The 111,595-nt window shown below is 72.2% G+C and carries 99 protein-coding genes and 1 tRNA gene (1 of these 100 cut by a window edge); 57 read left to right on the top strand and 43 right to left on the bottom strand.

The genetic code is table 11. The annotated features are described in order from the left end of the window. From ACFQRD_RS12955 to ACFQRD_RS12945, 3 genes are all read right to left on the bottom strand, one after another. Positions 1-1,369: the 5' portion of an ABC transporter ATP-binding protein gene (locus ACFQRD_RS12955; protein ID WP_377804483.1), read on the bottom strand. 662 nt of this gene lie to the left of the window's left edge; 1,369 of the gene's 2,031 nt are visible here — the first part of the coding sequence; it begins with the start codon at positions 1,367-1,369; the stop codon falls past the left edge of the window. 310 nt (positions 1,370-1,679) lie between these two features. After that, complete coding sequence (locus ACFQRD_RS12950; protein WP_377804481.1) at positions 1,680-2,051, bottom strand: hypothetical protein; 372 nt, start codon at positions 2,049-2,051, stop codon at positions 1,680-1,682. A 52-nt stretch (positions 2,052-2,103) separates the two neighbouring features. Next, entirely contained in the window at positions 2,104-3,588 is a 1,485-nt protein-coding gene (locus tag ACFQRD_RS12945) for an alpha-amylase family glycosyl hydrolase (RefSeq protein WP_377018707.1), read from the bottom strand. A 113-nt stretch (positions 3,589-3,701) separates the two neighbouring features. Between ACFQRD_RS12945 and ACFQRD_RS12940 the strand changes: the two genes are divergently transcribed. Continuing rightward, a complete protein-coding gene (locus ACFQRD_RS12940; protein WP_377018708.1) occupies positions 3,702-4,478 on the top strand; it encodes an alpha/beta hydrolase in 777 nt (258 codons plus the stop codon). Positions 4,479-4,481: 3 nt separating this feature from the next. Here the strand turns inward: ACFQRD_RS12940 and ACFQRD_RS12935 are convergent, their stop codons facing one another. Genes ACFQRD_RS12935 through ACFQRD_RS12925 form a run of 3 tightly spaced genes read right to left on the bottom strand, consistent with a single transcriptional unit; the run spans position 4,482 to position 6,627 of the window. Next, entirely contained in the window at positions 4,482-4,862 is a 381-nt protein-coding gene (locus ACFQRD_RS12935; protein ID WP_377804479.1) for a hypothetical protein, read from the bottom strand. Then, positions 4,859-6,043, bottom strand: a complete 1,185-nt coding sequence (locus ACFQRD_RS12930; RefSeq protein ID WP_377804477.1) for a serine hydrolase domain-containing protein — start codon at positions 6,041-6,043, stop codon at positions 4,859-4,861. Before ACFQRD_RS12930 ends, ACFQRD_RS12935 begins: the two co-directional genes overlap by 4 nt. A gap of 2 nt (positions 6,044-6,045) precedes the next feature. Beyond that, positions 6,046-6,627: an ArsR/SmtB family transcription factor gene (locus ACFQRD_RS12925; RefSeq protein WP_377804475.1), complete on the bottom strand. Its 582-nt coding sequence runs from the start codon at positions 6,625-6,627 to the stop codon at positions 6,046-6,048. A gap of 286 nt (positions 6,628-6,913) precedes the next feature. On the opposite strand from ACFQRD_RS12925, the gene ACFQRD_RS12920 reads away from it, so the two are divergent. Beyond that, positions 6,914-7,198: a YciI family protein gene (locus ACFQRD_RS12920; protein WP_377804473.1), complete on the top strand. Its 285-nt coding sequence runs from the start codon at positions 6,914-6,916 to the stop codon at positions 7,196-7,198. A gap of 31 nt (positions 7,199-7,229) precedes the next feature. Here the strand turns inward: ACFQRD_RS12920 and ACFQRD_RS12915 are convergent, their stop codons facing one another. Together ACFQRD_RS12915 and ACFQRD_RS12910 are read right to left on the bottom strand one after the other, a co-directional pair. Continuing rightward, a complete protein-coding gene (locus tag ACFQRD_RS12915) occupies positions 7,230-7,766 on the bottom strand; it encodes a hypothetical protein (RefSeq protein ID WP_377804471.1) in 537 nt (178 codons plus the stop codon). Between the two features lie 53 nt (positions 7,767-7,819). Further along, a complete protein-coding gene (locus ACFQRD_RS12910) occupies positions 7,820-8,734 on the bottom strand; it encodes a LysR family transcriptional regulator (protein ID WP_377018717.1) in 915 nt (304 codons plus the stop codon). 168 nt (positions 8,735-8,902) lie between these two features. Here ACFQRD_RS12910 and ACFQRD_RS12905 point away from each other — a divergent pair, with 168 nt between their 5' ends. The 4 genes from ACFQRD_RS12905 (at position 8,903) to ACFQRD_RS12890 (ending at position 11,209) form a co-directional block, all read left to right on the top strand. Further along, positions 8,903-9,403 (top strand): MarR family winged helix-turn-helix transcriptional regulator, encoded by a 501-nt coding sequence (locus ACFQRD_RS12905; protein WP_377804469.1) that lies wholly within the window; start codon positions 8,903-8,905, stop codon positions 9,401-9,403. Beyond that, positions 9,400-9,822, top strand: a complete 423-nt coding sequence (locus ACFQRD_RS12900; protein ID WP_377792552.1) for an organic hydroperoxide resistance protein — start codon at positions 9,400-9,402, stop codon at positions 9,820-9,822. Before ACFQRD_RS12905 ends, ACFQRD_RS12900 begins: the two co-directional genes overlap by 4 nt. A gap of 121 nt (positions 9,823-9,943) precedes the next feature. Then, positions 9,944-10,366 carry a hypothetical protein gene (locus ACFQRD_RS12895; protein ID WP_377804467.1) on the top strand — a complete coding sequence of 141 codons (423 nt, stop codon included), beginning with the start codon at positions 9,944-9,946 and terminating at the stop codon, positions 10,364-10,366. A 132-nt stretch (positions 10,367-10,498) separates the two neighbouring features. Then, positions 10,499-11,209: a hypothetical protein gene (locus ACFQRD_RS12890; RefSeq protein ID WP_377018722.1), complete on the top strand. Its 711-nt coding sequence runs from the start codon at positions 10,499-10,501 to the stop codon at positions 11,207-11,209. 7 nt (positions 11,210-11,216) lie between these two features. On the opposite strand, the gene ACFQRD_RS12885 is transcribed toward ACFQRD_RS12890, so the two are convergent. The 6 genes from ACFQRD_RS12885 to ACFQRD_RS12860 form a co-directional block, all read right to left on the bottom strand. Next, the gene (locus tag ACFQRD_RS12885) at positions 11,217-12,131 is read right to left on the bottom strand and encodes a sensor histidine kinase (protein ID WP_377018723.1); all 915 of its coding nucleotides are present in this window, start codon (positions 12,129-12,131) and stop codon (positions 11,217-11,219) included. A 159-nt stretch (positions 12,132-12,290) separates the two neighbouring features. Beyond that, positions 12,291-13,073: a hypothetical protein gene (locus ACFQRD_RS12880; RefSeq protein ID WP_377018724.1), complete on the bottom strand. Its 783-nt coding sequence runs from the start codon at positions 13,071-13,073 to the stop codon at positions 12,291-12,293. Next, positions 13,070-13,990 carry an ABC transporter ATP-binding protein gene (locus ACFQRD_RS12875; RefSeq protein WP_377018725.1) on the bottom strand — a complete coding sequence of 307 codons (921 nt, stop codon included), beginning with the start codon at positions 13,988-13,990 and terminating at the stop codon, positions 13,070-13,072. Before ACFQRD_RS12875 ends, ACFQRD_RS12880 begins: the two co-directional genes overlap by 4 nt. Before the next feature lie 100 nt (positions 13,991-14,090). Continuing rightward, entirely contained in the window at positions 14,091-14,840 is a 750-nt protein-coding gene (locus ACFQRD_RS12870; RefSeq protein ID WP_377018726.1) for a response regulator transcription factor, read from the bottom strand. A gap of 200 nt (positions 14,841-15,040) precedes the next feature. Beyond that, entirely contained in the window at positions 15,041-15,889 is an 849-nt protein-coding gene (locus ACFQRD_RS12865; protein ID WP_377804501.1) for a response regulator, read from the bottom strand. Then, on the bottom strand, positions 15,883-17,166 hold the full coding sequence (locus tag ACFQRD_RS12860; RefSeq protein ID WP_377018727.1) for a sensor histidine kinase: 1,284 nt from the start codon (positions 17,164-17,166) through the stop codon (positions 15,883-15,885). The genes ACFQRD_RS12865 and ACFQRD_RS12860 overlap by 7 nt, the downstream gene beginning before the upstream one ends. 143 nt (positions 17,167-17,309) lie before the next feature. Here ACFQRD_RS12860 and ACFQRD_RS12855 point away from each other — a divergent pair, with 143 nt between their 5' ends. The 5 genes from ACFQRD_RS12855 (at position 17,310) to ACFQRD_RS12835 (ending at position 23,274) form a co-directional block, all read left to right on the top strand. Then, positions 17,310-18,419, top strand: a complete 1,110-nt coding sequence (locus ACFQRD_RS12855; RefSeq protein ID WP_377018728.1) for a CPBP family intramembrane glutamic endopeptidase — start codon at positions 17,310-17,312, stop codon at positions 18,417-18,419. 162 nt (positions 18,420-18,581) lie between these two features. Beyond that, complete coding sequence (locus tag ACFQRD_RS12850) at positions 18,582-19,634, top strand: CAAX protease (RefSeq protein ID WP_377804465.1); 1,053 nt, start codon at positions 18,582-18,584, stop codon at positions 19,632-19,634. 118 nt (positions 19,635-19,752) lie between these two features. Then, positions 19,753-20,781, top strand: coding sequence for a glycoside hydrolase family 43 protein (locus tag ACFQRD_RS12845; RefSeq protein ID WP_377018730.1), 1,029 nt, complete (start codon positions 19,753-19,755; stop codon positions 20,779-20,781). Positions 20,782-20,950: 169 nt separating this feature from the next. Further along, positions 20,951-21,910 (top strand): serine hydrolase domain-containing protein, encoded by a 960-nt coding sequence (locus tag ACFQRD_RS12840; protein WP_377018731.1) that lies wholly within the window; start codon positions 20,951-20,953, stop codon positions 21,908-21,910. A gap of 41 nt (positions 21,911-21,951) precedes the next feature. Further along, the gene (locus ACFQRD_RS12835) at positions 21,952-23,274 is read left to right on the top strand and encodes a hemolysin family protein (RefSeq protein WP_377018733.1); all 1,323 of its coding nucleotides are present in this window, start codon (positions 21,952-21,954) and stop codon (positions 23,272-23,274) included. A gap of 266 nt (positions 23,275-23,540) precedes the next feature. Here the strand turns inward: ACFQRD_RS12835 and ACFQRD_RS12830 are convergent, their stop codons facing one another. Further along, a complete protein-coding gene (locus ACFQRD_RS12830; protein ID WP_377804463.1) occupies positions 23,541-25,448 on the bottom strand; it encodes a calcineurin-like phosphoesterase C-terminal domain-containing protein in 1,908 nt (635 codons plus the stop codon). A 482-nt stretch (positions 25,449-25,930) separates the two neighbouring features. Here ACFQRD_RS12830 and ACFQRD_RS12825 point away from each other — a divergent pair, with 482 nt between their 5' ends. The 3 genes from ACFQRD_RS12825 to manA are packed head-to-tail and all read left to right on the top strand — an operon-like array spanning position 25,931 to position 30,083. Beyond that, positions 25,931-27,688 (top strand): pyruvate dehydrogenase, encoded by a 1,758-nt coding sequence (locus ACFQRD_RS12825; RefSeq protein ID WP_377804461.1) that lies wholly within the window; start codon positions 25,931-25,933, stop codon positions 27,686-27,688. Positions 27,689-27,699: 11 nt separating this feature from the next. Beyond that, positions 27,700-28,878: a hypothetical protein gene (locus tag ACFQRD_RS12820; RefSeq protein ID WP_377804459.1), complete on the top strand. Its 1,179-nt coding sequence runs from the start codon at positions 27,700-27,702 to the stop codon at positions 28,876-28,878. A 2-nt stretch (positions 28,879-28,880) separates the two neighbouring features. Continuing rightward, complete coding sequence (gene manA, locus ACFQRD_RS12815) at positions 28,881-30,083, top strand: mannose-6-phosphate isomerase, class I (protein ID WP_377804499.1); 1,203 nt, start codon at positions 28,881-28,883, stop codon at positions 30,081-30,083. A gap of 3 nt (positions 30,084-30,086) precedes the next feature. On the opposite strand, the gene ACFQRD_RS12810 is transcribed toward manA, so the two are convergent. Continuing rightward, positions 30,087-31,217, bottom strand: coding sequence for a TlpA family protein disulfide reductase (locus ACFQRD_RS12810; protein ID WP_377804457.1), 1,131 nt, complete (start codon positions 31,215-31,217; stop codon positions 30,087-30,089). A gap of 98 nt (positions 31,218-31,315) precedes the next feature. Between ACFQRD_RS12810 and ACFQRD_RS12805 the strand changes: the two genes are divergently transcribed. The 5 genes from ACFQRD_RS12805 to ACFQRD_RS12785 all read left to right on the top strand — a co-directional run bounded on the left by ACFQRD_RS12805 (position 31,316) and on the right by ACFQRD_RS12785 (position 38,019). Further along, positions 31,316-32,704, top strand: a complete 1,389-nt coding sequence (locus ACFQRD_RS12805) for an aldehyde dehydrogenase family protein (protein WP_377792571.1) — start codon at positions 31,316-31,318, stop codon at positions 32,702-32,704. A 147-nt stretch (positions 32,705-32,851) separates the two neighbouring features. Continuing rightward, positions 32,852-34,255 (top strand): M48 family metallopeptidase, encoded by a 1,404-nt coding sequence (locus ACFQRD_RS12800; protein WP_377792572.1) that lies wholly within the window; start codon positions 32,852-32,854, stop codon positions 34,253-34,255. An 83-nt stretch (positions 34,256-34,338) separates the two neighbouring features. Beyond that, positions 34,339-35,769 (top strand): MFS transporter, encoded by a 1,431-nt coding sequence (locus tag ACFQRD_RS12795; protein ID WP_377018741.1) that lies wholly within the window; start codon positions 34,339-34,341, stop codon positions 35,767-35,769. 114 nt (positions 35,770-35,883) lie between these two features. Beyond that, the gene (locus ACFQRD_RS12790) at positions 35,884-36,642 is read left to right on the top strand and encodes a GolD/DthD family dehydrogenase (RefSeq protein WP_377018742.1); all 759 of its coding nucleotides are present in this window, start codon (positions 35,884-35,886) and stop codon (positions 36,640-36,642) included. A 285-nt stretch (positions 36,643-36,927) separates the two neighbouring features. Next, the gene (locus ACFQRD_RS12785; protein ID WP_377018743.1) at positions 36,928-38,019 is read left to right on the top strand and encodes a transglycosylase family protein; all 1,092 of its coding nucleotides are present in this window, start codon (positions 36,928-36,930) and stop codon (positions 38,017-38,019) included. A 183-nt stretch (positions 38,020-38,202) separates the two neighbouring features. Here ACFQRD_RS12785 and ACFQRD_RS12780 read toward each other — a convergent pair whose 3' ends face one another. Continuing rightward, the gene (locus tag ACFQRD_RS12780) at positions 38,203-39,585 is read right to left on the bottom strand and encodes an MATE family efflux transporter (RefSeq protein WP_377018744.1); all 1,383 of its coding nucleotides are present in this window, start codon (positions 39,583-39,585) and stop codon (positions 38,203-38,205) included. A 229-nt stretch (positions 39,586-39,814) separates the two neighbouring features. Between ACFQRD_RS12780 and ACFQRD_RS12775 the strand changes: the two genes are divergently transcribed. The 4 genes from ACFQRD_RS12775 (at position 39,815) to ACFQRD_RS12760 (ending at position 46,529) form a co-directional block, all read left to right on the top strand. Further along, positions 39,815-43,357 (top strand): efflux RND transporter permease subunit, encoded by a 3,543-nt coding sequence (locus ACFQRD_RS12775; protein WP_377804455.1) that lies wholly within the window; start codon positions 39,815-39,817, stop codon positions 43,355-43,357. A 94-nt stretch (positions 43,358-43,451) separates the two neighbouring features. Continuing rightward, positions 43,452-45,032, top strand: a complete 1,581-nt coding sequence (locus ACFQRD_RS12770) for an ATP-binding protein (protein WP_377804453.1) — start codon at positions 43,452-43,454, stop codon at positions 45,030-45,032. Next, complete coding sequence (locus ACFQRD_RS12765) at positions 45,029-45,781, top strand: response regulator transcription factor (RefSeq protein ID WP_377804451.1); 753 nt, start codon at positions 45,029-45,031, stop codon at positions 45,779-45,781. Before ACFQRD_RS12770 ends, ACFQRD_RS12765 begins: the two co-directional genes overlap by 4 nt. 124 nt (positions 45,782-45,905) lie before the next feature. Beyond that, positions 45,906-46,529 (top strand): hypothetical protein, encoded by a 624-nt coding sequence (locus ACFQRD_RS12760; protein WP_377018748.1) that lies wholly within the window; start codon positions 45,906-45,908, stop codon positions 46,527-46,529. A gap of 110 nt (positions 46,530-46,639) precedes the next feature. Here ACFQRD_RS12760 and ACFQRD_RS12755 read toward each other — a convergent pair whose 3' ends face one another. Next, positions 46,640-48,499, bottom strand: a complete 1,860-nt coding sequence (locus tag ACFQRD_RS12755; RefSeq protein WP_377804449.1) for an ABC transporter transmembrane domain-containing protein — start codon at positions 48,497-48,499, stop codon at positions 46,640-46,642. Then, on the bottom strand, positions 48,489-49,682 hold the full coding sequence (locus ACFQRD_RS12750; protein WP_377804448.1) for a DUF1611 domain-containing protein: 1,194 nt from the start codon (positions 49,680-49,682) through the stop codon (positions 48,489-48,491). The genes ACFQRD_RS12755 and ACFQRD_RS12750 overlap by 11 nt, the downstream gene beginning before the upstream one ends. A 253-nt stretch (positions 49,683-49,935) precedes the next feature. On the opposite strand from ACFQRD_RS12750, the gene ACFQRD_RS12745 reads away from it, so the two are divergent. From ACFQRD_RS12745 to ACFQRD_RS12735, 3 genes are all read left to right on the top strand, one after another. Next, positions 49,936-51,801, top strand: a complete 1,866-nt coding sequence (locus ACFQRD_RS12745; protein ID WP_377018751.1) for a hypothetical protein — start codon at positions 49,936-49,938, stop codon at positions 51,799-51,801. A gap of 385 nt (positions 51,802-52,186) precedes the next feature. Continuing rightward, positions 52,187-52,510 carry a GNAT family N-acetyltransferase gene (locus ACFQRD_RS12740; RefSeq protein ID WP_377018752.1) on the top strand — a complete coding sequence of 108 codons (324 nt, stop codon included), beginning with the start codon at positions 52,187-52,189 and terminating at the stop codon, positions 52,508-52,510. Positions 52,511-52,619: 109 nt separating this feature from the next. Further along, positions 52,620-53,129 (top strand): DinB family protein, encoded by a 510-nt coding sequence (locus ACFQRD_RS12735; protein ID WP_377018753.1) that lies wholly within the window; start codon positions 52,620-52,622, stop codon positions 53,127-53,129. A 51-nt stretch (positions 53,130-53,180) separates the two neighbouring features. On the opposite strand, the gene ACFQRD_RS12730 is transcribed toward ACFQRD_RS12735, so the two are convergent. Next, positions 53,181-53,561, bottom strand: a complete 381-nt coding sequence (locus ACFQRD_RS12730) for a VOC family protein (protein ID WP_377018754.1) — start codon at positions 53,559-53,561, stop codon at positions 53,181-53,183. Positions 53,562-53,713: 152 nt separating this feature from the next. Here ACFQRD_RS12730 and dnaB point away from each other — a divergent pair, with 152 nt between their 5' ends. From dnaB to ACFQRD_RS12710, 4 genes are all read left to right on the top strand, one after another. Next, the gene (gene dnaB / locus ACFQRD_RS12725; protein ID WP_377018755.1) at positions 53,714-55,090 is read left to right on the top strand and encodes a replicative DNA helicase; all 1,377 of its coding nucleotides are present in this window, start codon (positions 53,714-53,716) and stop codon (positions 55,088-55,090) included. Positions 55,091-55,237: 147 nt separating this feature from the next. Further along, positions 55,238-55,714 (top strand): hypothetical protein, encoded by a 477-nt coding sequence (locus ACFQRD_RS12720; protein ID WP_377018756.1) that lies wholly within the window; start codon positions 55,238-55,240, stop codon positions 55,712-55,714. A gap of 123 nt (positions 55,715-55,837) precedes the next feature. Further along, positions 55,838-56,209 carry a DUF485 domain-containing protein gene (locus ACFQRD_RS12715; RefSeq protein ID WP_377018757.1) on the top strand — a complete coding sequence of 124 codons (372 nt, stop codon included), beginning with the start codon at positions 55,838-55,840 and terminating at the stop codon, positions 56,207-56,209. Further along, positions 56,206-57,795 carry a cation acetate symporter gene (locus ACFQRD_RS12710; protein WP_377792584.1) on the top strand — a complete coding sequence of 530 codons (1,590 nt, stop codon included), beginning with the start codon at positions 56,206-56,208 and terminating at the stop codon, positions 57,793-57,795. The genes ACFQRD_RS12715 and ACFQRD_RS12710 overlap by 4 nt, the downstream gene beginning before the upstream one ends. Positions 57,796-57,806: 11 nt before the next feature. On the opposite strand, the gene ACFQRD_RS12705 is transcribed toward ACFQRD_RS12710, so the two are convergent. Next, positions 57,807-58,730, bottom strand: coding sequence for a hypothetical protein (locus ACFQRD_RS12705; protein WP_377804447.1), 924 nt, complete (start codon positions 58,728-58,730; stop codon positions 57,807-57,809). 22 nt (positions 58,731-58,752) lie between these two features. After that, entirely contained in the window at positions 58,753-59,313 is a 561-nt protein-coding gene (locus ACFQRD_RS12700; protein ID WP_377018760.1) for an NADPH-dependent FMN reductase, read from the bottom strand. Between the two features lie 108 nt (positions 59,314-59,421). Here ACFQRD_RS12700 and ACFQRD_RS12695 point away from each other — a divergent pair, with 108 nt between their 5' ends. Beyond that, on the top strand, positions 59,422-60,000 hold the full coding sequence (locus ACFQRD_RS12695; RefSeq protein ID WP_377018761.1) for a YetF domain-containing protein: 579 nt from the start codon (positions 59,422-59,424) through the stop codon (positions 59,998-60,000). 57 nt (positions 60,001-60,057) lie between these two features. Here the strand turns inward: ACFQRD_RS12695 and ACFQRD_RS12690 are convergent, their stop codons facing one another. Then, positions 60,058-60,495: an OsmC family peroxiredoxin gene (locus ACFQRD_RS12690; protein WP_377018763.1), complete on the bottom strand. Its 438-nt coding sequence runs from the start codon at positions 60,493-60,495 to the stop codon at positions 60,058-60,060. Between the two features lie 229 nt (positions 60,496-60,724). On the opposite strand from ACFQRD_RS12690, the gene ACFQRD_RS12685 reads away from it, so the two are divergent. The 3 genes from ACFQRD_RS12685 (at position 60,725) to ACFQRD_RS12675 (ending at position 62,240) form a co-directional block, all read left to right on the top strand. After that, on the top strand, positions 60,725-61,060 hold the full coding sequence (locus ACFQRD_RS12685) for a DUF3140 domain-containing protein (protein WP_377018764.1): 336 nt from the start codon (positions 60,725-60,727) through the stop codon (positions 61,058-61,060). A 71-nt stretch (positions 61,061-61,131) separates the two neighbouring features. After that, positions 61,132-61,410 carry a hypothetical protein gene (locus ACFQRD_RS12680; protein WP_377018765.1) on the top strand — a complete coding sequence of 93 codons (279 nt, stop codon included), beginning with the start codon at positions 61,132-61,134 and terminating at the stop codon, positions 61,408-61,410. Further along, positions 61,407-62,240, top strand: coding sequence for an SDR family oxidoreductase (locus ACFQRD_RS12675; protein WP_377018766.1), 834 nt, complete (start codon positions 61,407-61,409; stop codon positions 62,238-62,240). The genes ACFQRD_RS12680 and ACFQRD_RS12675 overlap by 4 nt, the downstream gene beginning before the upstream one ends. A gap of 54 nt (positions 62,241-62,294) precedes the next feature. On the opposite strand, the gene ACFQRD_RS12670 is transcribed toward ACFQRD_RS12675, so the two are convergent. Beyond that, a complete protein-coding gene (locus ACFQRD_RS12670; RefSeq protein WP_377804446.1) occupies positions 62,295-64,262 on the bottom strand; it encodes a solute carrier family 23 protein in 1,968 nt (655 codons plus the stop codon). Between the two features lie 133 nt (positions 64,263-64,395). On the opposite strand from ACFQRD_RS12670, the gene ACFQRD_RS12665 reads away from it, so the two are divergent. The 3 genes from ACFQRD_RS12665 (at position 64,396) to ACFQRD_RS12655 (ending at position 67,239) form a co-directional block, all read left to right on the top strand. Continuing rightward, the gene (locus ACFQRD_RS12665; protein ID WP_377804445.1) at positions 64,396-65,706 is read left to right on the top strand and encodes an MFS transporter; all 1,311 of its coding nucleotides are present in this window, start codon (positions 64,396-64,398) and stop codon (positions 65,704-65,706) included. Positions 65,707-65,780: 74 nt separating this feature from the next. Beyond that, positions 65,781-66,638 (top strand): alpha/beta hydrolase fold domain-containing protein, encoded by an 858-nt coding sequence (locus ACFQRD_RS12660; RefSeq protein WP_377804443.1) that lies wholly within the window; start codon positions 65,781-65,783, stop codon positions 66,636-66,638. Between the two features lie 22 nt (positions 66,639-66,660). After that, positions 66,661-67,239 carry a hypothetical protein gene (locus tag ACFQRD_RS12655; protein WP_377804441.1) on the top strand — a complete coding sequence of 193 codons (579 nt, stop codon included), beginning with the start codon at positions 66,661-66,663 and terminating at the stop codon, positions 67,237-67,239. A 49-nt stretch (positions 67,240-67,288) separates the two neighbouring features. Here the strand turns inward: ACFQRD_RS12655 and ACFQRD_RS12650 are convergent, their stop codons facing one another. The 3 genes from ACFQRD_RS12650 to ACFQRD_RS12640 form a co-directional block, all read right to left on the bottom strand. Next, positions 67,289-68,518, bottom strand: a complete 1,230-nt coding sequence (locus ACFQRD_RS12650; protein WP_377804439.1) for an alkaline phosphatase family protein — start codon at positions 68,516-68,518, stop codon at positions 67,289-67,291. A 205-nt stretch (positions 68,519-68,723) separates the two neighbouring features. After that, positions 68,724-69,593, bottom strand: coding sequence for a hypothetical protein (locus tag ACFQRD_RS12645; RefSeq protein ID WP_377018772.1), 870 nt, complete (start codon positions 69,591-69,593; stop codon positions 68,724-68,726). Then, entirely contained in the window at positions 69,590-69,859 is a 270-nt protein-coding gene (locus ACFQRD_RS12640) for a hypothetical protein (RefSeq protein ID WP_377018773.1), read from the bottom strand. The genes ACFQRD_RS12645 and ACFQRD_RS12640 overlap by 4 nt, the downstream gene beginning before the upstream one ends. Positions 69,860-69,932: 73 nt before the next feature. On the opposite strand from ACFQRD_RS12640, the gene ACFQRD_RS12635 reads away from it, so the two are divergent. Further along, positions 69,933-71,372 carry a serine/threonine protein kinase gene (locus ACFQRD_RS12635; protein WP_377792590.1) on the top strand — a complete coding sequence of 480 codons (1,440 nt, stop codon included), beginning with the start codon at positions 69,933-69,935 and terminating at the stop codon, positions 71,370-71,372. A gap of 21 nt (positions 71,373-71,393) precedes the next feature. Here ACFQRD_RS12635 and ACFQRD_RS12630 read toward each other — a convergent pair whose 3' ends face one another. The 4 genes from ACFQRD_RS12630 to ACFQRD_RS12615 form a co-directional block, all read right to left on the bottom strand. Then, positions 71,394-73,025 carry a serine hydrolase domain-containing protein gene (locus tag ACFQRD_RS12630; RefSeq protein WP_377804437.1) on the bottom strand — a complete coding sequence of 544 codons (1,632 nt, stop codon included), beginning with the start codon at positions 73,023-73,025 and terminating at the stop codon, positions 71,394-71,396. 5 nt (positions 73,026-73,030) lie between these two features. Next, positions 73,031-73,819, bottom strand: coding sequence for an SWIM zinc finger family protein (locus ACFQRD_RS12625; protein WP_377804435.1), 789 nt, complete (start codon positions 73,817-73,819; stop codon positions 73,031-73,033). Between the two features lie 10 nt (positions 73,820-73,829). Next, entirely contained in the window at positions 73,830-77,039 is a 3,210-nt protein-coding gene (locus ACFQRD_RS12620; protein WP_377804433.1) for a DEAD/DEAH box helicase, read from the bottom strand. Between the two features lie 90 nt (positions 77,040-77,129). Next, on the bottom strand, positions 77,130-79,016 hold the full coding sequence (locus ACFQRD_RS12615; RefSeq protein ID WP_377804431.1) for a chromosome partitioning protein: 1,887 nt from the start codon (positions 79,014-79,016) through the stop codon (positions 77,130-77,132). A 143-nt stretch (positions 79,017-79,159) separates the two neighbouring features. Here ACFQRD_RS12615 and ACFQRD_RS12610 point away from each other — a divergent pair, with 143 nt between their 5' ends. Beyond that, positions 79,160-79,906: a protein phosphatase 2C domain-containing protein gene (locus ACFQRD_RS12610; RefSeq protein ID WP_377804429.1), complete on the top strand. Its 747-nt coding sequence runs from the start codon at positions 79,160-79,162 to the stop codon at positions 79,904-79,906. 924 nt (positions 79,907-80,830) lie between these two features. Here the strand turns inward: ACFQRD_RS12610 and ACFQRD_RS12605 are convergent. From ACFQRD_RS12605 to upp, 3 genes are all read right to left on the bottom strand, one after another. Continuing rightward, positions 80,831-81,637 (bottom strand): winged helix-turn-helix domain-containing protein, encoded by an 807-nt coding sequence (locus ACFQRD_RS12605; protein ID WP_377804427.1) that lies wholly within the window; start codon positions 81,635-81,637, stop codon positions 80,831-80,833. Between the two features lie 375 nt (positions 81,638-82,012). After that, positions 82,013-82,684 (bottom strand): class I SAM-dependent methyltransferase, encoded by a 672-nt coding sequence (locus ACFQRD_RS12600; protein WP_377804425.1) that lies wholly within the window; start codon positions 82,682-82,684, stop codon positions 82,013-82,015. A 16-nt stretch (positions 82,685-82,700) separates the two neighbouring features. Further along, positions 82,701-83,339 carry a uracil phosphoribosyltransferase gene (gene upp, locus ACFQRD_RS12595; RefSeq protein WP_377018783.1) on the bottom strand — a complete coding sequence of 213 codons (639 nt, stop codon included), beginning with the start codon at positions 83,337-83,339 and terminating at the stop codon, positions 82,701-82,703. Positions 83,340-83,416: 77 nt separating this feature from the next. Between upp and ACFQRD_RS12590 the strand changes: the two genes are divergently transcribed. Genes ACFQRD_RS12590 through tadA form a run of 3 tightly spaced genes read left to right on the top strand, consistent with a single transcriptional unit; the run spans position 83,417 to position 85,388 of the window. Further along, positions 83,417-84,373 carry a helix-turn-helix domain-containing protein gene (locus ACFQRD_RS12590; protein WP_377804423.1) on the top strand — a complete coding sequence of 319 codons (957 nt, stop codon included), beginning with the start codon at positions 83,417-83,419 and terminating at the stop codon, positions 84,371-84,373. Then, complete coding sequence (locus ACFQRD_RS12585) at positions 84,370-84,921, top strand: dihydrofolate reductase family protein (RefSeq protein WP_377804421.1); 552 nt, start codon at positions 84,370-84,372, stop codon at positions 84,919-84,921. Before ACFQRD_RS12590 ends, ACFQRD_RS12585 begins: the two co-directional genes overlap by 4 nt. Positions 84,922-84,926: 5 nt before the next feature. Next, positions 84,927-85,388, top strand: coding sequence for a tRNA adenosine(34) deaminase TadA (gene tadA, locus ACFQRD_RS12580; RefSeq protein WP_377804419.1), 462 nt, complete (start codon positions 84,927-84,929; stop codon positions 85,386-85,388). 8 nt (positions 85,389-85,396) lie between these two features. Here the strand turns inward: tadA and ACFQRD_RS12575 are convergent, their stop codons facing one another. Further along, positions 85,397-86,113, bottom strand: a complete 717-nt coding sequence (locus ACFQRD_RS12575; RefSeq protein ID WP_377804417.1) for an SDR family oxidoreductase — start codon at positions 86,111-86,113, stop codon at positions 85,397-85,399. 99 nt (positions 86,114-86,212) lie between these two features. On the opposite strand from ACFQRD_RS12575, the gene ACFQRD_RS12570 reads away from it, so the two are divergent. After that, a complete protein-coding gene (locus ACFQRD_RS12570; RefSeq protein ID WP_377018788.1) occupies positions 86,213-86,611 on the top strand; it encodes a MerR family transcriptional regulator in 399 nt (132 codons plus the stop codon). Here ACFQRD_RS12570 and ACFQRD_RS12565 read toward each other — a convergent pair whose 3' ends face one another. From ACFQRD_RS12565 to ACFQRD_RS12555, 3 genes are read right to left on the bottom strand one after another with little or no spacing between them, the layout of a single operon-like run. Then, positions 86,612-87,235: a response regulator gene (locus tag ACFQRD_RS12565; RefSeq protein WP_377018789.1), complete on the bottom strand. Its 624-nt coding sequence runs from the start codon at positions 87,233-87,235 to the stop codon at positions 86,612-86,614. After that, a complete protein-coding gene (locus tag ACFQRD_RS12560) occupies positions 87,232-88,407 on the bottom strand; it encodes a sensor histidine kinase (protein ID WP_377018791.1) in 1,176 nt (391 codons plus the stop codon). The genes ACFQRD_RS12565 and ACFQRD_RS12560 overlap by 4 nt, the downstream gene beginning before the upstream one ends. A 47-nt stretch (positions 88,408-88,454) precedes the next feature. After that, a complete protein-coding gene (locus ACFQRD_RS12555; RefSeq protein WP_377804415.1) occupies positions 88,455-88,943 on the bottom strand; it encodes a hypothetical protein in 489 nt (162 codons plus the stop codon). A gap of 260 nt (positions 88,944-89,203) precedes the next feature. Here ACFQRD_RS12555 and ACFQRD_RS12550 point away from each other — a divergent pair, with 260 nt between their 5' ends. From ACFQRD_RS12550 to ACFQRD_RS12540, 3 genes are read left to right on the top strand one after another with little or no spacing between them, the layout of a single operon-like run. Then, positions 89,204-90,232 carry a methionine ABC transporter ATP-binding protein gene (locus ACFQRD_RS12550; protein WP_377018793.1) on the top strand — a complete coding sequence of 343 codons (1,029 nt, stop codon included), beginning with the start codon at positions 89,204-89,206 and terminating at the stop codon, positions 90,230-90,232. Beyond that, complete coding sequence (locus tag ACFQRD_RS12545; RefSeq protein ID WP_377018794.1) at positions 90,229-90,930, top strand: methionine ABC transporter permease; 702 nt, start codon at positions 90,229-90,231, stop codon at positions 90,928-90,930. The genes ACFQRD_RS12550 and ACFQRD_RS12545 overlap by 4 nt, the downstream gene beginning before the upstream one ends. Positions 90,931-90,956: 26 nt before the next feature. Next, positions 90,957-91,802 carry a MetQ/NlpA family ABC transporter substrate-binding protein gene (locus ACFQRD_RS12540; RefSeq protein WP_377792603.1) on the top strand — a complete coding sequence of 282 codons (846 nt, stop codon included), beginning with the start codon at positions 90,957-90,959 and terminating at the stop codon, positions 91,800-91,802. Between the two features lie 17 nt (positions 91,803-91,819). On the opposite strand, the gene ACFQRD_RS12535 is transcribed toward ACFQRD_RS12540, so the two are convergent. The 3 genes from ACFQRD_RS12535 to ACFQRD_RS12525 all read right to left on the bottom strand — a co-directional run bounded on the left by ACFQRD_RS12535 (position 91,820) and on the right by ACFQRD_RS12525 (position 98,085). After that, a complete protein-coding gene (locus ACFQRD_RS12535; RefSeq protein ID WP_377804413.1) occupies positions 91,820-92,986 on the bottom strand; it encodes an endo-1,4-beta-xylanase in 1,167 nt (388 codons plus the stop codon). Between the two features lie 87 nt (positions 92,987-93,073). Continuing rightward, positions 93,074-95,203 carry a S9 family peptidase gene (locus ACFQRD_RS12530; RefSeq protein WP_377804411.1) on the bottom strand — a complete coding sequence of 710 codons (2,130 nt, stop codon included), beginning with the start codon at positions 95,201-95,203 and terminating at the stop codon, positions 93,074-93,076. Further along, positions 95,200-98,085 carry a LuxR C-terminal-related transcriptional regulator gene (locus ACFQRD_RS12525; RefSeq protein ID WP_377804409.1) on the bottom strand — a complete coding sequence of 962 codons (2,886 nt, stop codon included), beginning with the start codon at positions 98,083-98,085 and terminating at the stop codon, positions 95,200-95,202. Before ACFQRD_RS12525 ends, ACFQRD_RS12530 begins: the two co-directional genes overlap by 4 nt. 234 nt (positions 98,086-98,319) lie before the next feature. On the opposite strand from ACFQRD_RS12525, the gene ACFQRD_RS12520 reads away from it, so the two are divergent. From ACFQRD_RS12520 to ACFQRD_RS12480, 9 genes are read left to right on the top strand one after another with little or no spacing between them, the layout of a single operon-like run. Further along, a complete protein-coding gene (locus ACFQRD_RS12520) occupies positions 98,320-99,657 on the top strand; it encodes a sugar transferase (protein ID WP_377804407.1) in 1,338 nt (445 codons plus the stop codon). After that, complete coding sequence (locus tag ACFQRD_RS12515; RefSeq protein ID WP_377804405.1) at positions 99,657-100,715, top strand: glycosyltransferase family 4 protein; 1,059 nt, start codon at positions 99,657-99,659, stop codon at positions 100,713-100,715. The genes ACFQRD_RS12520 and ACFQRD_RS12515 overlap by 1 nt, the downstream gene beginning before the upstream one ends. Further along, complete coding sequence (locus ACFQRD_RS12510) at positions 100,712-101,767, top strand: hypothetical protein (protein WP_377804403.1); 1,056 nt, start codon at positions 100,712-100,714, stop codon at positions 101,765-101,767. The genes ACFQRD_RS12515 and ACFQRD_RS12510 overlap by 4 nt, the downstream gene beginning before the upstream one ends. Further along, entirely contained in the window at positions 101,764-102,882 is a 1,119-nt protein-coding gene (locus ACFQRD_RS12505; protein WP_377804401.1) for a glycosyltransferase, read from the top strand. The genes ACFQRD_RS12510 and ACFQRD_RS12505 overlap by 4 nt, the downstream gene beginning before the upstream one ends. Then, positions 102,879-103,484: a hypothetical protein gene (locus ACFQRD_RS12500; RefSeq protein WP_377804399.1), complete on the top strand. Its 606-nt coding sequence runs from the start codon at positions 102,879-102,881 to the stop codon at positions 103,482-103,484. The genes ACFQRD_RS12505 and ACFQRD_RS12500 overlap by 4 nt, the downstream gene beginning before the upstream one ends. Next, entirely contained in the window at positions 103,481-104,668 is a 1,188-nt protein-coding gene (locus tag ACFQRD_RS12495; RefSeq protein ID WP_377804397.1) for a polysaccharide biosynthesis protein, read from the top strand. Before ACFQRD_RS12500 ends, ACFQRD_RS12495 begins: the two co-directional genes overlap by 4 nt. Before the next feature lie 18 nt (positions 104,669-104,686). Next, positions 104,687-105,829 (top strand): DegT/DnrJ/EryC1/StrS family aminotransferase, encoded by a 1,143-nt coding sequence (locus ACFQRD_RS12490; protein WP_377804395.1) that lies wholly within the window; start codon positions 104,687-104,689, stop codon positions 105,827-105,829. Beyond that, positions 105,826-106,521 carry a PIG-L deacetylase family protein gene (locus tag ACFQRD_RS12485; RefSeq protein WP_377792609.1) on the top strand — a complete coding sequence of 232 codons (696 nt, stop codon included), beginning with the start codon at positions 105,826-105,828 and terminating at the stop codon, positions 106,519-106,521. The genes ACFQRD_RS12490 and ACFQRD_RS12485 overlap by 4 nt, the downstream gene beginning before the upstream one ends. Next, positions 106,518-107,813: a lipopolysaccharide biosynthesis protein gene (locus ACFQRD_RS12480; RefSeq protein ID WP_377804393.1), complete on the top strand. Its 1,296-nt coding sequence runs from the start codon at positions 106,518-106,520 to the stop codon at positions 107,811-107,813. Before ACFQRD_RS12485 ends, ACFQRD_RS12480 begins: the two co-directional genes overlap by 4 nt. A 50-nt stretch (positions 107,814-107,863) precedes the next feature. On the opposite strand, the gene ACFQRD_RS12475 is transcribed toward ACFQRD_RS12480, so the two are convergent. Continuing rightward, entirely contained in the window at positions 107,864-108,760 is an 897-nt protein-coding gene (locus ACFQRD_RS12475; RefSeq protein ID WP_377804391.1) for a dihydrodipicolinate synthase family protein, read from the bottom strand. Positions 108,761-108,797: 37 nt separating this feature from the next. After that, a complete protein-coding gene (locus ACFQRD_RS12470; protein WP_377804389.1) occupies positions 108,798-110,408 on the bottom strand; it encodes a CehA/McbA family metallohydrolase in 1,611 nt (536 codons plus the stop codon). 109 nt (positions 110,409-110,517) lie between these two features. Here ACFQRD_RS12470 and ACFQRD_RS12465 point away from each other — a divergent pair, with 109 nt between their 5' ends. Then, positions 110,518-111,345, top strand: coding sequence for a universal stress protein (locus tag ACFQRD_RS12465; RefSeq protein WP_377804387.1), 828 nt, complete (start codon positions 110,518-110,520; stop codon positions 111,343-111,345). A gap of 64 nt (positions 111,346-111,409) precedes the next feature. Beyond that, positions 111,410-111,494, top strand: a tRNA-Ser gene (locus ACFQRD_RS12460). Positions 111,495-111,595: the final 101 nt, after the last annotated feature.

The following is a 111,595-nucleotide window of genomic DNA, read 5'->3' as shown; positions in this document are numbered from 1 at the left end:
GGGCGAGCTCGAGCAGCTTCTCGGACTCCTCCTCGCTCAGCGACCGATCTGCACCCAGCAGGACGTTCTCCCGCACCGACCCGGAGAACAGGGTGGCGTCCTCGAAGGCGAAGGCGGTCAGGGTGCGCAGGTCCACGAGATCCATGTCCCGGGTCTCGACCCCGTCGATCGAGATGGTGCCGGCGGTGACGTCGTACAGCCGCGGGACGAGCTGCAGCAGCGTGGACTTGCCGCTGCCGGTCACCCCGACCAGCGCCATGGTCTCGCCCGGGTCGATCTGCAGGTCCACGCCGTCCAGCACGTCGGGGACATGGTCGGGGGCGTCCTCGTAGCGGAAGTGGACACCGCGCAGCTCCACGGCGCCGCGGGCCGCCGCGTGGTCGATGGGCGTGGGGTTCTCCGGTGAGGTGATGCTGTTGAACTGATCCATCACCTCGTAGTGGCGATCCAGGGCGGTGGTGGCGCTGACGGCCTGCCCGAAGAGCATGCCGAGCATGCGCACGGGGCCCACCACCAGGGTCGCGGTCGCGAAGTAGGAGGCCAGCTGACCGGTGGAGATCGAGCCGTTCGCGGTCAGGTACAGACCCACCAGCAGAGAGACACCGAGCGCGAGCTCGGGGAGCATGAACATGAACATGTCGAAGCGCGCGATGGCCGTCGCCTTGCGCACCTCGGTCTGGCGCAGTTCCTCCGCCTGCTCGGTGAAGCCTTCGAGGGCCGACGGCCCGCGCCCGAACGCCTTGAGCACACGGATGCCCTGGACGGACTGCTCGATGGTGGTGGCCAGGTCGCCGTTCTGATCCTGGGACAGCCGCGAGAGGATCGAGAAGTTCCGGTGGAAGCGATAGGCGATGATCGAGACCGGCACGGCGGCGAGGAAGAAGATCAGCGCGAGGATCGCCGAGGAGCGCCACAGCAGCGCCATCCCCACGATCACCGTGACGGAGCTGGCCACGGCCATGATCATGCCGAAGGCGATCCACCGGCGGATGATGTTGATGTCGGTGAGCATGCGCGAGAGCAGCTGACCGGAGCCCCACCCGTCGTGGAAGGAGACCGGCAGGTTCTGGACCTTGCGGTAGAAGTCCACGCGGATCTGCTTCTCGACAGTGGTCGAGGGGGCGACGGCGAAGGTGCGACGCAGCCAGAGGAGGCCGGCTTCGAGCACACCGAGACCGAGCACGATGGCACCGCCGGTCAGGATGGTGGCGGCGACGGCGTCGTTCTCGAGGCGGTTGACGATGTGCTCGAGGACCTGGGGGATCATCAGCGCGACGATCGAGGCGGCGAGGGCGCTGAGCAGGCCGAGATAGAGGCGGAAACGAATCGGACGGACCGTCTGCCAGAGGCGGCTCATGGTGCCGAACATGGGGAAAGGAGTCCTCAGAGGGGGAGCGGGGGTCCCGGCGGTCGGGACCGGAGTATTAGCCTAGTCAACTATTGCCGCATCCGACAGTCGTTAAGCGCATTCCGTTCAGGTGGGCCTGCATCGCCACTGGTGAGGACGTGCTGATTCGCGGCTGTTCGGTGCCGTGCGGGCGCGCCGTTTTGAGGGACGTGCCGCGTTGCCCGAGGCGTCGCTCGCCGGACGCGTTGCTCAGTTCGGCGCGCTGCTCGGTGGACGTGCCGCTATGGAGGGTCTGCGATTCGTGCGGCGCTCGTGCGCCGGGTCGAACCACTCAGGCGTCCGGGTCCGCCGGGGTCCACTCCCCGTAGGCCGCGTCGGACAGCAGGGCGGCGGCGCCGGCGGCGACGCCGGTCACGGTGAGCACGGCGGGCCAGGCTCCGATCTTCTTCGCGAGCGGGTGGGAGAGTCCGAAGCCGAGCACGTAGGTCGCCCCGAGCACGGCAGTGGTCGCGGGGCCGCGACGGGCCAGCCACGTCCGGCCCGCATAGAGCCCGGCCGCGGCGAGGACGACGCCGCCGAGGGGGCGGATCCCCGTCTCCCGGGCGGTGAGCCAGCCGCCGATCAGTCCGGTGGCGACGACCGGGGCCGTCGAGACCTCGCCGGCGGGCTTGAGGGTCATGCCTGTGCGCTTCCCGGTGCTCATGGCATGAGTCTACGTCCGGGTCGACGGACCGTCGATCGCGGTATCTCGCCTCTCAGCGGACCACGGCGATGCCGTGCGCGGGCACGACCCCGGGCGCGGGCGGGCCGACGGCGTCGAGCATGTCGGCACCGCTGACGACCTCCAGCACCTCGCCCTGGACGGGTCGGTCCGCGTCGCCCAGATTCACGACGAGGGTGAGCTGCTGAGCCGCGGCGCCACCACCGGCGGCCGAGTCCTGCGCGCCCCCACCGCCTGGGCGCGGGGACAGCGTGATCTCGGCGAAGGTGTCCTCGAGGCTCTCGCGGCGCACGGTGACCTCCGCGTCGGCCAGCCACGGCTCGCGACGGCGCAGCGAGAACAGCCGCTGATGGACCTCGAGGATCCGCGGGACGGCCTCGCGGCTGAGCACGCTGAGGTGAGGTGAGGTCGCCGCGGACTCCGTGGGCGCGGAGGCGCCGACGCTGCCGGCAGCGCCCGCGATCTCGGCCGGATCGTCGGGGAACGCGGGGCGCACTGCGTCGTCCCCGCCGGCGCGGTCCTCCTTGATGCCGGTGGCGCCGAACTCATCGCCCGCGTACACGGCGGGGATCCCCGGCAGCAGCGCCAGCAGCGCGTAGGCCACGGCGAGATCCCGGCCGTCGGCGACCTGGGAGGCGATGCGGGTGGTGTCGTGATTGCCGACGAAGATCAGCGGATGCTCGTCCCCGTCGGCCGCCAGGAAGTCCCGGTGGCGACCGAGGGCATGCTCGAGCTCGAAGAGGTTGTGCTCGCGCAGACTCGACCAGATCGCCTTCCACAGCTCGTACTGGGTGATCGAGTGCGCCCCGGAGGCGGCGGCGATCGCCGGGTAGTCACCGTGGATGACCTCGCCGAGGATCCAGGCGTCGGGATGGGCCGCGCGGACCCGCTCGAGGATCGGAGCCCAGGCCTCGGCGCCCGCGGCGTACATGGCGTCCAGTCGCCACCCGTCGGCCCCGCGCTCGAGCCACAGCCCCATCACCCGCACGATCGCGTCCTGGACCGCGGGATCGGTGAGGTTCAGCTCGACCAGGTCGGCGTTGCCCTCGAAGCCGTAGGGCTGGTCCCCGGCCCAGCGGATGCGGTCGCCCTCCGGCGTGCCGGGGCCGGCGGCGATCGCGCGCCGCGCCTCGGGGTGCAGGTGGGAGACGTGGTTGAACACCCCGTCCAGCACCACGCGGATCCCGCGTTCGCGGCAGGCGGCGACCAGGGCGTCGAAATCCATCTCATCACCCAGGCGCGGGTCGAGCCGTCGATGATCGAGGGTGTCGTACCCGTGGGAGACGGAGTCGAAGATCGGGTTCAGCAGCAGCACGTTCGCGCCGAGGCCGACGAGATGGTCGAGCCATCCCTGCAGCCGGCGCAGGCGGTGGACGACGTTCTCTCCCTCGGCCCCGGCGTAGGACTCGCCGACCAGGTCCTCGCGGTGCAGGGGCGCTCCGCAGAACCCCAGCGGATAGACCTGCCAGCAGATCGCGTCGCGGATCCAGGCGGGCTCGGACGGGGCGGGCGTGTTCATGCCGCCATCGTAGGCGGGGCCTTCCCGGCGCACCCAGCCCGGCCCGGTGTTCAATGGGGTCTCGAGGCGGGCCGACGCGCCCCCACCGTCAACATCCCCGGGAGGGAGCACCGATGATCCGGCTGCGCACCGACTTCTTCGCCGAGTCCCTCGGTATGGGCACCTCGATGGTGGTGCTGATGCCGCAGTCCGCCGCAGGAATCGGCATGGAAGTGGCGGACCGCCGACCTGCAGGCGGCGCAGCGGCGCCGGTGCTGTACCTGCTGCACGGTCTCAGCGACGACTGCACCGTGTGGGAGCGCCGCACCGCGATCGAGCGCTACGCCGCGGACAAGGGCATCGCCGTGGTGATGCCCGAGGTGCGCCGCTCGTTCTACGTCGACGAAGCGGTGGGGGAGCAGTACTGGACCTTCGTCTCCGAGGAGCTGCCGGAGCTGGTCGCGCGGACATTCCGCGTCTCCACCGCCCGCGAGGACACCTTCGTGGCGGGGCTGTCGATGGGCGGATTCGGTGCGTTCAAGCTGGCGCTGAACCATCCGGACCATTTCGCGGCGGCCGCGAGCCTCTCCGGGGCGCTGGATCCGGCGTCGCTGTCACTCCACGGGAATCGTGGGAACCTCGCCGAGCGGGTCTGGGCCGGCCGCGATCTCGCCGGCACCGATGACGATCTGCTCGGGCTGCTCGCGGCCGCGGACGCGCAGCAGCTGCCGGCGCTGTTCCTGGACTGCGGCACCGAGGACGAGCTGGTCGGGCAGAACCGGCGTTTCATCGCCACGGCGGAGCGGCACGGCGTCGGCCTGACCTCGCGTCTTCGCCCCGGTGCGCACGCCTGGGAGTTCTGGGACCAGGGGATCCAGGACGTGCTGGACTGGTTGCCGATCCGGGGCTGAGCCTCACCCCGCGTAGAGCGCGACCGCGACCACGGCGAGATAGACGATCACCTCACCGGCGAGGTTGAGCCGGCTCGGGGGCCGCAGATTCTTGGCCTGCCGCGCAGTCGGCTCTGCGGGAGGCGAGCTGACGAGCGCGCGCCGGCAGGCGACGATCACGCCGGCGATCGTGACCAGCGAGAGCAGCCACGGACCCCACCACATCGACGCCGGCAGGATGCCTGCGAGCCCGAGGATGCCGATGATGCTGGCGGCACTGAGCGTCCGCAGGAAGATGCGAACCGGATGCTCGTATCGGATCCACAGCTGGACGATGGAGATGACCAGCAGCGCGAGGACCGCGACGCCGGCGATGAGGGGAAGGGAGGCCAGCACGGTGTTCACAGTTCGACCTCCCCGGTCAGGACGGCCACGGCGACGTCATCGAGCGACCGCGCGGTGTCGGTTAGGAGCACGATGCCGCGGCCCGTGGACGGGTCCCACCCGGTGAACGCCGCGAAACCCCCGGTCATGCCGTTGTGCCAGGTCATCAGCTGCCCTGTGCCCACGTCCTCGTGGAACCAGTTCATCGAGGTCTCACTGGACTGACTCTCGGTGAACAGGACCTCGGTGGCGGCCGACGCGCCCGGCGCGGTCCCCTCGATCATGCCGGTCAGGTAGAGCGCGAGATCCTCGGCGGTCGAGCGGATGCCGCCTGCCGGGGCGACACCGTGCATGGTCCATGCCGCGTTGGGAAGCCCGGCACTGGTGTGGCCGCGCGTGGCCGTATCCCGCAGGCCTTCCGGGGTGATCGGAGCGTAGGTCGAGGCCAGCGAGAGCGGTTCGAGGATCCTGTCTCCGAGCAGCGTGGCGTAGTCGGTGCCTGCGGCGCGTGCGAGCAGCTGGCCCTGCAGGGCGACGCCGAGGTTGGAGTACGCATAGGAGCCGCGGCCGTTCGGCGTGATGCCCAGCGCGTCGGCGATCACCTCATCGCCGTCCCGCGCGGGGTAGGGGTCCTGGCGCAGGAGCGTGCCGGTGAACCTGCCGGTCCACCAGCTCGGGGCGAGCGACGGGATGCCGGAGGTGTGGGTGGCGAGCTCGGCGAGCGTGACATCGGCGATCGCGCTGCCCTCGGCCTCGTCCCCGAGCACGTCGGCGACCGTGCTCTGCACCGTGACCTCCCCACGTTCGACGGCTGAGGCCAGCAGCGCGCCGGTGAACGTCTTGGTCACCGAGCCGACCTCGAACTCGTCGGTCGCCTCGGCCCCGAAGCCCCCGAAGCGGGTGGTGCCGCTGCCGTCGAGATAGGCGATCGCGACGCGGCGATGGCCACTCAGGTGGGGCTGCAGGGCGGCGGTCACCTGCTCGTCACCGGTCGGTTCGCCGAGGCGGGCAGGGCGCGGACCGGACAGCGCGGTGATGGCGAGGACGCCGGCCACAGCCGGGATGCCGGCTGCGAGCACCGTGCGCCGCGAGAAGGACGTGCCCGTCCGGGAGGGCGCGTCGGGATCGGAACCGGAATCGATGACGGTGCCGATGTCGGCATCGGGGTCGGTCTCGGTGCGGCCGGGATGCTGGTCGGTCATGGTCAGCCCTTCTCGGCAGCGGAGATGATGGTCAGCAGCGGTATCACCCGTGAGGCGGGGATCGTCCAGGTGCCGCGTCGGGGAGAGGTCGCCCATCCGGCGTTCTGCAGCGCGGACAGATGGTGGTACGCGATGCCGGTCGAGCCGAGCTCCAGCTCGTCGACGATCTGGGCGACGGTGCGTTCGCCGTCGATCAGTCGGCGCAGGATCGCCAGCCGCAGCGGATGGCCCAGCGCGGCCACGGTCTCTGCGTGCTCGGCCCAGTCCGTCTCGAGCAGGAACTCCGTCGGCCGTCCCCATTGGTACTCGAGATGACCGAGGCCGACGTCGACCGTCCCCGTGTAGACGACCGCTCCCGGCGACTCGACCTGCGCCTTCAGGGCGTTCAGCGCCCACCACGGGTTGCCCGCGGGCTCCGGCGTCGAGGTCGCCTGGTCCGATGACTGCGCGGCGGCCGAGCGCGTGTCCGCGACCGGGTCCGGGCGCGTCGAGGAGTGTGCCTGGTCCTTCTCGAGCTTCGCGATCCGCTGCTCGAGGTGTCTCAGGCGAGCCGCGAACTCGCCGGTGCTGCCCTCGTCATCCATCGCTCAGGTCCCCCTCGACGTCGGGGCCTCGCACGGTCGCGTCAGATCACCGTCGGACCGCGGTCGTGCCGGGTCGTTGCCGTGCCGGATCTCGGACGTGCTGAAGCCAATTCCTACGCAATTACGGAATAACAGAGTAGCAGCGGGGTGCGTGCTGTGCACAGGGGCGGGAGAGGCGTACGAGCCGGCATGCTCGGGTCGACCGCGAATGCGGCACGATGAGGGGTGCACCGTCGGACCGGTGGACCTCACCGGCCCGCGCCCCTCGAGCCTTCGGGAGAGTCTTATGGCCGTCTTCGCCGTGCAGTACACCTACACCGACGATGCCGAGAAGGTGCAGGCCGTGCGGCCGGAGCACCGCGAGTACCTGCAGGAGCTGCACGCCGCGGGGACGCTGCTGCTGGCCGGGCCGCTCGGCGGGACCCCGGGCGGTCTGCTGATCGTGCGCGCCGGCTCCGAGGAGGAGGCCCTGGCCGCGGTGGACGGCGATCCGTTCCTCCGCGACGGTGTGGTCATCGACCGCAGCGCGCGCGAGTGGACCGTCTCGATCGGGGAGCTCCCCGGCGCCTGAGCGTCAGGGCGTCTGAAGCGTCAGGGCGCCGTCACGCCCCTGTCGCTCCCGCGTCGAGCTCGCCGTCGTCCTCGCCGGCAGCTCGACGTCGGCCCGTGGCCTGCATGTCCAGCAGGTCGCCGACGGTCGCGGTGGCTTTGACGTCCTGGCCGACGATCACCAGGGGAAGGGCGTCCTCGCCGCCGTGCTCGTCCAGCAGGGCGCGGGCCTCCGGGTCACGGTAGGCGTTGACCCAGAGCACGTCCTCGCGGGGTGTGCGGATCGCCGTCTGCATGCGGGCCGACAGCGGGTTGCCGGGGGCCCACAGGATGATGGAGACGTCGTCGGCGCGCCGCTGCAGCGCCGTGGCCAGCGGAGTGTGCGGGCCCGATCGCAGCGGGGAGGTCCAGAACGCCATGAACAGGGCGAACAGCGCGAGGGCGATGGCGGCGATGAGCTGGTCGGCAACGACCAGGGCGGCGGCGACCGCGAGACCTCCCACGGCCAGCAGGCCCGGTCGCAGCCAGGCTCGCGCCGGGGGCCGGCCTGCTCGGCGATCTCGGCGTGCGGAGGCGTCGCGGCTGGTCATGGCACCAGGGTACGCAGGGACTTTCGGGATGGACTGAACGTCGGGCGGGCGGTTCAGATCAGCGCTGCGGTGCTGGAGCGCTTGTTGGTCTCGGCGACCAGGGCGTCGCGCACGGCGCTGACGGCCGGGATCGACTGGGCGCCGCGGCGGTTGATCAGGCCGATCATCCGCGTATCCAGATCCGGCAGCGCCCGCACCACCACGTCCTGCGTCGGGGCCGCCTCCAGTGCCGTCTCCGGCATCAGGGCGACCCCGCCACCGTGCATGATCAGCCGTTGGACCACGGTCGAGTCGTCGCTGGAGTGGCGCACCTTCGGCACGAATCCTGCCCGACGGGCGCTGGAGAGCATGTTCGCCCGGCACCGCTCGCAGCCGGCGATCCACGGGTCCTCGGAGAGGTCGGCCAGGGTCAGGTCGGGGTCCTCGGCGCGCGGGTGGTCGCGGGGGAGGACGGCCATCACGCGGTCCTCCATCAGCGGGGTCCACTCCAGGGTGCCCTCGGCATCGATGTCGCTGCAGGGGTAGCGGAACACCAGGGCCAGGTCGAGGTCGCCCTCGCGCAGCGCGGCGACGGCGTCGGGGGGCTCGAGCTCGTCGAAGGTGACGTCCAGATCCGGCGCGGTCTCCTGGAGGTGTGCCAGCACCGGCGGCAGCAGCACCGCGGCGGCCGACGGGAAGGTCCCGAACTTCACCGTGCCGCGACGCAGTGCGGTGATGTCGGCGAGCTCCTCCTCTGCGGCGTGCAGCTGGGCCGCGATCGCCTCGGCGTGTGCGGACAGACGTCGGCCCGCCTCCGTGGGCGTGATCCCGGAGGAGGAGCGCAGCAGCAGCTGGGTGCCGACCTCTTTCTCCAGGGCGGCGAGGTGCTGGGAGACCGCGGGCTGGGTCCATCCCAGCTCACGGGCGCCGGCGCCGATCGAGCCGTTGCGCACCACGGTGCGGAAGATGAGCAGCCGTCGAGGGTCCATGCTTCCATGGTAGGCACTCGTCGCAAGCAGTGCTTATGACTTTGTGTGATGTGCGCGGGCGGTGCTCGCGCACGCGGTCGTGAGATGAGATGCCGTGAGAACGGACGTTCCGAGAAGATTGTGTGCAACTAGGTTGCGCGCAATGCAAAACCGAGGAAGGATGGCCTCATGGCGACGACGGACGAGATGGTGTGCTTCTCCCTCTACGCGGCCTCGCGCGCCACGACCCAGGCGTACCGCGCGCTGCTCGAGCCCTGGGGCCTCACCTACGGCCAGTACCTCGTGCTGGTGGTGCTGTGGAGCGACGGGGACCAGAGCGTCTCGGACCTGGGGGAGGCCCTTCAGCTCGACTCCGGCACCCTGTCGCCGATGCTTCGGCGGATGGAGGCGGCCGGGCTGCTCGAGCGGCGCCGCACCGCGCCGGATGAGCGCGTGGTCACTGTCGTGCTCACCGAGCGTGGCCGCCACCTGCGAGGCGAGCTCGCCCACGTGCCCGGCTGCATCGCCGACGGCAGCGGTCTCGCCGGCCCCGAGGAGGCCCGAGACCTGATCTCGACCCTGCAGGAGCTCACGCGCAGCATGCGCGCGCTCACCGCCCCCGATTCTCCCGGCGAACCCGCCGGGGCCACCCGCCGGCCCGGCTCGGCGACAGCGAAGGAGACATCATGAAGGCTCTCTACACCGCAGAGGCTCTCTCGACCGGCACGGGCCGTGACGGCCACGTCCGCACGCTCGAGGGCACGGTCGATCTCGACATGGCGACTCCCACCGAGATGGGCGGTTCGGGCAACGGGGCCAACCCCGAGCAGCTGTTCGCCGCCGGCTACGCCGCCTGCTTCCACTCGGCCCTGAACCTGGTGGCGGGCAAGGCCAAGGCCGACGTCAGCGACTCCACCGTCGGCGGCCGCGTCCAGATCGGCCCGGACGACAAGGGCGGATTCCAGCTCGCGGTCCAGCTCGAGGTCGTCATCCCGAACCTTCCCCACGACCAGGCGCAGGAGCTCGCCGACGCCGCCCACCAGGTGTGCCCGTACTCCAACGCCACCCGCGGGAACATCGAGGTCACGGTCACCGTCTCGGACGACTGAGCGGCGCTCGTCGTCGTCCATCGCCTCGTGGTGCGAGGAATCCGCGTCGTCCGGAGCCGCCACACAAGACAATGAGCGCGGGCGCCCGGAACCGCACGGGTCGAAGGGAGGGTGGTGGATCGTGGCCGGCTCGCACGACGACCCGGGGCCCTCGGTGCTCGAGGCCCGGTACGGGACCGCCCGATCGCGGTGGATGAGCGCGTGGATCATCGCCGTCGCGACGCTGCTCGGGGCGGGTTCCTCGGTCCTGCTCGAACTCGGCCTGGGCGCGACGTGCGGCGTGCTCGTGTGGGCCGGTGCCCTGATGCTCGCTGATCGCCGTCTCGCTCGCGCCCGGATCTTCCTCCCGGCGGCAGCGGTCGCCTATGCGGCAGCACTGATGTGGCCGTTGCTGCCGGCGATCGTCTCCAGCCCTGAGTCCGTGCTGTCGGTATTCACGTGGGTCTATGCGCTGGCGTACTCGTGGGTCAACGGGCTGCTGCTGGGCGCGGCCACGCTCGTCGTCATCCTCCTCTGGTTCGTCCGGCACGGTCGCCTTCGGTGAACCGGGCCGGGGGGGGGAGGGGAGTTCTCCCCATCGCGGGTCGGGCGGATCCGACATACCGTTCATGACGTCCACAACAGCGCCGGCGCACGACGAGAGCTCGAGGCCCGGCACGACCTCATGGAGGAACCCGTGACCCGCTCGATCTTCACCCGCAGCGCCGCCGCCGGCGCGCTCGCCCTGTTCGCCCTGTCCGCCTGCGGCGGCTCTCCCGAGGAGGCTGCCGAGGGGGACGCCCCCGCCGTCGAGGAGGAGGCTCCCGCGGCGGAGGTCGACGCCTCCGACGGCGGCGGCGAGGCCGACGAGAGCGAGCCCGAGGAGGACGAGGCCGACGAGAGCGAGGCCGAGGAGGACGAGTCCGACGAGGACACCGGCTCCGCCCCGGCCGGCGAGTCCGTCGAGGTGCCGATCGACGAGACCTTCACCGATGAGGAGACCGGAGACGAGATCACCGTCATCTCCGCCATGCGCGACATGCCCTCCGAGCACGACTCGATCTACATCGAGGAGGGCGGCGAGGTCCTCTACCTGCAGATCGAGGTGACGCCCGGCGAGGAGTTCGGTGGCGTCGTCTCCATGCGCGACTTCTTCATCCAGTACGGGGACGAGGAGCAGAACGCGAAGAGCTCGTTGGGCGAGGAGATCTCCGAGGCCGGCTATACCGAGTTCGAGAGGGCCCCGCGCCGCGATGGTGCCACGGAGCCGGCGTGGATCGGCTTCACGGTCGAGGGTGAGCGCCAGGAGTCCTACACCGCCGCATACGTGCGACCGGAGACGGAGATCCTCGGCGAGGACGAGACCATCCCGGAGTTCCGCCACGAGTTCGAGATCCCCGCGCCCTGAGCCGGTCTCATCCGCTCGTCGGGCGCGGGATGCTCACGCCGATCTCCACGGTGCCGGCCTCCCGGTCCTGGGCGGCAGCCACGCTGCCGCCCAGGTGCTCGGCCAGCACCTGCACGATCGATAGGCCCAGCCCGCTGGTGCGCCCGGAGCGGGAGCGGTCCGCCGTGTAGAAGCGTTCGAACAACCGCGCGGCATCGATCTCGGTGCCGGGCGGGACGCCGTTGCGAACGCGGATCTCGAGGCCATCACCAGCGCCGAGCACCTGGACCTGGACCTGGAGCAGCTCCCGGCCGTGCTGAACAGCGTTGCGGACGAGGTTCTGCACGATCCGGGTCAGCTTCTCCCGATCGGTCTCGACCACCAGAGCAGCCGGCGGATCGTAGTCGACCTCCATGCCCGCGCCCTCGATCTCGGCCGTCATCCCCAGCAGGCACTCGGCGACCAGGACGCCGACGTCGACGGGTTCGAGCTCGAGCGCCGGCTCCGCATCGAGCAGGTACGCGTACTCGTAGAGCCGGTCGACGAGCGTGCCCAGCTCCGCGGTCTGCCGCTGGGCCACGGCCAGCTGCGCCCGCTGCTCCTCGTCGAGGGTGCTGCGCTCCAGCAGCTGAAGGTAGCCGCGCACCGTGGTGAGCGGAGTGCGCAGGTCGTGGGAGATGTCCGCGATGAACGAGCGGATCCTGCGCTCCTCGACGCGGGTGCGGGTCGAGGCGGCCTGCGCCTGGCGCACTGTCTCGTTGACCTGGGCAGCCAGTGACTCCAGCTGCGGCACCACCAGGGAGAGCGTCACGGAGCTGTGCGCACCCTCGCCCCGCTGCCGCTCCAGCTGCCGGCGCACCGCGCGGATCTGCCGCAGCACGATCACCAGGTATGCGGCGGTGAGAAACCACAGCACACCGAGGATCACGGCGAGGGCAATCACGGCACTCCCGGGCGGTGAGGCTGGCTGGACAGGACGTCGCTGGGGCGGGCGCCAGCTTATGCGCACCGTGACGGCGCCCGGGGGAGTAACGGTGGCCCGTGCGCAAGCCCCCGGCCACCCGGTTGCCTCGGGGTCGCGGGCGCGCGGCCCCGTATGCACTCACTTCACGTCGGCCCTCCGGAAGATCAGCCAGGTCACCGCGCCCATCAGGGCGATGAACACGATCGAGACCGCCACCGCGGCGAGCATCTCTGCGCCGCTGGAATCCGGTCCCGGCGAGTGCTCGGCGGAGAACGGCGTGAGCCGCACCAGGGCGTCCAGCCCGTCGACGTCGGCCGCGGTGGACGCCAGCAGATCCGCGACGAAGGACCACACGAATCCCGCCGCCATCACCACCAGTGGACGCTGCAACCAGATCGCCAGCGGCAGGCACACCGCGAGCTTCGCGGCCGTGAGGATCGCGCTGGTCAGCGTGACGGCGATGACGCTCGAGAGGGCCTCTGAGGTGAGCTCGCCGCTCTCGGTCAGCGCCAGCGAGAACGCCGTCGGGATGGCCGGAGCGAATTCCGCCCCGGTGGCTCGGCCGACGAGGACGGCCAGGCCGTAGGGGAGAGACAGCGAGGCCACCAGCAACGCCGCGATGACGGTCTTGGAGGCGACGAACGCTCCGCGCCCGGAGGCCAGTAGGGCGTTGTGCACGGACTTCGTCTCGAACGGCTGGGAGATGGTGATCCCGTACAGCAGCGGGCCGAGCAGAGAGATCAGCAGGATGTCGCTGAGTCCCTGCACGCCGTTGGCGGAGGCCGCTCCCAGGTCGCCGACGGCGAGCTGATGCTGCAGCCACGTGTAGAGGGCGGCGGCGATGGCGGCTGCCACCAGGCACAGGGCCGCGGTCGGGCTGTGGCGTAGGACGTAGAGGTCCGCGCGCAGCTGATTTGTCATGACCGGTCTCCTCCGATGACGGACAGGAAGAAGGATTCGAGGCTCTCGCCCTCGCGGGCGAGCCGGGTGGGCCACACATCGGCCGACACCAGCGTGCGAAGCACCTGCTCCGCCTGCTCGGCGTGGTGGGGCAGGCGCACCGTGCGATCGGGCATCACGCGCGGATCGGCTTCCGGGAACTCGCGCTCGAGCACCGTGACCAGGCGTTCGGTGTCCTCCGCGGCGAGTTCCAGGTACTGCTGGGTCTGCGCCTCGAGCTCGTCGAGGGTGAGAGTCATCCGCACCTCGCCGGCCTCGACGATGATGTAGTCGCTCGCGGTCTGGAACAGCTCGGGCAGGTTGTGGCTGGAGATCAGCACGGTGATCCCGCGCTCGGTGGCCAGATCGCGCACGAGACGTCGCACCTCGACGACTCCGAGGGGATCCAGCCCGTTGACCGGCTCGTCCAGCACCAGCAGCTCCGGATCGGCGATCAGGGCGAGAGCGATCCCCAGGCGCTGCCGCATGCCGAGCGAGAAATCTTTGACCCTCTTGCGGCCGGTCTCGCCGAGGCCGACGAGTTCGAGCAGCTCGCCTTCGCGGTTACCGCCGGGGACGCCGCGCATCAGGCGGTGCAGGTGCATGTTCTGCCGCGCCGTCATGCCGCCGTGGAGGCTGGGGGCCTCGATGAGGGTGCCGATCCGCGCGAGGTCCTCCTGCTGCGGGGTGTCCTGGCCCGAGCCGAACAGCTCGATGGCTCCGCTGGTGGGGACGCCGAGCCCGGAGATCAGGCGCATCAGCGTGGTCTTGCCGGCGCCGTTGCGGCCGATCAGCCCGTAGATCCGGCCCCGCTGCAGTCGCAGGGTCATCGACTGCACCGCGGCATGGCTGCCGTAGCGCTTGGTGAGATCCCGGGTGACCAGGACGTCCTCACTCATGGATGCTCCTCTCGCTCGATGCCTCGACGGTACGGAGCATGTGTCGGGCGGACGTCAGGTTCCGGCCCGCAAAGGTCAGGAATCCGTGAAGATCCCTCGCTCAGGGCCCAGGCAGCGCTCGCAGCCGGTACCCGAGGCCCCAGACCGTCTCGATCGGGTCCAGTTCCGGGGCGGTCTCGCGCAGCTTCGTGCGCAGGTTGGAGACGTGGGTCTTCACGGCGGCGTCGTCGCCGACGAACGGCTCCTCCCAGACGCCCTCGTAGATCCGGGGCCGGGAGAAGACCTGGCCGGGCTGCTCCATCAGCAGCTGAAGGATCCGCAGCTCGGTAGCGGTCAGGGTGACGTCGGCGCCGTCGAGGGTGACACGCGCGGTGGCCGGATCGAGAGCGAGCGGGCCGTGGGTGAGGACGCTGGGGGTCTCGGCCGCTGGGGCGGTCCGGCGCAGCAGCACCTCGATGCGGGCGGTGAGCTCGGTGAGATCGAACGGTTTGGTGACGTAGTCGTCCGCTCCGAGCCGCAGCATGTCCACCTTGGTGAACACGGCGTCCTTCGCCGAGAGCACCAGCACCGGCAGATCGCCGGCGCGACGGATCTCTGCCAGCAGCACCGAGCCGTCGACGTGGGGGAGCATCAGGTCGAGGACGACCAGATCGGGTGCGGGTGGGGGTGCGGGGGCTGGTGCGGCTGCGCTCGCCGGGAGCCCTCCCGTCGACGGTCCGGTCAGCCCCAATGCCCTGCGAGCGGCGAGACCGTCGCGGACGCCGCTGACCTCGTGACCTTCTGCGCTGAGCGTCTCGACCAGCAGGGCATGGACGTCCGGGGAGTCCTCGACGACGAGGATGCGGGCCATGGTCGTCCTCCGATGAGCGTGGATGAGAGGGATGGGCGCCGGCCGTCAGCCTATTTCCCCCTCTGACCCGACGCCTATGGCCGGCCGGATCCGCGACCTGGTGGGTATTCGGCGCCGATTCCCACCAGGTCACGGATCTGGCGAAACCGTGCCTCGCCGTGCGGCGCTCGACGGGGCGGTGTCGGCGGGTGCCGGTGGCCTCAGCCACCGAGTTCGAGCACGCGGATGGCGAGCTGGACCCGGTTGGTGACCTGCAGCTTGTGATACAGCCTGCCCAGGTGGGTCTTGACGGTCGCGACGCTCATGAACAGCTGCTCGCCGATCTCCGGGTTCGCGAGGCCCTGGGCGACCAGCCGGGCCACGTCCCATTCGCGCTCGGTGATGCCGTCGGGCGGGGGCGCTGCCGCGGAGGTGTCGGGCGGTGACGCGGCCGCGGAGGTGTCGGGCGGGGGCGCGGCCCCGGAGGTGGCGCCCTCCGGCGAGCCGTCGGCGCCGGGAGCCGCGGGAGGTGCGGCGCCGCCGAGCCCGTCCCGCCCCGACTGATCCGCCTCGTCCCCCGCCCTCGAGGCGCTGCCCTCGTGCGAGGCCAGGCGCACCAGGCGCGAGAGCACGTCGGGGGAGAAGCGGGGACGGTCCTCGGCCGCCTCGAGCACCGCCTGGACCACGTCCTCCGGCGGGGAGTCCTTGAGCAGGAAGGAGACGGCCCCGGCCCGCAGCGCCTGCAGCAGGAACTCGTCGGTGTCGAACGCGGTCAGCATCACCACCCGGGCCGGGGAATCCTCCGCGCGCAGGACGCGCAGGGCCTCGAGCCCGGTCATGCGGGGCATGCGGATGTCCATCAGCACCACGTCCGGCTCCAGGGCGCGCGCCTGGTCCAGGGCGGCCTGCCCGTCGGCCGCTTCCCCGATCACCTCGATGCCGTGGGCGCCGTCGATCATCAGGCGCAGCCCCGTGCGCATCAGGGCCTCGTCGTCCACCAGCAGCACCCGCACGGGCTCGCCGCCGCTGCCGATCCTGCCGCCGCCCTCGCCATCCGCGTCGCTCACCATGGCATCCATGCTTCCACCTCGAAGGTGTCCTGGCCGCGGCGGTGGCAGGAGTCCCCGCCCAGCAGCCGCGCCCGCTCCTGCACGCCGATGAGACCGTGGCCGGTGGAGACGGGGGCCGGGTCACCGGCGGTCGGAAGCGGATTGGAGGCGGTGAGCAGCACCCGATCATCGGCCGCGGCGAGCGTGATGCGCAGCGGCATCCCCGGGGCGTGCTTGGCCGCGTTCGTGGTGACCTCGGCCAGGATCCGGGCGAGGGTGACCACCAGGCTGCGCTCGCGCTCGGCCAGCTCGTCCGGCCTGATGCCTTTCCAGGTCAGCTCCACATCCTGGCCCTGTTCGCGGCAGCGCTCGATGATGTCGCTCAGCGTCGGCGCCGAGGCCAGCGGAGCATCGCCCTCGGTGGTGCGCAGGGTCATCAGCACCGTGCGCAGCTCCCGGTTGGCCTGCTGCGCCGCATCCCGCACGGTCCGCGCGGTGCGCCGCAGCTCCTCGGGCGGGAGATCCTCGCGGTAGGACATCGCGCCGGCGTGCATGGCGATCGCCGCCAGGTGATGGGAGATGCTGTCGTGCATGTCGCGGGCGAGGGCGCCGCGTTCCTCGGCCCGCACCCGGGCGGCGTCGGCGTCGCGCTCACGCATCAGCGCCGCGGCCTCGCGCTCCGCAGCGGCCCGCGCGCGCTCGGCGGTCTCCCGCTCGCGATCGGCGGAGGCGGCCCGCTCCCGCAACGACGCCACCAGTTCATGACGGGTGCCGACGACGCGACCCGCCAGCAGCGGCACCATCGCGGCCATGGCCATCACTGCCAGCGTGATCAGGATGAACACGTCCTCGCGCTCGCCCCGGATCGCGGCGTCCGCCAGCATCGACGCGGTGGAGGCCGCGACGACCAGCACGACCGCGGCGATGTCCAGCGGTGGCCTGCGCCGCAGCCCCACCCGGTACAGGGCGATCCCCGCCGCGGGCAGCGACCACACGCTGAGCCCAGCTGCCGTGGCGATGACCAGGTGGATCACGCTGTGGGCGCGCCCGGGGCGCAGGAAGCGCAGCGGTCCGATCGAGATCGTCATGGCGGAGCCGATCAGAAAATCTATGCCGGTCAGCGCCAGCAGTCCGCCGGGAGGGTCACCGCCGAATTCCTCCAGCGTGATCCCGAAGACGATGAGGAAGAGCAGCAGCCCCAGCAGGACGCTGCCGAGGGACTGCGCGAGCGCGATGGCCCATTCGCGCATGCTCCGCGCCGGGGGCGTCGGCGCGGCGTGGGGCATGGCGGCGGTCATGGACACAGCGTAGGGAGCCGAATGCGGCCGACGGATCGACCGCGCGGCCGATACCGCTCACGCCCCCTCAGCCATGCGACGGAGAGGCAGCCCGAGCCCAGCGGCGGATGCCTCCGGCAGGACGCCCGCGCGAGGATCGGATCATGACCGAGATCGCAGGAGCCCGGCCGAGTCCCGTCGCGGAGCACTCCCGGCCCGCCGTCCCCGAACCATCACCCGTGCCGTCGGCCGCGTCCGAGCCGGCCCCGTCCGAGCAGGTGGCCTTCCACCGGCTCCCGCGGGTGGTGCCGCATCGGCGCTACTGGTGGCGGCCGCTGCTCGCTCTGCTGGTCACCGCCGCGTCGTTCGCGGCGATGGTGCTGCTGCTCGCCGTGCCCGTGGTCGCCGTCTCGCTGATCTGGCCGGGCGCGGCTCCCAGCGAGATGATCTCGGATCCGCTGAACCCGATGGACCAGGTGCTGGGTCTGGGCGCGCTCGCCCTGCTGATCCCGGCAGTGCTGCTGGGGACACGGGTGGCCTACGGGCGCTTCGGCATCGCCCACTCGGTGCTGGGGCGCTTCCGCTGGGGGCTGCTGGGCCGGGCGGCGCTCGTCGTGGTGCCGGTCTACCTCCTGACCGGCACGGCGGCGAACCTCGTCCTGAACCGGGACGTGATCGCTCTGCCCCCGCCGACCGCGGGCGTGCTGGCGGCGTGGCTGCTCGCGCTGGTGCTGGCCCCGCTGCAGTCCGCAGGGGAGGAGTACGCCTTCCGGGTGCTGCCGCTGCAGGTTCTGGGGACCTGGCTGCGGTGGCCCGTCGTCGGGATCCTCGCTCCCGTGCCGCTGTTCGTGCTCGGCCACGGCTACACAGGGCTGGGACGGGTCGAGATCGCGCTGTTCGCCGTCGTCATGGGGCTGCTCGCCTGGAAGACGGGCGGCATCGAGATCCCGGTGCTGCTGCATGTCGCCAACAACTGGACGCTGTTCGTCATCGCCCCGATGATCCCGGGATTCACGGAGCAGGGCGAGGTGAGCCTGCCCTCGATGCTCCTCAGCGCCGTGCCGATGCTCGTGCTGGCCGCAGCGCTGTGGTGGTGGTTCTCGCGGCGCGAGGGCCTCGGGCTGTGGCAGCCGCAGCGGGTGGCGCTCGGCCACGGCGCTCTGCCCGCACGCCTCACTCGGCCCGCACGCGACTCGGTGAACCGTGGCCAGTCGCATCCCGCTGCACGGAGGAGCGGTCTAGTCCGGTCCGGGCAGTTCGCCCCGCGGCGGTGAGAGCTCAGAGCCGGCACGGTGTGCTCCATAGGAGGGGAGGCCCCGGATCCCGCTGCTCGCGCAGCCCGGAAGCCGGCTGCCTCCGCTCTCAGCCGGCCCGTTCTACAGTGGTGACGCCATGTGCCGCCCCCTCATCCCCGCCTCCGACCGGTCCCTCGCCGCATGAGTGCGCCCCCGCCCCCGCGCCCTGTTCCGTACCACCGGCTGGCGACCCTGCGCTCGACCTGGTCCCTGCCCGTCAAACCGCTGCTGACGCTCGCGACGGCGTTCGTCGTCTACGTCGCACTGGCCTCGGTGCTGCTGGTGCTGACGATCCTGGTGCTCGCCCTCGCGCCCGGCGTGAACATCGCCCTTGGAGTGACCAGCGGCGACCCCACCAGCCCGCTCGATGTGGGCCTCGCCCTCGCGATGGGCGCGCTGTGGCTGCCGGCCGGCCTGGCCGGCGTACGCATCGGCGGCTGGCGTCCGCCCGGGCCGACCTGGTCGGTGGCGGCCCGCTTCCGCCGTAAGCTGCTGCGGCCGACGGGCATCGTGGCAGGGCTGGGCGGCCTGGCGGTCGTGGCGGCCGCCGCGCTGGCGGGTGCGCTCGCCGGCTCCGCGGGCGGCCTCGTGGAGGCGACCTCTCCCGGAGCCTCGGGGGCCGACGGAGGAGCCGGGCCGCTCCAGCTCCTCGTGCTCACGCTGATCGTGCTGGTGCTGGTCCCGCTGCAGGCCGTGGGACTGGAGCTGACGATGCGCGGTGTGCTGCTCCAGGCTCTCGGTACCTGGATACGCACGCCCGTCGTCCCCGTCCTGGTGGTCGGAGCCCTCTCCCTGGTCGGCCGCGAGCTGACCGTCCCGGTCGCGATCCCGGCCGTCGCCCTCGCCGCGTGCGCCGCCGTCCTGGCCTGGAAGACCGGCGGCCTCGAGGTGCCGATCGCGCTGGCCGTGGCCGTCACCGTCGGCGCCCTGTTGGTCTCCGCGTTCGCAGCGGGGACGGGCGGCGGCGCCGGGGCCGCCGCGCTCGGTGCCGCCGCAGCCGCTCCCGGCACCTCCGCCGCCACCCTCGCCGTGGCCGATGGTGCCGCCCTGGCCGGTGGGATCTCGTCCGCGATCGCCCTGGTGCTGGTCACCGTTCTCGTCATGGCGCTGGTCAGCCGGCGCGAGCAGCTCGCTCTGCTCGAGCCCGTCGGCCGTGACGCCTCGGACCCTGCGCCGGATCCCGTTCCGTTCTGAGCCTGCCGCGCGGGCTCTCGAGCAGCCGGACAGTGATGGACACCACCGGGATTCTCACGTAGGAATATCGGGGCCGTGCACCTGCCCGGCCGATCCCGACGGAGAAGGAACAAGGACGATGACGCCCGACACCCACATCTCACGCCGCACCCTGGTCGCCACGGGAACGCTCGGGGCCGCCCTCGCCGGCGGCCTCGGCCTCGCCGCGGCCCCGGCCCACGCCGCCCGCGGTTACACCAACCCCGTGATCGCCACCAACCAGCCGGACCCCGGCGTGCTCGAGGTCGCGGGTCGCTACTACCTCTACTCGACCGCCGGGGCGATGGGGAACATGCCGGTGCTGCGCTCCAAGGACCTGGTGGACTGGAAGCCCCTGGGCGACGGGCAGCCCGAGATCGCCGCCTGGGCCAACCCCGGCCGGCACTGGGCGCCCGAGGTGCTCGACGTCGGCGGGAAGTTCCACGCCTACTACACCGCCTGGGAGCGCGCCACGGACCGGCAGGCGATCGGCGTCGCCGTCGCCGACTCGCCGGAGGGTCCGTTCGTCGACTCCGACGAGGCGCCGCTGCTGTCCACGCCGGAGGAGGGCGGCTGCATCGACGCCTCCCCGTTCCGCGACGAGGACGGCTCGCTGTGGCTGCTGTGGAAGAACGACGGCAACGCCGCCGACCAGGACTCGTTCCTGTTCGCCCAGCGCCTGGCCGAGGACGGCCGGAGCCTCGTGGGTGAGCGCACCCGGATCCTCGAGCGCGACCAGGCCTGGGAGATCTACACGATCGAGGGCCCCTCGGTCATCACCCACGAGGGCCGCTACTACCTCTTCTACTCCGCCGGCGAGTACTGGAACGAGACCTACGGCGTGGGCGTCGCGGTCGCCGACGCGATCGACGGCCCCTGGACCAAGATCACCGACACCCCGGTGCTCTCGGCCAACGAGGTCGCCGCCGGCCCGGGCCACGGCATGCCGGTGCGCACCCGCGACGGCCTCTGGTACGTCTACCACGCCTGGCAGCCCGAGCACATCGGCGAGGACCCGGGCCGGCTGACCTGGATCTCCCCGGTCACCATCGAGAACGGGACGGTGAGCATCGACGGCCCGAAGATCGAGAACCGCACGCGCCCCGGCGTGGGCCGCCCGCGGGTGTGAGCGCGACCGAGCTCTGCTGACCGCCGCAGCGCGCCCCGCGGACAGCAGCCGCGAGCCATGCTGGCGGAGCTGCGCGCTGTGCCGGCGGAGCAGGGCGATCGGGGCCGGGCGCGGTCGCGGAACGGAACATCCGGCCGCCGCCCGGCCCCGGCGTCGTAAGGTCACGAGCATGAACCCTGCCGACGCCGCCAGCTCCGTTCCTGCCCGCACCGACCCCGCCATCCCCGATCAGCTGCTGCTGCTCCCGCTGCGCCAGAAGATCATCGAGCGCGACCTGGGAGTACGCGCGCTCCACCTGCACCGCGCGGGCCATGAGGAGCTCGGTCACCGCTTCAGCGACGACACCGTCGAGAACGTCTACTCGATCTCCAAGACCGTCACCGCGCTCGCGATCGGCATCGCCGAGGAGGAAGGTTTGCTGGGCGTCGAGGACAGGCTCGTCGACCACCTTCCCGCCCCTGTTGCCGGCTACGGCGCCGGGATCGAGCAGGTGCGACTGAGCCATCTGCTCACCATGACCTCCGGGTCCCCGATCCTCGCCTTCGTCGACGAGCAGCGCGAGCACGAGGACCTCGCCGCCCTGTTCCTCTCCACCGACCTCACCGCGGCAGCGGGGGAGAAGTGGGAGTACTCCAACGGCTCGATCTTCCTGCTCTCGCGGGTGATCAGCGAACGCACCGGGCGCTCCCTGCGCGACTGGCTGATGCCGCGCCTGTTCGAGCCGCTGGGGATCCTCAACCCCCAGTGGCACACCACCCGGGACGGGTACAGCTGGGGCGCGACCGGCCTGCACCTGAGGAGCGGCCAGCTGGCCCGGATCGGCCGGCTGCTGCTGCAGCGCGGCGAGTACGACGGTCGCCAGCTCGTGCCGGCCGCCTGGATCGATGCCCTCCACGCCGAGGACACCTGGGTGTCCACCGGGGAAGCCGAGCCCGAGAGCGCGCAGTACGGCCGCGCGGTCTGGCGCTGCACGCCCGAGGGATCCTGGCGGGCCGACGGGGCCTACGGCCAGCTGATCGTGGTGCTGCCTGAACAGGACGCCGTCCTGACCGTCACCTCGCGGCTCGAGGGTCGCGGGGCGGCCGAGATCCTCCGCGCCGTGTGGGAGGAGCTGCTGCCGCTGCTGTGAGCGGTCCCAGGCTCCGCGGTGGGCCGGGGTAGCGTTGGCCCATGGACTGGACCGCGCTCGCGAACCTCGCCCTGGTGCTGCTCTTCGTACTGGTCGGAGGGCTGTTCGCCGGCACCGAGATGGCGATCGTGAACCTCCGCGAGTCGCAGATCAGGCAGCTCGAGCAGGGCGGCGCCGGCGGCGAGCGCACCGCGAAGCTGGTGCGCGACCCGAATCTGTTCCTCTCGGCGGTCCAGATCGGGGTGACCGTCGCCGGGTTCTTCTCCTCCGCCTACGGCGCCTCCACCATCGCGCCGTCCCTGGTCCCGATGCTCACCGGCGCGGGCCTGTCCGAGGCCACCGCCTCCACGGTGGCCCTGATCGGGATGACGCTGGTCATCGCCTTCCTCTCGCTCGTGCTCGGCGAGCTGGTGCCCAAGCGCCTGGCGATGCAGAACGCCCTGGCCATGACCCGGATCGTCGGCCCTCCCCTGAGCGTGTTCGGCCGCCTGATGAAGCCCGTGATCTGGCTGCTGTCGGTCTCGACCAACCTGGTCGTGCGGGCCGTCGGCGGTGATCCCCACGCGGATCGCGAGGCCGTCTCCGCCGAGGAGATCCGCTCCATGGTGCGCAACTCCGATGCCCTTGCCGAGGCCGAGTCCCGGGTGCTGGCCGACGTGTTCGACGCGTCCGAGCGCACCGTCGTCGAGGTGATGCGGCCGCGCCACCAGGTCCACTTCCTTCCCGGTGACGAGACCGTGGCCGGGGCCCGCGAGGTGATCCGGGAGACCGGCGTCTCGCGCTACCCCGTGATCGGGGAGGACGTCGATGACGTGGTCGGGTTCGCCCATGTGCGGGACCTGCTGCTGGTCGAGGACCCGGCCACCACGCGACTGGCGGAGATCGCCCGGCCCATCGAGCACATCCCCGGCACCGTCGAGGTGCTGGCGGCGCTGAACCGGATGCGCGCCCAGGCCGAGCAGATCGCGGTGGTGGTCGATGAGTACGGAGGCACCGACGGCATCGTCACCCTGGAGGACCTGCTCGAGGAGCTGGTGGGCGAGATCTACGACGAGTTCGACCGGGAGGGCCGCCCCACCGCCGGCGAGCTCGAGGGGACGATCCAGGCCGACGGTCGGATCGACGGCGGCCTGATCCTGCAGGAGTTCGAGGCGGCCACCGGCATCACCCTGCCCGATACCGGCGGCTACGAGACCGTCGGCGGATTCGTCATGGCGCGCCTGGGGCGGATCCCCGAGGCCGGGGACACGATCGAGATCGACGGCGGCCGCCTGGAGGTGCTCGAGGTCGACGAGAGGCGCGTCCAGACCGTCCAGCTCACCCACGTCGCCGCTCCGGAGCCGGGTGAGCGCCCGGTTTCGTGAGATCCGTGAGGTGACGGGAACTCGGTCGCCTTTCCCACCGGTTCACGGATCTCGCGAGGACCGTGGCATTCGGGGGCTTCGCGGCGGCCGCGCACATAGTGGGCTTCGTGGGGTTTGGGCTTCGTGGGCTTTGGGGTTCGTGGGCTTCGTGGGCTTCGCGGGGAGCGCGGGGCGCGCCGTGGGGGAACGAGGACGAGGGCGAGCCCCGGTGGGGCCCGCCCTCGCGTGTGCGACTGAGCCGGAACGCCTCGTGCGCCCCGAGGTGATCAGTCGGTCACGGTGAAGCGCACGGACTCCGTGAAGGAGTTCCCGTTGCGGTCCGTCGCGGTGATCTCGGCGGTGTGCGTGCCGGCCGCGAGGTCCTCGCTGAGCTGGTGGCGCCACAGGTGGGCGCTCGAGGTGGTCACGTTGCCGCTGCTGCGCAGGTTCTGCGTGGCCGCGACGGTGTCGGAGTACTCGAAGCCCTCCGCCAGCGCCTCACCCTCGGCGGGCTGGGTGTGCTCCGCCGGGCTGGCGGAGCCGCCGTCGATCGAGACCTCGACCGTCGCCTCGGTCGAGCCGCCGAAGAAGTCGGCGGTCAACCAGGTGCCCCCGGCGAGGTCCTCGCGCGTGACCGTGTTCGGATCGCCCAGCTCGGACATCTCGCCGGCCTTGTCGTCGTCCTGCCACGCCTGCGCCTGCTCGGCCCAGTCGCGCCAGGTCGGCGAGTTCACGCCCAGGGTCAGCTGCTCGTCGTCGTCCTCACCGCGCACCGTGTAGCGGGCGCTGAGGTCAGCGCCGTCCAGGCCGAGGGTCATGATGCCGGGGCGCGCCCCGTCGTTCATGTACGCGTACGGAAGGCCGTTCTCGTCCAGGCCGCCGGAGTACCAGTCCCCCGAGACGGCCCCGGCGATCAGGGCCTGGTGCGGGAGCTCGTCGATGCCGTCCTCGGCCCACTCGGCGCGCTGGTCGCCGGGGAGGTAGTTCTCCAGCGTGTGGGTGTGGCCGCCGACGGTGGTGACGTCGCGGCCCTCGAGCACGTCGTACAGATCCGTGGCGTTGTCGATGATCACGCCGTTGCGGTCCAGCACCGGAGCATGCGTGGCCAGCACGATCTTCTTGTCGTCCGGCACGTTCTCGAGATCCTTCGCGAGCCAGTCGAGCTGCTCCTGGTCGATCTTCTCGAGGTATTTCGCGTCGGTCTCGGTGTTGGGGTACTCGATGCTGTCGAGCACCACGAAGTGCGCCTCGCCCACGTCGTAGGAGAAGTAGGCCGGGCCGATGTGCTGGCGGAAGGTGTCGTTGCTGTGGCTCGACTCGGTGGCATCGAAGTCGAGGTCGTGGTTGCCCATCGCGGCGCGGATGGGGCCGTTGACGTCGGCGTAGATGTCCTTCAGCTCCGGGTACAGGCTGAGGTCGTCGCCGACGTTGTCGCCCAGCATGAGCACGCCGCAGCCGCCGTAGTCGTGGCGCTCGGTGAGCTCCTTGACGGCGCCGTCGCGGGCGTAGCCCATCTGAGTGAGGTCGTAGGCCTGGGTGTCGGCGGCGATCGGGCAGCTCTGCTGCGAGTCCTTGGTCGCCTTGGACTTGCCCATCGGGAAGTTGACCGCCTCGGGCAGCTCGCCCGTGGGCTCCAGCCCGCCGTACTTCAGCTCCGTGGAGCCCTCGGGCAGGTGGTTGTAGCTGAACTGCGCGAAGTTGTGCTCGTCCACGGGCACCTGCCACCCGGCGGGCTGGGTGACGAACACGGTCATGTTCTCGTACACCGGCAGCTCATAGCTGCCGTCCTTCGCGGTGGTGACGACCTCGCGGCCGTTGGAGACGGTGACCCCGGCGATGCCCTTCTCGCCACGGTCCTGGGCGGAGTCCTTGTCCTTGTCATCGAAGACGACGCCCTGGAGGGTCTCGGGATCGGCGGCCTGCCCGCGGCCGACCTCGACCTCACCCTGGTAGGCGTCGGAGGGGACATCACTGCCGGCGGGGTCGGCATTCGCCGCGGTGGGGACGATGCTCGCGCACAGCACTGCCGAGGCACCGAGGGCGAGGGTGGAGGCGAGACGGCGGCGAGCGCGGCTGGAGCGGGCCGCGCGGGACGAGCCGGGCGCGGAGGAGGAGGCTGCGCCGGAGATGGAGGAGGGGGAGGTGGCGGATGCGTGGGGCGCGGAGGAGGGGGATGCGGGGGAGGGGTGTGTCATGAGGAGCTTTCTCGCGGGAGGGGTCGGCTTCCGCCGTATGACGCTAGGGAGCCCAGGTGACATCGCGGCGGCTTCGACGTGACGAGGAGTTCAATCGCTGCCCGCAACCGGACATCGTGGGCACAGGGCCGGCGCGCTCACCCCTCGGCGCCGCCACCGCGCTTCCCGTGCCACCGCGCCTCCCCGCCGCCACTATGCCCCCGTCGTCACCGCGCCCCCGCCGCCACCACGTATCCCCGCCGCCACCGCCCGCCCTTCGCGAGATCCGTGAATCGGTTGGTATCCGGCCCTCAAAGCAACCGGGTCACGGATCTCGCGCGGGGCGGGGCGGCGTGAGGGGGGTGTCGTCGCGCGCGGGGCGGGGCGACGTGCGGGGGAGCGTCGTCGCGCGCCGGGACCCGGCGTGCCCCGGTAGGCTCGGAGCAGACGCACCCTGCGCCGGGACCGCGGTCCCGGCGCCCCGCTACCCGGGAGGGAATCCGATGGCTCGCACCAGCTTTGCCCAGCTCCTCGTCACCCAGCTCCGCGACCTCGGCGTCGAGCGCATCTACGGGGTCGTCGGCGATTCGCTGAACCCGATCGTGGACGCCGTGCGCACCACGGAGGGCATCGAGTGGATCCACGTGCGCAACGAGGAGGCCGGGGCCTTCGCCGCCGGCGCGGAAGCACGCCTGACCGGGAAGCTCGCCGTGTGCGCCGGCTCCTGCGGGCCCGGCAACACGCACATGATCCAGGGCCTGTACGACGCCCACCGCGACGGGGCCCCGGTGCTCGCGATCGCCTCGCACATCCCCAGCGGCAGCATCGGCACCGGCTTCTTCCAGGAGACCCACCCCGAGGCCCTGTTCCAGGAATGCTCGCACTTCTGCGAACTGGTCAACTCCGGCGACCACGGCACCACCATGCTGCACATCGCCGTCCAGACCGCGATCGCGAAGCAGGGCGTCTCCGTGCTCGTGCTCCCCGGCGACATCGCCGACCAAGAGGTCGACGACGGCCCGTGGACCCGGGACCTCGCCGCCGACATGGGCCGTGTCCAGCCCGCCCCGGGCCCCGTCGGCCGCCTCGCCGAGCTGATCGACGAGGCCGGCACCGTCACCCTGTTCACCGGTGCCGGCGTGCGCGGCGCCCGCGAGGAGGTGCTCGAACTCGCCGACCGGGTCAAGGCGCCGATCGGCCACGCCTTCGGCGGCAAGGAGTGGATGCAGTACGACAACCCCTATGACGTGGGCATGAGCGGACTGCTCGGCTACGGGGCCTGCTACGAGGCCATGCACGAGGCCGACCTGGTGATCCTGCTGGGCACCGACTTCCCCTACACCGAGTTCCTTCCCGGCCACGGCAGCTCGAAGAACCCCCCGAAGATCGTCCAGATCGACGCCGACGCCTCCCGGCTGGGCCGCCGCATCCCGCTGGACCTCGCCGTCCACGGCGACGTCGCACTGACGCTGCAGGCCGTGATGCCGCTGCTGACCAGCTCGAAGAGCCATCGCTTCCTCCACCGCATGCTGAAGAGTCATCACAAGGCTCTGACCGGTGTGGTCTCCGCGTACACCAAGAACGTCGAGCGGATGAAGCCCATCCATCCGGAGTTCGTCGCCGCCACCCTCGACGACCTCGCCGCCGACGATGCCGTCTTCACCGTCGACACCGGCATGTGCAACGTGTGGGGCGCCCGCTACATCACCCCCAACGGCAGGCGCCGCGTGTTCGGCTCCTGGCACCACGGCACCATGGCCAACGCCCTCCCGCAGGCCATCGGCGCCTCCCTCGCGTACCCGGACCGGCAGGTCATCTCCATGAGCGGCGACGGCGGGCTCGGCATGCTCATGGGCGAACTGCTCACCGTGAAGCTGCACCAGCTCAGCACCAAGATCCTCGTGTTCAACAACTCCAGCCTCGGCATGGTCAAGCTGGAGATGCTGGTCGAGGGCCTCCCGGACCACGGCACCGACCACGAGGACGTCGACTACGCCGCGATCGCCCACGGCGTCGGCATCCCCTCGGTGCGCATCACCGACCCCAAGAAGCTGCGCAAGGACCTGGAGAAGGCGCTGGCGACCGACGGGCCGATGCTGATCGACGTGGTCACCGACCCCGACGCCCTCTCGATGCCGCCGAAGGTCACCGCCCAGCAGATCCGCGGCTTCGCCACCGCGAGCACCAAGATCGTGCTCGGCGGCGGCGTGGGCCGCATGATCGACATGGCGGCCAGCAACGTGCGCAACCTGCCGCGCTGAGGCGGGAGATCATGACCCTCATCCATCCGCGCAGCCTGGAGCGCTGGCAGGAGTGGCGCGGCAGCCGGAGCCGGACCGACGCCGCGCGAGCTGCCGTGGCCGGCCTGGTGCGCTCCGCGCGACCGGGGAAGGCGGCCCGGAGAGCACGGGAGAGCACCGGCGCGGCCGCGAGCTCGCTGGTGCTGCACTCCCGCTCGGGCGAGGGCAGCGGCCGGATCCTGGTCGGCGTCGACTCCGCCACGGCCGCTGCCCGCGACGCTCTGCTCACCGCCCTGCCCTACCTCCACGTTCCCGTGGACGTGCTGGCACCGGCGTCGATCGAGCTTCCCGAGCTCGCCGGCACCGACTGGGAGCGCGAGAACCTCCCCGCCGCGCGCGCCGGTCTCGAGGGCCGCGGCATCACCTCGGCCATCACGCTGGGATGGCACCTGCCCGTGGGCCGGCTGGTCCACGAGTGGGCGCTGGAGGCCGACGTCCCCAGTGCCGTCGTCCAGCACACCGCCGTGACCCCGTACACGCCGCCGCTCCCACCGCAGACCACCCTGCTGGCGTGGAGCGACGCCGACGCCGAGTTCCACCGCTCCGGCCGCGACGACGTCGAGGTGCGCACCGTCGGCTCCCAATGGCTGTGGCAGGCCGCGCACGACGTGGCCGGTCCCGCCGGGCCGGGCCGCGCGACCGCCGGGCCGGGCCACGCGATCGCCGGGACCGGCCCTGCCCCCGATGAGGCCGGCACAGCCGCGGGCGAGAGCGACCGCAGTGATGAGCGCCCCGTGTTCCTCGGCCAGCTCGACGCCCTCGAGCTGCCCCGCCGGGTCACCGCCGGCGCCGCGTACTCCGTCTGCCGCTCCGCCGGTGCCTCGTACCGGCCCGGGCCGGGCGAGAGGGACCCCGTCGCCCGCGGCGTCCACACCGTGCTGCGCCGCCGCGGCATCGATCTCGAGGACCCTGCCGCGACGGTGGCGGAGCTGGGCCGTCCGGTCGTCTCGGTGTTCTCCCCCGAGGTGCTCGAGGCTGCGGTGCGGGGCCTGCCCGCCTGGGTGCACGCCCCGCGCGCGCCGTCGTGGGTGCACGAGTACTGGGAGCGGTACGGGATGCGCCGCGCCGGCGGCCCCGCGACCCCCGCGCCGCCGGTCGCGGCCGACGAACCCGCTCGCCTGATCGCCCAGATCCTCGAGGGCGGTGCGTGAGCATCCTGGGCCTGGACGGCCACCTGCAGCATTACGCCTGGGGATCGACGACGGCGCTGCCGGAGTTCCTGGGCCGCGAGGCGGACGGCACCCCGTGGGCCGAGGCCTGGTTCGGCGCGCACCCGCTGGCTCCCGCGACGATCCCCGGCGGCGGGCGCCTGGACGAGGTGATCGCCGCGGACGGCCCGGCCCTGCTGGGGGAGGACGTCGGCCGCGCCTTCCAGGGCCGCCTGCCGTTCCTGCTGAAGGTCATCGCCCCCGAGCGGCCGCTGTCCCTGCAGGTCCATCCTACGCGCGAGCACGCCGCGGAATCCTTCGCCGCGGAGAACGCCGCCGGGCTCGCCCTGGACTCCCCGCGCCGCACCTACCGCGACGCGAACCATAAACCGGAGATGCTCGTCGCCCTGACCCGCTTCACCGCGCTGTGCGGATTCCGCACCCCGCGCCGGGCTGCCGCGATCCTCGAGGGGCTGGGCACCGACCTCACCGATCGGCTGCACGGGCTGCTGGTCGGCAGCCCGACGGCCCACGGCATGCGCGCCGCCTTCCGCACCCTGGTCTCCGCGTCCATGCGCCCGACGGCGGAGGAGGTCGCCGAGGTGGTCGCTGCCTGCCGGGAGCGGTCGGCGGCTGGCAGCTCGCCCTCACCCCGGATCGACCGGTTCGTCTCGCTGCTGGCCGAGCACCACCCGGGCGACCCCGGCGTCGTCGCCGCGCTGCTGCTGAACCCGGTGACGCTGGAGCCCGGGGAGGCGATGTTCGTCCCTCCCGGGGCGCTGCACGCCTACCTCCACGGCATGGGCCTGGAGGTCATGGCCGCCAGCGACAACGTGCTGCGAGCCGGACTGACCCCGAAGAAGGTGGACGCCGACGAGGTCCTCCAGTGCGTCTCCGTCACCGTCGCGCCCCCGCTGCGCGTCGCCCCCGAGCGGCAGAACGCCACGTCGATCGCCTACTACGCGCCCGTCGACGACTTCGAGCTCGCCCTCACCGAGCTCTCGGACCCTACCGGTCCGCCGCAGCCGTGCCATCCGATCCCCGGGACCGGGCCGAGGATCGTGCTCGGGCTCGAGGGGGAGGTCCTGCTGGGCACGCGCGGCGGCACGCACCTGCTGCCCGCGGGCGGCGCCGCATTCGTCCCGGCGGCCGACGGGCCCCTGCGGGCCGGTGGCAGGGGCAGGTTCGCGCAGGCCAGCGTGCCCTGACGCTCAGGTCGCTCGGTCCTGCGGCGCCGGCAGCTGCGCGTCGTCCGTGGCCTCCGGCAGCTCTCCGTCCTCCGGGGCGGCGGGCAGCTCCCCGTCCTCCTGGGCGAGGCGGAGCTGTTCGCGGATCTCGTCGACGAACTCGATCACCGCGGTGCCGCCGGTGACGGGGCCACCCGCGAGCAGCCCGTCGGCCCCCAGCAGCACCGCGCAGGGAGCGGTGCGTCCCCCGAGCGCCTCCCGGGCACTGAACTGCGGGTCGTAGAGCACGTGCTCGCCCACGCGCTGGGTGGTGCGCTCGCGCAACTGCTCCACGGGCCGCGAGAAGGCGACCTTGACCTGCATGTAGGCGGAGAGGTCACGGTGCCAGCCGGCCACCTGGTCGATCACGCGCTCACACGGGCCGCACCCCTCGGAGACGAACACCAGCAGTACCGCCTGCCGGGCGCTGAGCCGGCGCAGGGTGATCAGCTCCCCGGAGCGCTCCTGGAGCACGCCCGCGGGAATCGCCGCGCGCTCATAGTCCAGCAGCTCATCCTGCTCGACCTCCTCGCCGCCGGAGGCCGACGGGCTCTGCCCGGCCTTCTCGCTATCGGGGACCGACCGGGTCTTTCCTGCCTCCGGCTCGAGGCCGCCGAGGGCCAGCCCCGTCAGCACCACGGCCGTCGCGACCGCGAGCACCCAGGCCAGCAGCGCCAGGGGGTGATACACGAGGATCCGGGTGAGGTCGCCGGCGGCGGCCAGCGCCACCGTGAGCAGTCCCAGCACGCTCAGCAGCACGTTGCGGTACAGCGTGCCGCGGGAGACCGTCGGCGAGCCCAGGGTGCCGAAGCACGAGCACTCCACCGCCTCGTCGACGGTGAGCGCCCGCGCGATGATCACCAGATACGTCACCATCAGCACGGCGATCAGAGCGGCCACCACCGTCTGCAGCGGCACGACCGGCACCCACAGGCCCAGAGCCAGCACGATCTCCGCGACCGGCAGCACCGTGGCGATGACCGGGTGCCACGAGCGGGCGGGCAGGCGCAGCGAGACCATCGCGTCGGCGGTGATGTCGCGCTGACCGAGCTTGGCCAGCCCGGAGACCAGCAGCGTCATGGTCAGCAGGATCGGCGCGGTGACCAGGACAGTCATCGCCGCGCTCCGTGGTGGGGCGAGAGGCGACGGCGGGCGGCTCGGGAGCGGGGGTCGGGCATTCTTCGAGAATATCCCCGAACTCCTATCGTGGACCCATGCCGACCCACGATCCCGCCGCGGACATCACGGCCCTGCGCGAGTCCTTCGACGCCGGCACCACCCGCCGGGTCGAGGCCCGCCTGGCCCAGCTGGAGGCCCTGCGCCGCGGACTGCGCGCCGAGCACCGCCGCCTGACCAGCGCTCTCGCCGAGGACCTCGGCAAATCCCGCACCGAGAGCGTGATCACCGAGCTCGGGGTCCTGACCCAGGAGATCGCGCACGTGCGCCGGCACCTGCGCTCCTGGCTGCGCCCCGAACGGTTCCCGCTGGGGCCGCTGCAGGCGCCCTCCCGGGCCGAGCTGCACCGCGAACCGCTCGGGCTGGTGCTGGTCATCGCGCCCTGGAACTATCCGCTGAACCTGGCCCTGGCCCCGCTGATCGGCGCGATCGCCGGCGGGAACACCACGATCCTGACCCCCAGCGAGCTCGCCCCGGCCACCTCATCGGCGATCGCGCACCTCGTGCGCACGCATCTGGATCCGGCCTGGGTGCGGGTGGTCGAGGGCGGGGCCGACGAGACCTCCGCCCTGCTCGAACAGCGCGTCGACCTCATCTTCTACACCGGCGGCAGCACCGTCGGCCGGATCGTCGCCCGCGCCGCCGCGGAGCACCTGACGCCGACCGTCCTCGAACTGGGCGGGAAGTCCCCGGTCTTCGTCGACGACGGGGTGGATCTGGCACGGACCGCGCGCCGCATCGTGTGGGGGAAGTTCACCAACACCGGCCAGACGTGCGTGGCCCCTGACTACCTGATGGCCACCCCGCGCACGGCGACGAAGCTGGTCCCGCACCTGCGGCGGGCCGTGCGGGAGATGTACGGCGCCCGGCCCGAGCGCTCCCCGGACTACGGACGCATGATCTCCACCGACCACTTCGACCGTGTGCTGCGCCTGATCGACGACGACAAGGTCGCCCTCGGCGGCACCGCCGGCGCCGACCGCGCGAGCCGCTACCTCCCGCCGACGATCATGACCGGTGTGGAGCAGGGCGATGCGGTGATGGGGGAGGAGATCTTCGGCCCCGTGCTGCCGATCCTCCCCGTCGAGGGCCCGGACGAGGCGATCGCCCGGATCCGCGCCGGCGAGAAGCCGCTGACCGCCTACGTGTTCACCGGTCGCCGGGAGGTCGAGGAACGCTTCACTGCGGAGACCTCCTCGGGCTCCCTGGCGCTGGGGATGACCCTCGCCCACGTCGGCTCACCCACCATGCCGTTCGGCGGGATCGGCGCCTCGGGCTCCGGTGCGTACCACGGGCGGGCCGGCCTGGAGACCTTCACCCACGCCAAACCGGTGGTCCGCAAACCCCTGCGGCCGGACACCCTGCGCCTGGTCTACCCGCCCTATCGCGGCCTCAAGCGGAGACTGCTGGGGCGCGTGCTTCGCTGACCCGGGTGGAGTGCCTCGCGGCCCGGGCGACGCGGGAGCCCAGGTTCTCGTCCACAGTCCAGCGCTCGTTCAGGGCGCATCGGGCCGCGCGAGGCTATCGTCGTCGAAGGCCTCTGCAGGCCGATGGACCGAAGGAGCGTGCGCGCCATGACCCAACCGCCTCCAGGACTGCCGTCGTTCCCCGGCACCCAGCCGCCGGGAGGAATGCCGCCGGGCAGCCCGCCCTCGGGTGGACCGCCGCACGGTGGCATCCCCTCGGGGCCCGGGTCACCCGGCCCCTTCGGAGCGTCCCCGAACCCCGGGCCCTCCGGCCGGAGCCGGCCCGAGGACCCGAACCTCATCAACGGTGCGACCACGCACGGGGTACTCGGTCGCAGACGGATCCGGCACCCGTGGGAGCTGCCTCTCCTGGCCGTCGGCATCGGACTGACGGTTCTGACCTATGCCGGGTGGATCGCCCTCATGGTCTCGACCGTCGTGCTGCAGGTCCTGGAGGGTGAGGCGACGGTCAGCGAGCTGTGGCGGTATGTGGGGTTCATCCCCTTCGCCCTCCAGCTCGTGGCGATCCTCCCGCTGTTCCCGATCCTGGCCTGGTGGGCGCGTGCGGTGATGTACGCGCGGATGCGGGCCACGGCCGTGCGCATGAGCCCTACCCAGTTCCCCGAGGGGTATCGGATGGTGGTCGAGGCCGCCCAGCAGTACGGCATGCGCCGGGTCCCCGATGCCTACGTGCTGATGGGCAACGGAGTCGTCAACGCCTTCGCCGCGGGCCACGGCTTCCGTCGCTTCGTGGTGATCCACTCGGACATGTTCGAGGTCGGCGGAGAGAACCGTGACCGGGAGGCACTGCGCTTCGTCATCGGGCACGAGGTGGGCCACCTCGCCGCCGGCCACGTCTCCTACTTCCGACTGGTCTTCGTCAACGTGCTGCGGATGATCCCGATCCTGGGCTCCGCGTTCTCCCGAGCCCAGGAGTACACGGCCGACAACTTCGGCTACAGCTTCGCGCCGGAGGGTGCACCGGGCGTGATCGGTGTCCTCTCGGGCGGCAAATACCTCAATGCCGAGGTCAACGTCAACGAGGTCGCCGATCGCGCCGCGACCGATCCCAGCTTCTTCGTCCACTGGGTCAACTGGCTGTCCTCCCACCCGGTGATCACGTGGCGAGCCCACGCTCTGCGTGATCGCTCCAAGCCCGGGTCCCTGTGGACCCGACCGGGCGGTGCGCTGTTCCGTTCGCCGCTGCCTCCGGGACACGTGTGGTCCTCGAAGTTCCCCACCCCCGGGGACGCCATGGCCATGCTCGAGGCCGCGGATCGGACCCGGCCGGCCGGGACCGGCGACCAGTTCGGCCGCTTCCCCGGCGCGGACTACTCCTCACGTCCCCCGCTGCGATCCCTGCAGGTCTCTGCGCCGCTGCTGTCGGATCGCACCGACTACGTGATCCCACCGGGACCCTACCGCGACGACGCCGACGGCACGGAGCCCGACGCCGGCGCGGATCCCTTCGGGCGCACAGGGCCGAGAGGGCCGACGGGATGGACGGGGTAGGAGCTGCCCGGCAGACCTTCCTCCCACCACGAGCGGCGGGCGGCGGCTGAACGGACGCTGGAGGGAGTGCCTATCCTGCTGATGTGACTCCCGACCCCAACGCACCGGCCCAGACGGTGCGCCGCAAGCCCCTCCTCGCGGTGCTCCTGGCGCCGCTGTTCATGGCACTGGTGGCCGTGAGCGTCATCAACGTCGCCCTCACCGCCATCGGTGAGAGCCTCGAGGCCGATACGGGCGGGCTGCAGTGGGTGATCTCCGGGTACGCGCTGGCGTTCGGGATGCTGCTGGTGCCCGCCGGCCGCGCCGGGGACGCCACAGGCAGGCGCCGGATGCTGATCGTCGGCATCGCCGTGTTCACGATCGGCTCCCTGCTCAGCGGCTTCGCCCCGTCGGTCGAGGTGCTCAACGCCGCCCGCATCCTCCAGGGCGTCGGCTCGGGGCTGCTGAACCCGCAGACGGTCGCGCTGATCCAGCAGCACTTCCGCGGCCAGGACCGCGCCCGCGCCTTCGCGCTGCTGGCGACCACGGTCGCCGTCGCCACCGCCGTCGGCCCCGTCATCGGCGGCCTGCTGATCCAGGTGCTGGGCCCCGACCAGGGCTGGCGATGGATGTTCCTGATGAACGTCCCGATCGGCATCGCCGCCATCGCCGGCGCCTTCAAGGTCATCCCCGACGACCACGTCCGGGCTACGCGTCGCCCGGACCTCGACCCCGTCGGCACCGTGCTGCTGTGCGTGGCGATCCTCGGGGTGATGCTGCCGTTCCTCGAGCGCGGCGTCAGCCCGCTGGTGTGGCTGTCCTTCCCCGTCGGCCTGGCGGTGCTGGGCCTGTGGTGGTGGTGGGAGCAGCGCTACAAGCTCTCCGGCCGGCCGCCGATGGTCGACACCGCGATCTTCACCTCCCGCGCATTCCGCAACGGCATCCTCATCGTCTCGATCTACTTCCTCGGCGCCACCAGTGTGTGGATCATCGTGCCGCTGTACCTGCAGATGCACCTCGAGCACTCCGCCTTCGAGGCCTCCCTGATGGGCCTGCCGTCCTCGGCCGCGGCCGCAGTGACTTCGCAGGTCGCCGGCCGGTACGTGCTCGCACTCGGCCGCCGCCTGGTGATTGCCGGGTTCGCCATCGCCTTCACCGGCCTGCTGGGCACCGCCCTTCTGGCCGGCTTCGTCGAGAGCGGGGCGATCGCGTTCTGGTGGCTGGCCGCGCCGCTGATGCTGATGGGCTTCAGTCAGGGCATGATCATCTCGCCGAACCAGACCCTGACCCTGCACTCGGTCGACCCCCGCTTCGGGGGCGTGGCCGGCGGGATCCTTCAGCTGGGCCAACGCACCGGCGCGGCGATCGGCACCGCGATGATCCCCGGTGTCATCTTCGCCCTCACCGAGGGCGGCCACGCGTGGCTCGAGGCGTTCATCATCGCGATCGCGATCATCATGGCGCTGACCCTCGTGGCCATGGCCGTCAGCGTCGCCGACCGGGCCCGCGAGAAGTCCAGCCCGGGAGCGCTGTGACGTCGCGGCGGCAGGGCTCTCAGGCGGTGAATCCCGCCGAGGCGCGGGTAGCGTGGCGGGGAACAGACAGAAGAGTCTGCACAAGGACCGACCAGCCGCGAGAGGACGATCTCCGTGACCACTGACCTCACCTCCCACGACTTCGCCGGCCAGATCGCGATCATCACCGGCGCTGCCTCCGGTATCGGCCACGCCATCGCGACCCATCTGGCCGAACGCGGGGCCCGCATCGCCGGCGTCGACATCGCCTCCGGCCTGGATGAGGCGGTCGCCGCCCTGCCCGGCGCCGGCCACCTGCCCGTGAGCGCGGACATCTCCGACGCGGACGCAGCCTCCGAGGCCGTCTCCCGGGTGACCACGGAGCTCGGAGCGCCCCACGTCCTCGTCAACTCCGCCGGCATCGGCCGCTTCGCCCCCGGCGAGCAGGTCCCGGCGAAGGACTGGCAGGCCACGCTCGCGGTCAACCTCTCCGGCAGCTTCTTCATGGCCCAGGCCGCCGGCCGCGCCATGCTCGAGGCCGGCTACGGGCGCATCGTCTCCATCGCCTCCCAGGCCGCCGAGATCGGACTGGCCGAGCACGCCGCCTACTCCGCCAGCAAGGCGGGCATCCTGGGCTTCACCCGAGTGCTCGCGGTGGAATGGGCCTCGCGCGGCGTCACCGTCAATGCCGTCTCCCCGACCATCGTCGACACCGCTCTCGCCCGCGAGATCTGGGTGGGGGAGAAAGGGGCGAAAGCCCGCGAGGAGATCCCGGCGGGGCGTTTCGCCGACCCCGGTGAGGTCGCTTCCCTGGTCGCTTTCCTCGCCGGCCGGGACGCCGCCATGATCACCGGCGAGAATGTGCGCGTCGACGGCGGCCGTTCCGTGATCTGATCCCGGGTCTGCAGTGCCCCTCGCCGAGCTGAGATCCGGCCGAGGCCAATAGCCCTTCCAGGGGCTCGCCTCGAAGGACATTTCCTGCGCGTCCGGTAAAAATCGGGCAAAAACCGCGGTCGGGATTGGTCAGGAAGGCTATTCCCGGTGCTCCGGGCCAGGCAACGTAGAGGGTGCCCCGGTACGGAGCGCAGGCCACCAGCCCGCAGCAGGGGAGCATCGCCGGTCCGCCGGTCGACAGCTTCCCGCTCCCGCCCCTTCCCCCGTGTCCCGAGGAGCCTTCCCATGGCCACTGCACGCCGCACCCCCTCCCACCGCGCCGACGGCGGCGCCGTCTACTTCCGCGGAGCTCGCGTGGCGCCCAAGATGGCCGCTGCCACCGGCGGCGCCGTCGTGGCCGCCGGGCTGAGCATCGGCGGCGCCGGTGTCGCCACCGCTGACCAGTCCGTGTGGGACGAGGTCGCCCAGTGCGAGTCCGGCGGCAACTGGTCGATCAACACCGGCAACGGCTACTACGGCGGTCTGCAGTTCTCCAGCTCCACCTGGACGGCCTTCGGCGGCGGCGAGTACGCCTCGAGCGCCGACGACGCGACCAAGGCCGAGCAGATCGCGGTCGCCCAGCGCACCCTCGCCGAGCAGGGCCCCGGCGCCTGGCCCACCTGCGGTGCCAAGGCGGGCCTGACCAGGTCCAACGGCGGGGCCGACCCCGATGCGCAGCCCGCCGGGGGCTCCAGCAGCGGCTCCACCGGCGGCGGCACGAGCACCGGCGCCCCGTCCGAGACCTCCGGTGCACTCGCCGTCGACGGCAAGTTCGGCCCCAAGACCACGGCGGCTCTGCAGTCCTGGATCGGCGTCAGCGCCGACGGCTCGCTCTCGACCAGCGACATCAAGGCGCTGCAGGCCAAGGTCGGCGCGAGCGTGGACGGCAAGATCGGCTCGGAGACCACCGGCAAGCTGCGCACCACGATCGGGCTCAGCGACAACGGCACCTGGGACTTCCGCACCAGCTACTCCACCACCAAGGCGCTCCAGCAGTTCCTCAACGACGGCGCCCCCGCCGCGAGCACGCCCAGCAGCTCCGGCTCGGAGGGCTCCGGCTCGAGCAGCTCCGCCGACCTCGTGGTCGACGGCAAGTTCGGCCCCAGGACCACGGCGGCTCTGCAGTCCTGGATCGGCGTCAGCGCCGACGGCTCGCTCTCGACCAGCGACATCAAGGCTCTCCAGGCGAAGATCGGTGCGGAGGTCGACGGCAAGATCGGCTCGGAGACCACCGCCAAGCTGCGCGCCGCCATGGGCCACAGCAGCAACGGCGTGTGGGACTTCCGCAACAGCTACTCGACGACCAAGGCGCTCCAGGAGTTCCTCAACTCCCACTGAGCGGGTTGCTGGGCCGGCATCAGGCACGAGCCCACTGGCACGAAGGTGTAGCTGAGCGGCATCTGCCCCCTCTCAGGGGAGGGCAGATGCCGCTCCACTACATGGTCGTGCCATCCCCCGTGTCGATGCCGGGTCGATGCTGGCGACGATGCCCGGCTGATCACGCCTCAGCCGTGTAGCCGCTCACCCGCCCAGCCGCATCCAGGCGTCGTTGCGCACGCGCACTCCGAGAGTCACCGCGCGGGCGATCATGAAGATCAGCGTGCACGCCACCCAGAGCGCGGCCAGGGCCCACGCCCCGTGCCAGTCGGAGTAGTAGACCAGCGCTGCGAACGGCAGGGTGACGGCCGCGTTGAGGACGCCGGCCTTGGCCAGGTAGGGAGCATCTCCCGCGCCCATCAGCACCCCGTCCAGCACGAACACGTAGCCCGCCACGGGCTGGGCGATCATGAGGATCCACAAGGCCGCGCGCAGGTTCTCCTGCACCGCGACGTCGGGGGTGAACAGACCTGGGATCACGTAGCTGGCCGCCAGCAGCAGTATCCCGGTGGCCACGCCCCCGCCGACGCCCCACACCATCAGCCGGCGGGTCACCGCGCGCACGGAGGCGGCATCGGCCGCGCCGAGGAACCTCCCCGTCAGCGCCTGGCCCGCGATCGCGAGGGCGTCGAGGGCGAGGGCGAGCAGGTTGAACACGGTCAGGGCGATCTGGTGGGCGGCCAGCTGCACGGCTCCGAGCTGGGTGGCCACGAGCGTCCCGGCCAGCAGCACCACGCGCAGCGAGACGGTGCGCACGAACATCGGCACCGACTCGCGGCCGGCCGAGGCGACCTGCCCGAGGTGCGGCCGCAGGGGTGCACCGTGGCGACGCGCGGCGCGGGACACCAGCACCAGCAGCACCCCGGCCATGCCCCACTGCGCGATGACCGTCCCGAGGGCGCTGCCCGCGATCCCCAGATCCAGGGCGAAGATCAACGTCCAGTTCAACGGGATGTTCACCACCGCGCCCGAGACGGCGACGATCAGCGGCAGCTTCGCGTCCTGCAGGCCGCGCAGGAGCCCGGTCGCGGACTGCACGGCGAGCATCGCCGGCACCCCGAACGCGCTCAGGCGCAGATACGTCGTCGCCTCGTCGAGCACCTCGGGCGAGGGCCCGAACAGGGCCAGGATCCAGCGGCCGCCGACGGCGAGCAGGATCAGCGCACCCGCCCCGATCATCAGCGCCAGCCAGCAGGCGTCGACGCCGCGCGCGATCGCTTCGCGGGTGCGGCCGGCCCCGAACGCCCGCGCCACCGACGCCGTGGTCGAGTAGGCCAGGAACACCGAGAGCCCGATCACCGTGGTCAGCACCGCGGAGGCCAGGCCCAGGCCGGCGAGTGAGACGGTGCCGACCCGGCCGATGAACGCGGAGTCCACCAGCAGGAACAGCGGCTCGGCGATCAGCGCGCCGAGGCTGGGCACGGCCAGCCTTAGGATGTCGCGGTCGACGACGCGGCGGGCGGCGGCCTTCGAGGCCGGACCGGTGGCAGCGGGGGAGGTGGAACCAGGAGATGCGGGGTCGGGCACGGTCCCATTGTCCTCCCAGGGCGCACGGCCCGGAAAATCGCCCCGGAAAGGAGAACGGGGGCTGCGGGGCGGCCGACCGACGGACCTGGATTCTCCTACGGACGTCGGATACACCGATACAGATTCGTATGGAACAGTTCGGCGTGGAGGGCCCGCCGCCGATTCCTCCGGGCGCGGGACCTGCCGTGCCGCTTCGCCGCCGCACGCATCGCACCGCTCGAGGAGCACGATGAACCGCCTCGCCCGTCTGAGCCTGAACAACCGCTCCTTCATCGCCCTGGTCTGCATCGCCGTGTCGATCATCGGTGCCTTCGCGATGACGACGATGCGTCAGGAGCTCATCCCCTCCGTCGCGCTCCCGCAGATCCAGGTGGTCACTCCTGCACCGGGCTCCTCCTCGGAGCAGGTCCAGGAGCGCATCAGCCGCCCTATCGAGCAGGCCCTCAGCGGGCTGGAGAACGTCGAATCGACCTCATCGACCTCGCAGGCCGGCACCTCGATGGTCACGGTCGAGCTGACCTACGGCACGGACGTCGCGCGCTCGACCAACCAGGTCGACGCGGCCCTGACCCGCATCGAGGACCAGCTGCCCGAGGACGCCGAGCCCCAGGTCATCTCCGGCGGCACCAGCGACCTGCCGGCCGTCGTCGTCTCCGTCTCCTCCGATCTGGAGCCGACGGAGCTCGCCACCCGGCTGGACGCCTCCGTGACGGAGGAGCTCGAGCGGGTCCAGGGTGTCTCCTCGGTCGCCGTGATCGGCGCGCCCGAGGAGATCGTGCGGATCAGCCCGGACGAGGCGGCCCTGGCCGACAACGGGCTCACCGAGAACGACATCGCGACCGCCCTGGACGAGCACGGCCTGTCCGTGCCCGGCGGCACCGTCACCGACGAGAACCGCAGCCTCGACGTGGTCCTGGGCCAGTCCCTGGACAGCATCGAGAGTCTCGAGACCATCGAACTGCTCCCGGCCGGCGACGGCCAGCAGGGCGAGGGCCAGGAAGCAGAGCCGGGGCAGGCCGGCGAGGACCCTCAGTCGGGCGAGGAGGCACTGCCGGGCCAGGACGCCCAGGCCCAGCCGCAGGAACCGGTCACCCTCTCGGAGGTCGCCACCGTCGATCGCACCACCGAGGAGGCCACCTCGATCTCCCGCACCAACGGCCGCGAGTCGCTGGTCGTGATGGTCACCGCCACCACAGACGGCAACGTCGTGGACATCTCCGAGGACGTCGAGGGCGTGCTGGCGGACACCCTGCCGGACGTGGGCGGCAACGCCGAGAGCGACGTCGTCTTCGATCAGGCGCCGTTCATCGAGGAATCGATCGTGGCGCTCGCCGAGGAGGGCCTGCTGGGGCTGATCTTCGCCGTCGGCGTGATCCTGCTGTTCCTGCGGCGGGTGCGGCCGACGGTCGTCACCGCCATCTCCATCCCCACCTCGCTGCTGATCGCCTTCATCGGCATGCTGGTGACCGGGTACACGCTGAACATGCTGACCCTGGCGGCGCTGACCATCTCCATCGGCCGCGTGGTCGACGACTCGATCGTGGTGATCGAGAACATCACCCGTCACCTCGCCTACGGCAAGGCCAAGATGCGCGCCATCCTCGATGCGACCGGGGAGGTCGCCGGCGCGATCACCGCCTCCACCCTGGCGACGGTGGTGGTGTTCCTGCCGATCGCGGTCGTCTCCGGCCTGGCCGGTGAGCTGTTCCGGCCCTTCGCGCTGACCGTCGGTATCGCCATGCTCAGCTCCCTGCTGGTGGCGCTGACCATCGTGCCGGTTCTGGCCTACTGGTTCCTGCGCTCCCCGAAGGGCCACGAGGACCTCGATCCCGCCGACGCCGCCGAGGCCGCCCGAATCCGCCAGGAGTCCGAGGCCCGCGAGGAGCGCGGCTGGCTGCACCGCCTGTACGACCGCATCCTCCACATCACCCTCGACTCGCTGCTGCGCCGGCTGCTCACGCTCGCCGCCTCCGTCGCCGTGCTGGTCGCCACCGTGTTCCTGATCCCGCTGGTCAACGTCAACTTCCTGGGGGACACCGGGCAGAACATCGCCTCCCTCACCCAGACCCTGCCCCCGGGGACCAGCCTGCAGCAGTCCTCCGAGAAGGCCTCCGAGGCGGAAGAGGCGCTGCTCGAGGTCGACGGGGTCGAGACGGTCCAGACCACCATCGGCGGCGGCTCGACCGGTTTCGGGGGCGGCGGCGCCGAGAACGAGATCAGCTACTCGATCACCACCGAGACCGACGCCGACCAGGCCGCCGTCCAGGAGGACATGGTCGCCGCCCTGGAGGACCTCCCGGACTCCGGCACCGTCGAAGCGGCCGACGTCGCCTCCCCCACCGGCTCCAGCTCGATCGACATCCTGATCACCGGCCCCACCTCCGAGGCCCGCCAGGACGCGAACGACGCGATCCTCGCCGAGCTCGACCCGGTTCCCGAGGGCGTCGAGGAGGTCACCAGCGACCTGCAGGCCGATCAGCCCACCGCGGTGGTCACCGTCGATCGGGAGGCCGCCGGCCGGCTGGGGCTGACCGAGGGCACCGTGATCGGCATGGTCGCGGCACAGATGTACCCCGGGGCCATCGGCACCATCACCCTGGACGACGACGAGCTGGACATCTACGTCGAGCGCGGCGAGAGCGTGGACACCCTGGACGAGCTCCGCGGCCTCGAGCTGGCCGGGGGGATCCCGCTGACCGACATCGCCTCGGTCGAGGAGGAGCAGTCCCGCCCCCAGATCGCCACCCAGGACGGACTGGAGACCGTCACGGTCTCCGTCACCCCCGAGGGTGAGGACGTGGGCGATGCGACCGACGCGGCCAACGCGGCGATCGAGGACGCCGACCTGCCCGACGGCGTCGACGCGACCGTCGGCGGCACCGCCGAGGACATCAACGAGACCTTCGGCCAGCTCGGCATCGCCATGCTCGCCGCGATCCTGCTGGTGTACGTGCTGCTGGTGTGGATCTTCAAGTCCCTCGTCCAGCCCCTGATCCTGCTGGTCTCGATCCCCTTCGCCGCCACCGGCGCTCTCGGGCTGCTGATCATCACCCAGGTCCCGCTGGGCCTGCCCTCGATGATCGGCCTGCTGATGCTCGTGGGCATCGTGGTCACCAACGCGATCGTGCTGATCGACCTGGTCAACCAGTACCGCCGGCAGGGCATGAGCCTGGAGGAGGCACTGCATCGCGGGGCCGGCAAGAGGCTGCGGCCGATCCTGATGACCGCGGCGGCGACGATCTTCGCGCTGATCCCGATGGCGCTGGGCATCACCGGCAACGGAGGGTTCATCGCGCAGCCGCTGGCCGTGGTCGTGATCGGCGGTCTCGTCTCCTCGACCCTACTGACGCTGGTCATCGTCCCGGTGCTCTACCGGATCGCCGAGGGCCCGGGGGAGCGGCGCCGGCTCCGCGAGGAGGCTCGGCTGGCCGAGCTGCGCGAGGCCCGCCACCGCGAGGCCCGCGAGCGGGCCGCGGCCGAGCAGGAGGAGACCCGGCGCAGCGAGGAGCGGCGCACCCGCAGCAGCCGCTCCGTCAACCCCGCCGGGTCCCCGGCGCCGGCGCCCGCGTCGGGAGAGGACCCCGCCGCGGGAGAGGACCCCGCCGCGGGAGAGGACCCTGTCGCTGGAGAGGACCCCGCCGCGGGGGAGCGCTCCACCGCACGGGAGGGCGTCGCGCCGAGCGAGGGCAGCGGCCACCGGGGCACGCGGCGCTCGCTCAAGGAGCGCGGCGGCATCGTCGGGATCATCCGACGCCGTCGCGGGCGTGACTGACCGGCTCGTGACGCGGCACCGGCCGCTTCGCGGCTGACGGGCCTGCGCCGACCGCTGCCGGTCCCCGGCGCAGCCCGTCCCCTACGATGCGACCATGCCCCTGCAGAGCCTGCGCGAGTCGCTCGCCGGTGCCGCGACGGGCGGGTGGTCGGTGCGCACCCGCGTGCTGTCCGTGGTGCTCGCCTTCATGGTGGTGGGGCTCGCCGTCACCGGCCTGCTCACCTATGCGTCCCAGTTCGGTGTGCTCGAGGACCGCGTGGAGGCCGAGCTGGAGCAGGAGCTGCGCGAGCTGGATCTGATCGCGAACGCCACCGAGGACGACGGCTCCCACGTCCACACCTCCGTGGACAGCGTGCTGAACGCCGCCACGGAGTCCGCGGCGCCCTCGGACAACGAATCGGTGCTGGCCGTGATCGACGGCGAACCGCTGTACAAGCCGCAGGCACAGGACTTCGACCTGGTGGCAGAAGGGCCCGCCGAGTCGCCGACGGTGCTGGAGGACATCCTGGCGGTGCACGAGCCGGGCCGCACGGTCTCCACCAGTCTGGACGTCGACGGACGCGAGGTGAAGGCCCTGGTGGCCTCCGTGCAGGTGGCGGGGGACGACTCGGAGGGGATCTTCGTGGTCGCCAACGACATCGGCGCCCAGAAGCAGGAGCTGTGGCGGTCCGTGGCCACCTTCTCGGCGCTGTCCGTGGTGACGCTGATCGTGGCCGGCGGGGTCGGCTACCTCGTCACGGGGCGACTGCTCAGACCGCTGGAGACACTGCGCGCAGCGACCGAGGAGATCACGGTCGACGACCTCGGCCGCCGGGTCCCCGTGCCCGAGGGACAGGACGACATCGCCGCTCTGGCCCGCAACTTCAACCGGATGCTCGAACGGATCCAGGCAGGGTTCGCCGAGCAGCGGCGCTTCATGAGCGACGTCGGCCACGAGCTGCGCACCCCGCTGACGATCGTGCACGGGACCCTGGAGACGGCCGACGCCGAGGACCCCGCCGACGTGCGCGAGGCCCACGAGATCGCCATGGACGAGCTCGGCCGCATGGGCCGCGTCGTCGGGGACCTCTCGGAGCTGGCGGCCTCGACCCGTCCCGACTACGTGCGCACCCGGCCCGTGGACCTGGCCGCCTTCGCCCGCTCCGCGCTCGCACGGATGGAGCACATCGCCGACCGCGACTGGGTGCTGGACCGGGCCGCGGACGTCACGGCCGACGCCGACGAGCAGCGCCTGACGCAGGCCGTCGTCCAGCTCGCCGCCAATGCCGCGCGCTACAGCGAGGAGGGCAGCAGGGTGCGGTTCGCGGTGGACCGGGTGCTGGGACCGGACGGCCCGGAGATCCACCTCAGCATGCAGGACGAGGGCGTCGGCATCGCCGAGCACGATCAGCAGCGGATCTTCGAGCGGTTCGCACGGGTCGACAACGACCGCGGCTCGGGCACCGGCCTGGGCCTGCCCATCGTGCAGGCGATCGCGCAGGGCCACGGCGGGGACGTTCGCCTGTCCTCGCAGCCCGGCCGTGGCTCCACGTTCACCATCGTGATCCCGCAGCATGCGCGGCCGGCGGGGAGCGGGCCGGGCGGGCCGGGGGAGGCCGAGCCCGGGGATACTGGGCCGACGGGCACAGGCGCGGGCACGCAGGCGCCGCAGACGAAGGGAGCAGGCCGCCGATGAGGATCCTGATCGCCGAGGACGAAGCACGGATCGCACGATTCGTCGAGCGCGGGCTCAAGGCCAACGGGTACGCCTCGAGCGTGGTCGAGGACGGCATCAGCGCACTGGACCTCGCCTCCAGCGGCGACTTCGACCTGCTGATCCTCGATGTGGGACTGCCGCGGATGGACGGCTTCCAGGTGCTCAGGGCGCTGCGGGAGATGGAGGTGGACCTTCCCATCCTCATGGTCACCGCTCGCACCGGGGTCGAGGACACGGTCCAGGGGCTCGAGGCCGGCGCCAACGACTACATCGCCAAACCCTTCCGCTTCGAGGAGCTGCTGGCCAGGGTGAAGCTGCGTGCGCGCGAGGCGGCGGCGGGCGCCGGTGCGGCCGGCAGCGATGTGCTCGAGCTCGGGGACCTGCGTCTGGACCTGCGCACGCGGGTCGCCACGTTCCGCGACGAGCCGGCCGACGGGGACGGCGAGGGCGCGCCCGCCGACCGGGCCGAGGAGTCCGGCGGCGCGGCCGGTCCGGAGCGCTCGGTCGAGCTGTCCTCGCGGGAGTTCACGATGGCACGGGTGTTCCTCGAGAATCCCCGTCAGGTGCTCACCCGCGACCTGCTGCTGTCGAGGGTCTGGGGCTACGACTACGACGGCGCCTCGAACGTGGTCGACGTGTACGTCGGATACCTCCGCGGCAAGCTGGGCGCACGTCGCTTCGTGACCGTCCGCGGCGCCGGGTACAAACTCGTGGATCCGCGCGCGTGAGGCCCCGCCTGACGAGCCGGCCACGCGCACCCCGGCCCGTGATGCCTGGGGCGCGGCCAGCACATGAGAGGCCTCTCATGACGAGTTCACGCCTGTTTCATCGCAGGTGGGGACCATGAAAGACGTGAAGGCTCTCCGTACCGCCGCAATCATCCTGGCTGTCGCGCTCGCGGCGGTCGGCCTCGCCGCGCTGCCCGCCGTGGAGCAGACGGGGGTGGACCGTCCGGGCATCGTCGTGGAGGAGGACGCCGCCGCCTCCGACGGGGGCGGATCCTCCGGTGGCCTGCCCGGTGACGTGCCCGAGTCCTCGCAGGCCGGCGACAGCGCGGGGGAGGAGTCCGTGGAGATCCCGGAGGCCGAGGCCGGAGCCGGGTCCTCGGGCTCGGAGGCCTCCTCCGCCGGCGACGGGGTCTCCCTCGAGCCGGCTCCTTCGCCGAAGCCGGCCCCGGAACCCTCCGCAACCCCCGAGTCCGACGGCTCCGGGCAGGGCAGCTCCTCGGGGTCCGGCAGCTCCAGCGGTTCCAGCAGCTCCAGCGGGTCCAGTGGTGCCGGCGGCTCATCGAGCAGCGAGGACGGCGCCTCCACGGGCACGACGCAGCGCCCCTCCGACACCTGCGAGTGGGACGACGGGGGCTGGGAGTGCGAGGACGATACGTCCACCCGCAGCGCCGACGCCGACGACGATGATGATGACGACGGCGACGACGATGAGGGGGACGACGATGATGAGGACGACGAGGACGACTGACCGCGCCCGCCTGGACGACTGACCGGTCCCGCTGGGGCGAATGACTGATCTCGTCCGGGCGACTGACCGGTCCCGCCTGGAGGACTGACCGATCTCGACCGGTCTCGGCGCTACTCGTCCTCGCTGTCCGTCCCGACGCCGGCGGTGTTGCCGCGCTCGGCGGCCGTGAGCGAGCGCAGCCGGTATTCGCGTGCCTCGAGCCGACGGGCGAGGTCATCGGACCCGGTCAGCAGGACCATGCCGGGATACCCGGTCAGCACCCGCTCCAGCATCCTGCGCCCGTCGTCATCCAGATCGCCCTCGAGGGCGTCGACGATCAGCAGCGGCGGCGTCCCGTACAGGGCACGGGCCAGGGCGAGCCGGGCGCGGTCGCCGCGCCCCAGCGGTTCGCCGCCGCGTCGCAGACGGGTGCGGGCGCCATCGGGCAGTGCGGAGACGTCCAGGCCGACGAGGTCCAGGATCTCCTGGTCGTGGGCGGCGTCCAGGTCGGGGCGGCGGTAATGCAGTGCCCGTGCCACCGTGCCCGGCTCGAAGACGGCGCCGGCACCTGCGTAGCCGACCAGCATCCGCACCCGCTTGGACCGCAGAGCCCGCAGGTTCTCACCGGCCACCCACGTCGCATCGGGGGCGGCATCCTCCGGGCCGGGGGAGAGCTCGAGCAGCCGTCGCACGAATTCGCGCGGGGCCGCAGGGTCCTCACTGACCAGCCGCACCCGATCGCCGGTCCACGCCCGCAGCGCATCACCGGGCTCCGTCAGGCCCGGCAGCTCGAGGTGGACGAGGCGCTCGGCTCCCTGCCCGCTCGGTGGCATCACCGGCGGGGCGGCCTCCGCACCGGCCCGGCGACGTGCCGAGGCCTGTTCACGGCGGGCCGCCGCGCCGGCCAGGGCGGGCCCGAGCACCATTCGCGCGGCCCGGTAGGTCTGGCGGTACTCCACGATCCGGCCGATCTCGAGAACGGGGGTCGAGGCGATCCCGGCCACGGCCATGGCCGCCATCGTGACCCCGGGGGCGAGACCCAGGAAGGCGCCGGTGGCGGCCACCAGCAGCGCGGTCAGGGTCGAGGCGACGATCCCTCCGGCGCGGATGGTCCCCACCGTCTCGGCGCGATCCACCGCGATCTCGACCAGGCGGCCCGAGGCGTCCCGGAGGTTGCGCAGCTCGCGGCGGGTCCCGCCCGAGGCGAGGATCCCGTCGGACGCCGTCACCGTGTCGGCGATCCGGGAGGCGAGCCGGCCGCGGGTGCGCCGCATCCGGCGCGTCTTGACCAGCGCGGTGCGCGCCCAGAACACCAGGCACAGGCCGAGCACCAGCAGCGGAGCGGCCATCGCGAGGGCGAGCGCGGGGTGGAGCACGGCGAGGGTGACGAGGCTGCCGCCGATCAGCGGCACCGCCACCGTGAGCGGGGCGATGCCCTGGGAGACCCAGTTGCGCACCCCGGAGAGATCATTGGTGGTGCGGGCGACGGTCACGCCGAGGGAAGTCGCGTGCCCGGGAGTGAGGGCGTCGCCGAGCAGGTGCAGCCGCAGCTGATGGACGTAGTCCTGACCCAGCTTCTCGGCCACCACCCGCTCGTGCACCTTCAGCGCGCCGACCGCGAGGGCGGCGAGGACCAGCAGGACCAGCGCCCGCAGCAGCAGCGGGGAGGCTCCCGTCGGAGCCTCCTGGAGCTTGACCAGCGCCCACGCCGACAGGGCCGCGAGCCCGGCCTGACCGAGGCCCAGCAGCACCAGGACGCTCAGCCAGCGGCGTCGCACGCCCCGCAGCAGCGGAGGCAGCGGCGGCGGGTTCCGCAGCAGTCCGTCGGCGTCCTCACGGGGTTCCCGCTCGCGCCCGTTGCGCTGACGGGATGCCGGCTCGGCCGACTCCCGCTCACGCGATGCCCGCCCGCTCTCACGCCATGCCGGCTCGGCCGGCTCGCGCGATGCCCGCCCGCTCTCACGCCATGCCCGCCGGCGCTCACGCAGCATCGGCGCCGTGCTTCCTGAGCAGGTCGGTGACCAGCCCGCGGGCGATGCCGGCATCGGCCAGGTCGAAGGTCGGCACGACGGGGATCTCGAGCGCCCGGCGGGACTCGGCCGTGGCCAGCGGGGAGCTGGTCAGGACGCCCGAGACGAAGCTCGGGACGTGGCCGAGCGTGGCCAGCGCCGCCACCCCGCCGACCGCGCCGAGCGCATCGCCCGCGGAGAAGACCACCTCGTCCACCACCCGGCAGAACTCCGCATCGCCCAGCAGGCGGGCGGTCTCGCCCTGGTAGAGCCCGTCGGCGATCTCCAGGAGGACCACGTCCGGCGCCGCACCGCCACCGGCGAGCTCGTCGGCCATGGACAGGAACAGGTCCCGCACCTCGTCGGCCCCGAGCTGGAACGTCGAGGCGTAGCCGAAGTCGGTGAAGTCCAGGACCCGATGGGCGCCGGCGTCGAGGAAGAGGTTGTAGTCGTTGCCGGCGCCTGTGCCCGTCGCCTTGCCGGCGGCGACGCGCAGACCGGCTGCGGCGAGACCGTGGGCGAGCTGGGCGAGCACGGTGGACTTGCCGGAGTTCATGGACGTCCCCAGCACCGCGATCACCGGCGCGTGATGGGCGGGGCGATCGGTACGGGAGGCCACCCCGGGCGCGATCCGATGCGCGGCGGCCCGAGACAGGGTGAGGGGACCGTGCTCATCGCGCAGGACCCCGATGGGCTCGATCTCGGTGGGGGAGCCGACGCCGGCGTGCTGCTCGAGCACGCGCGAGGCGAGTCCCCCGGCGGCCGCGAGGTGAGCGGGGCCGAGGTCGGCCGGGACCGTCGCGAGGAACTGATCGGCGGCGTAGCGGCTGCCGTAGGCGACCACGATCTCGTCGCCCACGAACAGGACCTGGCGGCGGGAGGTCGGGCCCTCGAGCCGCTTGTGGTGGCCGATGGAGGTGACGCGGGCCAGGACGATCTCGCCTGCGCGCGGGGTGTGGTCCGCGGTGATCAGGTCGACGTCCGCGGCGCGGCGCAGGAACGCCCCGACGCTCCGCGTGGAGAACGCGTGCTTGGCGCGCTCGATCCGGGCCCGCGGCGTCTCGGCCGTGTCCGTGCTGCGCGCCGGCCCGGCGGAGAGGACTGCGTCGGCCGGGGAGGTCGTGGTGGCGGGGGCTGTCGCGGGGGCCTGGTTCAGGATCGTCATGGGGACTCCTCGGGATGCTGCCTTCTGGATCGGACCGCGCAGAGCCGCGGGCGATGGGATGCAGTGAATCGGGAGGGGATGAGCCGGTGATGAGCCGCCGATGAGAGGACTCTCAGACGAATCTCCCCTGGTCACAGCGTGTTACTGGGGCGGAGAGCCGCCTGTGGGCCATACCCGGGCGGTCCGGCGACGAGTCCGCGGGGCGGCGGGGCGGGCTCGGGACCTCTCAGCGGAGGATTGGTAGGTTCCCTCTGTGATCATCTCCGGCGCCGCCACCGTCCCGGAACCGGGTGGCCGTCGCGACCAGGCAGGTCCGCCCGGCATGGAGGAATTGAGGGTCGCCCTGCGACCCCCGGAACTGCCCCTGCCCTTCCCGCGCAGCGTGCTCGAAGCCGCGCACCGGGTGGGTGATCTCGTGCACGCCGAGCGCTACCGGGACGCCCGCGCGCTCGCCGAGGAGTTCCGCACCGCGCCGGCGGAGCCCGGGGACCGGCTGGCGCTGCTGCGCGCTGCCCTCCGCGGCGCCGTGCTGATGGGCGATGCGGATGCGGTGGATCGCGACGCGGCGGACATGGTCTCCGTGCTGCATCGCTCGGGCTTCGCCGAGCAGGCGCAGGCGACCGTGGCCGTGCTGCTGGAGCGCGGCCCGGTGCGCAGCCGCTCCGCCGCGGCCACCAAGGCCGCCGTGGACGGGGCCGGCTCCGCCGCGAGGGGCCGGCGGCGCGGGCAGCGAGCCGAGCCGCCCCCGGAGCTGCTGGCCGTGGTCCGTGGCCTCGAGCAGACCTCTCTTCCCGGGGCCGACGAGGCCCGCGGCGCGGCCGATCCGCGGCGCGCGGTCACCCGGCTCCGGGCGGCGCTGAAGGCCCTGCCCGCCGTCCGCGAGAAGGTCATGGGCGATCCCGACAAGGAGCTGCGCCTGCGCATGGCCCAGGCCCTCGAAGCCGTCGGCGATCCCGCCGGCGCCACCACGCACGCACTCGACGTGCTCGAGGTGCTCGACCAGGAGGCCGCCGAGGCCGGAGGGCCCCTCCCCGACCCCGCGCGCATCGCCACCTCCGCCCACGCCGTGCTGGCCCGCACCCTGGGCATCGAGCACCCTCTGCACGCGGCCCGTCACGCCCTGGACGCCCTGGAGACCCTCCACGACGTCGAGGATCCGCCCTTGCGGATCGGCTTGATCACCGACCTGCTGCGGGCCCTGATGGCCGCCGGCGCCACCGCCCAGGCCTCCTTCACCGCCGGCCGTCTCGCCTCCCTCCAGCGCTCCCTGCAGCGGGACGCCCTGCGCACCGGCCCGCTGCTCGCCGTCGCGGCCCAGCGCATCGCGGCCGAGCGATACGAGGCCGCGTGGGTGCCCCTCGAGCAGGCCCGGCGCATCGCCGACCAGCAGCGCGATCACCGCCGCGCGCTGGAGGCCTCCCGGCTGGCCGCGAGCATCCACGAGCGCACCGGCGACCACGCCGCAGCCCTCCAGGAGCTGCGCCGCGTGGCCTCCGAGGCGCGCTGGCTGGCCGACGACCTCGCGACCCCGCGTGCCGAGCGCGCGAGGATGATCAGGACCGAGCTCGAGGCGCACGCGCTCGTGCTGCGGCGTGCTCTGGATCTGGGACGGACCGCTGTGGCCGACGAGGTGGCCGGGGCGATCGAGCGCCGTGCCCGCCCCGAGGGTGGCCGGCCCCTGCTGCCCCCCGAGCTGCTGTGGGACCACCGGGTCGACGCCCGGGTGGGCCGCTTCATCGCGGTCGGCACCGCCCTGGCCCGCGAGGAGGCCGCCCGTGCCGCTGACACTGGAGATGCCGCCGGTGCCGCGCCCGTCCCCGGAGCTGCGGATTCCGCCCGGGCCGCCGACGCCCCCGGCGCTGCCGATGCGGCCGAGTACGAACGTCGCCGTCGCGAGGCGATGCAGGTCATCGACGAGATGCCCGCCGGTCACGACGCCCGTGCCCGGTACTGGGCGGCCTATGTCGATGACCGGCACGCCGAGATGCTCGCCGATCGCGGCATCCACGACCGGGCCCGGCGGGCGGCGAAACGAGCCCGCGACGGCTGGGCCCACCTGGAGATGGCCGACGACGTCGCCCGCGTCGACGCCCTGCTCGAGCGCCTCGGCGACGCCTGACCGCGACGGTGCCCGGCACCTGGGTCCGGCGTCCCCGGCGCCAGCGCAGGGCCGTTGGCAAACCAGCGCCGGCGCCGGGCTGTTGGCAAGCCAGCGCCGGCGCGGAGCTGTTGGCAAAAAGGTGTTGCTGAGCGGCTCCAGACCCCTGTGAGAGGAGGGCACGGTCCGCTCAGCTACATGTTCGTGCCACGCGCCAGGTAGGGGACTGCTGCGGGTGGCCAGGCAGGTGCGGCACTGCTGCGGGTGGCGCGTCGGGCAGGGTTCTGCTGCGGGCGGCCCCAAGGGTCCTGCATCGCTGCGGGTGGCGCAACAGGCGGATCCGGCACTGCTGCCGACCCGCCCTCTGACGTACCGTGGAGGTATCGGCCGGAAGGGGCGCGGGGCGATGAGCGTAGACATCGACGAGCACACGCATGGCCCGGACGAGCACATCCGCGTACGGCACAACGCTGCCTCCCGCCGCTACGAGGCGGTCCGGAACGGCGCGACCGTCGGCATCCTCCTGTATGAGCGAACCCGCCGGCGGATCGAGCTCGTCCACACCGTCACCGATCCCGAGCATCGCGGGGAGGGAGTCGCGTCGGTGCTGGTGCGCACCGTCCTGGCGGAGGCGCGATCCGAATCGCTGGCGGTGGTCGTGATCTGCCCGTTCATCGAGAGCTGGCTGCAGCGCCACCCGGAGCAGGCCGGCGGCGTCGTGCACGAGTGACCCGCGCGAGGTCGGCGATGCGCGGGCCGGAGCGCGCGGAGATGACCGTCAGGTCGGGCCTCGCGGCCGGCCCTCGACCGAGTCCGCGCTGCGGCGTAGCGTCGGGCGCATGAATGGAATCGACATCCTTCGTGACGCAGCGTCCCGCCCCCTCGACGCCGCCGAGGCTCTGCGCGACAAGCTCGACGCCGAGACGCTCAATGCCCATGTGGGCGGACACCCGAACTCCGTCGCCTGGCTGCTCTGGCACGCGGGCCGCGAGATCGATGCGCAGCTCGCGGATCTGGCCGACCACCAGGAGCTGTGGGTCTCCGAGGACTTCGCAGAGCTCACCGGCTTCGGGGAGGAAGGGTCTCGGGTCGGCTACGGGGACTCGGCCGAGCAGGCCCGCGCCGTGACCGCCGAGGAGCCCGGCCCGCTGCTGGAATACCTCTCCGCCGTGACGGAGGCGCTGCTGGCCTACCTCGACACCCTCGACGAGGACGCGCTGGGCGAGGTCATCGACGACAGCTGGGACCCGCCGGTCACGCGTGGCGCGAGGCTGGTGAGCATCGTCGATGACGCCGCCCAGCACGTCGGCCAGGCGGCGTACGTCGTCGGGGTCCCCGAGAAGGCCTGATCTCGAGACTCTCCGGTGGCGGCACGGGCCGTGGCCGGAGTCCGGGTCGCCTCAGTCCGGCCGCACGGCGCTCAGGCAGAACGGGTGTCCGACGGGATCGAGCATCACCCGCCAGGCCGAGGGCTCCGGCTGCGCATCGGCCTCGCGGGCGCCGATCTCCGTGGCGGCGGTGACCGCGGCCTCGAGATCCTCCGCGGCCAGGTCCAGGTGCATCTGTGCCCGCTGCGGACCCTCCGGCCACTGCGGGGCCGTGAACTCGTCGGCCGTCATCAGCGTGAGCATCGGGCCCGCCCCCGCCAGGGAGACGACCTCGCGGCCCGGGGTCGCGAAGGCCTCCTCGAGCCCCAGCAGCGCGCAGTAGAACGGGGCCAGGTCGTCGGGCCGGGGACAGTCGATCGAGATGGACGCGAGCGGAGCGATGGCATCAGGCATGGCATCACCGTAGGCGCCGGGCCCGACGGACCAGCCGGCCAACAGGCTGACGGCCGGACGCGGCCTGCCCCGTTCCTCCACACCGCATGTGAATCCACACCCCGATCGATGTCACGTCGCCCGGCGTCCGCCGGTGTTCCTACACTGGCTCGGTGACATCCACTGAGGCTTATGAAGCAGGACCGGACCGCGGCCTGGAGCGCACCCCGCCCCAGGACCTCGCTGCCGAGCGCGGCGTTCTCGGCGGGATGATGCTGTCCAAGGACGCGATCGCCGACGTCGTGGAGACCGTCCGCGGCAGTGACTTCTACCGCCCTGCGCACGAGATGATCTTCGAGGCGATCATCGACCTGTACGGCCGCGGCGAGCCCGCCGACCTGGTCACCGTCTCCGACGAGCTCTCCAAGCGCGGCGAGCTGCAGCGCGTGGGCGGCGGCGCCTATCTCGCCGACCTCATCGACATGGTCCCCACCGCCGCCAACGCGGGCTTCTATGCCGAGATCGTCGTCGAGCGCGGCACCCTGCGCCGCCTGGTGGAGGCCGGCACCCGCATCGTCCAGCTCGGCTACGCGGCCGACGGCGGCGAGGTCGACGAGGTCATCAACGAGGCTCAGGCCCAGGTCTACGCGGTCACCGAGCGCGGTCAGAGCGAGGACTTCGTGCCGCTGGGCGAGGTGATCGACGAGACCCTGAACACGATCGAGGCCACCCAGAACCGCGGTGGTCAGGTCACCGGTATCCCCACCGGGTTCGCGGAGTTCGACGAGCTCACCCAGGGCCTGCACGGCGGGCAGATGATCATCTTCGCCGGCCGTCCCGCGATGGGTAAGACGACGCTGGGCATGGACGTGCTGCGCTCCGCCTCCATCCACAATGGCAAGGCCTCGGTGATCTTCTCGCTGGAGATGGACAAGACCGAGATCACGATGCGCCTGCTCTCGGCCGAGTCGCAGGTTCCGATGAATCGCATGCGCGACGGCTCGATGGACGACCGCGACTGGCAGGCCATGGCCCGCGCCATGAGCCGCATCGCCGACGCCCCGCTGTTCATGGACGACAGCGCGAACATGTCCCTGATGGAGATCCGTGCGAAGTGCCGCCGGCTCAAGCAGAAGCACGACCTGGGTCTGGTGGTCATCGACTACCTGCAGCTGATGAGCTCGGGCAAGAAGGTCGAGTCCCGTCAGCAGGAGGTCTCGGAGTTCTCCCGTGCCCTGAAGCTGCTGGCCAAGGAGATCGAGGTGCCCGTGATCGCGATCTCGCAGCTGAATCGTGGCAGCGAGCAGCGCCAGGACAAGACCCCGATGATGAGCGATCTGCGCGAATCCGGCTCGATCGAGCAGGACGCGGACCTCATCGTGCTGATCCACCGTGAGGACTACTACGAGAAGGAGTCCGCCCGCGCCGGCGAGGCCGACCTCATCCTCGCCAAGCACCGTAACGGTGCCACCAAGACGATCCCGGTCGCCTTCGAAGGCCACTACTCGCGGTTCAAGGACATGGCCGGCACCGGCGGCTTCAGCGGCTGAGGTGCCGCGCCGGGTTCAGGCGCCCCGGTCCCCGGAAACGTCTCTGCGCTGACACAGAACCGTGGAACGGGCACGCGTGCCGCGGATTCTCAGCAGCGACCCCGATTCGAGGCGCGCTGACGGCGGTCGTGGGGATGCGGTGGCCGTATGGGCGCCGTCACCGCCGCGGTCGGAGTGCACGAAGTCCCGCGGGCTTCCTTGGCCGCGGTGCCGGTCGCTGCGCCCGGATACGCCGACGAGTTCGCTCTCGAGCTGGACGTCCCGCCGCGCGCGAGCGCCGAGTCCTGGGCACGGGCGATGTTCGGGGACATCCCCGATACCGGGGAGCGAGTCATCTTCCGGGGCCTCCTGCGTCTGCGGCTGGAACCGGGGCCGTCGCCGGATGTAGTCGCCGGGTTCGTCGTCGCCGAGCGGAATCACGAGACGATCCGTCTCGAGGCGCATTCGCCCTTCCTCACCTGCCATCTCCTGGTGCGGACCCACGCCCTGCACGTCACGCTCACCACGGTGATGGACTACACCGGCCGCGCCGGGCCTGTGGTGTGGAGCCCCCTGTCCATGGCACACCGCCGTCTCGCGCCCGGGCTGCTCCGCGACGCGCAGGAGAAGCTGTCGTCTCCGTAGCGGTCGCGGGCCGACCAGATCCCAGGTTCCTATTGTGGTGGCCATCACAGGTGCTACGGTCAGCCTGAGTCCGGTGCTGCTCGCACCGGCCTGGCATCACCGCAGAACGAAGGAGTTGTGCCTGTGACCTCCTCTCCCCAGGGGACTCCCGGCCCTGTGCCGGATCCCGACGAGCCCCTCACCCCCACTGCCGAGCAGTTCCTCGCCGTCCAGGAGTCCGAGGAGTTCGGGCAGCTGCGCCGCAGCTTCCGCGGCTTCGCCATCCCGATGACGATCGCCTTCCTCGTCTGGTACCTGAGCTACGTGCTGCTGTCGACCTACGCCACGGGATTCATGTCGATCCAGGTGGTCGGATACCTGAACCTCGGCACGATCTTCGGGTTCAGCCAGTTCCTGATGACCTTCCTCATCACGTGGGCGTACATCCGCCACGCCAACAAGTCGCTGGATCCGATCTCCAGCAGGATCCGTGGCGAGCTGGAGGGCACCGAATGAACGACATGGGCAATCCGATCCTGAACATCTCGATCTTCCTCGCCTTCGTCATCATCACCCTGGTCGTGGTGGTGCGGGTCTCGAAGACGACCACATCGGCCGGGGACTTCTACCACGGCGGCCGCGCCTTCTCCGGTCGCCAGAACGGCATCGCCATCGCCGGTGACTACCTCTCGGCCGCCTCGTTCCTCGGCATCGTCGGGGCCGTCGCCCTCTACGGGTACGACGGTCTGCTGTACTCGGTCGGCTTCCTCGTCGCCTGGTTGGTGGCGCTGCTGCTGGTGGCGGAGCCGCTGCGCAACACCGGCAAGTACACGATGGCCGACGTGCTGAGCTTCCGGATGCAGAAACGGCCGGTGCGCACCGCCGCCGCCACCTCCACCCTGGCGATCACGTTCTTCTACCTGCTCGCGCAGATGGCCGGCGCCGGGGCCCTGGTGTCCCTGCTGATCGGCATCGAGGGCCGCGTGGGTCAGTCGCTGGTGATCGCCGTCGTCGGCGTCGTGATGATCGCCTACGTGCTGATCGGTGGCATGAAGGGCACCACCTGGGTGCAGATCATCAAGGCCGTCCTGCTGATCACCGCCGTCGGCGTCACCACCGTGTGGATCCTGGCGCTGAACGGCTTCAACCTCTCCGCCCTGCTCGGACAGGCCGTCCAGAACCACCCGGAGGGGCAGGCGATCCTCGATCCGATGCTGCAGTACGGCACCTCCGGCGCCACCAAGCTGGGCTTCGTCTCCCTCGCGATCGCGCTCGTGTTCGGTGCCGCCGGGCTGCCCCACGTGCTGATGCGCTTCTACACGGTGCCCACCGCGAAGGAGGCCAGGCGCTCGGTGGTCTGGGCGATCGCCCTGATCGGCTTCTTCTACCTGTGCACCCTGGTGCTCGGGTTCGGGGCCGCCTACATGGTGGGCGTGGACACGATCGACGCGCTGCCGGGCGGCTCGAACTCCGCGGCCCCGGCGCTCGCCTACGCCGTCGGCGGGACCGCCCTGATGGGCATCATCTCCGCGGTGGCCTTCGCGACCATCCTCGCGGTGGTGGCGGGCCTGACGATCACCGCCTCCGCCTCGTTCGCGCACGACATCTACAACGGCGTGATCAAGCGCGGCCAGGCCGACCCCCAGAAGGAGGTCACCGTCGCCCGGCGCACGGCGCTCGTGATCGGCGGCGTCTCGATCGTCGGCGGCATCCTCGCGGCCGAGCAGAACGTGGCATTCCTGGTCTCGCTCGCCTTCGCCGTGGCGGCCAGCGCCAACCTGCCCTCGATCCTCTACACCCTGTACTGGAAGCGGTTCAACACGCGCGGTTCGGTGTGGAGCATCTACGGCGGCCTGTTCAGCGCACTGTTCCTCATCACGTTCTCCCCGGTGGTCTCCGGATCCGAGACGGCGATGATCCCCGGACTGGACTTCGCGTGGTTCCCGCTGTCCAACCCGGCGATCATCACGGTGCCGCTGGGCTTCTTCCTCGGCTGGCTCGGGTCGGTGACCTCCTCGGAGCGCAACGACCTCAAGCACGCCGAGATGGAGGTGCGCTCCATGACGGGCGCCGGCTCGGAGAAGGCCACCGTCACGCACTGACCCTGGCGGACTCAGGCCAGCCGCAGCCCGGAGCTCGCCCCCACCGCCCGGTCGTGCAGCTCGATCACCTGCTGTTCCCGCGCGGTCGGGGCAGGGCCTGCGGTCTCCAGCAGCCGGCACACGGCCGAGTCGCGGGAGGCGGCGTCGTAGCGCTCGACCCAGCGCCGATACTCCTGGTCCCGCGGTGACCGGGCCGACAGCGACTCCAGGCGGTCCACCGTGATCCGCCACGGCTTCGGCGTCAGCCGTGCCCGGTACGAGTCGTGGACACGGCACAGGAGAACGTACAGCCGGTCGCTGCCGAGCTCACTCATCAGCTGCCGGGCCCGCTCGCTGCCGGGCTCGGCGCCGCTGCCGGTGACCAGCAGGCGGAAGCCGTTGCGGGTGCGGTAGGTACGCATCCCCAGTTCGGGATGGCGGACGCTGAAGTCGGCGATCACCTGCAGGATCCGAGCATGCTCCTCACCGCGGGCCCCGGGGTCCGGGAGGCCGTACGCGTCGGGATCCTCCTCGGCGCCGGCCCCATCTCGGCCGCCACCGAACAGACGCGAGAGGAGGCCGCCCCGGCCGCGCCGGCGGGAGGACATCTCAGAGCCCGTCGTCAGATCGACGTCGCTGATCAGCACGGCGTCCGTGTTCAGCACCGCGGCCCCGTACCGGTTGCGGGTGATGGCGGCGATCAGCTCGCCGTCGGGGGAGCGGACCTCCTCGAGCAGCTCCTCGGGCAGGCGGCGATCGGGGTAGTACTCCAGATCGCCGCGAAGCGCCCCCGGCCCACCGGCGGCCACGAGCCGCTGGAGCCTGGCGCGGGCATCGCGCTGGGCGTCCTCCTGCGAGAGGTCGGAGGAGCCTCGGATCGTGAGGGCGAACTCCCCGCGGCCGGGGAAGGTGACGACCTCGTCGGCGGTGGCCCAGTAGCGCGGGATCGGCTGCATGGAAGGACTCGGGGCTCGGGGCTCAGCGGGTCGCGATGATTCGCGAAGTGGCCTTGACCAGGTCATCGACCAGGGCACCGGCCTTCTTCGCGGCGGACTCGGAGGGAGCGAACGTGCCGTCCTCGCCGAAGTCCGTGAAGACCGAGAGGGCCAGCTGCGTGCGCACGTCGATCATGTGGAAGTTGGAGATGATCGTGCGCCACTGCTCGACCGCGCGGATGCCTTTGTCCGCGCCGTAGGACACGAACGCGACGGGTTTCTCGCTCCACTCGGTGCCGAGCGAATCGAAGGCGTTCTTGAAGGCGCCCGGGACCCCGTGGTTGTACTCGGGAGTGACGAAGACGAAGCCGTCGCAGTCGTCGATCGCGGCGGACCAGCGCTGGACCCGCTCGTCCTCGTACTGCTTCCTGGCGGCGCCCGGCACCGTGGCCGACGTGAGGATGGGCAGGTCGAACTCCTTGAGATCGATGACCTCGAAGGCTGCTTCGCTCGCGCGGTCGCGGGCGATCGGGGCGAGCCATTCGGCGACCCGGCCGCCCTTTCGCCCATCGCGCACCGAACCGATGATGATGCCGAGCTTCATGCTGTCTCCTTCGTGGGGCGCTCCTTCGTGGGGTGGCGGCGCCGCGGCGCGTCCACGAAGATCGTGCCATGCCGCCCCGGCGGGCGGCATCGGGTAGAGACTGGAGGGATGGAATTCCTTCACCAGCTGTGGACCCAGGTCGGCATCACCGGCTCCGGACTGCTCGGTGTGCTGATCTCCACCGCCGTGCTGTACGTGCTCTATGCGCTGATCCTGCAGATCGGGGGCCAGCGGCTGACGGCCAACCCCTCGGTGCTGAGCTTCTCGGTGATGGCGCTGCTGGGCGCACTGCTCGCCCGCGCCATGCTGGGGGAGTCGCCGACGCTGGCCGGGGGCCTGGTCGCGGTCGCGACCCTGCTCTTGCTCGAGTTCACCCTGGGGCGGCTGCGCAGCGGGCTGGCGCGCACCTTCGCGCTGCACGGCCCGCAGGCGAGCGTGGTGATGATCCACGGCCACGTGCTGCCGTGGCGGCTGCGGCATCTCGGCGTCCAGGAGGAGCAGCTGCTGACCCTGCTGCGCCGGGCAGGTCTCCACTGCGTCCAGGACGCGGACCTGGTGATTCTCGAGCCTCGCGGGGCCCTGACGATCGTGCGCCGCGGCGAGTCCATCGACCGGCGTCTGGTCCAGGACGTCCGCGGAGCCGACAGCATCCCCCGATCCCTCCTGCATGAGGAGACCGGGGGATGAGCGGGCTGCGGCCGGCGTCTCGGTCAGGCCGGGTTCTCGGTCAGGCCGGGATCGCGGTCAGGCCAGCTTCGCGGTCAGCGTGATGTCGACGCCGGAGAGCGCCTGGGAGACGGGGCAGTTCTTCTTCGCGTCCTCGGCGAGGCGCTGGAAGTCGGCGTCCTCGAGGCCGGGCACCTCGGCGGTGACCGTCAGCTCGATGCCGAGGATGCCGCCCTCGCCGACGTTGAAGGAGACCGCCGCGGAGGTCTCGACCGTGGTGGGCGGGGTCCCGTTCTCGCCGAGGCCGTTGGTCAGCGCCATCGCGAAGCAGGTCGCGTGAGCGGCGCCGATGAGCTCCTCGGGCGAGGTGGTGCCCTGCCCGCTCTCCTCGGCGCGGGCCTTCCAGTTCACCGGGAAGCTGCCCAGCTGCGAGGTCTCGAGGGTGGTGGTGCCGTTGCCGGAGGGCAGGTCCCCCTGCCAGGTGGTGCTCGCCGTGCTGATGATCGTGTTCGGCATGTCTTCTCCTCCATCAGACGTCGCCATCACGTGCGTGAGGGCGTGCATCGCCCACGCTAGCGCCGTCCGCCGGACGCGTCGATGGCCCTGGTGATGGCTCCGGGGCCCGATCCGGACGGCGATGTCGCGGACCACCCGGTCGAGGTTCGCCCGTCGATCTTGACGCTCCCTGCCGCGCGGACGACCGTGGTGTGCACCACAGGGCGAGCAGACGAGGAGGCGATCGGACATGGCCGAATCCGTCGTCGACGAGGAGCTGTGGCAGGAGTTCCACAGCCTGGTGAACATGACCTCCGCGGAGCTGCGCGAGTGGCTCGCCACGGAAGGCGCCGGCGAGAGCACGGAGACGTTCCCCGACCAGGCCGGCCGGCCGCTCTCGCGCGGCGTGCTGGATGTGCTCGGCAAGCGTCGCACCGACCTCACCGGCGAGGACGCGGACATCATGCGACGCACCGTCGAGACCATCCGCACCCAGCGCGGAGAGGATCCCGAACCCACTGCGGGCGACGACGGCTGGCGGCGCGGGCTGATGTCGATCGGCCACGATCCGCTGAAGCCTCTCTGACCCGTCCGACTCCGACCCGTCCGAAGCGCACCTTCCCCCTGCACCACGAACCACCCTCGAGGAGGAGACCCATGGCATCGCAGAGCATCACCACCACCGACCACGGCGAGATCCGCCGGTGGGTCGAGCAGCACGACGGCACCCCGGCCGGGGTCAAGGGCACCGGCGACTCCGGTGACGTCGGCGTGCTGCGCATCGACTTCCCCGGCGGGACCGGTGAGGAGCAGCTGGAGCACGTCAGCTGGGACGACTGGTTCGCGAAGTTCGACCAGCAGAACCTCGCCTTCCTGTATCAGCAGGAGCAGGCCGACGGCGAGGACAGCACCTTCTTCAAGCTGGTTTCGCGATGAGCGCGACCCCGGCGCCGACGGGCGGCTCCGCCGCCTTCGAGCCGCGCCGCGCCATCGTCACCGGATCGGACTCCGGCATCGGCCGGGCCACCGCGGTGGCCCTGGCCGGCCCGGATCGTCAGGTCGGCATCACCTGGCACCAGGACGAGGAGGGCGCCCAGGGCACCGCTCGGGAGGTCGAGGCCGCCGGGGCCCTGGCCCACGTGCGCCGTCTGGACCTCTCCGACCCCGCCGCCGGAGCCGCGGTCGTCGATGACCTGGCGACGACCATGGGCGGGGTGGACACCCTGGTCATGAGCTCCGGCACCGGCACCTCGCAGCTGCTGCTGAACATGGATCTGGAGACCTGGCGCCACGTCGTCGCCGTCGACCTCGACGGGGCGTTCAGCTGCCTCCAGGCCGCCGCCCGCCGCATGGTCGAGGCCGGCAGCGGCGGCCGGATCATCGCCATCACCTCCGTGCACGAGCACGCCCCGCGCGTGGGCGCGGGCCCGTACTGCGCGGCCAAGGGCGGGCTCGGCCTGCTGGTCAAGGTGGCCGCGCTCGAGCTGGCCGAGCACGGCATCACGGTCAATGCGGTCGCCCCCGGGGAGATCGCCACGGAGATGACCGGACAGGAGGACGAGAGCGTGCTCGAGGACAAGCACCGCCCCGGCATCCCCGTCTCCCGCCCGGGCGACGCCCGGGAGATCGCGGCCACCGTGGCCTTCCTCGCCGGACCCGACGCCGGCTATGTCACGGGCCAGTCCTGGGTGGTCGACGGCGGGATGCTCACCATGGGGCCGATGGCCGGCTCCCACCTGCAGGGCGACGACTGGCGCCGCCCCTGAGGCGACCACCGCCCCGTGCGGGCGCGGCCCCGTCCGAGCGCGGCCCGCTCCAGCTCACTGCAGCGAGTCGAACTTCCGGGCCCAGGCGGTGCCGACAGGGTTGGCGTCGGCGACCATGATGCCGAAACGGTCCCCGGCGATCTCGACGACCTCCGTCAGGGCGACGCGGCGCTCCTGCTCGCGCGAATGGTCCAGGCGGCGCACGCCGTCCTCGATGATCTGGCGGAACGAGTCGGTGCGGCCCAGGAACGCCACGAACGGCAGACCGAACCGCTCCTCGTAGCGGGCCGAGAGCTCGCGGACCTCCTCGACGTCCCCGTCGGAGAGGTTCTCCAGGGCGAAGGAGCCGACGTCCTGACTGATGGCGCCGGCCTCCTCCTCGTCGGCCGTGACCAGCGTGGCCATGTCCGGGTAGGCGGCCACCAGGGCGTCCTGCTCTTCGCGGCCGGCCGTCAGCACGGCGTCCTCGAGGGCGGCGCGCAGCGCCGGGGCATCGGCGAAGGGGCGGGACTCCCAGGCCCGCTCCAGCGGCCAGGTCGCGCCGTTGAACAGCGAGGCGAACGTGGCCACGAACGCCTCGCGGTCCATGTCGTTGACGTCGTCGATCCCGATCCGCTCGCCGGCGGCGGTGGTGGCGACGTTCGAGCCGTGCTGGGGCCCGAGGTGGAAGAACAGTAGGTTCAGCATGATCGCGGTGATCGCGCCGACGCTCACGCCGGAGGAGACGAAGGTCTGCGCCCAGGTGGGGAACACGGCGGCCACGTCGGGCTTGAAGCTGACCAGCATCGCCAGGCCCAGGGAGGTGCCGACGATGACCGAGTTGCGGTTGTCGGTGAGGTCGACTTTCGACAGGGTCTGGATGCCGACCAGGGCCACCGAGGCGAACAGCGCCAGCGACGCCCCGCCGAGCACGGGGGCCGGGATCGCCTCGACCACGGCGCCGGCCTTCGGCAGCACGCCCAGGACGATCATGAGCACGCCTGCCCCGGCGACCACCCAGCGGGACTTCACGCGGGTCAGCCGCACCAGGCCGATGTTCTGGGCGAAGCAGGTGTAGGGGAAGGAGTTCAGGATCCCGCCCAGCAGGGTCGAGGCGCCGTCTGCCCGCAGCGCCGCGCTGATGCTGCGCGGGCGGATCCGCTTGCCGACGATCTCCCCGGCGGCGAACACGTCCCCGGTGGTCTCGACCATGGTGATGAGCATGACGATGATCATCGAGAGGATCGCGGTCAGCGAGAAGGTGGGGACGCCGAAGTAGAAGGGCGTGGTGACGCCGAAGGCGGAGGCCTCGGTGACGCCGCTGAAGGAGGTGTCGCCCAGCAGCAGTGCGACCGCGGTGCCGATCACCAGGCCCAGCAGCACCGCGATGGTGCCCAGGAAGCCGCGGAAGAAGCGTTGGACCAGCACGATGATCGCCAGGGTGCCCAGGGCGTAGAGCACGTCGCGGGTGGCGGGGACCCCGTCGGCCTGGTTGGTGATGTCCCCGGCGGAGACGCCGAGCAGGGTGATGCCCATCGTGGTCAGCACGGTGCCGATCACCACCGGCGAAAAGAACCGCAGGATCTTCGCGAAGTACGGCGCGGCCAGGAAGGTGAACAGGCCCGCGACGATGATCGACCCGTAGATCATCGGCAGCCCCTCGGCGCCGCCCTCCCCACCGGTCGCGGCCAGGCCGATCGCGATGATGGGGCTGACCGCCGTGGTCGTCACGCCCTGGATGATCGGCAGGCGCACCCCGATCTTCCAGAAGCCCACCGACTGGATCAGCGTCGCGATGCCGCAGGTGAACAGGTCGGCGTTGATGAGGTGGATGGTCTGCTCGGCCGTCAGGCCCAGCCCGGAGGCGATCAGCAGCGGCACGATCACCGCGCCGGCGTAGAAGGCCAGCACGTGCTGGACGGAGAGCACGGCGAGGCGGCCGGGCGCGGGGACCTGGTCGACGGGATGCCGGCGAGGAGAGGCGGGGGCCGCGGTGGCGGAGGCCGAGCCGAAGCCGGGAGCGGAGGCGGGGTCGGGCGTCATGGAGCTGTCCTTGCGGGTCCTGGGCGAGGGAGCGGCCGACGGGGCGATCGGGCCGCGCACCAGAGTAGGGCCCCGGCGTGATCTCCGGATCACGTGCTGGCCGCGGCCGGGCCCGAACCTGTAGGACGGTGCGGTGAGCACCACCCCGTCGGATCCCGCCCCCACCTCCTCGACGACCTCCGCCGGAGCCTCCCCGCAGAGCACCGGATCCCTCTCGCCCGCGCCCGACGGCCCGGCTTCGGCCCGCGCCACGCGCGCCACCGCCGTCGGCGGCCTGCTCGCCGTCCTCGCGGTGAGCCTGGTCGCGCTGAACCTCCGGCCCGGCGCCAGCTCGCTGGGACCCCTGATGGGCGACGTCGAGGCCGCCTACGACCAGGGCGCGACCGCCTCCGGGCTGCTGACCGCGCTGCCCTGCCTCGCCTTCGGCGTCTTCGGAGCCCTCGCCGTGCCCATCTCGCGCGTGCTGGGCCTGACCGGAACGGTCATGGCCTCCTTCGTGCTGGCCACCCTCGGCCTGCTGCTGCGGCCGACGGTCGATGCCTTCGCCCTGTTCCTGATCCTGTCGCTGCTGGCCCTGGTGGGCCCGGCGCTGGGCAACGTGGTGGTGCCCGCGTGGATCAAGCAGCACGGGGCCGCGCGCACGGTGACGCTGCTGACGCTGTACAGCATGATGCTCGCGCTCGGCGGCGCGGCCGGAGCGGGTCTGTCCGTGCCGCTGGCCGGTCCCGGCGCCGAGGGCTGGCGCGAGTCCCTGCAGTTCTGGGGCATGCTCGCCGCGGTGCCCGTGGTGATCTGGGTGCTCGTCCTGGTCCGCACCGGTCACGACTTCCCGCCGCCGTCACCGGCGGGCGAGCTGCGCGGTTCCCTGTTGCGCTCGCCGACGGCCATCGCCCTGACCGTCATGTTCGGCCTGCAGTCCACGAACGTCTACACCCAGTTCGGGTTCCTGCCGCAGGTGCTGACATCGGCCGGGATCTCCCCGATGAGAGCGGGCGTGATCATGGCGGTGGTCCTGGCGTGGGGCGTCGTCGGCGGCCTGGTGATGCCCGTGGTGGTCGACCGCTCCCGGCACCTGCCGTGGATCGCGGCCGGCTTCGGCGCGCTGACCGCGATCGGTTATCTCGGGCTGTGGCTGGCGCCGACCGTGAGCCCGCTGCTGTGGGCCTGCGTGCTGGGGGTGGGCGGTTTCGCCTTCCCGACGGTGCTGACCCTGATCCCCCTGCGCAGCCGGTCCCCGCTGGTGACCGCGCGGCTGTCCGGCATGGTCCAGCCCTACGGCTACATCCTCGCCGCGATCGGGCCGATCATCGCGGGTGCGCTGCTCGATGCCACCGGCTCGATCCCCGCGCTGCTGGCGATGATGGCTGCCAGCGGCGTGCTGCTGGGCGTGGTCGGCCACCGCGCCGCCCGGCCCCGGATGGTCGACGACGAGATCTCCGCCTGAGAGCTGCCCGAGCGCAGCGGATCAGCGCCGGTCAGAACCTGAGCATCCGCCGTTTTCGTGACAGGATGCCTCCCATGAGCATCGTCCGTGCGCTGCGCATCCTCGCCTCCCAGCGGCCCACCCTGCCTCCGCGCGCCGTCGCGGCCCCTGCCCGGGTCCAGCGGCGCAAGCACCAGGGCGTGCCCGTGACCTGGATCGACGCCGACCGTGCCGCGGCCTCGACCATCGTGCACCTGCACGGCGGCGGCCACCTGTACGGCGAGAGCCCGAACCACTGGGGCTTGCTGGAGGAGGTCGGCCGGCGTGCCGGCGCGGCCACCGCGATGGTGCACTTCCGGTTGCCTCCGCGGTACCCCTTCCCGGCCGCTCTCGACGACGTTCTCGGCGCGATCGACGCGATGGGACGGGAGTCCCTGCTGCGTCCGGGCCGCTGGGCGCTCTCGGGCGACAGCGCCGGGGGCGGGCTCGCACTCGCCGCCGCCCAGTCGCTGATCCACGCCGGCGCGGATGCCCCGGCTCTGCTGCTGCTGGAATCCCCGTGGGCGGACCTCACTCCCGCCGCTCGCCGGCCCGCGGGCACGGAGGGTGCTGAGGACGGACAGGACGACGAGCACGCTGCGGACCTGCGCACCGCCGTCCGGCTGTACGCCCGCGGCGTGCCCCCGGAGGACCCGCGCATCAGCCCGCTGCACGGAGAGCTCGGCGCACTGCCGCCGGTCCACCTGGTCACCGGCGCCGAGGATTACCTGGTCGAGGACTCACGGCGTCTGCACGCCGCGATCACCGACGCCGGCGGCACCGCGACCTACCTCGAGATCCCCGGCGCCGGCCACGACCCGGCCATCCACGGCGACGGCCCCGCCGCCCAGAGCGGACGCCGCTCGCAGATCGAGGCCGCCCACGCCTGCCTGAGGCACCCCGCCGCCACCTGAGGTACGCGCTAGCCTGGTGCCCATGACGCGAGGCGACCACTTGGTAGATGACCATGTGACCTGGGACGGCAGCTCGAGAGCCGTCGCCATGATCCGAGATCTGGTGACGCCGCACAGCTCCGAGGGCACCCTGCGCATCGTCGTCCAGCAGGTGACCGTGCGCGAGCAGGGGCGCGAGAGTGGGATCCACGAGGTCATCGACGCGATCACCGACGTCGGCGGGAATCTGGTCTCGATCCCGCTGACTGCCTCCGTGCGCGGGGACGAGCCCACCTCCGCCCGCCTGGACACGGCGATCGAGCGGCTGCGCGCCGACATCGCCGCGGATCTCGCCGTCGCCGTCGACAGCCTCGAGGTCGTCCTGGACGGCGACGGCGCCCACCAGGTGCGGGTGGCCTTCGCGGTCGAGGTCTCCGCCGGGGAGCTGACGACGCGCAGCGCCCACCCCGCACTGCACGACGGCGCGCATCACATCGTCCACCACGCGCCCGCGCTCGAAGAGCTGCGCGACCGGCTGGCCGGTCCTCCGCCCGGCCCGCTGCGCCGTGCGCTCGAGGCGGTGCGCGGCTGGACGCGTGCCCGGGTGCCCAGGGTGCGCTGAGGCCCGACGACGGCTCGGGCAGGCGCCGCGGAGAACTGGGGTCCGGTCCTCAGGCGGGGCACATGCCGTGCGCGGTCGCGCCCGGAAGCGGGGCTCCGAGTGCTCTCGCGAGGGTCACGCCGAGATCCGCCCAGGAGCCGGCCGCGGGAGAGGACGGCAGCCCCGGCCCCGCGGCCAGGGCCGTCACCGGTGCCGACGGGTCGGAGACCGCCCGCGGGCCCGCGTAATAGGGATCATCGCCCTCGACCAGCGGGCGGTGGGTCGCCGAGAGCCCGAACACCGTGCCCGGGGTGCCCTCGAGCACGGCGATGACGTCGGTCTCCGTGGTGGCCCCCACCCCGTCGTCGACCTCTCTCAGCTGCAGCCGGGTGTGTTCGCTGATCTCGCGGAGGGCGCCGATCGCGGCGTCCCGCACCACGGGTCCCTCCTCGCGGCGCACGTGCAGCACGCCCCGCGGGCCGTCGGGCCACACCAGGGCACGGAAACCCGCCAGCTGCGTGCCCTCGGTCTCGGCCAGCCCCTGAGCGGCCAGGACCGCGTTGGGATGGACCAGCAGTGCCGTCGGCACCAGCGGACGACCCGGGACCAGCACCATGCGGTCGTCCTCATCGGGCGCGAAGGCGTCCACGATCCGGGCGATGGCATCGACGGTGTCCACCAGCGCACGAGCAGTCGCCGGCGTCTCCAGTCCCGAGGAGCGGCGCTCGATCCCCAGCCCGGTCAGGCGCGCGGCCAGCAGATCGAGACGGCCGCCGTGGCAGCACTCGGCGGCGATCTCGGCGACCAGCTCGTCCGGGGGCACCTGGGAGAGCTGCACACCGGCCTCGCGGCGTGCCCGGAGATGCTCGGCGACCATCCGCGGGGAGCTGGTCTGCTCGGTCATCTCCCACCGGTTGCGGAAACGGCCCAGGTCCTCGACCAGCGGCAGGCAGAGGTCGAGGGAGGCGCCGGCGGTCGCGGGCCACTGCAGGGCGGCCGTGACGAGACCGAGCTCCTGCGCGGTCTCCAGCAGCGTGGGAGCGGTGACCGCCTCGGCGTACCAGATGGAGCGGCGATCGGGGCGGTCCGGTCGGAAGGGCGCCTGCGTGGCCACCCCGGTGTGGGCGACCGACGCCCCGGTCACCAGGCTCGTCAGGGCGGGCGCAGGTTCCGAGGGGCCGCCCGGGCGGATCCGCAGCGGCGTCGCAGCGGCGATCGGTCCCGTCCCGTCGGTGAGGGCGCCGATGTCGTGCTCGTCGAGGCCGTCCACGGCGAGGACGAGGGTGCGGCCGGCGGGCATGGGCCTCCTCCCCTCCGTGCGGTCGGTGCGCTGCTGGGTCGACGTGGCGTGAGTCGGACAGCGGCGCGGGTGATGCGCTGGATCGATGTTCGCGCAACCGTACGGCCGGCGCCTTTCCGGGGCGCAAGGCGGGGGTGAGCGTGCGGCCACGTCCAGGTGAACAGCGTGTGCGGACGCTGCCGCGCGTGCTTCGGCGCCCGGCCCCTCACTCGCAGACGACGTTGGTGGAGCTGCGGCCCTCGAAGAGCGCGGAGTGGTCGTCCAGCAGAGCGTCCCGAGGGATGCGCGGGGAGGCGATGACATTGTCCATCGTGGCCTTCTGGGCCGCCTGATGCTCCTCGCTGTCGGCGAGCGCCGGGACCGGCAGGCCGCCCTCGTCCGTGGTGGCGCAGCCGTCCAGGCCGTGCACCGTCACGCGGAGCGTCGCCTCGCTCGCCGAGCCGTCCGACTCGATGGTCGCGACGATCCCGAGCCGGTAGGCGATCACGCCGACGGCATGGCTGTCGGTGTCCAGGACGGTCCAGGCCACGGTGCTGCCCAGCATCAGCACGGGCAGGTCCTCCCGTTCCCCGCGGAACCAGTCGGCGGCGATCGCCGGCCGGCCGACGGTGCGGTACCGCTCAGCGGGCGAGAACGCGTAGAAGTGGCGCCCGCCGTCGTTCCACGCCGTCTCCAGATCCTCGACCCAGTACTCGGGCGTGGCGGTGATGATGTGCTCCAGTGCGGCGTCGTCGTCCAGTCCGCGCAGCGCGGAGGGGGAGAGGTACGCCTCCCGGACGAAGTCGACCAGAGCTGCTCGGGCTGGATCGAGCGCGGCGTCGTCGGTGCCGAGCTCGTCCCACTGCGACGGTGCCGGGTCAGGCGTGTGGACCGGCAGGGCCAGGACCTCCTCCGCGGTGCGGGCGTCCCAGTTCTCGGGGTCGAGCTCGGCCAGCGGGTCCCGGGCGATGTCGCTCGAGGTGGGTACCGGGGAGGGGCCGCTGCACGCGGTGGCCTGGGTCGCCAGCGCCGCCCCGGGAATGGCGAGCAGACGGGTGAGGTCGCGGCGCCGCACGGGCTCCTGTGGGAAGGTCACCTGAGCTCGGGTTCGGAGGTGTCCGCGCGACCGGAGTCCGCATCGAGCCGGCGATGGATGGTGCGCGCCTGCTCCCGGTCGCGGCGGGTGGCCTTGTCGACGAGTCCGCTGGTGTCATGATCGGGTTCGTCGGGCTGCAGAACCGTCCACACGACGAAACCGATGGTCAGCAGCACGGTGATGGCCAGAAGAATTCCGATCAGGGGCCAGGAGAAGGCGACCGGGTCCCAGATCGGGTCATCCTCGAGCGGTGCTGCCAGGCCCACGTCATTCCCCTCCGGTCGCTGAAGGTGGCCAGCATAACGTCCGCATTCGGGCGGCCGTTATGCTGAGCGGGTTATGGCTGATGTGATTGTCGGGCGCTTCGCGCTGATCGACCTGATCGCCAAGGGCGGTTCGGGGTCCGTCTGGCGCGCCTGGGATTCGAAGACCCAGGAGCTGTGCGCGGCCAAGGTGCTGCGCCAGCGCGACTCGGCCGACCTCATGCGCTTCGTGCGCGAGAAGGGCGTCACCTTCGACCACCCCCATCTGCTGACCCCGTACGGCTGGGGCGCCGAGGACGAGCATGTGGTCATCGCGATGCCGCTGGTCTCGGGCGGCACCCTCGAGTCGGTGGTCAAGAAGAAGGGCAAGCTCGCCGAGCCCGCCGTGGCGGTCATCCTGGACCAGCTGCTGGACGGCCTCTCCCATGTGCACGCCGAGGGCTGGATCCACCGCGACGTGAAGCCCGCCAACATCATGTTCGAGCCGCGCGGTCGCGCCTTCCCCATCTCGCGTCTGGCGGACTTCGGGATCGCCGTGCATGAGAGCGACGTGCGCTTCACCCACGTGGGCATGGTCAACGGCACCCCCGGCTACATGGCCCCGGAGCTGTTCTCGATGGCCGAGCCCGCCCCGTCGCACGATCTGTACGCCGCGGGCGTGGTCGCCCTGGTCGCGCTGAACGGCCCGATCAAGCTGCACGACGGCGCCTTCCGGCCCGACGAGCTCTCCCAGTACCTGCGCGGGGTCACGCCGAAGCTGTCCGCCGTGATCCGCAGACTGGTCGCCGCGCAGCCGGAGGAGCGCTATACCAGCGCCGACGCCGTGCGCCGCGACCTCCCGCGCGTGCCCCGCGGCTATCCGCTCACGCACGCCGACGGCACCCCGCTCGAGTTCCAGGACACCCTGGAGCCCCTGCCCGAGAACGCGCCCGGTGCCGCCCGGCCCGAGCGACCCGCCCCGCAGGTCGCGGCCTCCTCCATGGAGGCGATCCGCGCCGGCCGGGTCCAGCAGGGCTTCTCCTCCGGCTCGGCGTCCCCGCAGACCGGACCGCGGGGAGCGGGCGCTCACGGCACCCCGCCCCAGTCGCAGCGCGGACCGCAGCCGCAGCGCGGAGCCCAGCAGCACACGCCGCCCGGACACGGGCCGCAGGGGGCACCACAGAGCACTCGCCAGGGCACCGTCTCCTCCCCGGCGCGCACGGCCACCGGGACCACCACGGCCACGGGCACGGCCACCGGGCCCGGCGGCACCAACCGCAGCACCCTGCTCGCGGTCGGCCTCGGCGTCGCCGCGGCGGTGATCCTCGGGGTCATCGTGGCGGTCACGCTGGTGGTGGTCTTCCGTCCCGACGGTGGTGCCGCCGCCCCGGTCAGCGACATCGACTCCGCCTTCGCCGAGGTCGAACCCGGCCAGGAGTGCCTCGCCGAGGACGAAGGCGTCATCGCCATGACGGCCGACGGCGCCTACCTCTCCTGCACGCAGGCCGACGACGGCGACGGGTACGTCTTCACCTGAGGCGCGGCCGGCCGGCCGCTCTCAGCCGGCGGCGACCGTGGTGACGTCGAGCGACTGCACGAGGGCCTCGCGTCGCGGATCGGTCAGCAGATCGATCCGCACCGAGGGCGCACCGTCGTAGGCGCCGCGCAGAGTCCAGCGCAGCTGGGCACGGCTGAGCACCGTGGCGTTGTCCGGTCGCAGCAGCTCCAGGGCGCTGTGGTCCAGGCCGGCTGCGGCCAGGGCCGCCTCCAGGCGCCGGCGGCGCTCGGCGCGGGTGCTGTCGAGGTCCATGTTCCCGGCGAACCAGATATCCGCCGTATGCTCTGTCTCCTTCGTATCTGCCGCGTCCGCGGCAGCGGGGTCGCCGGTGCGCAGCCAGTCCACCGCGGCGGCGGCCGCCCGGAGGGTCTGGCGCGAGGCGGTCTTCCGCGGCGGGGCGAGCAGCTCCGGGAGCTCGCGCTGCAGCAGGCGCAGGGCCTGCATCGACAACGGCGTGGCCGGGGCGTACTTGCTGTTGGCCAGCGCCACGACGCCGACGCCGGAGGCGCGGTGCCACACCATGAACGAGCCGTAGCCGGGGTAGCCGCCGGAGTGGGAGATGACCTCACCGAGGTCGGGGAACTGCTCGACGACGAGGCCGAGCCCGTAGCCGCGCACCCGGTCGAAACCGGGGGAGCGTCCATCCTCCCCGGCGGGCAGGGGCGCCAGCGGCTGGTGGCGCTGGAGCTGCTGCATCTCGCGGCGGGAGGCGGCCGAGAGCGGGGGTGCGGCCGGCTCCCCGGCCGGGGTGGCCTCGCCCGGGGCGTCGGCCGCGGCCAGGAAGCGCACCCAGGTCGCCACGTCGTCGACCGTGGAGAACAGGCCGGCCATCGCGCCGTACACGCCGGGGGAGTCCAGCGGCACGGGCTCGAAGCGGGTGGCGTCGCTGCGGTCGCCGACCCGGTGCCCGGTGGCCAGGCGTCCCGTGTCGATCGAGGCGGCCTCGAAGGCGGTGTCGGCGAGGCCCAGGGGGTCGAGGAAGCGGCGGCGGATCTCGGTGGTGTAGTCCGAGCCGGTGACCTCGTCGATCACGCGGCCCAGCAGTGCGTACCCGGTGTTGGAGTATTCGAACCCGGTGCCGGGGCGGTGGACGTGACCGAGGCCGGCCCGCAGGATCTCTGCGAACTCCTCGCGGGTCAGGGCCTCCTGGCGGTCGCCCCACGGATTGTCGGTGACCAGGCCCGCGCTCATCGTCAGCAGGTGGCCCACGGTGACCTCGGGGTCGTCGGGACCGGTCTCGAAGGCCCCGTCGGCCTCGGGGACGTACTGGGCGACGGGATCGTCCAGGCGCAGTCGTCCCTCGTCCCGCAGCGCGAGCACGGTCGCGGCGGTGAACGACTTGGTCATCGACGCGATCCGGGAGATGGTGCCGCGGTCCATGGGCGCAGAGCCGGGCGCGGGGTGGCCCTCGGCGAGCTCCCGGTGCCCGGCCGCGCCGTGAGCCAGCACGGCCCGGCTGTGGCCGTGCCCGCCGATGAGCGCCCAGGTGACCCCGGCGGTGCGGTGCCGGGCGACGGCCTCGTCGAACAGGGCGGCGATCTCTGCGCTGACGTGCTCCGGGACGATGTCGGCCGCGGAGGCGACGGACGGGGTGGCAGCAGCGGAGGCGGAGGCGAGGAAGGTGGCAGGCATGATCCTCACTCTATGGCCGAGGGCTGGTCGCTCGGGGCGGCGCCGGCACGGTAGAACGAGGCGATGGCCGCCGCCGGCGCCTCGCCGATCACCTCGGACAGCAGCGCCGGGTCCATGCGGGCCGGGTCGAAGCCACCGCGCGCGGCGGGACCGTCCCCGTTCTCCGGCGTGCTCGGGTCCTCCGGCCCGCTCGCCGGACCGGGACCGCTCGGGTCCTCGGGGCGCGCAGGAACCGTCGGCCCCGCCGCCGCGGGGCTCCGCCCGCCGGCCGGGGGGACCAGGTCCTCGAGGGCGAGGCCGCGCAGGGTCAGCAGCTGCACGGGCCGCTCGTCGACCTCCTCGACCAGCACATAGACCAGTGCCGCGACGTGACGGCAGGGTCCCGGCCAGTCCAGGCAGGAGCAGTCGTGGGAGAGCTCGGAGGCGCCGCGGGGCAGCAGGGACACCTCACTGTGGGCGAGCTCCGCCTCCAGGTCCTGGGGGTACTCGCCACCTGCTAGGCGCGTCGGCAGGTCCGGGTGGGTGCGGGCGACCTGCACGAAGGCTTCCCGGTCCGCGGGGCTGAACGGAGGGAGGTCCACGCGTGCCTGGTAGAGGTGGCCGTCGGCGTCGAGGACGTCGCCGCGGGCGATGCCGGTCTCGATGTCCAGCCACTGCACGCGGCCGGCACGGGCGTCCGCCTTGCCGCTGCCGGCACGGCCCACGCCGAGGATCGTCTCGGCCGCGTCGCGCAGGGCGGCGGCGTGCCAGTTCCTGCCGATCGCGCCGCGGCGCGAGGTCAGTCTGATGCTCATCGCGGGGTCCTCACGGTCGCTCGGCTCCGTCGGCCAGGTCGGTCCCGTCGCCTCCGTCGGTCCCGTCGGCCGTCCCGAGCTCGTCCCCGCTGAGCGAGAGCATGTCGGCCAGGGTGTCGTCGTCGAGGGAGGCCAGCCAGTCCTCCCCGGGACTGATGGTGAGGTCGGCCAGGGTCTGCTTGTCGGTCAGGACCGTGTCGATCTTCTCCTCGACCGTGCCGGCGCTGACCAGTTTGTGCACGCTGACGTCGCGACGCTGGCCGATGCGGAAGGCACGGTCGGTGGCCTGGTTCTCCACGGCCGGGTTCCACCAGCGGTCGAGGTGGACGACGTGGTTGGCGGCGGTGAGGGTGAGCCCGGTGCCGCCGGCGCGGAGGCTGAGCAGCATCAGGCCGGGACGGTCGCGGTGGGCCTGGAACTCGGAGACCATGTCGTCGCGGTCGCGTTTGGAGACCCCGCCGTGGAGGAAGGGCACGTCCAGGCCCAGGTGGGCGAAGCGCTCCTGCCAGTACGGGACCAGCAGGTGGCCGAAGGTGGTGAACTGCGTGAACAGCAGCACCTTCTCCCCGTCGGCGAAGGCCGTCTCCAGCACGTCGTCGACCAGCTCGAGCTTCCCGGAGCGGTGCTGCCCCTCGCGCAGCAGGGGCGAGCCGTCCCCGAGGTAGTGGGCCGGATGGTTGCAGACCTGTTTGAGCCGGGTGATGGTCGAGACCACCAGGGTGCGGCGGGTCTTCTCGTCGGCGTCGCGCAGCTGGTCCAGGAGCTCGTCGACCAGTGCCTGGTACAGCCCGGCCTGCTCGGGCGTCAGGTTCACCACCCGGGTCAGCTCGCTCTTGTCCGGCAGGTCCTTGATGATCGAGCGGTCCGTCTTCACGCGGCGCATGATGAAGGGGGAGGTGACGAACTTCAGCCGGCGCAGGGCCGCCTCGTCGCCCTCCTCCTCGATGGGCTTGGCGATGCGGTCGCGGAAGCTGGTGGCGGTGCCGAGCAGGCCGGGGTTGGCGACCTCCATCAGCGAGTGCAGGTCGGCCAGCTTGTTCTCGACGGGGGTGCCGGTCATGGCCAGGCGGTGCGGGGCCTGCAGCGCGCGGGCGGCGCGGGTGACCTGCGTGCCCGGGGTCTTCACGTGCTGCGCCTCGTCGAACACGATGCGGTGCCAGGGAACGGCCGAGAGCACCGGCTGGTCGCGGGCCAGCAGCGAGTAGGTGGTGATGACCAGGTCGAGGTCCGCGGCGCCGGCGACGAAGGACTCATCGCGCACCCGGGTCCCGCCGTGGTGGACGTGGACGGACAGGTGCGGGGCGAAGGTCGCCGCCTCCCGCTGCCAGGCGCCGACGACGGACATCGGGCACACCAGCAGCGTCGGGCCCACGGTGCCCGCCGCAGGCGCCGGGGCGGTGTCGGGGGCCGAGGGTGCGTCGTCGGGCCGCAGGGGGCCGGTCCCTTCCCGCTCCCGGCACAGCAGCGCCAGGACCTGCATCGTCTTGCCCAGGCCCATGTCGTCGGCGAGGATCCCGCCGAGACCGAGTCGGTCCAGCGCCCACAGCCAGTTCAGCCCGTCGAGCTGGTAGGGCCGCAGGGTGGCATCCAGGGTCCGCGGCGCAGGGTGGGGATAGGCGCCGCTGCCGCCGGGCAGGAGCCGTGCCAGACCCTCGCGGCCGCCGGCCACGAGCGCCTGCACGCCGAAGTCGACGTCGGCCGCCTCGGGCGAGAGCAGCATGGAGAAGATCTCCATCCACGGCGCCTGCCCGGAGATCTCGGCGGGGGCCGACGGGTCGTCCGCGGGGGGCGGCGGCAGGGTCGGCGGAGTCCCGGCGGGGCCTGCGGCAGGTGCCCGCTGGGCTGCGCCGGCGCTCGGGGGCGTGCCGTCCTCCCGGTTCTGCCGGCGCCGATCGCGGGTGCCGGCCGTGAAGGCGTCCAGGAAGCGCTCGGCCGCGCGGAGCGTGGTGGGATCCAGCCGCACCCACTTCCCGCGCAGCTGGACCAGCTCCGACTGGGCCTCTCTAATCTCCTCCATCTCCGCCTCGGTCAGCTCGGTCTCGCCGACGGCCACGCGCCAGCGGAACGTGGCCATGGCGTCCAGGCCGACGCCGGAGGCCTTGCGCTCACCCTCGGCTGCCGCGTCCTCATCCGCCTGGGGGCGCACGGTGGTGCGCTGCTTCGTCCAGTCCCGCGGCAGCAGCACGGTGATCCCCGCGTCCTCGAGCGCCGGGGTGTCGTGGGCGAGGAAGGCCCCGGCCTGGGCGGTGGTCAGCAGCCAGCCCACGCCGGTCTCGTCCACCGCCGCGTCCCGCACCGTCGGGGCCTCGCGCATCACGGCGGCGGAGGCCTCGGCGGCCCCGGACGTGGTGAGGTCGCCGACGGCTCGGAGGTCGGCGACGGGATGCACGGTGCCGTCGGCCTCGCGCAGGCAGGTCTCCAGCGGCCAGGCCGTGCCGACGGGCGGCTCGAACAGGCGCACCACCACGTCGCTGTCGCTCGAGCGGAGCCTCACGCCCGGCCGCCCCGACTCGACGAAGGCATCGAAGGCCGCGGTGATCCGGCGCCGGGCCGGCAGGTCGGCCTCGAGGTCGCCGTCGGCCGCGAGGGCCGCCAGCACCCCGAAGCGGTCATCGGCATCCGAGGCGTGGGGGTGCGGCGGGTGCTCGAGCGCCTGGACGTGCGCGGCGAAGGCCGCCCGCGCGTGCCCGTCGACCAGGGCGTGCAGCATCGGCGACGCCTCCCGCTCGGGGGCGCGCCATTCCAGCACGGGCCGGCCGAACCGCTCGGCGGCGCGGACCCGGAGCTGGCGCTCGGCGACGAGGCGGCGCGCCTGCAGATCCAGCAGCGCCGCGGCGATCAGATCGGGCATGGCGACCAGGTTCTCGTCGAGCCTCGCAGCGGCACCCTCGCCGATCAGCGCGCTGAGGCGGTCGACGAGCTCGTCCCCGAAGCGTCCGCTCAGCAGCCCGGTCACTGCACCGACCAGGGCGGTCAGGGACGGGCCGGCCAGCGGCAGCGCGGGGACCCGGCGATGGCCGTCGCGGCCGAGGATGCGTATCCGGTGCCGCAGCCGGTCGGGGGCCTCCGCCAGGGCGTCGGAGAGGTCGGCCGGGGCCTCATCGCGCAGCCCGGAGAGATCCTCGAGCGCCTTCGAGCGGCCGGGCCCGGTCTGCTCGCGCACCCACAGGGCGGGACCCAGGTCCTCGTCGACGACGAGGTGCAGACGGCGGACGGGCATGCCCACCAGATTAGGCCCCGGGGCCGACAGGGGTGTGCCGGGAGCGCCGTGCTGTGGACGCGCGGGGTCGGGTGGGGTGCGCCGTCCCGCTCAGAGCCCGTCGATGATCAGCGCGGTCGCGTCCAGCCAGGCTTCCTTGGTCTTGGGGTGGATCCGCGACCAGTCCAGGTGGGAGCCGCTGACGAACTGCTGCTCATAGGGCACTTCGGTGACCGCGCGGGTGTGCGCCCCGAAGTGGGCGAGCAGGCGCTGACGCAGCGTGGAGTCGACCTTCCCCTTCGCGGAGTGGGACAGGATCGTCACCGCGTGGTCGACCTGTTCGGCCAGCCCCGTGGCCCGCAGCTCATCGATCATCCACGCGGCCGCGTTGAAGGTGTCCTCGCGGACGGTGGAGATGATGACCAGCTGGTCCGCGTTGCGCACGGCGGCCAGCCAGTTGGAGGCGCGCACGTTGTTGCCGGTGTCGATGACCTTGATGCGGTAGAACCGCGAGAGCGTGTCGTTGAGCTCCCCGAAGGCCTCGTCGTCGATCAGTGCGGCCGAGCCCGGGTCCTCGTCGGAGGCGAGGATGTCGAACCGCATCTCGCCCTGGGGCCGCACGTACGGATCCAGATCCGCGTTGCTCGCCTCGGGGGAGCGCAGGCGGCCGATGTCGTGCAGCAGATCCACCGCGGTGCGGTGGTGCTCGGTGGGCAGCCCGCGCCAGCCCAGCGTGCCGCGGGTCTCGTTGTTGTCCCAGGCCAGCACGTTGCCGCCGCGGGTCACGCCGAGGGTGGCGGCGATCATGAGTGAGGCCGTGGTCTTGTGGGCGCCGCCCTTGAGGTTGACCACGGCGATGTTGCGCGGCCCATCCAGCTGCCGTCGGATGCGCTCGAGGCGCTCGTTGTCCAGGCGCTCGGCCTTGCCGGGGGCCGGGGAGATGGCCCCGCCGGTGAGCTTGGTGATGAAACCGCGGAATCCGCGCGTGGCCTTGTCCTTCTCCGGGCGCGCCGTCGAGGACTGCAGGTCCTTCAGGGTGGGCCGGCCATCGGAGTCGGACACCGTGCGCGGCGGCAGCGGGCGCTTGGACGCGGAATCTCCGGACGCAGCAGAACCGCCGCCCTGCTCGGAGCGCTCGTCCCGGCCCGGCCGGTCCTCCTGGCCTGAGCGGACACCGCCCGACGGGACGGAGGTGATGACCTCGTCCCGCGACGCCGGTGCGGGCACCGGCGCGTGCGAGCCCGTGTCGGAACCGGCGGCAGGAGCGGGGGTCGCCGAACCCGCTGATCCGGCGGAGGAGGGTGCGGAGGGCGCCGACCCTGCCGATCCGGCGGAGAAGGATGCGGAGGTCGCGGACGCCGAGGGCGCGGAGTCCGACCCGGCGGACCCGTGCGAGGCCACGCTGGCTCCGGACAGGGCCGATGGCGGCATCGCGGCCGCCCGGCGCCGGCGGGCACGATGCGGCCGCACCGTCGGCAGTTCGCCGGTCGCGGGGGAGCCGACGGCGGGATGCTCCCCGGTCACGGGTGGACCGATGGCGGCGTGCTCCCCGGTCGCGGGCGAGCCGATGGCCGCATGCTCCCCGGTGGCGGAGCTGGTCTCGGCGGGGCCCGCGGGACGGGTGGGGCCCGCTGGGCCGAGGGAATCCGGGGTGATCGAGCTGAGGTCCGCGGTGTCGTCCGTCGGCAGCGATTCGGCGGCATGGCCTCCGCTCGGCGGCGCGATCAGCGGGTCGTCGATGGCGGGCCCGTAGAGCGGACGGTCATCCGCCGTGCGCCCCGCGATCCGGCCCGTGGGTTCGACCCGCAGGTGATGGCGCACATCCGGCTCGACGATCACCACGTCCACGGCCTCGCCGCCGCTGCGGGCGGCGGTGATGAAGACCTGCTTCACCCGGTTGCGGATCTCGGGGAGGTTGGCCCCGGTGACCTCGACGGTCTCGTCGGCCAGATGCACGGTGGCAGTGGTGTCGGAGGTGATCCGCGCCTGCGCGATCATCGATGGTTCCCTTCCACATCCTGGTGTCCGCCTCGCCGGGTGTCGGCCGAGCGGCATGTATCGCACCCACTCTACGGGCGTGCGGCCCCGGATGCCCGACGACCAGCCCGCTTCTGCCACGGGCGGGTGCATACAGTGGGCCTGTGCGCACCACACTGGTCACCGATCCGGCGGTCCCTGGCGCGAATGAGGACGCCGCCGGCGTGCTCGGCGACGTGGCCGTCGTCCTCGACGGCGCCGGTCTGCCCCGACGGTTCCGCGCCGGCTGCCATCACAGCGTCGCCTGGTTCTCCCACCGGCTGGCCGCTCACCTGCTCACCGGCGCCCAGGATCCGGGGACGGATCTGACCGGGGCGCTGGCGCGAGCGATCGCCGAGGTGCGCGGGCTGCACGAGGACGAGTGCGACCTCGAGGCAGGCAGCCCGTCGGCCACCGTCGTCGCCGTCCGCAGAACCGGTGAGCACCTCGAGCATCTCGTGCTGTGCGACTCCTCCCTGCTGCTGCATGCCCGGAACGGAGGAGTGCGGCGCCTCAGCGACCTCCGGGTCGATGACGTGGCACGTGAGGAGTCCGCACCGGAGTGGGTCGAGGAGCGACGCAATGCAACCGGTGGCTTCTGGGTGGCCCGCCACGAGCCGGAGGCTGCGGAACAGGCACTGACCGGACGAACCCTGCTGACCGATCTGTCGGCCGTCCATCTGGTCTCCGACGGCATCACCCGCACCGTGGACCTGCTCGGGATGCATGACGACGATTCGCTGTCCGCGGCCCTGAGCACTGCTCCCGGTGAGCTGATCGCCGGCCTCCGCGCCGCCGAGGAGACGCTTCCGGAGCATCGCCGGCCCCGCAAGCTGCATGATGATGCGACGGTGCTCACACTTTCACTGTGAAGGTCGCGACAGCGGCCCGAACACCGCCCGAGCCCCGTCCGGCGCGAGGCGGCGGGCAGGGTATCGACAGCTCGTGAGCATCACTGCAGAACACGCGGCAGGAGCGGTGTTTTTGATGTACGTTGACGACACCTTGGGCGCTTCGACACCAACCCCAACCCTGAATGTTCCTGCATGTCACCTGCGAAAACACAGAGTGCTGGCGCGTTTACATAGGGCCCGGGACGACCTAGACTCAAGGGGAACGCGTTGTCGCGACGAGGGGCCGTCCACGGACGTGCGCGGCCTTCGGATCGCCGTGATGGGGGACAGGTCTCGTGAGGGTCACAGTTCCCGGTTTCGACTGATAGCGTCGCGGCCGTGCCACCCGGCACGGTGTGAAAACTTCATAGATGTGCCGCTTCCCAGGACCCCCCTCATGGGGAGCGGCCGGACGGGCACAATGCCAGGTTCCCCCACCTATGGCAGCCCGTCCAGCCTGTTCGCCCGCACCCACCCCTGACGGACGACAGGCCTGACGAGCGGTCCGTGAGCCCCCGACATTGTCGGTTGAGAGCTCCGGGCCGCTCGTCCTGTCCGGAGACGTTTCGGCGCCGGGACGGCCGGAACGGCGTCGCCGCTCGCGGAAGGATCGCTTATCGGACCGCGCAGGGCCGTGGCCCCGCGCGGTGGCGACCCGTGGACACTCGCGTCGGCCGCACAGAACCCGAGTCGCTCACTCCAGCCGCTCGCGGTTGCGCACATCCGTGACCCTGTTGGAACGAGCGCCGAATTCCAACAGGGTCACGGATGCGACGCCCGGTGCGCCCATTGGGTTCGGTGCGCCCGGAGCGCCCATTGGGCCCGGGGCTCGGGGCGCTCGTCGTCATCACGCGCCGCGGTGCCCAGGGCGCGGCGAGGTCAGCGATGCGGGCCGCGAGGTGCTCAGCCGAGGATCGCGACGTCGCTGCCCGGGTCCAGGCGGTAGCCGGCGCCGCGGACGGTCGAGATCAGGCGGCGGTAGCGGCCGAGCTTGGTACGCACACGACGCACGTGCACGTCGACCGTGCGCTCACCGGTGTCCGCCGGGGCCTCGGCCCAGACGGTCTTCATGAGCTCCTCGCGGGAGACGGTCCGCCGAGCGTTGCCGGCCAGCTGGGCGAGCAGCTCGAATTCCTTGTAGGTCAGGTCCACGTCCTGCCCGTCGATCCGCACCCGGCGGCCGAACAGGTCGACCACCAGGCTGTCCTCGGCCGCGACCGACGGGCTCGAGGGGCTGACCGCGGTGGCCAGCGCCGCCCGGCGGCGTGCCGCCTCCGCATCCCGGCGGGCCGGGGAGTTCGGGGAGACCACGCCGGTGCGGCGCGGGCGCAACGGGCTGACCGCGGCCGGGCTCTGCTCGCGCGGCGGCAGGGTGCGGGCGCTGGAGCGGCCGGGGGCGGCCGTGGCGGTGAAGGCGTCGGGGCTGTCCACGGACACGCTGGTGCGCGCTTGCTGGGAGGCCGTGAGGCGCTGGGCGTGGGAACGCAGGTCATCGGCGATGCGGGCGGCGTCGACGTCCCCGGTGCCGGCGGGGAGGGTGACCGACACGGTGACGGTCACGCCCTCGTCGGAGGTCTGGGGGCGGGGTGCCGAGGCGCCGGCACGATGCGGGGCGCGGGTGCCCGGGCGGGCCGCGGCGGGTCGAGCGGCGGCCGGACGAGCGGCGGCGGGACGGACGGTGGTGGCGGGACGGTCCAGGGTGATGGTCATGATGCGAGTTCTCCGAGGTGCGGCGCTGTATCGCGCGGCGGGCGGTGGGCCCGGGATCCCTGGAGATCGACGCCTGAGGGCGGATCATCGAGGGGCGTGCTCCCGGAAGCACCTGGAGCCCGCGCCTTCCGGCCGGCTCCTGTCAGCCGGCCCCGGAGGTGCCTTGAGCTCTCAGAGGCTCGGCTGACGATGCATCATCGGCATCATCATCATGAACATCATCGAGCGCATCGCAGAGCGGACCACCCGGCGGGTGGTCTGGCTGAGCGCGGCGGTCGACGTCATGTCCACGAGCATGCACCGCCCCGCCGTCTCGGGCAAGCAAGCGTTCATATTCTGAAACGCCACGGACGCGAGGCGCCTCGGAACTCCAGGTCAGGCCGTCTCTGAGGCGGTGCGGCGCACGATCAGCAGCGAGTCCTCGAGGTGACCGTGCTGTCCGTCCGGGCCGTCGGCCTCCCGCTCGCGCTGCTCGGCGACCTCCACCGCCCAGGCAGAGGGGTCCAGTGCGAGCTCGTCGGCCTCGTCCTGGGCCGTGAGCATCTGCTCGCGCGGGCCGGTGGGGCCGGAGCCCTCATGGTCATGCGCCTGCGCCCACGGCGGCGGGGCCGCGTGGGAGACGACCACGAGGAGGCCCTCGGGAGCCAGCGCACGCGCTGCCCGGCGCAGGATCCGGGTGCGGTCCAGCGCCACCCGGGAATGGAAGAACGACGCGGTGACCAGGTCGTAGGACGCCTCGTCGGGCTCCCACGCCGAGAGATCGCACTGCTCGAAACGAGCAGATCCGGGGCCGAGCTCGCGTGCTGAGGCGGCCTCCCGCGCCCGCGCGACGGCAGTGGGGGCGAGGTCCAGCCCGAGCGCCTGCCAGCCCTGCTGGGCGAGCCAGAGCACGTCGCCGCCCTCGCCGCAGCCCAGGTCGACGCTGCGACCGGGTGGGAGGCCGGCCACCGCGGCGGCCAGGGTCGGGTTGACGCGTCCGGACCACACCGGCTCCGCGCCGGCATAGCGCTGCTCCCAATGGGCGAGCGGGTCCTCCTCGGAGCTCATGGCGTCGCGGCGCCGGTCAGTCGACGACGCCGAAGAGGCGGTCACCGGCGTCACCGAGGCCGGGGACGATGTAGCCCTTCTCGTTGAGCTTCTCGTCGACCGCGGCGGTGACGATGGTCAGGTCGATCGCGGGGTCGATCTGCTCCTCCATGGCCTTCAGCCCCTCGGGGGCGGCCAGCAGGGTGACGCAGGTGATGTCGCGGGCGCCGCGCTCGTGCATGTACTCGCAGGCCGCGATCAGGGTGTGACCGGTGGCCAGCATCGGGTCCAGCACGAAGCACTGCCGCCCCGAGAGGTCGTCGGGCAGGCGGTTCGCGTAGGTGGTGACCTCGAGCGTCTCGTCGTTGCGGACCATGCCCAGGAACCCGACCTCGGCGGTGGGCAGCAGGCGGGTCAGGCCGTCGAGCATGCCCAGGCCGGCGCGCAGGATCGGCACCACCATGGGCTTGGGGTTGGAGAGCTTGGTGCCGGTCATCGCGGTCACCGGGGTCTCGATCTCCACCGGCGCCACGGCGACGTTGCGCGTCGCCTCGTAGGCCAGCAGTGTCACCAGCTCATCGGCGAGCTGGCGGAACACCGAGGAGTGCGTGGCGCGATTGCGCAGCACCGTCAGCTTGTGGGCGACGAGCGGGTGGTCGATCTCCAGGACGCGCATGGTGCGAATCTACCGGACCACGCAGAACAGCAAGACCGGTCAAGCGCGCGCCAGGCACGCGACGAATACTGGATCACATGGACGAGAACGAGGAGAACTCACCGGATCCGCTGCACCGGCTGCTCGACGCAGTCCTGGACGAGCGTCACCGCACCCTCGGCGACATGGCGGGTGGCGCGTTCCTCTCCGCGTTCCACTTCACCCGGCAGGTCAGCGGGCGCAGCGGCGAATCCCCGCTCGCCCTGCGCCGACGGGTGCTGCTCGAACAGGCGGCCTGGCGCCTCCAGCGCGGCACGTCCGTCACCGACGCGGCCTTCGCCGCCGGATACGACTCCGTCGAAGGGTTCTCGAGGGCCTTTCGTCGCGCCTACGGCCACGCGCCGAGCGATCTCCCGTCGGCCGACGTGCGCGGCCACTGGCTGCCCTCGCCCAACGGCCTCCATTTCCATTCACCGACGGCTTTGTACGTCGACGCCGGCACGCCGGAGGAGATCTCGGCCGGGGACGTGGTCGGGATCCAGGTGCGCCACGACCTCGAGGACATCGACGCCCTGCTGGAGGCGGCCGGCGCGCTCGGGCCCGACGAGATCACCCGGGTGCGACTGCCCGGCAGCGCCCCGCGCGGCTGGGACGGGGCCGACGAGACGATCGGGCAGCTGCTGCGACACCTCGTGCTCAGCAAGGAGCCCTGGCTGGCCAGCATCGAGGCTCGCACCGCGCCGGACCTCAGCAGCGGCGAAGATCCCGGTGAGCTGCGCAAGCGCCATCGCGAGATCGGCGCGCGCTGGCTCGCCCTGGTGCGCGACATCCAGCGCCGCGACGCCTGGCAGGACAGGATCATCGACGCCCTGTGCGACCCGCCGGAGTCGTTCCTGCTCTCCCAGATCATCGCCCACGAGCTCACCTTCTCCGCCCATCGCCGGCTGCTGGCGCGCTGGATGCTCGCCGACGCCGGCGTCGACCTTTCAGCACCCGCCCTGGACCCCGACCCGATCCTCTGGCACCGCCGCACGACAGGAGAGCAGCCGCTATGACCGCCTACCGCTTCTACACCGCCACCACCGTGGACGGCTTCATCGCCGACGAGCACGACAGCCTGGACTGGCTGCTGTCCCAGCCGGAACCCTCGGGCGGCATCCTCGACTACGACCGCTTCATCGCCGGGATCGGCGCGGTCGTGATGGGGTACACCACCTACCAGTGGGTACTCGGCCACCCGGAGGCGCAGGGCGACGGCCCGTCCCCCTGGCCGTACGAGCAGCCCACGTTCGTGTTCACCCACCGCGAGCTCGACCCGGCCGCCTCGAACATCCGCCTGCTCTCCGGAGCGCCGGAGGCCCACCGAGAGATGCTCGAGGCCGCGGCCGACGGGAGGGACGTCTGGATCGTCGGCGGCGGGGACCTCGCCGCCCAGTTCGCCGACGCCGGCATGGTGGACGAGATCGACGTCTCGATCGCCCCGGTCACCCTCGGCGCCGGCCGGCCCCTGTTCAAGGGCAGGTACGACCTGGAGCTCGAGGAGTTCGGTCGCAGCGGGGCCTTCCTCGAGGCGCGCTACCGGGTGGCGGGCAGGCGACAATAGCGGCCATGAGCGACGAGGAGCTGATGGGGCTGGCCATCGACCAGGCGCGCGCCGCCGCCGAGCGCGACCCGGCCGACGTCCCCATCGGTGCCGTCGTCATCGGGCCCGACGACGAGCTCCTCGCGGCCGCCGGCAACCGCCGCGAGGCCGACCAGGACCCCACCGCCCACGCCGAGATCCTCGCGCTGCGGGAGGCCGCCCGGGTGCGCGGCCGGTGGATGCTGCCGGATTGCACGCTCGTCGTCACCCTCGAGCCCTGCACCATGTGCGCCGGCGCGATCGTGCTCTCCCGGGTGCGCCGGCTCGTGGTCGGCGCCCCGGACCCGAAGGCCGGTGCTGCCGGGTCCCTCTACGACCTCGTCCGTGAGCCCCGGCTGAACCACCGCGTCGAGCTCACCGACGGTGTGCGCGAGAGCGAATGCGGCGATCTGCTGCGGGACTTCTTCCGCGCCCGCCGCCGGAGCTGAGACTGCACCTATCCCGCCATGGACCGGACGTAGTCATTGGGCTGACCCGTCAGCGCGGCTTTCGCGGCCCGGCTCTCGGCGTCGACGAGCACCTCGGCCGTGCCCGCCTCCAGGCCGTCGAGCGACGCGCGCACGACGTCGTCCGGCGAGATCTTCGGGATGTCGAACCCGGCGGAGAAGTCCGTGTCGACAGCGCCGAAGTGCAAGCCCTGCACGAGGACGCCAGCCGGAGCGAGCTCGGACCGGAGGCCGTTGGACAGGCTCCACGCGGCTGCCTTCGTCGCCCCGTAGGCCCCGTTCTGCGGCGGCGAGAACCACGCGATGGCCGAGAGAACATTGACGACGGCGCCGCGCGAGGCGCGGAGCGCGGGAGCGAAGGCCCGGGTGAGCTCCCACGGCCCGAACACGTTCGTGTCGAACAGGTGCCGCGCCGTCTCGAGAGACCCCGTGAGCAGCGACTCGAAGGCCACGGCGCCGGCGTTGTTGACCAGGATGGTGGTATCGCCTGCGACCTCCGCGGCCTCGGTGATCTCCGTGCGGGCGGTGACATCCAGGCGCACGACCTCCACGCGCGGATCGTGGCTCAGCTCGGTATCGACCGACAGCGGATCGCGCACGCCGGCATAGACCCTGCCCGCTCCCCGCTCCAGGAGACCTGAGACGAATGCGCGCCCGATACCTCGGTTCGCGCCGGTCACGAAAACGGTCTGTCCGCTGATTCTCATCGCGCATCCTCTCGTCGGCGAGGCCTCGCCGTCTGCGAGGCTTCGCCGACGGTAGGACCTAACATCGATGTGAGGGGCAAGCCGTCGAAGGGATCGGACATGAGGATCGGGGAGCTCTCCCGCGCCACGGGTGTGAGCATCCGGTCGCTGCGCTACTACGAGGAGCAGCGACTGCTCGCACCCGACCGCACGCCGACGGGGCAGCGTGTCTACGCCACGGACGCGCCGGAGAGGGTGCACCTGATCCAGTGCCTCTACTCCGCCGGCCTGCCCAGCACCTCCATCGCGCTGCTGCTGCGCTGCGAATCGACGGGGCTCGTCAGCGCCGGCATGCTCGATGAGGTACGAGGGCAGCGAGAGCGCATCACGCGCCGGCTCGAGCAGTTGACGGTGGCGGCCGCCAGGATCGACGCTCTCATCGACACCATGGCGGCGTCGGCCGACGGGCGGCACGGCGACGCCGCTGACTGGCGAGGCACACCGGCCCCGACCGACTGATCAGATCCAGCCCTGTCGCCGCGCGATCCCCACGGCCTCGTGGCGGTTGCCGGCCTGCAGCTTCGCCTGCGCGCTGGAGAGGTAGTTGCGCACCGTGCCCTCGGCCAGGTGCGCGCGACGGGCGATCTGCTCGACCGGGGCACCGTCGGCCGCGTACTCGAGCACGTCGGCCTCGCGCGGGGTCAGCGGCGAATCCCCGGAGGAGATCGTCTCCGCCGCCAGCTCCGGATCGATAGCGCGACGTCCGGCGGCGACCGAGCGCACGGCCTGGGCCAGCTGCTCGGCCGAGGCGGTCTTGGGCAAGAACCCCAGCACGCCCTGGGTGAGCGCCCGCTTGAGGTACCCGGGCCGGGCGTGCGAGGTGAGGATCAGGCAGCGGGTGGCGGGAGAGACCTCGCCGATCCGGGTGCAGGCCTCCAGGCCGTCGCCGTCGGGCAGCTGGAGATCGACCACGGCCACCTCGGGCTGCTCGCGCTGGGCCAGGCGCACCCCGTCGGCCACGGTCCCTGCCTCCCCGCGCACCTCGAGATCCGCCTCGAGGGAGAGCATCGTGGCCAGCGCCGACCGGATCAGGTGCTCGTCGTCGACGAGGATGACGGTCAGGGGAGCGGGGGGATCGGTCATCGCTGGTCTCCAGCATCGTCGAAGCGGACGTCGAGAGTGAAGGTGCCGCTGTCACGGTGCACCACGAGAGCCGCACGATCACCGAGGCGCTCCCGCATGCCCGTGAGCCCGTCGCCCTCGAGGACCCGCCCGTCGGTCGGGGCGCCGTCGTTGACCAGGCGCAGTCCGTCGGCCCCGAGCGTGATCGTCACCTTGGTGGGATCGGCATGGCGCAGGATGTTGGTCCCGCCCTCGCGCAGCACCCACGCGGCGCTGTCGGCGTGCTCGGACGGGAGGTCGGAGACGTCGCCCTCCACCTCGACCTGCACGTGCGCCGAGCGCAGCAGGGAGGTGGTCCCCCGCAGCTCGGCCTCCAGATCGGCCTCCCGGTAGCCCCGCACCAGGCCGCGGATCTCGGCGAGGGATGCCCGGGCGATCTGAGCGACCTCCCGGCTGTGCTCGAGGGCACGCGGATCCTCGCGCTCGGTGAGCTGGGCGACCAGTTCGGACTTCACCGCGATCGCCGAGAGGTCGCGCCCGGTGACGTCGTGCAGGTCACGGGCGAAGCGCAGCCGCTCCTCGGCGACCGCCAGCCGGGCCTGCGACTGCCGCGCCACGTCCAGTTCGCGCACCACGGCCGCCAGCCACAGGGTGGAGCGGAAGGCGATCACGCCGCTGGCCGTGATGGCGGCGACCGCGATCGCCTCCCGGCTCGCCAGCCCCAGTGCCGAGAGGAGGAGCGAGGCCACGATCGACGAGACGACGCCGACGGGCAACGGCCACCGCAGCCCCACGTTGCCGAGGACCGGAGTGACAGAGACGGCGAGGATACGGGGGTCGGTCCCGGTCACCATCAGGAGCACGGCGATCGCCACGGTCACCACGGCCGTGCCCTCGAGGGTCCAGTCCGAGCCGAGGTGACCGACGCGGGGCAGGTCCCAGCGGCCCCGCTCGGCCGGGAGCGTGGAGCGTGACCAGGTCTTCATCGCCCGCCACGCCGACCAGGCCCCGAGCACTATCTGGCCGCTGAGCAGCGACATGGCCAGGGGGTGTTCCGCGAAGGCCGCGCGGAGGCCGAGGTCGAGGAAGCCGGCGATACCGAGGGGGTACATCACCAGGAGCGCGACGATGGTCCAGGCGGTGTAGGCGTAGAAGACGCGCCACGGGCGACCGGCGGCATGCGCGGTGGTCATGGCTGGCCTCCCTTCGATGGTGCTGACCATAGCGGACCCCCGGGCGGTCAGAGCGCCGTGGACAGCAGGTTCCCGAAGAGGCCGAACAGCAGACCCCAGGCGGTGATCGAGACGCCCATCCACAGGTAGACACGGCTGCGCGTCGCGCCGAGGGCGATCATGGTGGGGGCGGTGATCTGGGAGGCGATGACGAACGGGCCCAGCAGGGCGACGCCGGGGACGCCGTACCTGTCCAGGGCGGCCGCCACTTTCTGACGGATCTTCGAGGTCTTCTTCTCCGGGCGCTCGCGGCGGCCGGAGACGGCGTCGCGGGCACGGCCGGACAGGGCGATGACGGCGAAGGTCGAGATCATGTTCCCGACCACCGCCGCGGGGATGGCGATGGCCGGGTGGATGCCGGCGGCCGTGCCCAGCAGCGCCGCGAAGAAGGACTCGATGAAGGGGATCGCCCCGATCGGGATCAGCGCGAGGACCTGCTGCCAGGTCTCCATGCCGTCGACCCAGGTGGCGAGCTGCTGAAGGATGTCGTTGACCATGTGAAGCTCCTCGGGAGTGTGCAATCGGTATGGCTTCACTCTTCCGCCGCGCCGGCACCTCGGGTAGGGCGGTGGCTCACCGGCTGCTGTGGCGTCCTCACCGGGCGGCGATGACAGATGTCATGGCGCTGCCGCCCGCGTCTCGAGGTGAGGCGGCGGTGTGACCTGGCCCCGCCTTATGACCCCCGAAAGCGTGAGGTGTATTGCCTCGTGTGAACGAGGGTGCGGGATACCGCCTGGGGGATGTTTCAATCCCGAGTGTGATCACTCTCGACGGCCTCACGAAGGTCTTCCCCGCGCCCGGCGGGGGAGGCTCTGTCGCCGCGCTCGACGGCATCGATCTGCAGCTGGACGCCGGCAGGGTCCACGGCATCGTCGGCCGCTCCGGCGCCGGCAAATCCACCCTCATCCGCTGCCTGACCGGACTGGAGAAGCCCACCTCGGGCCGGGTCGAGGTCGATGGCACCGACGTCGCCGCCCTCGAGGGGGCCCGGCTCCGTGCCGCCCGCCGCAACATCGGCATGGTCTTCCAGCACGCGAACCTGCTGGACTCCCGCACCGCCGCCCAGAACATCGCCCACCCGCTGGAGATCGCCGGGGTGCCCCGCGAACGCCGCCGCGAGCGCGTGGCCGAGCTGGTCGAGCTCGTGGGCCTGACCGGTCGCGAGCACAACTATCCCGCCCAGCTCTCCGGCGGGCAGATCCAGCGCGTCGGCATCGCCCGCGGCCTCGCCGCCGAGCCCAAGGTGCTGCTGTGCGACGAGCCCACCAGCGCACTGGACGGCGCCACCACCCGCCAGATCCTCCGCCTCATCCGTGACCTGCGTGAACGCCTCGGCATCACCGTCGTGATCATCACCCACGAGATGGCCGTGGTGCGCGAGGTCTGCGAGACCGTCACCCTCCTGGCCGACGGACGGATCGCCCAGAGCGGGGACCTGGTCGACGTCGCCGCCGACCCGCACGGGCCGCTGGCCGCCGAGCTGATCCCGCTGCCGCCGGTGCCCACCGGCATCGACGCCACCATCGTCAACTGCAACTACGGCGACTCGCCCGAGCTGCGCACCAGCGAGGACCTGGTGCGCCTGGCCGAGCAGCACGGCGCCCGCGCCGGGATCGTCGCCGGCACCATCGAGACCATCGGCGGCCGCCAGGTGGGCCGCGTCCAGCTGGCGCTGCGCAACGACTCCGGGCGGCCCATCAGCCACGACGGCCTGGCCTCGTTCCTGCGCGAGCTGGAGTCGGCCGGCGTCGTCGCCCAGATCATCACCGAGGAGGTGGCGGCATGATCGAGACCCTCCAGCAGTGGGCGCAGAACCCCATCCTGTGGCAGTGGGAGGACGGCCTGTGGCAGGCCGTCGGCGTCACCCTCTACATGACCGTGTGCACCATGATCCTGACCGTGGTGCTGGGGCTGCCGCTGGGCATCGCCCTGTTCGAGACCGAGGGTGCCCGCTCGACCTGGCTGCGCGGGGTCAACCAGGTCGTCGGCTTCGTGGTCAACGTGCTGCGCTCGTTCCCCTTCTTCATCCTCATCATCGCGCTGATCCCGGTCACCGCGTTCATCGTGGGCCGCTCCACCGGCCCCAACGCTGCGATGCTCGCCCTGACCGTCGCCGCGGTCCCCTTCGCAGCCCGCCTGTTCGAGCTGAACCTGCGCGAGATCCCCGCCGGGAAGATCGAGGCCGTGTCGATGATGGGCGCGAGCCGCTGGCAGATCATCCGCCAGGTGCTGATCCCCGAGGCCCTGCCCGGCATCATCGGCTCCATCACCACCACCACGATCGCCGTGATCGGCTACACCGCCATGGCCGGCTCCGTGAACAGCGGCGGCCTCGGTCAGCTCGCCTACAACCGCGGCTACACCGGCTACCAGACCGAGATCACCGTGGCCACCGTGATCCTGCTGATCATCATCGTCGTCGCCGTGCAGATGATCGGCGCCCGCCTGTCCCGAGCCGTCGACCACCGTGCCCGCACCGCCTGACCCGCATCCCACCCCCAGGAGAAACCATGAGCACCCTGAACCGCCGCACCCTGTTCGCCTCCGGCGCCGGCCTGGCAGCCCTGTCCCTCTCGGCCTGCGGCGCAGGCTCCCAGGGGGAGAGCCCCACGGCCGACGAGAGCGGCGTGACCACCCTGCGGGTGGCCGCCTCCCCGCAGCCCCACGCCGAGATCCTCGCTTTCATCAGCGAGAACCTCGCCGCCGACGCCGGCCTGGAGATCGAGATCGAGGAGGTCACGGACTACAAGATCCCCAACCGCCTGCTCAGCGACGGCGAGGTCGAGGCGAACTTCTTCCAGCACCTGCCCTACCTCGAGACCGAGATGGAGGAGAACGGCTACGAGCTCACCCCCTTCGAGGGCGTGCACATCGAGCCGCTGGGCGTCTTCGCCGACTCGCTGACCAGCCTCGATGACCTGGCCGACGGCGACGAGGTGGCGGTGCCCAACGACCCCACCAACCGCGGCCGCGCCCTCGCGCTGCTCGCCGAGAACGGGCTGCTGACCCTCGCCGAGGGCGTCGAGCCCACCGAGGCCACCCCGGACGACGTCGAGGACAACCCCAAGAACCTCACGTTCCCGGAGGTCGACGCCGCCCTGCTGCCGCGCACCCTGGCCGACTACGCGGCCGCGGTGATCAACGGCAACATCGCCCTGGAGGCGGACCTGAACCCGGCCGAGGATGCCCTCGTGCTCGAGTCCGGTGAGGGCAACCCGTTCGCGAACCTCCTGGTGGTCCGCACCGAGGACGCCGAGAACGAGGCCCTGGTGACGCTCGATGAGCTGCTGCACTCCGACGACGTGCGGACCTTCATCGAGGACACCTACAGCGGAGCCATCATCCCGGCGTTCTGATCCGCGCCCGCTCGTCCTCAGTCCCGCAGAGCCGGGTGGTCCGCGCGGCCGCTGGCCTCGGCGAGGGCGTCCTGGACGGCGTGATAGGCGGGCTTGCGGGTGTAGTCCTCCCACAGCACGCAGGCGGCGCCCTGGCCCTCGAAGGTCGCCGGCACCCAGGAGTAGGTGTCGACGAAGCCCCACAGGGTCAGGGAGTCGCAGCCGTCCACCGCGAGCGCGGCCTCGGTGACACGGCGGTAGTAGTCCGCCTGCTGGGCGAGCTGGGCCTCGGTGGGCTCGGCGCCGTCCGGCAGCGGCATGCGCACGTCGAGCTCGGTGACGGCGGTGTGCAGCCCGAGGTCCGCGAAGCGCTGCAGGTTCTCGGTGATGTCGCCGGGGAACCCGTACTCGATGGACAGGTGCCCCTGGGCGGAGAAGCCGTCCACGGGCACCCCGTCGGCCAGCAGGTCCGGGATCAGCGCGTAGTACGCGTCGGACTTGGCATTGATCCCGTCGACGTTGTAGTCGTTGAAGAACAGCAGGGCGCCCGGGTCGGCGGCGCGCGCCCAGCGGAACGCGTCGGCGACGATCTCGACGCCGAGTTCGCGGATCCAGATGTTGTCGCTGGTGCGCAGGTTGCCGTCGTCGTCGAAGATCTCGTTGGCCACGTCCCATTGGGAGATCCGGCCCCGGTAGCGGCCGACGACCGTGTCGATGTGCTCCTTCAGCAGCGCGCGCAGCTCGTCGGCGCTGAAGTCGCCCTCCTCGAGCCAGGCGGGGTTCTGGCTGTGCCACAGCAGGGTGTGCCCGCGCACGTCCTGGCCGTGCTCGGTGGCGAAGTCCATGATCGCGTCGGCATCGGCGAAGGCGAAGGTGTCGCGGTCCGGGCGCAGGTGGTCCCACTTCATCTGGTTCTCGGCCGAGAGCGAGGTGAACTCGGTCGCGAGGTGCTCGCGGTAGGTCTCGTCGTCGGTGAACGGCGGCGGGTACGGCTGGCTGGTGTGGTGTCCGCCGCCGGCCACGGCGGAGCCGATCTTCAGCTCTTTCCCGGCGGCGAAGGCGAGGGTGTCCTTCTTCGCGAGGCCGGGCGGGGTGCGCTTGCCCCGGTCGTCCTGCTTCGGGCCTCGGGCCTGTGCGGCGGCGGGCACCGCGGCCAGGGCCCCGGCACCCAGGGCGCCGGCGGTGAGAATCTGGCGTCGCTTCATGTCGTCTCCTTCGTCGACTGGCGAAAAGTTTCGATACGTTTTCGCCTCGCCGTGAGCGTAAGGTGACGTGCATTACGTGTCAAGAAGTCACAGCAGCCTCGTGGCCCCGAGCTGGTTGAGCAGCCAGGCCAGCTCGTCGGCCCGCTGCTCCCACTTGCGGTAGCGGCCCGACCGCCCGCCGTGCCCGGCCACCATCTCGCAGCGGAACAGGATCGGGCGCTCGGCCGGATCCGAGGTGACCGTCTCGCGCAGCCGAGCGATCCACTTCGCGGGCTCGACGAAGAAGACGCGGGTGTCGTTCAGGGAGGTGGCGGCGAAGATCGCGGGGTAGTCCACCGCGCGCACGTTCTCGTAGGGGGTGTACCCCTTCATGTACCGGTACACCTCGGCGCTGTCGACGGGGTTGCCCCATTCCTCCCACTCGCCGACCGTCAGCGGCAGCGACGGGTCCAGGATCGTGGTCAGGGTGTCGACGAACGGGACCCCCGCGATGATGGCCCGGAACCGCTCCGGGGCGAGGTTGGCGACGGCGCCCATGAGCAGGCCGCCGGCGCTGCGCCCTTCGGCGGCGAGCCGGTCCGGGGCCACCAGCCTCGTCTCGACCAGGTGCTCGGCCGCGGCGACGAAATCGCTGAAGGTGTTCTTCTTCTCCAGCAGTTTGCCGTGCTCGTACCAGGCCCGGCCCATCTCCCCGCCGCCGCGCACATGGGCGATGGCCACCACCACGCCGCGGTCCAGCAGCGAGAGCCGGGTAGGCACGAAGGAGGGGTCCACGGAGACCTCGTAGGAGCCGTAGCCGTACAGGTAGCCCGGAGCGGTCCCGTCGGCGGCGACCTCCCGCCGGGCCACCAGGGATATCGGGATCGCGGTGCCGTCGGCCGCTCGCGCCCACTCCCGCCGCTCCACGTACAGCTCCGGGTCGTAGTTCGGCACCGGGGTGCGGCGCAGGACGCTGACCTCGCCGCCGGCGACATCGACCTCGGCGATGGTGGGCGGGGTGAGCAGGCTGGTCAGCTCGTACCGCAGCGAGGTCTGGTCCCAGTTCGGGTTCGCGTCGAGCTCGACGGTGTCCAGCTCGCCCCCGTGGCTGACCTCCCGCGCGGCCTCGAGGTCGAGGGACCCGTCGGCCCGGCGGGGCAGCAGCCGCACGCTCGCGAGCCCGCCGCTGCGCAGCTCGAGCGCCGCGAAGGAGGCGAAGGCCTCGACCGCGAGCAGGCGCTCGCCCTCACCGGCGACCAGCAGATCCGTCCAGGCCGAGGGGTCCTGCAGCGATGCCTCGGCCAGGGCGAATCCCTCGGCGGTCGCGTTGTGCACGATCAGCAGACGGTCCCCGGCATGCTCGACGGTGTAGTCCACGCCGTCCCGTCGGCCACCCGCGGGCCGCGGCGCCGAGGTGGGGTCGGCCAGGTCCAGCAGCCAGGCCTCCGACGTCGTCGTCGAACCCGCCTGGATCACGAGGGTGGAGCCGTCCCGGGAGCGGTCGAAGCCGATCATGAACCGCTCGTCGCTCTCCTCGAGGACGAGCTCGTCCGTCTCCGCCGCCGCACCGAGGCGGTGGCGCCAGATCTGGTGCTGGCGCCAGGCCTCGTCCACGCGGGCGTAGAACAGCCATTGCTGATCGGCGGAGAAGGCCAGGCCGTAGCCGGCCTCGGTGACCGCCTCGTCGACGATCTCCCCAGAGCTCAGGTCCTTGATGCGGATCGTGAAGCGCTCATCGCCCGCCGTGTCCACGGCGTAGGCGAGCAGGGTGTGGTCGGGGGAGGGGGCGAGCCCGCCGAGGGAATAGAACTCCGCGCCGGCGGCCTCGGCCTGCGCATCCAGCAGCACCTGCTCGCCCTCGAGCATGGTGCCCGGTTCCACCTGCGGCATCGAGCCGGTGTCCGCCACCCGCGTGAAGGCGGGATAGTCGTTGCCGGCCGTGGTGCGGGTGATGTACCACCAGTGATCCCGGCGCACCGGGACGGACAGGTCCGTCTCCTGGGTGTGGCCGACGAACTCGCCCACCAGGGCCCCGCGCAGCCCGGCCAGGTGCGCGGTGCGCGCGTCGGCGTAGGCGTTCTCCGCCTCCAGGTGCGCGATGACCTCAGGGTTCGTCTTGTCGCGCATCCACTCGTAGGGATCGACGACGGTGTCGCCGTGGACGATCCGCTCGGTGGGGCGGCGGGGCGGGACGGGCGGCGTGGGCGGCGTGGGCAAAGTAGGCAGAGCGTCGGTCATGGACGCGAGCCTACGGCCACCTCCCTAAGTTCGCCGTGGTGCGGACCGCGCACGATGCGGCGCAGCTCGACCCGCGAGGAGAGTCGGAGCTTCGCGAGCGTGTTGCGCACGTGGTACTCGACCGTGCGCACGGAGATGTACAACGACTCGGCGATCTCCCGGTTGCTGAGGCCCTCGCCCACCATGATCGCGATCTGCTGCTCCCGCTTGGTGAGGTAGGCGAGCACCGGGGGCAGGGCGCTGCGCGTTGCAGGGCGCTCCGGCTGGTCCTCCACCGGCGCCGCCGGCACGGCGAGGCTGTTCGCCTGCGCGGTGAGCCGCTCCAGCCCGGACCGGGCGAAGGCATTCGCCGCCTGGATGGCCAGCAGCCGGGCGCGCTCCCTCGCCGCGGCGGAGGCGCCGGCGTCGGAGAAGACGTGACGGGCGGCGTCCAGTGCCGCGAAGGCGCGGTACAGGCGCAGCCCGCCGCCGGGCAGGCCGGCGAGGGAGGGGCGCAGCGGCGGCACGGCGTCGAAGTGCTCGACCGCGTCGAGGTGCCGACGGGCCGCGTCCTCCCGGTCCCCGCGCGAGGCCGCCAGCAGCGCCCGCGCGTACGAGGCGATGCCCGCGCGGGCCCGCTCGGCGTAGGGGATCGCGGGGTCCTCGATGCGGTCGATGAGGGTGGGCAGCTCGCCGGTGCGCCCCGTCGCGGCCAGGGACCGCGCGAGGATCATCGCCGGGGCCAGGCCGACCAGCCGCCAGCCGGAGACGTTCTCGTCGATCGTCTGCAGGTGCTCGGTCGCCGCCGCGTCGTCTCCCGCGCGCACGGCGTGCCAGGCCCGTGCCAGCTCCTCCACTGCGGTCAGACCGGTGGTCGTGCGCAGGGCGGAGGGCGAGCCGTCGATGCGCCGGAGGAAGCGCTGGGCGCGATCGGTCTCGCCGCGCATGCCGGCGGTGAGCGCGGCGACGGCGTAGGCGAACAGGGCGCCGGCGTCCTCGGGGGTCAGCAGGGTCCCGCCCAGGGCGTGCAGCGCCGCGTCGTGCGCTTCGTCGAGGAGCCCGGCGTCGAAGTGCATGAGCGCCAGGCACATCTGCGTGTGGATGGCGAACGCGCCCTCCGCGGACGAGGAGAACGAGGTCACCAGCAGCTCGCGGGCGGTGCCCGGGTGGCCCTGGCGGTGCAGCAGGGAGCCGATGATCCTCCTGATGGCCAGCTGCGCGGGCTCGGTGCCCGGCGTGGCGGCCAGCTCCTCGGCGATCGCGGTCATGTCGGCCGTGATGCCGGCTCGGGACGACCCGTCGCCGTCGGCGAACAGTGCCCAGCAGCGCAGGATGCCGCGCAGGCTGGCGACCTCCGCCGGCGGGGCGTCGGGCAGCTCCGCGAGCTGGTCCACGACGACGTCGAAGGCGTGCCGGCCGACGTGGAACTCCCCGAGGGATCCTGCCAGGCGCGCGGCCCAGGAGGCGGTGTGGCCGAGCAGCAGGGTGCCGTCCGTGGAGCGGGGCGCGCGCAGTGCCGCCTCGAGGTGGCGGACGCTGTCGGCGAGCGAATGGTCCTCGATGGCCAGCAGCGTCTGGATGGCGCCGCGCACCTGCGGGTCGGCGGCGGCGAGTGCCGAGGCTCCGAGCTGCCGCAGCAGAGCGGGACGGTGCGCGGAGACCGCCGCGCGGGTCGCGGCGGCCACCAGATCGGGGTCGGGGGTGAAGGAGGAGGCGGCGGCGAGCATCTCGAAGGCCACGTCGAACGAGTGGCGTTCGAGGGCCGCGTAGCCCTCCTCCGCGAGCTCGCCGACGAGCTCCGCGGTCGCCTGCGGGGACGGCGGCCTGCTCAGCAGGGCGAGACGGTGCCGCAGCCGCTCCGCGCGGGTGCCGTGCTCGGCGAGCACCGCGTGCACGACGGCCCGGCGGTTGCGCTGCGTGGCGAACCGGATCGCCCGCGCGACCATGGCGTGCACCAGCCGGACATGATCCTCGTCCACGAGGGTGACCAGCCCGGTCGCCAGCAGCGTGGGCTCGCAGAACGGCGCCAGCCCCTGCGACTCGAGCGCCTCGTCCAGGAGCGAGGACGGCAGCGTGGTGTCCGCGAAGCCCAGCAGCTCGAGGACGGCGCGGGTGGAGGGGTCGGCGTCGACGAGGATCTGCGGGACGGCGCGGTCGAACCGGCCCGCCCGCTGCGAGACGTCGGTCTCGAGGCTCCTGATCGCCAGCTCCAGATCGCGCTCGCCGGGACCGGCGGCCATCAGCCGGTCCAGCACGATGGCGACGTGCAGCGGAGAGCCGCCGGTCGCGCCGTGCAGACGCACGGCGAACTCATCGGGGACGGGCACGCCGAGCTTGTCGCCGGCGAAATGCTTGATCGCGGTCTCGTCCAGCGAGTGCAGGGTGAGGTGGCTGCCGTGCACCTCCGTCGTCGCGATGGACCTGATGCGGTCGAAGAACGGCGAGCTGCCCGTGCGGGCGGTGACGATGAAGAACGCCCGGGCCCTCTGGTAGGTCTCCGCGATGTGCCACATGGCCTCGGCCGTGGCGTCGTCGATCCACTGCACGTCCTCGATGATCAGGCAGGTCGCGATCGCCTCGCTGTTGAAGGCCTCGATCATCCGCCCGAGCGGATCGGTGGAGGTCACCGGTGCCTCGATCGACGCCACGATGCGATCGGCGACGGCGCCGGGGTACGCCGCGTCCCCGGGCATGCACGAGATGACCAGCACGCGCCAGGTCTGCTGGTGGCGCAGCTCTGCGGCGATGCGCTTGACCAGTGTGGACTTCCCGATGCCGGGAGGCCCCTCGATGGTGAGGGCCTGGGCGCTGTAACCGAGCACCCGGGTGGCGAGCTCACGGGCGCTGTCGAGGGCGAGGTCGCGCCCGTAGATCGGCGGGAGTGCGGAGTCAGCAGTGGGCATGGCAGGTCGATTCCGTTTTCTGGACACGTGACCGCATCAGCTGGACGGAGAGTACCAGGTACCCCAGTGCCCAGCACAGGGGTACCCGCCCCTCAATACCGGGTTCTCCCCGTACCCCGTACCGGGTTATGCCTCCAGCCGGTGTGATCCGGGTCCCGGCAGGCCTACGTTGCGGAAGTGCTCCGGGCCAGTCGCCGGGGCCCGCATCCCTGTCCGTGCCGAGTCGGAGGAATCGTGTCCACGATCCAATCTGCCCTGCCCTCGCACCCCGTTCTCCCCTGGCCGATCCTGACCTCCCCACTGCGGCGCCGGGGCCTGGCCGCGCTGATCGCGGCCGGGCTCACCGCCGGCATTCTGGCCGTGGTGGGCACCGAGCCCCTGGTGCTCGGCGCGGGAGCCGCGTGGTTCGTGCTGGCGCTGGCGACTCATGCCTTCGACATCCGCCGTGGTGAGCGGCACCGGTCGGCGCCGCTGCTGGTGGCGACCGCGTTCACCCTCGCCGCCCTCGCCGCCCACTCCGCCCTGTGGGGGCAGACCGTGCGCGGTGACGTGGCTGTGCTGCTGCTCGCCCTGACCCTCGCGCACTGGGCCAGCACGCCGCTGGTGCGTCTCGTCCTCGATCGTACCGTGCCGCCGCGGGCGATCATCGTCTGCCCGGCGGCGGAGATCGTCCGCCACCGCCACGGCCGCTCCCAGCGGGTGCGCGGATTCTCCGCCGAGACCCTCCAGGATCCCGGCGTCGTCGTCGCCGCCGTGCTGCACGACGTGGCCCGCGGCGGCGCCGACCGCGTCGAGCTGCTGCCGGGCATCCCGGACCGCACCGTGCAGCAGCTGGCCTGGGCGCTGCGCCGGGACGGCGTGGAGCTCCTCCTGCACCAGCCCACCGGCAGGGTGCGCAGCTCGCGCACCGAACTGCTGATGACGGCCCACGGGCCCGGCCTGCTGCTGACGCCCCCGCGGCCGGGCCTGCTCACCCGGGTGGGCAAGCGCGCCCTCGACGTGCTGGGCGCCGCGGCGCTGCTGGTGCTGCTGGGCCCGGTGCTGCTGGGAACCGCCCTGGCGGTCCGCCGTGAGGACGGCGGTCCCGCCCTCTACCGGCAGGAGCGCATCGGTCTGGACGGGAAGCCGTTCCAGATCTACAAGTTCCGCACCATGGTCCAGGATGCCGACGCGCAGCTCGAGGCCCTGCTGCGCGAGCAGAACGCCGACGGCCGCCCGCTGTTCAAGGTCTCCGCGGACCCGCGGGTGACCCGCCTGGGAGCGTTCCTGCGCCGCAGCTCGATCGACGAGCTCCCGCAGCTGCTGAACGTGCTCGAGGGCACCATGAGCCTGGTGGGTCCCCGCCCGCAGCGGCCCGCGGAGGTCGCCCTCTACGACGGCGACGCCGAGCATCGCCTCGGGGTCCGCCCCGGCATGACCGGGCTGTGGCAGGTCTCGGGACGCTCCCGGCTCAGCTGGGAGCAGGCCCGTGAGCTCGACGTCTACTACGCGCACAACTGGTCACCGCTGCTGGACCTCACGATCCTGCTGCGCACCTTCAAGGCCGTCCTGACCAGCGACGGAGCCGTGTGATGCGCATCCTGCACCTGATCCACAGCACGCATGTCGGCGGCGTCGAATCCGCGGCCGCGCACCTGCGGGAGGAGCTCGCCGACCACGAGCGGATCCAGTACCGCATCGCCGTCCTCGCCGCGGCGGACCCGGACCAGGCCGTCCTGACCGCCGACGTCGCCGGCTCCGGCCTGAACTCCCCGCTCTCCGCCCTCGCTGTGCTGCGCCAGATCCGCCGCTGGGACCCCGACGTGCTGGTCACCTCCCTGTGGCGCAGCGTGGCTGTCGGCGCCCTCGCCCGAGCACTGGGGCGCAGGCGGCCGTGGGCGATCTGGGTCCACAACTCCCGCTTCACCCAGCCCGTGGACCGGCTGGTCCATCACTGGGCCCTCCCGCGCGCCGACCTCGTGCTGTGCGACTCGATCGCCGCCCGTGACCTGCTCGCCGAGCCGATCCTGCGCCGCGCCGGCGCCCGCCACCCCGCCGTGCTCGTGCGTCCCGACGCGGCACCCCTGCCCGCCCACACCGCGGCCGCCCCCGCCCTGCGGGCACAGCTGCGCCTGGTGACCTGGGGGCGGATCGCCCCGCAGAAGCGCCTGGACGTCGCCCTCGGGATCCTGGCGCAGCTGCGCGAGCAGTCGCCCGCCGGGGCGCACCTGACCATCATCGGCCCCGACAGCGGGGGCCTGGCGGACCTGCGCGCCGAGATCATCCGGCGGCGGCTCGCCGACGCCGTCACGCTGACCGGTCCCGCCGATCGTGCCGCGATCGCCCGCGCCGCCGCCGAGGCCGACGTGTTCATCCAGACCTCCGAGTTCGAGGGCTACGCGATGGCGGCCCACGAGGCGCTCACCGCGGGGATGGTCAGTCTGCTCACGCCCGTCGGCGACCTCGCCTCCGACACCCGCGACGGCGACCACGCCCTGCACCACCACGGCGACGCCGCCCGCTCCGCCGCCCGTCTGCTCGAGCTGGCCGAGGACCCGGCCGCCTGGGCCGAGATGTCCCACCGGGCCCGCCACGTGCGCACCACCGCCATGGCCGACGAGTTCGCCGCCGCCTGCGAGGTGCTGGCATGAGAGCGATCCGTGAAGCAGGCATCGACAACCAGATCCTCGTGCTGCTGGCCGCAGCCGGCGCGCTGATGGCCTCCCTCGGGATCAGGCCGTACCTCCCCGAACACTTCCTCTGGGACGACGGCCTGCTGGAGCTGACGATCCACGGCGGCAGCCTCGTCGACGAGGCCGAGTCGTTCGAGCGCGTCGGCCATCTGTACGCGCTGGCCGGGCTCGGGGAGGCGCCGCCGCTGGCCGCGCTGCTCGGCGTGGCGCTCTATTGCAGCGGGATCCTGCTCGCCGTGGGCTGGGAGCGCACCGCCCGGCTCTCGATGCCGTCACTGCTGGTCACCATGGCCTTCTTCGTGCCGGCGCTGGCCTATCTCGCGCAGTACTCCAAGGAGCTGGTCACTCTGGGCGTCGCGATGCTCGTCGTCGTGATCCCCGACGGGCGCGGCCGGCTCAGCACGGCCATGGGCGAGCTGGCCGTGATCGGCGGAGCGCTCGCCTACGGGGCCACGCTGCGCCCGTACTGGCTGATCATCGCCGTGATGTACATCGGCTGGCGGATCCTGCTGCCGCGCACCGCCCACCCGCTGCTGCTGGTCGCCCTGCCCGCCGCCGCCTACGCGGTGCTCCAGCCCCTGTTCCAGGCGGTGCTCGGGCACGGGCTGCAGGGGGCGCGCGAGTGGTCGAACGCCGAGCGCGCCGGCGAGCAGGTGAACACCCTGATCCAGAGCGTCGCCCCGGACGCCCGAGGGGCCCTCGGCGTGCTCGCGGCACTGGCCATGCTCGCGCTGATGGTGGTGCCCGTGCAGCTGCTGGTCTCCGGGGACGCCTTCCACCTGGCCAGCGGCATCGCGATCGTCGTGGTGTGGGCGCTGGTGCTGGTGCCCGTCCTCGGCGGGCGCTTCGTCGGCGCCCGCTCCCCGCGAGCCACCCGCGCCGCCTCCCTGCTGCTCGCCTTCCTCGTGGTCCAGGCGCTGTTCGAGCCGGACTACGGCTCCGCGCTCAAGCACCTGACCCCGCTGCTCCCGCTGGTCCTCATGGTGCACCTGCATCGGGGGCGGTCATGACCTCGTCGATCCTGCACATCACCGATGCCGCCTCCTCCGGCGTGCTCGCCGCCGTGACCACCTTCGCCCGCGCCCAGAGCGCCGTGCCGGGGATCGACGTCACCCTCGCCTACGTCCCCCGCCACGATTCGCCCTCCCCGGAGCGGATCCAGGCGCTCGCCGGGGACCGCGTCACCGTGCTGCGCTGGAGCCGCAGCCCCCGCACCGCCCTGCCGGCCCTGCTGGTGCGCGCCACGGCCGAGCTCACGGCCCGACGGGACGTGCTGGTCCACCTCCACTCCTCCCGCACCGGGATGATCGGGCGGGCCGTGGCGGTGCTGACCGGGCACCGGGGCCGCACCGTCTACAGCCCCCACTGCTTCGCGTTCGACCGGAGCGACGCCGGCACCCTGCACCGTCGGGTGCTGACGGCCCTGGAGCGGGCCGGGACCCTGCTGGGCCCGCGCCTGCTGCTGGTCTCCGAGACCGAGGAGCGCCTGGCGCAGCGGGTCCTGCCCCGCGCCCGCACCGCCGTGCTGCGCAACCGGGTCGACGCGGAGCAGCTCGCCGCCCTGCCCCGGCCCGAGGCCGGGGCCGCATCCGGCGGCGACCTGCGCGTCGTCCACGTCGGCCGGATCGCCGCCCAGAAGCGGCCCCGCGAGTTCGACGCCGTCGCGCGCCGCTGGCACGAGCAGCATCCCGGAACCGTCTTCCGCTGGCTGGGGGAGGGCGAGCGCGACCTGCTGGGCCCGGACGTCGAGGTCAGCGGCTGGCTGGACCGGGACGCGCTGCTCGCCGAGCTCTCCCGGGCCGACGTCCTGCTGTTCACCAGCGCCGGTGAAGGGCTGCCGATCGCGGTGCTCGAGGCGCAGGCGCTCGGTGTCCCCGTCCTCGCCCACGACGTGACCGGCATGGCCGACGTGGTCATCGACGGCGTCACCGGGCTGCTGCGCGCGGACGCCGAGGGCCTGCTGCAGGCCCTCGGCGAGCTGGCCGCTGATCCGGCACGACGTCGGGCCCTGGGCGAGACCGCCCGGGCCCGGGTGCGTGCCTGCTTCGGCCTCACCCATCTCGCGGAGGACTCCTTCGCGGCCTATCGCCAGGTCGGCGTACCTATCGGAGAGGAATCAGCATGACGTCGGAGAGATTCTGGGAAGTGCTGCGCATCCGCTGGGCGTGGCTGCTGATCGGGCTGGTCGTCGGCCTCGTGGCCGCGGGCATCGCCCTGGCCCTGCTGCCGAGGACCTACAGCTCGGAGGCCGGGGTGCTGGTGGAGGCCGAGATGCCCGGCGGCGACGTCGCGGGCTTCAGCGCGACGGTCTTCGTCGATGAACGGCTGCCCACCTATGTCGATCTCGGTCGCGCAGATGCGGTCCACCAGGACATCCGCGAACTGCTCGGCCAGGACCTCTCCCGCGACCAGATCGAGTCGAGCGTGTCCTACGGGGCGACGCCGGGCTCGATGGTCCTGTCCATCACCGGCACCGGTGACACCGCGGCCGAGGCGCAGGACACGGCCGACGCCGCAGCGACGGCGCTGGCCACGTCCATCGAAAGCACCTCGACCGACTCTATCGAGGTCGCCGCGACCCTCGTCCAGGAGGCGACCCTGCCCACCGGTCCCGAGGACCCCGACCCCCTCATCATCCTGCCCGCCGGAGCGCTCGCCGGTCTCACCGTCCCGCTGCTCCTCGCTCTCGCCCTCACTCCCCGCCGCCAGGAAGGACTCTCGTCATGATTCTCAGACTGCTCGGCCGTGGACACGGCCCCGACTCCCTCGACCGCGACCCCGCCGCCACGAGCCCGCTGACCCCCTTCGGACTCGACATGTCCGCCCTGACCAGCCGGCTCACAGCACTGAACGGCCACACCACCATGGCGCCGGACCTCGGCCCGGTGCGCGAGCTGGTCGCCGGCAAGCGCGTGCTGGTCACCGGCGCCGGCGGCTCCATCGGATCGGAGCTGTGCCGCCAGCTGCGCGGCCTCGATCCCGCCCGGCTGTCCCTGCTGGACCGCGATGAGTCAGCGCTGCACGAGCTGCAGATGTCGATGAACGGCGCCGCCCTGCTGGACACGCCCGACACCGTCCTCGCCGACATCCGCGATCCCCGCGCCCTGGACGCGGTCTTCGCCGAGCACCGGCCCCAGCTGGTGGTCCACGCCGCCGCGCTCAAGCACCTCCCGCTGCTGCAGCGCTACCCGCGGGAGGCCTGGATGACCAACGTGCACGGGACCCGGAACGTGCTCGAGGCCGCGACCCGCCACGGGGCCGAGCGGCTGGTGAACATCTCGACCGACAAGGCCGCCAGCCCGACCAGCGTGCTGGGCCGCTCCAAGCGGGTCGCCGAGGCGCTGACCGCGCATTACGCCGAGCGCACCGGCCTGCCGTTCGTCTCGGTGCGGTTCGGCAACGTGCTGGGATCGCGCGGCTCCGTGGTGCCCACGTTCGTGGAGCAGGTGCGCCGCGGCGGCCCGCTGACCATCACCCACCCCGAGGTCTCGCGGTTCGTGATGACGATCCCGCAGGCCTCCTCGCTGGTGCTCTCCGCCGTCACCGTCGGGGCGCCGGGGGAGACCCTGGTGCTGGACATGGGCCGACCGGTGCGGATGGTGGACGTCGCCACCGCCATCGCGGAGCTCGCCGGCGTCGAGTGCGCGATCGTGTACACCGGCCTGCGGCCGGGTGAGAAGCTCCACGAGGAGCTGTTCTCCGAGTACGAGCAGCTCGATCGCACCGAGCACGACGGCATCAGCCGGGTCCGCTGCGCCTCGATCGACCCCGCCACCCTGCCCGGCGTCGAGGAGTGGTCCGATCATGTGCGCGAGTTGATGATCCCCTCGGGGTACGACCCGCTGTTCACCACGCCCGAGCCGGCTGCCGTGGCGGCCGCGGAGCCCCAGCAGATCATGGCGGTGAGCTGAATGGGCCCGCGCATCCCCGTGTCCGTCCCCACCGTCGGCCCTGCGGAGCAGAGAGCCGTCGGCGAGGCGATCGCCGGCGGCTGGATCGCTCCCGCCGGCCCGGACCTGCGACGCTTCGAAGCGGCGCTGGCCGAGCGCACCGGCCGTGCCCGCGCCGTCGCGGTCGCCTCCGGCACCGCCGCTCTCCACCTGCAGCTGCTGGCCGCCGGCGTCGGCCCCGGCGACCGGGTCATCTGCCCGACCCTCACGTTCGTCGCCACCCTCAACGCGATCTCGCAGACCGGGGCGACTCCGGTGCTCGTGGACTGTGACGACACCGGCAACCTCGAACCCGAGCTCGTCGACGCCGCCTTCGCGCACCCCGCTCGCGTCGGCGGACCGATCACCGCGGTGCTGCCGGTGGACGTGTACGGCAAGGTCGCCGATCATGACCGCCTCGGGGCGATCGCCGCCCGGCACGGTGCGCAGCTGCTGGTCGATGCCGCGGAGTCCCTCGGCGCCACCCGGGCAGGGCGTCCCGCCGGGTCGCAGGGGCGAGCGGCGGCGGTCTCCTTCAACGGCAACAAGATCATCACCGCCTCCGCCGGCGGGGCGGTCCTGACCGACGACGAGGAGCTCGCCGACCGGGTGCTGTTCCTGTCCACCCAGGCCCGGGAGGACGTCCCGCATTACCTTCATCGCGAGCACGGGTTCAACTACCGGCTCTCGAACGTGCTGGCCGCGCTGGGGATGGCGCAGCTGGGGCGGCTCGACGAGTTCCTCGCCGCGCGCCGCGCCCATCGGGAGCGCTACCGCGCGCTGTGCGAACGCGTGCCCGGGCTGCGGATCCTCGGTGGCGACGACGCCGGCGACAACTGCTGGCTCACGGCGCTCGTCCTGGACTCGGGCATCGTCGCCGGTGAGCTGGGCGACGAGCTCGGTCGCCACGGCATCGAGACCCGCCGGCTGTTCACGCCCCTGCACGTCCAGCCGCTGTGCGCCGACCCCTCCCGCTTCCCCCGCCTGGTCGACGGCACCGCCGAGCGGCTGTTCGCGACGGCCCTCGTGGTGCCCAGCTCCCCAGCGTCCTCGCCGCGGGAGATCGACGAGGTCTGCGACCGGATCGAGATGTCGCTGACCGGCAGCCGTGACCGGCGGCGGGAAGGAGCCCTGACCGCATGAACGCACCCTGCGCCCTCGTGATCGCCCCGCACCCGGATGACGAGGTGCTCGGAGCGGGCGGCACCATCGCCCGGTTGGCCGGCGACGGCTGGAGGGTGGTCGTCGTCGTGGTCTGCTCGGATCTGCCGCCGACGTACCCCGCCGGCATCGCCGAGGAGGTCGAGGCGGAGGCGCGGGAGGCACATGCGCTCCTCGGTGTCGCCGTCTCGGAGTTCCTGCACCTGCCGTCGGTCGAGCTCTCGCGCGGTGCCGTGACCACGCTGAACGGGCCGCTGCAGGCCCTGGTCGAGGAGCACCGGCCCACGCTCGCGCTGATCCCGTTCCCGGACCGGCACGTCGACCACCGCACCGTGTTCGACGCCTCGATGGTGGTCACCCGGCCCGTCGGCGCCGGCCGGGATCTGCGGACGGTCGCCATGTACGAGACCGTCTCGGAGACGTTCTGGAACGCTCCCGGGGCCGAGCCGACGTTCACCCCGTCCTGGCATGTCGACATCACCGAGACCGTCCGGACCAAGATCGACGCCTTCCGCTGCTTCGCCTCTCAGCTGCAGCCGGACCCGGGGCCGCGGTCGGCGCGGGCTCTGCAATCCTTGGCCGGCTTCCGCGGCAGCCAGGTCGGGCTGTCGTCGGCCGAATCCTTCCAGGTGGTGCGCTCCGTGAGCCCCGTCGGGCCGGTGATGGGACGGTGAACGGGCCCGACTCCCGGCGCCGTGCCGGCACGGACGCGGTGACGATCGCCCTGGGCTACCTCACGAGCTTCGCCTACCCCCTGGTCTCGCTGCCCTTCCTGGCCCGGGTGCTGGGGGTCGCCGACCTCGGCGTGGTGATGCTGCTGCTGGCAGTGCTGCAGGTCGTCATCCACGTCACCGACTTCGGATTCAGCATCAGCGCGCTGCGCCGGGCCAGCCTCGCCCGCACCGTCGCGGAGCGGTCGCAGGTGCTCATGGAGACGGTGTGGGCAAAGACCCTGATCTGGCTGGTCTGCACGGTCGTGATGATCGCGGTGACCCTCGTCGTCCCCGGGCTGCACGAGCACGCGGGCGCGATGATGCTGGGCCTGCTGCTGGTGCTCGCCGGCGCCTGGTACCCGGGCTGGATGCTGCAGGCGATGGGCCGCATGCTCACCTTCGCCCTGGTGATGTCGCTGTCGCGGATCATCGCCCTCGGCGGTCTGCTGCTGACCGTGCGCGATCCGGCGCACATGGATCTCGCCGTCGCGTGGCAGCTGGCCCCTCAGGCGCTCGCTGCGGTGATCACCTGGTGGCTGCTCGTGCGCGTGTGGGGATCGGCGCGCGTGGTGTGGGTGACCCGGCTGGGCGTGACGACGGCGCTGCGGGACTCGGCGCCGCTGTTCGTCTCCAATGCGACCGTGGTGGTCACCGCCTCGACGAGCTCGCTGGCCCTGGGCGCCTTCGCGGCGCCATCCCAGGTGGCCTTCTTCGGCGCCGCCGAGCGCTTCGGCAATGCCGTGCGCGGGGTGATGCGGGGAGTGGTCGATGCGATGCTGCCGCGTATGGCGGCGGGGAATGTGGCGGGGATGCGCCGCTTCGTGAGCCTCGGGGTCGTGGCCGCGTACGGGACGGCGGGTGCCTGCCTGGCGATCGGGGCCGGCTGGGTGATCCCCTGGTACCTCGGTGCGGACATGGTCGGGGCGATCTGGCCGACGCGCCTGGTCGGCGTCATGATCATGATCGCCGGGATCACGACGGTGCTCACGCTGCACGCCAACGCCGAGCACCGGTACGGCCTGGTCGCGCGCCTCACCGCGATCGGCGCAGTCGTCCATGTGGCGCTCTGCATCCCGGCCGTCCTATGGGCCGGCGCGGTCGGCGCGACGCTCGCACTCATCGTCACCGAGACCGTGATGGCGACTCTGTTCCTGCACGACCTGCTGCGGCGGCGGTCCGCCGGGGCGCGGGGTGCGCAGGCCGGGGCCGACGCGCATGGCCGGCGTGCTCGCCGCGTCGACCTGGGGATCTGAGCGGCGACACGCAGATCCGGGCCGGCGGAGTCAGGCAGAGGCAGGCAGAGTCAGCCGATGAGGTGCTCAGCGAGGCCGTCGACCTCGGCGAGGGCGGCGGCGACCCGGGCGTCGTCCTCGCCGTCGTGCTGGGCCATGGGGAAGCGGGCCTGGCCGACATCCACGCCGCGGGAGCGCATGGCCGATTTCAGCGCCGGGAACGTCTCGCCGCCACCGGCCAGGGCGTCGAGCATCCCCACGGCGATCGCCTGCAGGCGCCGCGCCTCGGTGAGGTCTCCGGCGCCGACGGCGCGGTACAGCTCCGTGTACAGCTTGGGGGCGAGGTTGAAGGTGGCGCCGATGGCACCGTCGGCGCCCTGTGACAGAGCCGCGACCAGCAGCTCGTCGGAACCGATGAGGATCGAGAAGTCGTCGCGGACCCGTGCGCGGATCCGAGCGAGGACCGCGAGGTCGCTCGAGGTGTACTTGAGCCCGTCCAGGACCCCTTCGGCGGCGAGGTCGCAGATCAGGTCGGCACCGAGGGTGCGGCCGGTGGAGGCCGGGATCGTGTAGCCGAGGAGGGGCAGGTTGCTGGATGCGCGCACGTCCCGGAAGTACGCGGCGAGCGAGTCGTCGCTATAGCCGTAGTAGATCGGGATGGAGGCGCTGATGGCCGTGGCGCCGCTGTCGGCGGCTCGCCGCGCGAGCTCCCGCACGGCGCGCTGGTCGGAGTGGGCGACCTGGAAGACGACCTCGCGTCCGTTCGCCACGTCCGCGACGGTCTCGAGGATCTGCAGCCGCTCCTCGACGCTGAGCAGGTAGTACTCGCCCGAGGTCCCGGTGACGAAGTACCCGTCGACGCCGGCCTCGTTGAGCCGGGTGACGAGCGACCGGGTCCGGTCGACGCTGACAGCTCCATCGTCGTCGTACGCGGTGAGCAGGGCGGGCAGGACACCGTTGATCGTCATCGCACGGAGCCTACCGGGGTACAGCGCCGTGGTCCTGTCAGAGCGCTCCGAGCCAGATCGGGTTCGTCAGCGCTGCCATCGCCCCGAAGCCCGCCGTCGGCCCCATCGTGGTGCCACCGGCGGAGCCGTCCTCGAGCGGATGGCGCACCTCGGCACGCACGAAGGCGCTGACCTCGGCGGCCGTGGTCCAGGTGATCGTGCCGCGCCCGTCCCCGGCCAGCACCGTCTGCAGCAGCTGTCCCTGATCCGTCAGCAGGCGCACCGTCCCGTCGGGCACCCCGGCGACCTCCAGCGTCACGGTGATCGTCTCGTCGCGGTCCACGTCGAGCCTGTCGCCGATGCCTGCCTCGGCCCCGCCGGCCGAGGCGAGGAGCGACAGGTCGATGTCCGCCGACTCGGCCAGCCAGGAGCGGCCGGCTCGGATGCCGGCCAGCAGCGCGTCGCGGGAGAGACCGTCGGCCAGCACCACGTTGTGGGGCGACCCGACCGAGTCGCCGGGGCTGTGAGCGTCGCTGTTGCCCATCGCCGGCAACCACGACCCCGTCCCGCCACGCTTGCCACCCTTGCCGCGCGCGGACTCGGCGAGGAGGTTCGCCCAGGTCGACACGGCGGTCTCGTCGTCCCAGCCCCAGGGGCCGGTCCATACCTCGGTGGCGTCGAGATCCTCGAGGCCGAACTTCCACTCGCACCCGATCCACGGGCAGTACAGGTGCGCCGAGACGGCGAGGGCGTCGGTCTTCTGGACCTGCTTGCGGTAGCGGTCGAACTCGTCGTCCCGGTTGCGGTAACGCCATTCGACGAGCTCCCCGGCGGGCATCCCCAGGGCGAGCCAGTGCCCGTGGCGCGTGGTGACCTCCTCACCGGTGAGGATCAGCAGGTCATCACCGGCCAGCGGGCCCCACACCCCGTGAGAGCTGGTGGTGTTGTGATCGGTGGAGACGATGAAGTCCAGTCCCGCCTCGCGGGCTGCGGTCGCGACCTGCTCGGGTGTGTACTTCCCGTCGGAGTGGACGGTGTGCAGGTGGGCGTCGCCGCGGTACCAGTCGCGCCCGCGGCCCGGGGCCTGCAGCGGCGGGTACTGCGGCTCGTCGGCCTCCTCGGCGTCGCCGTAGGTGAGGGTGACGACCACCTCGTAGTCCATGCCCTGGGGTGCCACCTGGTACGGCGCGAGCAGCACGTTCCAGGTGCCCTCGTCGATGTCCCCGGCGAGGTAGCCGGGCGTCGCCTCGGCGCGGCTGAGGAAGAACTCGGTGCGGAACCCGCCGGACCAGCCGCGGAACCCGCGTCCACCCAGCTTCGTCCCGTTCTGATCGAAGATGCCGATGTCCAGCGCATTGCCCGGCGTCCCGTCGGGCACCTCGGGGCTCGAGTAGGAGTAGGCCACGTGCAGGCGGGAGACCCCGCGCGGGACCTCGACGGGGATCTCGGCGAAATCCGGGGCGCCGATCTCGAAACGGCCGGTCAGGGTGCGGGTCTCGGTGTCGCCGGAGGCGCCCGGGTCCGCGGCCGCACGCCCGGTGAAGGACAGCGGGGCGAGGACGGCGACGGCGCCGGCCGCTGTGAGCAGCGTGCGACGGGACGGTGCGGACGGAGCGGACGGAGCGGACGGAGCGGACGGAGCGGAGGGGGCATGGGAGGAGGAGTTCATGCTCGCTGAACGTAGTCGCGGCAGGTGTCCTGGATCTGCATCGTGGGCGGCGGCTCGGTGAACGGTATCCTGGGGGCACGAGGCAGGGCCGCACGGGGAGGTGTGGACCATGGATTTCACCGCAAGCATCGTGGTCGGCTACGACGACACGACGGCGTCGGCGGGCGCCGTGCGCTGGGCCGCCGAGCTCGCCCGGGACACGCGCAGACCGCTGCGACTGGTCCACGCCTGGACGCTGCCGATGCTGGGCCACGGCATGACCGGGGTCCCGGTGATGGACCCCGCCGGCCCCCGCAACCAGGCGCTGCGCGTACTGGATGACGCCGTGGACGCGGTCAGTGACGTGACCCGCGAGATCGCCGTGAGCACCGAGCTGCTGCCCGGCAATCCCCGCGACGTGCTCGGCGAGGTCTCGGTGACCGCCGATCTGCTCGTCGTCGGCACCCGGGGTCTCGGCGCCGTGATGAGCACCCTGCTGGGCTCCGTCAGCCGCGGCATCCTCCACGACGCCGGCTGTCCGGTCGCGATCATCCGCTCCGACCAGCACCGGGCCGGTCCCGTGCTCGCCGCGGTCGACGGGTCCGAGGCGGGCCAGGAGGCCGTGGACGCGGCCTCCGACCTGGCCGCCGCCTGGGGCACGGCGCTGCGCATCGTCCATGTGCGCGCCGGGGGAGCGGCGGCCGATGCCGACGGGCTGCTCGAGGCGGCGGTGCAGCGGGCGCGCGGCCGGCACGACGGGATCACCGTGGACGCCGGACTGCTCGAGGGCCGCTCGGTGCCCGACGCGCTGCTGACCGCGGCCGCCGGGGCGCGCATCCTGGTGATGGGCCACCGCGGGGTGAGCCGAGGGCCGTTCGGCTCCACTGCCCACGCGACGCTTCTGCACGCCACCGGGAACGTCATGGTGGCCCGGCAGTGCGACGGATCCGGCACGTGACCTGACTCGCGTCAGGGGCGGCCGGGTTTGAACGGCAGATGGCGCGATGGTTAAGCTGTCCGGCGGTAGCGTGTCCGAGCGGCCGAAGGTGCATCACTCGAAATGATGTGTACGGAAACGTACCGCGGGTTCGAATCCCGCCGCTACCGCCCTTGTCCTGAGTCGCGTCATCGTTTACGAACGGTGGCGCGGCTCAGGATTTTTTTCGTGGGTTCGCTGTTGGTGGCGGCGGGGCTGCTGGGGGCGTGGC

The sequence above is a fragment of the Brachybacterium sp. GCM10030268 genome (genome assembly GCF_042666305.1).
In the GTDB taxonomy this organism is placed as follows: Bacteria; Actinomycetota; Actinomycetes; order Actinomycetales; family Dermabacteraceae; genus Brachybacterium.
The sequence above is the reverse complement of the archived record's forward strand: the minus strand, read 5'-3'. Positions and strand labels throughout refer to the sequence as shown.

What these genes read in the sequence shown, in the direction of transcription:
- ACFQRD_RS12735 (WP_377018753.1), top strand. Translation starts at nt 52,620, where the DNA reads ATGAATGGAATCGACATCCTTCGTGACGCAGCGTCCCGCCCCCTCGAC.
- ACFQRD_RS12475 (WP_377804391.1), bottom strand. Translation starts at nt 108,760, where the DNA reads ATGACGATCAACGGTGTCCTGCCCGCCCTGCTCACCGCGTACGACGAC.
- ACFQRD_RS12770 (WP_377804453.1), top strand. Translation starts at nt 43,452, where the DNA reads ATGCCCCTGCAGAGCCTGCGCGAGTCGCTCGCCGGTGCCGCGACGGGC.
- ACFQRD_RS12560 (WP_377018791.1), bottom strand. Translation starts at nt 88,407, where the DNA reads ATGACCACCGCGCATGCCGCCGGTCGCCCGTGGCGCGTCTTCTACGCC.
- ACFQRD_RS12630 (WP_377804437.1), bottom strand. Translation starts at nt 73,025, where the DNA reads ATGCCTGCCACCTTCCTCGCCTCCGCCTCCGCTGCTGCCACCCCGTCC.
- ACFQRD_RS12785 (WP_377018743.1), top strand. Translation starts at nt 36,928, where the DNA reads ATGGCCACTGCACGCCGCACCCCCTCCCACCGCGCCGACGGCGGCGCC.
- ACFQRD_RS12840 (WP_377018731.1), top strand. Translation starts at nt 20,951, where the DNA reads ATGAACCCTGCCGACGCCGCCAGCTCCGTTCCTGCCCGCACCGACCCC.
- ACFQRD_RS12920 (WP_377804473.1), top strand. Translation starts at nt 6,914, where the DNA reads ATGGCCGTCTTCGCCGTGCAGTACACCTACACCGACGATGCCGAGAAG.
- ACFQRD_RS12590 (WP_377804423.1), top strand. Translation starts at nt 83,417, where the DNA reads ATGGACGAGAACGAGGAGAACTCACCGGATCCGCTGCACCGGCTGCTC.
- ACFQRD_RS12530 (WP_377804411.1), bottom strand. Translation starts at nt 95,203, where the DNA reads ATGACCGACGCTCTGCCTACTTTGCCCACGCCGCCCACGCCGCCCGTC.
- ACFQRD_RS12690 (WP_377018763.1), bottom strand. Translation starts at nt 60,495, where the DNA reads ATGCCGAACACGATCATCAGCACGGCGAGCACCACCTGGCAGGGGGAC.
- ACFQRD_RS12900 (WP_377792552.1), top strand. Translation starts at nt 9,400, where the DNA reads ATGAAGGCTCTCTACACCGCAGAGGCTCTCTCGACCGGCACGGGCCGT.
- ACFQRD_RS12835 (WP_377018733.1), top strand. Translation starts at nt 21,952, where the DNA reads ATGGACTGGACCGCGCTCGCGAACCTCGCCCTGGTGCTGCTCTTCGTA.
- ACFQRD_RS12575 (WP_377804417.1), bottom strand. Translation starts at nt 86,113, where the DNA reads ATGAGAATCAGCGGACAGACCGTTTTCGTGACCGGCGCGAACCGAGGT.
- ACFQRD_RS12505 (WP_377804401.1), top strand. Translation starts at nt 101,764, where the DNA reads ATGACCTCGTCGATCCTGCACATCACCGATGCCGCCTCCTCCGGCGTG.
- ACFQRD_RS12855 (WP_377018728.1), top strand. Translation starts at nt 17,310, where the DNA reads ATGACCGAGATCGCAGGAGCCCGGCCGAGTCCCGTCGCGGAGCACTCC.
- ACFQRD_RS12585 (WP_377804421.1), top strand. Translation starts at nt 84,370, where the DNA reads ATGACCGCCTACCGCTTCTACACCGCCACCACCGTGGACGGCTTCATC.
- ACFQRD_RS12940 (WP_377018708.1), top strand. Translation starts at nt 3,702, where the DNA reads ATGATCCGGCTGCGCACCGACTTCTTCGCCGAGTCCCTCGGTATGGGC.
- ACFQRD_RS12660 (WP_377804443.1), top strand. Translation starts at nt 65,781, where the DNA reads ATGAGCATCGTCCGTGCGCTGCGCATCCTCGCCTCCCAGCGGCCCACC.
- ACFQRD_RS12875 (WP_377018725.1), bottom strand. Translation starts at nt 13,990, where the DNA reads ATGAGTGAGGACGTCCTGGTCACCCGGGATCTCACCAAGCGCTACGGC.
- upp (WP_377018783.1), bottom strand. Translation starts at nt 83,339, where the DNA reads ATGCGCGTCCTGGAGATCGACCACCCGCTCGTCGCCCACAAGCTGACG.
- ACFQRD_RS12515 (WP_377804405.1), top strand. Translation starts at nt 99,657, where the DNA reads ATGCGCATCCTGCACCTGATCCACAGCACGCATGTCGGCGGCGTCGAA.
- ACFQRD_RS12800 (WP_377792572.1), top strand. Translation starts at nt 32,852, where the DNA reads ATGACCCAACCGCCTCCAGGACTGCCGTCGTTCCCCGGCACCCAGCCG.
- ACFQRD_RS12930 (WP_377804477.1), bottom strand. Translation starts at nt 6,043, where the DNA reads ATGACCGACCAGCATCCCGGCCGCACCGAGACCGACCCCGATGCCGAC.
- ACFQRD_RS12820 (WP_377804459.1), top strand. Translation starts at nt 27,700, where the DNA reads ATGACCCTCATCCATCCGCGCAGCCTGGAGCGCTGGCAGGAGTGGCGC.
- ACFQRD_RS12555 (WP_377804415.1), bottom strand. Translation starts at nt 88,943, where the DNA reads ATGGTCAACGACATCCTTCAGCAGCTCGCCACCTGGGTCGACGGCATG.
- ACFQRD_RS12465 (WP_377804387.1), top strand. Translation starts at nt 110,518, where the DNA reads ATGGATTTCACCGCAAGCATCGTGGTCGGCTACGACGACACGACGGCG.
- ACFQRD_RS12810 (WP_377804457.1), bottom strand. Translation starts at nt 31,217, where the DNA reads ATGACTGTCCTGGTCACCGCGCCGATCCTGCTGACCATGACGCTGCTG.
- ACFQRD_RS12540 (WP_377792603.1), top strand. Translation starts at nt 90,957, where the DNA reads ATGAGCACCCTGAACCGCCGCACCCTGTTCGCCTCCGGCGCCGGCCTG.
- ACFQRD_RS12565 (WP_377018789.1), bottom strand. Translation starts at nt 87,235, where the DNA reads ATGACCGATCCCCCCGCTCCCCTGACCGTCATCCTCGTCGACGACGAG.
- ACFQRD_RS12865 (WP_377804501.1), bottom strand. Translation starts at nt 15,889, where the DNA reads ATGGTGAGCGACGCGGATGGCGAGGGCGGCGGCAGGATCGGCAGCGGC.
- ACFQRD_RS12680 (WP_377018765.1), top strand. Translation starts at nt 61,132, where the DNA reads ATGGCATCGCAGAGCATCACCACCACCGACCACGGCGAGATCCGCCGG.
- ACFQRD_RS12615 (WP_377804431.1), bottom strand. Translation starts at nt 79,016, where the DNA reads ATGATCGCGCAGGCGCGGATCACCTCCGACACCACTGCCACCGTGCAT.
- ACFQRD_RS12655 (WP_377804441.1), top strand. Translation starts at nt 66,661, where the DNA reads ATGACGCGAGGCGACCACTTGGTAGATGACCATGTGACCTGGGACGGC.
- ACFQRD_RS12850 (WP_377804465.1), top strand. Translation starts at nt 18,582, where the DNA reads ATGAGTGCGCCCCCGCCCCCGCGCCCTGTTCCGTACCACCGGCTGGCG.
- ACFQRD_RS12830 (WP_377804463.1), bottom strand. Translation starts at nt 25,448, where the DNA reads ATGACACACCCCTCCCCCGCATCCCCCTCCTCCGCGCCCCACGCATCC.
- ACFQRD_RS12710 (WP_377792584.1), top strand. Translation starts at nt 56,206, where the DNA reads ATGAACGACATGGGCAATCCGATCCTGAACATCTCGATCTTCCTCGCC.
- ACFQRD_RS12695 (WP_377018761.1), top strand. Translation starts at nt 59,422, where the DNA reads ATGGAATTCCTTCACCAGCTGTGGACCCAGGTCGGCATCACCGGCTCC.
- ACFQRD_RS12470 (WP_377804389.1), bottom strand. Translation starts at nt 110,408, where the DNA reads ATGAACTCCTCCTCCCATGCCCCCTCCGCTCCGTCCGCTCCGTCCGCT.
- ACFQRD_RS12730 (WP_377018754.1), bottom strand. Translation starts at nt 53,561, where the DNA reads ATGCCTGATGCCATCGCTCCGCTCGCGTCCATCTCGATCGACTGTCCC.
- ACFQRD_RS12945 (WP_377018707.1), bottom strand. Translation starts at nt 3,588, where the DNA reads ATGAACACGCCCGCCCCGTCCGAGCCCGCCTGGATCCGCGACGCGATC.
- ACFQRD_RS12700 (WP_377018760.1), bottom strand. Translation starts at nt 59,313, where the DNA reads ATGAAGCTCGGCATCATCATCGGTTCGGTGCGCGATGGGCGAAAGGGC.
- ACFQRD_RS12510 (WP_377804403.1), top strand. Translation starts at nt 100,712, where the DNA reads ATGAGAGCGATCCGTGAAGCAGGCATCGACAACCAGATCCTCGTGCTG.
- tadA (WP_377804419.1), top strand. Translation starts at nt 84,927, where the DNA reads ATGAGCGACGAGGAGCTGATGGGGCTGGCCATCGACCAGGCGCGCGCC.
- ACFQRD_RS12675 (WP_377018766.1), top strand. Translation starts at nt 61,407, where the DNA reads ATGAGCGCGACCCCGGCGCCGACGGGCGGCTCCGCCGCCTTCGAGCCG.
- ACFQRD_RS12685 (WP_377018764.1), top strand. Translation starts at nt 60,725, where the DNA reads ATGGCCGAATCCGTCGTCGACGAGGAGCTGTGGCAGGAGTTCCACAGC.
- ACFQRD_RS12775 (WP_377804455.1), top strand. Translation starts at nt 39,815, where the DNA reads ATGAACCGCCTCGCCCGTCTGAGCCTGAACAACCGCTCCTTCATCGCC.
- ACFQRD_RS12535 (WP_377804413.1), bottom strand. Translation starts at nt 92,986, where the DNA reads ATGAAGCGACGCCAGATTCTCACCGCCGGCGCCCTGGGTGCCGGGGCC.
- ACFQRD_RS12910 (WP_377018717.1), bottom strand. Translation starts at nt 8,734, where the DNA reads ATGGACCCTCGACGGCTGCTCATCTTCCGCACCGTGGTGCGCAACGGC.
- ACFQRD_RS12845 (WP_377018730.1), top strand. Translation starts at nt 19,753, where the DNA reads ATGACGCCCGACACCCACATCTCACGCCGCACCCTGGTCGCCACGGGA.
- ACFQRD_RS12765 (WP_377804451.1), top strand. Translation starts at nt 45,029, where the DNA reads ATGAGGATCCTGATCGCCGAGGACGAAGCACGGATCGCACGATTCGTC.
- ACFQRD_RS12600 (WP_377804425.1), bottom strand. Translation starts at nt 82,684, where the DNA reads ATGAGCTCCGAGGAGGACCCGCTCGCCCATTGGGAGCAGCGCTATGCC.
- ACFQRD_RS12570 (WP_377018788.1), top strand. Translation starts at nt 86,213, where the DNA reads ATGAGGATCGGGGAGCTCTCCCGCGCCACGGGTGTGAGCATCCGGTCG.
- ACFQRD_RS12750 (WP_377804448.1), bottom strand. Translation starts at nt 49,682, where the DNA reads ATGACGATCCTGAACCAGGCCCCCGCGACAGCCCCCGCCACCACGACC.
- ACFQRD_RS12620 (WP_377804433.1), bottom strand. Translation starts at nt 77,039, where the DNA reads ATGCCCGTCCGCCGTCTGCACCTCGTCGTCGACGAGGACCTGGGTCCC.
- ACFQRD_RS12755 (WP_377804449.1), bottom strand. Translation starts at nt 48,499, where the DNA reads ATGCTGCGTGAGCGCCGGCGGGCATGGCGTGAGAGCGGGCGGGCATCG.
- ACFQRD_RS12500 (WP_377804399.1), top strand. Translation starts at nt 102,879, where the DNA reads ATGACGTCGGAGAGATTCTGGGAAGTGCTGCGCATCCGCTGGGCGTGG.
- ACFQRD_RS12720 (WP_377018756.1), top strand. Translation starts at nt 55,238, where the DNA reads ATGGGCGCCGTCACCGCCGCGGTCGGAGTGCACGAAGTCCCGCGGGCT.
- ACFQRD_RS12825 (WP_377804461.1), top strand. Translation starts at nt 25,931, where the DNA reads ATGGCTCGCACCAGCTTTGCCCAGCTCCTCGTCACCCAGCTCCGCGAC.
- ACFQRD_RS12495 (WP_377804397.1), top strand. Translation starts at nt 103,481, where the DNA reads ATGATTCTCAGACTGCTCGGCCGTGGACACGGCCCCGACTCCCTCGAC.
- ACFQRD_RS12635 (WP_377792590.1), top strand. Translation starts at nt 69,933, where the DNA reads ATGGCTGATGTGATTGTCGGGCGCTTCGCGCTGATCGACCTGATCGCC.
- ACFQRD_RS12605 (WP_377804427.1), bottom strand. Translation starts at nt 81,637, where the DNA reads ATGACCATCACCCTGGACCGTCCCGCCACCACCGTCCGTCCCGCCGCC.
- ACFQRD_RS12915 (WP_377804471.1), bottom strand. Translation starts at nt 7,766, where the DNA reads ATGACCAGCCGCGACGCCTCCGCACGCCGAGATCGCCGAGCAGGCCGG.
- ACFQRD_RS12950 (WP_377804481.1), bottom strand. Translation starts at nt 2,051, where the DNA reads ATGAGCACCGGGAAGCGCACAGGCATGACCCTCAAGCCCGCCGGCGAG.
- ACFQRD_RS12705 (WP_377804447.1), bottom strand. Translation starts at nt 58,730, where the DNA reads ATGCAGCCGATCCCGCGCTACTGGGCCACCGCCGACGAGGTCGTCACC.
- ACFQRD_RS12670 (WP_377804446.1), bottom strand. Translation starts at nt 64,262, where the DNA reads ATGACGCCCGACCCCGCCTCCGCTCCCGGCTTCGGCTCGGCCTCCGCC.
- ACFQRD_RS12485 (WP_377792609.1), top strand. Translation starts at nt 105,826, where the DNA reads ATGAACGCACCCTGCGCCCTCGTGATCGCCCCGCACCCGGATGACGAG.
- ACFQRD_RS12650 (WP_377804439.1), bottom strand. Translation starts at nt 68,518, where the DNA reads ATGCCCGCCGGCCGCACCCTCGTCCTCGCCGTGGACGGCCTCGACGAG.
- ACFQRD_RS12525 (WP_377804409.1), bottom strand. Translation starts at nt 98,085, where the DNA reads ATGCCCACTGCTGACTCCGCACTCCCGCCGATCTACGGGCGCGACCTC.
- ACFQRD_RS12925 (WP_377804475.1), bottom strand. Translation starts at nt 6,627, where the DNA reads ATGGATGACGAGGGCAGCACCGGCGAGTTCGCGGCTCGCCTGAGACAC.
- ACFQRD_RS12870 (WP_377018726.1), bottom strand. Translation starts at nt 14,840, where the DNA reads ATGGCCCGCATCCTCGTCGTCGAGGACTCCCCGGACGTCCATGCCCTG.
- ACFQRD_RS12625 (WP_377804435.1), bottom strand. Translation starts at nt 73,819, where the DNA reads ATGAGCATCAGACTGACCTCGCGCCGCGGCGCGATCGGCAGGAACTGG.
- ACFQRD_RS12905 (WP_377804469.1), top strand. Translation starts at nt 8,903, where the DNA reads ATGGCGACGACGGACGAGATGGTGTGCTTCTCCCTCTACGCGGCCTCG.
- ACFQRD_RS12545 (WP_377018794.1), top strand. Translation starts at nt 90,229, where the DNA reads ATGATCGAGACCCTCCAGCAGTGGGCGCAGAACCCCATCCTGTGGCAG.
- ACFQRD_RS12805 (WP_377792571.1), top strand. Translation starts at nt 31,316, where the DNA reads ATGCCGACCCACGATCCCGCCGCGGACATCACGGCCCTGCGCGAGTCC.
- ACFQRD_RS12880 (WP_377018724.1), bottom strand. Translation starts at nt 13,073, where the DNA reads ATGACAAATCAGCTGCGCGCGGACCTCTACGTCCTACGCCACAGCCCG.
- ACFQRD_RS12740 (WP_377018752.1), top strand. Translation starts at nt 52,187, where the DNA reads ATGAGCGTAGACATCGACGAGCACACGCATGGCCCGGACGAGCACATC.
- ACFQRD_RS12860 (WP_377018727.1), bottom strand. Translation starts at nt 17,166, where the DNA reads ATGACCGCCGCCATGCCCCACGCCGCGCCGACGCCCCCGGCGCGGAGC.